Genomic DNA, 115,343 nt, shown 5'->3' on the forward strand with positions numbered 1-115,343 from the left:
CTGCAGGTGTTTCATAAGTTGGACCGGTTACACCAATATAGACACCTTCATCAAGCTTGATACCGAGTTTTTTAGCCACTTGATGAGCTACTGCACGATATTCTGGCGTATAAGCCTTAGACATATCAGGGAAGCGAGGACCAAAGTCATCCAAGTTTTCACCGATCAATGGGTTTTGACCAGTCATATTGATGTGGTCAGTAATAGCCATCAAGGTACCAGGACCGAAGTCGATACCTCCAGCAGCGTTGGTTACAAGCACTCCTTCACATCCCAAAACTTTCATGACACGAACTGGGAAAGTCACCACTTCAAGAGGATTTCCTTCGTAGAAGTGGAAACGACCTTGAAGAGCCAAGACTTTACGTCCAGCAAGATCACCATAAACCAATTTCCCAGCATGTCCGACTACTGTGGATTGACCCCAGTTTGGAATGTCAGAGTAGTCTACTACGACTGCATTTTCGATTTCTTCAGCCAATTCTCCAAGACCTGAACCAAGGATCAAACCGAACTCAGGAGCTTCGATTCCTTTGCCCTTCAAAAATGCTGCTGTTTCATTTATTTTATTTAATAATGTCATTAGGTATCTCCTTCTTTATGTTTTAAAAATTGACCAATTTTGTCAAAGGTATTAGCGTTACGAATGGTAATATTGCGATAGAAAGGCATCTTAAGCAAGTGCTTGTGATAAGCTGTTTTAGAGTAGCTAGCTTCTGACAATTTACCCCAGAAGATCCCTAATTTCCCAAAATGAAGCACTTCATCGACCAGTTCCAAACTGTTCACTTTCTTGATGACTTGATCCACATCCAAGCTCTCAGTGTAAAAGAGCACATCCTTTCGAGCCATCGCATGATTCCACCAATCAGGAAGATTTCTAAGCTCCTTTTCATAGTCTTCAAGACTCAGCAAGGAAAAACTCTGAATAAATGGATAGCGTCTTTCAAAGAAAGCCTGTAAATTCTCTATTAATTTAGTTCTAGGCACAATGCTATTAAAGAAAATATTGCCACTATTGATGTAGGTTGCTACATTTTCTAATCCCAACTCCGTCAATTCTTGACGCAATTGAGCCATGACCACCTTGTTCTTTCCACCGACATTAATTCCCCTAACAAGTAGAGCGTAGCGAATCATCTTAAACTAATTTATCTAAGAAACTTTCACCGATCATGGCTTTTTCAACACCAAAGTTCTCTGCAATCGTTGCTGAGATGTCAGCGAAGTGTCCAACTGGAATTAATCCATTGCCTTTAAAGGATGGACTGTATGCTAAAAGTGGAATATATTCACGAGTATGGTCAGTACCAGCATAGGTTGGGTCATTTCCGTGGTCAGCAGTAATCAAAAGAAGATCGTCTTCTCTCATTGCTGCCATAATTTCTGGCAAGCGCTCATCAAACTCATGCAAACAATCACGATAGCCGTGTGGATCACGACGGTGTCCATATAAAGCATCAAAGTCTACCAAGTTTGTGAAGGAGAACCCTTTTTCAAATTCAGGAAGTCCCATAGTCTTCAATAGTGTATCAATTCCATGACTATTTGACTTATTGTGACCCATATCGTGGTTGATACCTGCACCATTGAAGATATCGTTAATCTTACCAACTGCATAGGTATCGATACCAGCTTCGTTCAACTTGTCCAAAACAGTTGGGGCAAATGGAGATACAGCCAAGTCACGACGGTTAGCCGTACGTGTGAAGTTTCCAGGCTCACCAACATATGGACGAGCAATGATACGACCTAGAAGGGCAGGACGCTCAAGGGTAATAGAACGAGCGTATTCACAGATACGGTAGAGTTCATCCAAAGGGATGATGTCTTCATGGGCAGCAATTTGTAAAACAGGGTCAGCTGAAGTATAGATAATCAATTCCCCAGTTTCCATTTGGCGTGGTCCGAAGTCATCGATGACAGCTGTTCCTGAGTATGGTTTGTTGGCTTCACGAATAACCTTACGTCCTGAAAATTCTTCGATTTTAGTAAGGATTTCCTCTGGGAATCCATTCCAGAAAGTATCGAAAGGTTCAGTGATATTAAGCCCCATGATTTCCCAGTGACCTGTCATAGTGTCTTTCCCTAGTGACACTTCCTCAAGTTTAGTGTAGTAACCGCTAGGATTTTCTTCTGCGGGAACGGTTTTAAGTGCTGTCTCACGTTCAATGTTCCCAAGACCAATCTTAGCCATATTCGGTACATTCAAACCTACTGATTTTGAAATGTGTCCAAGCGTGTCTGATGCACCATCAGGAACACCAGCGTTGACAAAGTTATGAGCATCTGGTGCTGCACCGATTCCTACAGAATCGAGTACCACCAAGTGAATACGTTTAAATTTTGACATCATTTGCCTCCTTTATTTCCCTTTTGTTGAAGTTAAAACCTGAACGCCAGCTTGTCCTGCAACGATCACTTTATCAACCATTTGATTAAATAAACCGTGCTCAACAACACCAACCTGAAGATCCAATTGACGACCAAAAGCGATCGGATCTTCAATAACATCTAAATCAAGGTCAATGATGAAATTTTTCATATCCGTCACAAAGCGTTGGCCATCTTTTTCACGAAAACTTGGCTTATAACCAGCTTTTTCAAAACGACGGAAAACCTGTTCTGCTCCGTATTGGACAACTTCGACAGGTAGTTTGAAAGCGCCCAGTTTCTCAACCATCTTGCTCTCATCTACCACCCAGATATACTGTTTAGTTGGTGTCGCAACTACTTTTTCCATTAGAAGTGCACCACCGCCTCCTTTGATACCATTAAACTGACGATCCACCTCATCAGCTCCATCAACAGTCACATCAACCTCATCCACCTCATCAATAGACTTAAGCGGTATATTCAATCCTTGTGCCTGTTTTGTCGTTACGCTCGAGGTCGTTACGGCTGTAATTTGAAGTCCTTCCTCCTTGATTCTACGACCAATCTCCTCTACGAAATAATAGGCAGTCGAGCCTGTTCCAAGTCCTACAACCATTCCATCGGTTACGAACTCAGCAGCCTTGATGCCTGCTATTTTTTTCAGATTTTCCACTTAAACACCTCCAAACAAAAAGCTACTTCTATTATAACATGAATACGCTTTAAATTCATCCTTGTACTAGAAAAACCCGAACATTTTATTTCGGGTTTTGTGATGTTTACTTAACCATATCAGGGTCATAGTCGTAAAATCCAGTATCCAAGAAACGATTTTTGGGATGGAGTTTACGGACTTGCTCGTCCAACAAGAAGGCTTGGTCATGCGTAAAGCTTCCCTCTTGAATCAAGCTACGGGCTTGGATGAAGAGCTTTGCAATCTCAACAAAATCTTGACCTGGAGTATAAAGTCCTTCTAGTTTCCAATGAGTGAAACCATGCTCTACCAACTCTGGCAATTTGGTCATCAGATCGAGGTCGTTATTGGCAAAAATGTGAGTTCCATGATTGTCTTCAAAAATTGAGTAGTGACTATCTGGATCACTAGGCTCTGCTAAGAAGAGGTCGCGTTGACGTGTTTTTTCATCATCAATCTGAGTAAAATTATAGTAATTCTGCAGGAGTGGACGCTTAGAGTGGTGGATGACACTAGCACCGTAAACCAAAACCTCAGCAGGAATTTCCAAAATTTCAGGCATTTTAAAAAGTTCAGCTGATGGAATTTCACGAGCCAATACTGCCTCAGAAGCGCCAGCCTTTTGTCCCCAGAAATTGATCTGACGGCTGCTAGTTACCATCGTTGAGGCATCATAGATGGTTTTAAAAGAATAACCATCACGATTGACAACATAAAAAACACCCGCATCCCCAACAGTAATGTAGTCTGTTTTAATTTCTTCCAAGAAATCAAGGAAGGGCTTGATACGATCCATCATATCTTGGTGCATGAGGGCATTAGCCGCTACAATCAGTTCCTTACCTGCATCATGAACCAGCTCAGCGATGGTTCTCAGTTCATCATAAGAAAAAGTTTTTGGTAGGCGAAGTCCAAAATCTTTCTCACCGACATAGATGCGGTCAACTCCCGCCTCTAGTAATTCTTTTACTTGTTCAATGCTTTCAGCAGTTGCTGTAATAATAATCTTTTCCATAAGAAAAATTATACCACATTTCTGAAAAATCAGCTATTCCCTAAAATGATAAATTTACTTATTCTTTTTGTAACCTTACTGTAATAATTTTTTTCTTGAAAAATGGTAAAATGAAAGAGTACTGTTAAGGAGAGAATCATGCCCGTAAGAAAATATCAACCGTATGAGTTTGAAGAAGAGGAAACTCAAACAACGCTATACCAAGACTATGTTCCAGAAACCACTTCCGTTGCTAGTTTGAAGGAAGTTCTTTTCTTTGTAAACATTGCTTGTTTTTGCGTCTTTTTGGCCTTGTTTAGCTTTATCTTTTTAGCCCTCAAGTTCAATACAGTCTTAGCTTTTAGCCTAGCAATTGCCTTGAGTTTAGCAGCATCAAACGTTCAACGTTCAATGATTAAGAAGAAATTATATTAGATTCAAAAGGTCGGGATTTTTGTCCCGACCTATTTTTTCTACGATAGCTAAAGAGCTGCGACTAGAAAAGCGATACTTGGTCTACCGCTTTCTAAGTCACAGCCTTTTCTTATTTATTTTTACGCTTGGATGGTGTTTGGATAGCGATTTTTACTTCAAAAATCGTACCATGAGGTTTGTTATCTTTGACACTGATGGTCCCTTTAAGAGCATCGACAATCTGTTTGGCTAAGGATAAGCCTAACCCAAAACCACCTTTTTGCCGAGTACGAGCCTTATCAACCCTGTAAAAGCGATCAAAAATTTTCTTTTTATCTACTGCAGAAATACCGATTCCATCATCAGCCACTGACAAATAGAGATTACGCTCTGTCGCAGCGATGACAAAATAAATAACTCCTTCTTCTTCGGTATACTTGACAGCATTGTCAAACAAGATAGTCATCAGTTGCTTAAGAAGAAGTTTGTCTGTTATGATGGTCCGATGGATGCGATTTTCAAAATGAAAAACGCGGTTATTTTCAGATGCGATCATCTCATAGTTGGTAAAGGTTGTGTTAAAGAAGTCTGGCTGTACTTCTCCTAGTTCAGGATTGATACCATCATCGCGACGAGCTAAATTGAGGAGATTGGTTGTTAAAAAGCGCATGTTTCGAACTTCTTCTAAACTAGAAGCAATACTCTCGCTAGATTCCATAATAGTAGCTTCCGGTTTTCGAAAAAGAGTTTCCAAGCGATTTTGAAGAACAGCAAGTGGAGTACGTAGCTCATGACTGGCATTTTCGACAAAACTCTGCTGCTTCTGCATACTTTCAAGCAAGGGTTTGACACTAACGCGAGCAAGATAAAGACTAGCTATGAGTGATAAAATCCAGAAGCTGGCCATGACTACTACGATTAACTGCTCATGATTTTGACTGATTTGCTCTAGCTGACTGGTATTCATCAAAACAGCTGCATACTTAATATTGGTCGAGACAGATTCAATATTCATCTCAGTCAGAATCACTCGATAAATCTCATCCTGCCCATAGCTATTCTGAACATGAAGTTGTCGAATGTGATTCAAATCCTTTTTATTAAATGTAACCCTATCAAGACCTAAAAAGCGATTTCCAGCTACTAGTTGATTTAAACTAGAGTCCAATAAAATTACTTCCGTATTAGAACTGACTGTAGGTTTTTTATCAGAAGCTGGAGTAACATTGGCACTACCTAAATCCTTAACGTCCTCAGTTGCACGATTGACTGCCAATTGAATAACGTCCTGAGGATTTTTGCTCAGTGATAAGAGTTTTTCATCCACCGATGTGTAGAGACTGGAGTGCATAACCTGTAAGATAATCAAGGTCATAGCGGAGAAAATCAGAGTAAATACTCCAAAGTTACGAATAAAGTAACTAAAATCCTCCTCATACCAATTCTTTTTAATTTTTTTAAACATGTTTTAAAATATACCCAACACTACGCAAGGTTTGGAGGTTTTCAGCAAAGACTGAGCCCTTTAATTTCTTACGAACTTTTGATACATAGACTTCTACCACGGAGATGGTTGTGTCACTGTCAAATCCCCACAAACGGTCAAAAATTTGTGTTTTTGGTAAGATAACATTTTGATTTTGGAGGAAATAAACCAAAAGATCAAATTCTTTACCTAATAGTTCAACAACAGTATCATTAACTCTAACCTCATTGGTAGATAGATTAACTGTCAAATCACCATAAGAGAGGGTGTTTTCATTGAATTTGCCAGAACGTTTGAGAAGCGCCTGAATACGCATCTTGAGCTCTTCCAGATAGAATGGTTTGGTTAGATAATCATCAGCCCCAAGCTCAAATCCATGTCCCTTATCATCAAGACTTTCCTTGGCTGTCATGATCAGAACAGGAGTCGAAATGCCTTTTTCACGCAATTCTTTTAAAACTTGGAACCCATTTTTTTCAGGCAACATCAAGTCCAATAGAATCAAATCATAAACGCCACTTTCAGCCTCATAGAGACCTTCTTCACCATCAAAAACCTGCATGACATCCGCAAAATCATCCAGAAAGTCAAAGACTGAATTTGAAAGGCCTAGGTCATCTTCCACTAATAGAATCTTGATCATCAAAAATTCCTCCTTATTATACCTATTATAGCAAAAATATCTTAAAAAAAACTCAACTTCCCTTGTTTTTCCAAGAGAAAGTTGAGTTTTTGTAATCTAGTTAGACTAGAATCTTTTAAGCTTTGCTATATTGAGCAACAGCTGCTTCAACTGCTGCTTTTTCACGCTTGATCAATTCAACGCGTGCTGCGATTTCCTTGATTCCCATACCGATGTTACGGCTAAGAGCTAGGTCAGAAAGTTGTGGCTCAAAGAATTCCTTGTATTCCGCCAAGCGTTGCTCTGTCTTAAATACATGGGCAGGAAGGATAACAAAGCTATCAAAGCTCATATCTCCTCCAAGGGCTGCCTTAATCCAAGCCCAGTTTTCACGCGCCCAAGACCAAGCTGTTTCCTGAGTTGCTTGATGACCTAAGAACTGGAAGTACCAAGCTGACAAGTCTTGTGGTTTTACCACAAATTTGTCCTTCCAAGAAGCAATCAAGATTTGGATATTATCCGCATCTGTACTGTAGGCAAGAGCAGCTGCCAACTGGCGTTTAAAGGCTGCATCTGTCGCATGAGTATAAAGTTCGAGATAGGTTGCGACCAATTCCTTAGTCTCATGATGTTTGATTTCATTGATAAGAACTTGTGAGCGAATAGCTGCTGGAAGTCCTGAAAGATTTTCTTTATGGGATGCGAAGATTTGGCTAGCAACTTGACTGGCTTCCTCGTCATTTGAACGAATCATCATGGAAATTGTTAATTGACGAACCAATTCATCTTCATCAGATTCACCCTCTTTAGCTTCAAAGCCAAGACGGTCATAGTTGTAACGAGCCAGTTTAGCAATAAGGGCTTTAAAGGCTTTTTCTGCCTCTGTTCCTTCATCAATGAAGCGTTCAAGGGCTGTAATAACTTGAGAAACTGCTGAAACAACGAGATAAGATTCTTCTTTAGCCAATTGATCCACTACTGGAAGCAAGTCTGCGTACGAAATGTGCCCTGCTTCAGCAAGCAAACGACGTTCTTGGACGATTTGAAGCTTACTTGTGTTATCAAGTTCTACTAGGTCTGCAAGCACAGCATCAAGTAATTGACCTTGATAGTCTGTAATGTAGTGGGCTGTATTTTCAGTGTTGAGACGAAGGGCTCCTTTGTTTTCAGCAAGAAGCGCAGCATAACCAGGGATTTCGATACTTTCAGTTTCAAGTGTATCAGGCAAACCTTTCCAGTTGCTATTGAGTGGCACTACCCAAAGTCGGTTCTTATCTTCGTGTTCACCGATAAAGAATTGTTTTTGCGAAATCTTCAATACATCATTTTCAACTGTGGCAGTAAGGACTGGATAACCAGGTTGTTCCAACCAAGAATCCATGAAGGCTGCTACATCACGACCAGATGCTTGTCCGAGAGCATTCCAAAGGTCACGACCAATGGTATTTCCGTATTGGTGTTTTTCAAAGTAAGCATGCAAACCTTTGGCAAAATCAGCATCCCCTAACCAACGACGAAGCATGTGCATGAGGCGACTTCCTTTGGCATAGACGATAGCTCCATCAAAGAGCGTATTGATTTCATCTGGGTGTTTGACTTCAACGTGAACAGATTGAACGCCATCCGTCGCATCGCGTTCAAGAGCAAGAGGTACTCCACCTGTTTGGAAATCTTCAAAGATATTCCAACTTGGTTCGATGGCATCCACACAGACGTATTCCATCATGTTCGCGAAGCTTTCATTGAGCCAGAGGTCATCCCACCATTTCATAGTTACAAGGTTACCGAACCATTGGTGAGCAAGCTCGTGAGCAATGACGAGGGCTACTTGTTGACGGCTGGCAAAGGTAGAATTCTCATCAACAACCAAGTAGACTTCACGGTAGGTTACGAGACCCCAGTTTTCCATAGCACCTGCTGAGAAGTCAGGAAGGGCGATATGAAGAGATTGAGGGATTGGATACTTGACTCCGTAGTAGTCTTCGTAAAATTCGATAGAACGAACAGCGATGTCTAATGAGAAATCAAGGTTTGAAAGTGGATGGGCTTTGGTTGAGTAAACACCTACCAAGGTACCATTTTTAGTTGTAGCAGTTACCCCTTGCAAATCACCAGCTACGAAAGCTAGCAAGTAAGAAGACATACGAGGTGTCGTTTCAAACTTCCAGATGCCAGTTTCTTTGCGATTTTCAACGTCAATCTCAGGCATGTTAGACAAGGCAAGTTCGCCTTCTGCTTGGTCAAAACGAAGAGCTAGGTCAAAGGTTGCTTTAGCTTCTGGCTCATCCACACATGGGAAGGCTTCGCGGGCAAAGTGGCTCTCAAACTGAGTCGACAAGACTTCCTTCTTAACACCATCAACTGTGTAGTATGATGGGTAGATTCCTGTCATGTTGTCTGTGATTTTACCTGAAAAAGCAATAACCAATTCAACTAAACCTGCTTCTGCAAGTTCGATATGAAGAGCTTCGTTTTCGTTATCAACTGTAAATGGACGAGCTTGACCTGCTACTTCAACTGAAGCAATTTCCAAATCTTTTTGGTGAAGGGAAATACGGTCAATTTTAGCTTGACCGGTAATGGTTACTTTTCCTGAAAACGTCTTGGTCTCACGACTCAAGTCTAAAAACAAATCATAATGTTCAGGAACAAATGTTTCGATATAATGTTCTACTGCTTGCATCATTTTCTCCTATTCTATATTTCTGAGCAAATGCTCTAGTTCAAACATACCTATTTTATCATATTTTAAGTCAGAAAAAAGCTTTGGACAGTGATTTCCAAAACTTTCTTCCTTCTAGTAGTCTAGAGAGGGTAGACCTTGCGAAATTCTTCCAAAACAACCTTGCTGTCAGGTGTAAAAGTCAGACCTGCTTCTCCTAACCAGTCTTTGAAAAAGTCTTCATGAACCTGACGCCAATAGGCGAGAGATTTGTCACCTTCCCCTTCTTTGAAGGCATGATCAGCTGACACTTGATGGAAAGGCTGAACGGAAACCTTTGTAATTTTAATAATGCAAACAGCTTGATCCTTACTGTCTAAAACAACATCAAAGGTCCCTTCTTGGGGAAGGGGTTCGTCCTCTACTGCGTAGAGGTCGTAAGCTGAGGCAGTTGCTGTTTTTTCGCCTTTTAAAACCAAATCTGCCAAGAGATCGGCTTCTACTCCAAAAGCCCAGGCATCGATTTCATCTCCGATAGAGGGGTTGATTTGCTTGTAGGCATTCCACATTTCTTGAGGTGTCATAGGTTGCTCCTTTGTATTTTTTACTTTCTTCTTTTACACGTTTGAGATGGTCTGGATGGTCAATTTTTAAATTAAAAATCTCTGGAATAGAACTGTAGTGGATTATGCATTTGATATCCATTTGATTCATTTTTTGTATGAAAGAAGGATTCAGATAACCTGCTACAGCGAAATCTATCTTTTTCATCCTTGCTTTATCCTGCATCTGTCTCAGCATTTGTAACATAATGGGACTTTCCATATCATGCCATTGACTATTTCTCACAGTTGCAAAAACAAAAGAAGTCAAATCATTCATTCCCACTACAATCTTTGAAATACCCGTTTCCAGTACCCTGTCCAAGTCAAAATAAGCTGACGGTAATTCAATCATTGTTCCAACTTTTCCAGTAAAACCATGCTGGCGCAATACTCTAATAGCTTGTTTTAACTGTTCAGCATCATTGACAAAAGGAAAAATAACAGACAGATTGGGATTGGTTTGATAAACTTCTGTAACGACATGTGCCTCAGCCTGAAATTCATCCAAACACGCCAGTAAACGCCTAGTTCCTCTATATCCAAATAAGGGGTGGCGTTCGTCAAAATACTCTTTAGTCCCGTCTAGACTATTTGCTTCTGCATTTGTTAACTCTGAAAATCGATACCAGACTTCTTCATCTGAGTATAAATGGCAAATAGTTTCTAAATAATCTTTTACAAATTGCTGACAATTTGGTAATAGTATGTTTTGGTTTATTTCTCTCAACAAGTATTCCCCACGAATCATACCGATATAGTGAAATAGTTGAGGATAAACTTTTTCAACAATTTGTTCTCCACTAAGAGCCAGTTGGTTTCTCATCTTTCACCTTCCAATTCATGTAAGAGGTCTTGTCCAATTCTGGAAATCCTCGTAACTCTGCCTTCACCTTTAATACTAAGGGAGAGGCATTTTCTTCGGTAATCTGCTCGATAGGAAGCCAAATTGCATTTGCTGAATCGTTACTTCCATCAAGAACTTCATGAGGAAGTGATTTTTGAGAACGTTCTAAATCAAGTACGATATCATAAAAGGCCATGATATGATGTACGGCGAAGTCTTGCCCTTCTTCATGAACTAGCACATCATAAATCCTAGGATTGCAATAACGGATAAGCGTATACCCCGTCTCTTCCAGAACTTCTCTCTTGAGGGTTTCTGTCAATCCCTCACCGATTTCCTGACTACCACCTGGTAGGTCAAAGCGATGTTGATAGGGGCCTCTTGTTTTTACAATACAGAGCAGTTTCCCCTCTTGAAGACAGACTCCGTATACCCCAAAGTGTTTTTTGATTTCCATATTCTATTCTTTCTTAAACTCCAAGATTGCTAGCTCACCTTATCCCTTAAAAGGAAAGAGGCTATAGATTTCATGATCCTTGATATACTTCTTCAGTATCTCCATATTCCCTTCAATTTTTGCCTGGATATCTGTCTCTTCACAAGTTGACTCAGTAATAAAGAGGTGAATTTTTAATAAATCTGTCAAGTATAGCAAACGGCGTTCCATTTCCGATTCAGGACTTGAAGCTTGCTCGATTTTTGCAAGCTTTTGCTCCAAGCTATCACCATTCAAAAATCTCTGATGAACTCTCCTTCTTATGTTTTGAGTGGATTCCTCCCCTTGTTCTAATGGAGATAAAAGGAGTTTTTTATAGACGAATAACTGATTTTCTTTTTCTCTTTCCAGATAGGCCAATAAAACTAGAGAGCTATCAACAAAGGTCCAGCTGTTATAATTCCCTTCAAATGGAACTTGTATGATCCTATCTAATAATACCTTAGCCATTTCCTCTTGACCATCCAGATAAAGTAAATAGGCCAGATGATTCAGTGATTCGAGATAACTAACTTGGGTCTTCTTATTCTTTTTTAATATTTTATCTAAATAGGGATGTAGGTCTGGATGATTTTCCACTAGCTCAACTACTTCTGATAGCTTCATCTGAAATCCTTTCTATTCTTTTTTAAAATAATTTAAAGAGATTTTAGTCAACTAATCCAACTCTGCTCTACTGAACAAGTCTTTCATAGATTCGATATCATCACAAAATTCTTTAAATCCTAAAGCGAATTTAGCCAAGGCGTCCACCTTGGAAGAATAGGCACAAAACATACTTCCTTCAGGATCAAAGTCTATTGCATCGCTTAATTCAGGCATTTTTTCCTCCAAAAATACCAAAGCTAGCGATGCCCAATCGTAGCCATTTCCTTCAAATCCCTCCTCTTCTCGAGTGTCAAACACTTCCTGTCTGTATTCTCCATCTGGGTAATAAATAAACGACCCGCGAACATTTTTAGGATCCTCATCATATACAAGCAGGCTAAAAGGGGCAATATTTTCATTTATGTTTTCGTAATCTATCATTTCTTAACTCCTTTTTTTATTATCAATGGAACTGCAACATTCTAGCTTTGTAACTAGGGTTCAAAGGGCATAAAACTATCATGCTGCTGATAATATTTCAAAGCCTCGACCAAGTCTTGGGGACTTGCATCTGGCTTTTCCTCAAGTGCAACCGTGAGAACATCAATCAACTGCTCTCCATAGTAGACTAGCTGGAGATCTTGCTCCACTACATCAGCAGGGTAAATATCACGGTCTTCCACGACATCCGGATAATCTGACATCCAATAGAGCCTATCTAGTGCCAGTTCTCCATCCTCCTTGCCATAGAGGCAAAAATCATCTGAAGTTAGTTGATCCGCTCGCACCTGCTCAATAATCTGCTCTAGTGAAAGTTCTTGGTGTTTCCGCATCCCTTCTCCTTTTTAGTCTCACTCTTCAACAAAGGAATTTAAAAAATCCTCAAAAGATGGCCATTGACTATAGATCTCAGCTTTTTCTTCTAAAACATAGAAATAAACCTTACCATAATCTTCCTCCCTTAGAGAAAGAGCGTAGTTGCCAGATCCAGGATCATAGGCGAAATGGAGAAGATCGGTGGCCTTAAATCCTGCAGGCACAGCCTCATCGTAAAACCAGGTAAGAGACTTCCTTATCTCATCAAGTGAATCAAAGGAATTGAATGGAAAGAGATGATGTTCATCGTGGACACCCCTTACTTGGGGTTGACCACCGTTGTACTTAAGGTAAAAATCCTTCATGGCTTCCGGTAATTTCTTCCCAAGAATCTCCTCAAATTGTAAAAAATCTTCTTTTGAAATCTGTGAATCTGCATCTAGCACTCTAAACATGATTAATTTATTCCTTTTTTACAATTCTTCTTCCAATACCTTATCAATAAAGTCATAGACGTTTGTAGCTACTTTTTGCATTTCTAAGGATCCTAAAGCGCCCAAGTCATTTTCATAAATGCAATCATCAGCATTTTTCTTGATAAAGTAGGCCAAATATCCTTCCTGTCCAATCATAAAGTAATCTGGCTCTACTTCCTCAATCTGATAAGTCTCATTACGCTCCTCTAGATCCTCCTTGGCATACAAACAGATACCTGTATCTCCAATTTCATAGGGGTCAATCTCTTTCCAGTCCGTTAAAAACTGATAGTAGAGATTGGGTAAGACAAATCCAAACTCATCTCTTTTCATAGCTTACCTCCACATATTCACAGAATACCAACTATGCTACTTCAAAGACCATCCACCATCAATCGTCAGGATTTGTCCCTGCATGGCAGATGCCTTCCCACTGGCCAAAAAGAGACTAACTTCAGCCACTTCTTCTGGCTCAATCCAGCGTTTGATAGGTGTTTCACTAGCAACCCAGTCAGCCAATCCACCTGGCTCAAAGTCAGCTGCGGTCATACCCGTCTTGACTGCACCAGGAGCAATCCCAAAGATCTGGATCCCAGCTTCTGCATAGTCTAGAGCCAACTGCTTGGTAAATCCTGCTAAGGCATGTTTAGAAGAGGTATAGGCGTGCCCACCTCCGCCTGCCAGACTTGAAGCAATGGAGCACATATTGATGATAATCCCATGTTTATGTTCCAGCATGTTTGTCAAATAATAGCGGGTCAACTCTACTGGAGTCACATAGTTGATTTCAAAAATCTCTTGGATTTCCTGAGCAGATTGTTCCAATAAGGGTTTATAGTCATCCAAAACTCCAGCTGTATTGCAGAGAACATCCACCTGAGGACACCAATCAAAAATTGGTTCCAAGTCAAGCGTTAAATCACGTTGTAAAAAGTGAAAGTCACCCTGTAAATCAGGATTTTCACCCTGATCCACTCCAAAAACCTGATAACCTTTTTCTAAAAAGAATCGAGCTTGAGCCAGACCAATCCCTGAACTAACACCTGTAATCAGTACACGTTTAGTCATGGACTTCCACCCAATCCGTCGCTAAGACATCACAAGGAGTTGGACTCCACATAGAAAAACCTTCTCCTTCACCAGATACGTTGATGAGGAAATAGGGTGTCACTTCAAGGGCGACACCATTTTGTTCAATGGTATCAAAGAGCTGGACATAGTTTTCAGCTCCACCCCATCCAGTACGTACATATTTCTTTTTCGCCTTTAGTCCAGGCAGGATTTCTTCGAATGTCATGTTTCTCTCCTTTGTTATCTATAAATCTTAATTTCATTATAACAAAAAACCGTTTTCCAACGGCTTTTTGACTGTGATTTTTGAAATTCAAATTCCCCTTACGGCAAATCATTCCCTGCTGCGAGGTAAATCTCATACCATTCTTTTCGAGTTAGGTTGACATTACTTGCTTGGCTTGCTTCTATCAAATGTTTAGGGTTAGTTGTTCCTACTACTGCCTGCATCTTGGATGGATAGCGTAACACCCAAGCGATAGCAATAGCTGATGGGCTCACACCGTATTTTAAGGCTAATCGATTGAGGACTTGGTTTAGTTGTTTGAACTTCTCATTGCCGACAAAATTCCCTTTGAAATATCCAAACTGCAAGACTGACCAGGCTTGAATAACCATGTCGTTTAATTTGCAGTATTCAAAGACGCTACCATCACGCACAGCTGCCTTGTCACCTTCCATATTGACATGGAAACCTGATTCAAATCCTGGCGTGAAAGCTGCGCTTAGTTGTAATTGATTGATAGATAAAGGTTGTTTGACCTCTTTCTTCAGTAATTCCATCATCATAGGATTTTGATTGGACACACCGAAGTCTCTAACTTTACCTGATTTGTGTAGAATTTCAAAAGCTTGAGCCACTTGATCAGCTTCCATCAAAGCATCTGGACGATGGAGAAGCAAGCTATCTAGATAATCAACCTGCAATCTTTTTAGAATCCCGTCTACTGATTCTAAAATATAATCTTTTGAAAAATCAAAATAGGTAAATTCTTCTATGCGAATGCCACACTTGGACTGAATCCACATCTTTTCTCGCAGGTCAGGACGATTATTTAACACTTGACCCAGTAATTCTTCGCAACGACCTCCACCATAGATATCTGCCAAGTCAAAGGCATTGATTCCTACAGATAGGGCTGTTTCAACCAACTCCTCAACCTCTTTAACCGACTTGTCACTGATTCGCATCATGCCTAGAACGATTTCGGACAATTCTCTTTTCTCTTGACCAAATGGAATATATTTCATGGCAATTTCCTCCGTTTTTCTTCATTATAAAGTAGAATGACACTTTTATCAACTGATACCTTACAAAAGAAAAGAACCAGTTTAAACTGGTTCTTTTTAAATCTTAGCCGATCACACTTCCGTTTGGTACAGCTGGATCAACTGTTAGAAGGGTTAATTTGCCATCATGTTCAGCTGAGAGGATCATACCTTGGCTGACATATTTTTTCATCATTTTACGTGGTTTGAGGTTGGCAACGATTTGGACTTTCTTGCCGACCAATTCTTGTTCGTTTGGATAGTATTTTGCAATACCAGAAAGGATTTGACGATCTTCACCATCACCAGCATCCAAGCGGAATTGAAGCAACTTATCAGAACCTTCCACTTTAGACACTTCTTTGACTTCAGCAACACGAATTTCAACCTTATCGAAGTCTTCAAACTTGATTTCTTCCTTGTTAAGTTTGAGTTCAACTTCGTCTGGGTTCCACTCTTTTTCGACAGCTGGCTTGTTGCCTTCCATTTGTTCCTTGATATAGGCGATTTCTTCTTCCATGTCGAGACGTGGGAAGATTGGTGTTCCTTTGGCAACTACTGTTACACCTGCAGGGAAATCAGTCAAGCTCAAGTTTTCAAGGCTAGAAACTTCTGCTAGACCAAGTTGAGTCAAGACTGCACGACTGGTTTCCATCATAAATGGCTCAATCAAGTGAGCTACGACACGAAGGCTAGCTGCCAAGTGGCTCATCACACTTGCTAATTGGTCACGGTGCGCTTCATCCTTAGCCAAGACCCAAGGAGCTGTCTCATCAATATATTTGTTGGTACGTGAGATGAGGGTCCAAACTGCTTCAAGTGCACGTGGATAGTCAACTGCTTCCATGTAAGTATTGTAGTCAGCGATTGATTGTTCTGCCACTTGAGCAAGTTCATTGTCAAAGTCTGTTACACCTTCTACATAGGCAGGGATTTGACCATCAAAGTACTTGTTAATCATTGAAACCGTACGGTTGAGGAGGTTTCCGAGGTCATTTGCCAATTCATAGTTGATACGACCTACATAGTCCTCTGGAGTGAAGGTTCCGTCTGAACCAACTGGAAGGCTACGCATGAGGTAGTAACGAAGTGGATCAAGACCATAGCGTTCTATCAACATTTCAGGATAGACAACATTCCCTTTAGATTTAGACATCTTACCGTCTTTCATGACAAACCAACCATGACCAATCAAACGTTCTGGCAATTTGATATCCAACATCATAAGAAGGATTGGCCAGTAAATTGAGTGGAAACGAAGGATGTCTTTCCCAACCATGTGGAAGACTGTTCCATTCCAGAACTTGTCAAAGTTAGCGTGATCCTCTTGACCGTAACCAAGAGCTGTCACATAATTTAGAAGGGCATCAAACCAAACGTAGACAACGTGTTTTGGATTTGATGGGACTGGTACACCCCATGTAAAGGTTGTACGAGATACTGCTAAATCTTCCAAACCTGGCTCGATAAAGTTTTTCAACATTTCATTGAGACGTCCATCTGGAGTGATGAAGTCAGGATGTGATTTGAAAAATTCGACCAAACGGTCTTGGTATTTGCTGAGGCGAAGGAAGTAAGATTCTTCTGAAACCCATTCAACCTCGTGACCTGATGGAGCGATACCACCCGTCACATTTCCGGCTTCGTCACGGAAAACTTCCGCAAGTTGGCTTTCTGTAAAGAATTCCTCATCGGATACTGAGTACCAGCCAGAGTATTCACCTAGGTAAATGTCATCTTGAGCTAGCAAGCGTTCAAAAACTTGTGCTACTACTTTTTCATGGTAATCGTCTGTGGTACGGATAAATTTATCATATGAGATATCCAGTAGTTGCCAGAGTTCTTTAACACCAACTGCCATTCCGTCAACATAGGCTTGAGGCGTGATGCCAGCTTCTTCTGCTTTTTGTTGAATCTTTTGGCCATGCTCATCAAGACCAGTCAGATAAAAGACATCGTAGCCCATGAGGCGTTTGTAACGTGCTAAGACATCACATGCGATAGTTGTGTAGGCAGAACCGATATGAAGTTTACCAGATGGATAGTAAATCGGTGTTGTAATATAAAAATTCTTTTCAGACATAATATTTCCTTTCCAGGCTAATGAAACCTGTTTTTCTAACACTTCATTATACCACATTTTTAGTGATTTTCGATAGAGAAATCCATACAAAAAACAAGACAGACAAATGTCTATCTCGTTTTTTATCTTTTAAATTATTCATAGCGAAGAGCTTCGATTGGATCGAGCTTAGAGGCTTTATTGGCTGGTAGAACGCCGAATATCATACCGATACTAGCTGAGACCGCTAGACTAAAGAGAGCGATTGGGATGGATACACCAACTTCGATTCCTGCAATCATGTTTTGAAGTAATACGCCTGCAAGCATGGTCACCCCTGCAGCAAGTACAAGGCCGATGATACCACCTAACAAGGTCAAAATCATGGATTCAATCAAGAACTGAACTAGAATATTACCACGTGTGGCTCCTAGTGCTTTGCGTAGACCAATCTCACGGGTACGCTCTGTCACAGAAACAAGCATAATATTCATAACACCAGTACCACCAACAAAGAGGGAAATCCCTGCAATAGCACTAATAATCGTTGTTATGAAGCCAAAGAGTTGTTGAACTTCTTGGAAGGCAGCAGACGCATCTGCAACTTGATATTCCCCTTGTTGAAGACCTGCAATCTCTGTCATTCTTCTTGCCAACTCTGGCCCTAAAGTCTGTGTTAAGCTAGTATCATTGACACGAAAGACAATATTTGAAATCTCATCTGTGTTAAAATTAGCTGCTAAGGAAATATTGGTCGTGATTGGTAGTCCTCCAACACCAAATGTTTTCGCAGCCTTAGCTTCTTTACTTGCATAAACACCAATAACACGGTAACTGATTTCATTTACTTCCACAATCTGATTGAGTGCTTCCTGTGCTGAACCAAAAAGGCTATTGGCAAGCTCTTCATCTAAAATGATCACACTTGCAAAATCTTTATAATCTTGTGCTTTAAGTCCACGACCTGCAATGATTTCATTTTCGACCGCATCCATATAGGTGACATTCCCACCCGTCATGTTAGCGTGTTCGACCTTTTTATCCTTATAAGTCAAGGTCACATTGGCTGAGTTGGTTACGTAATAGCTATCTACTCCCTTGAGCTTTGCAGCTTCCTTAACCCAAGCTTCTTGAGGTTTTGGTGGTTCAACAAAAACTTCTTCTTGACCGCCAGACAAGGTCAGGGCAGATTGTCTTTGTGTAAAGGAACCGTCCTTACTCTTGGTAGGTGAGAAGAAGACATGAATGTCTTTCTGAGACTTGGTCATGTTTTTATTGACCTGGCGAGACATAGAGTCCCCTAAGGCCATGATCACGACAACTGAGGAGACACCGATGATAATACCAATCATGGTGAGGAAGGAACGCATCTTGTGGGCCATGATAGATGAAAAGGCAAATTTCAGATTCTGCATCTTAGTTTTCCTCCTTTTCTAATAGACCACTATCAGACGAAATGACACCATCTCGGATGACGATTTGACGTTTCGCATAGGCGGCAATTTCAGGCTCATGCGTTACCATAATGATGGTTTTTCCTTCTTTGTTTAATTCAACTAAGAGTTGCATGATTTGATTTCCTGTTTTGGTATCTAGGGCTCCTGTTGGTTCATCAGCTAAGATGATAGAAGGATTGTTAACGAGTGCACGTGCTATAGCAACCCTTTGTTTCTGACCACCTGATAACTCCGAAGGTAAATGATGGCTACGCTCAGTCAGTTCAACCTTTTCCAGATACTCTTCTGCTAATTTGCGACGTTTTGAAGCTGAAACTCCCGCATAAATCAAGGGAAGTTCGACATTCTGGAGAGCATTCATTTTGGACAAGAGAAAGAATTGCTGAAAGACAAAGCCAATCTCTTGATTTCGCACCTTGGCTAATTGTTTTTCACCCAAACCAGCTACTTCTTTTCCATCTAGAAAATACTGCCCACTTGAAGGGGTATCCAACATACCAATGGTATTCATGAGGGTGGACTTACCAGAACCAGATGGTCCCATGATAGCCACGAATTCTCCCTCGTGAACTTCAAGGTTAATGTTTTTAAGGACTTGAAGCTCTTGATCACCATTTCGATAACTACGGCAGATATTTTTGAGGCTAATTAGTTGCTTCATCAGTCTTCACCTCTTTTCCTTCTTGCAAGGAAGCTGTCGGATTACTGATGACTTTTGCTCCATCTGTCAGACCAGATGTGATTTCTTGATTTTCTGCATCTGCATTGCCCAATCCAACTTCAACTTTTTTGGCTTTTTGATTTTCATCAAGAATCCAAACATAGTTTTTATCTTCTTCCATGACTACGCTCGAGATTGGAACTATCAATGCTTTACTAGTGCTTTTCACTTCGACACTGACTGTAAAGCCCTGTTTCAAGTCACCGATTTCACTAGTTATATCGACTGTATATGGGTATTTAGAACCTGTGTTTGAACCAGCTAAGCTACTGCTTGCTTCACTGTTATTTTTTGGATAATTTGAAATATAGCTAATCTTACCATTCCAAGTTTTATCTGGGTAAACCTTGGAAGTGAAAGTAACTTCTTGGCCTACAGAAAGATTAGCAAGGTTGTACTCAGAAAGCTCTCCCTTGACCTGCAAGTTATCGTTACTTACGATATGAATTAAAACTTGACTATTTCCTGTTGGAGATTTTGAAACATTACGATTTACTTCTACAACTGTTCCCTCTACTGTACTCAAAACCGTAGCTGCATTCAACTGGGCTTGAGCTTTTTCGAGTTGCGCTTCTGCATCTGCACGCACATCACGAGCATCGCTGATTTGAGAATCAATAGCAGCTGTGGCAGAACCGGATGACTGAGCTTGCGCTTGTCCAGTTGCTCCTTCTAGACCTGCTTGCGGAAGGCTAGGTGTTGCTGCGGCGGTATTTCGAGACTCATTCAGTTCATTGATATGACGGTTAGCTTTAGCAACAGCACGACTGGCAGCATCATAGGCAGCCTGGGCTTCTGTGCTACTATACTTGACGAGAGCCTGTCCTTCGCTGACCTGATCACCAACAGAAACCAAGACCTCATCCAAGTCACCCTTGCTTGCATCATAATAAATGTATTGTTCATTCTGAGCTGTTACGGTACCAGATAAAAGAACCGAAGATGCCACAGACCCCTCTTTGGCAAGGACAATCTTAGCAGTTTCATCCTTTGCTGCAGCTTGATTTGGTTGTCTTAACAGAAGAACAGCAGCTGCTCCCACTACAAGTACTGATGCAACTCCAATAGCAGTAAACAAAGGCCATTTCTTAGCTTTTGACTTTCTTTTCATAGCAATACCCCTTTTATAAATATATATGTTAAGATTATAGCACACATCCTAAAAATGGACAATTGATTTCTCATTATCCAAAAACATTTGCTAAAATCTTTTATTGTTGTATTAGTTATATAATACACTTTCTTTTTTATTTTTGCAAGCATTTTCTTAAAAATTTCAAGCGTAGCAGATTTTTGCATTGACCTCTAAAAAAAGATAGAATATGACTAGAAAACAAGTAAAGGAGCTTTCTATGAGAGAATATGATATTATCGCCATCGGAGGAGGTAGCGGGGGAATTGCTACCATGAATCGTGCTGGTGAACATGGTGCTAAGGCGGCAGTTATTGAGGAAAAGAAATTAGGTGGAACTTGTGTCAACCTCGGCTGTGTCCCTAAAAAAATCATGTGGTACGGTGCTCAAATCGCAGAGAGTATCCACAAATATGGACCTGACTATGGTTTTACAAGTACTGGGAATCAATTTGATTACGCAACGCTTCGTAAGAATCGTGAAGCCTATATTGACCGTGCTCGTTCTTCTTATGGTGGAAGCTTTAAGCGTAACGGAGTTGATTTGATTGAAGGACGCGCCGAGTTCGTTGATGCTCATACAGTCAGTGTCAATGGTGAGTTGATCCGTGCTAAGCACATCGTGATTGCGACCGGAGCACATCCACATATTCCTGCCATTCCTGGTGCTGAACTAGGTGGTAGTTCTGATGATGTCTTTGCCTGGGAAGAGTTGCCAGATTCTGTAGCCATTCTTGGAGCAGGCTATATTGCTGTCGAACTAGCTGGCGTGCTCCATACCCTTGGTGTACAGACTGATTTATTCGTCCGTCGTGAGCGTCCACTTCGTGGATTTGATAGCTATATTGTTGAGAGCTTGGTTCAAGAAATGGAAAATACTGGATTAAACCTCCACACCCATAAGGTTCCAGCAAAACTTGAAGAAACTGCACAAGGTATTACCATTCATTTTGAAGATGGGAGCACCCATACCGCCAGTCAAGTTATCTGGGCAACTGGTCGCCGTCCAAATGTCCAAGGACTTCAACTCGAAAAAGCTGGTGTTACCCTCAATGAACGCGGCTTTATCCAGGTTGATGAATACCAAAATACTGTCGTTGAAGGTATCTACGCACTTGGAGATGTCACAGGTGAAAAGGAACTAACTCCTGTTGCTATCAAGGCTGGCCGTACCCTATCCGAAAGACTTTTCAACGGTAAAACCAATGCAAAAATGGACTACACGACTATTCCAACCGTAGTCTTCTCACACCCAGCAATCGGAGCAGTCGGTCTGACTGAGGAAGAGGCTATCAAAGAGTACGGCCAAGAAAACGTTAAAGTCTATACTTCAAAATTTGCATCTATGTATTCAGCAGTAACTAGCCACCGTCAAGAAGCTCGCTTCAAGCTAGTTACAGCTGGTGAGAACGAAAAGGTAGTTGGCCTTCATGGTATCGGCTACGGCGTTGATGAAATGATTCAAGGTTTTGCTGTAGCAATCAAGATGGGAGCTACAAAAGCAGACTTTGATGCTACTGTCGCTATCCATCCTACAGGTTCAGAAGAATTTGTGACCATGCGTTAATACAAAAAGAGACCATCTTGATCACTCAGATTGAAGAAAAAGCCTATTTAGAACCATTTTCTTCAATCTTTTTCTTTTATTAGAGCAAATTATAAAACACTTAAAAATAGCATCCCATCAGGATTCCTAAGAATTTTCACTATATGGTAACCCAAGCTCCATAAGGGGACTTTTTTTATTACGGATAGGATCTATCTGTGTTCTGAAAAAAAACTAGCCGACTTTTTTGTCTAAATCGGCCGTTACAGATTTGTAACCTTTATTTTTAAAATAGGTTGACAATCGTCCCCCTTCCAGTATAATAGTTACTATAAATGAAAAAAGAGGTTAACTATTTTGAAAAAAGCACATATTTACGCTATTCCTGCTATTGGGGCTGCTCTGATTGCAGTATTAACCCAAATCAGTATTCCAATTGGACCCGTACCATTTACTCTACAAAACTTTGCTATCGGACTCATTGCTACTGTTTTTAGACCAAGGGAAGCCGTTCTCTCTGTTGGTCTCTATCTCTTGCTGGGTGCTATCGGTATTCCTGTCTTTGCTAGTGGAGGAGCTGGTTTTCATGTTTTGGTAGGCCCAAGCGCTGGCTATCTTTGGTTTGACCTTGTCTATGCTGGACTTACGTCCTATCTTATCCATAAGAAAAGTGGCTATATTCGTATCTTTCTTGCAAATCTCTTGGGAGATTCCCTTGTTTTTGTTGGTGGTATTCTCAGCCTCCACTTCCTTGCTGGTATGCCTTTTGATAAAGCACTAGCTGTCGGTGTCATTCCCTTTATCATTCCTGATCTTGCAAAAATCCTTGCCATCAGTTTTATCAGCCGACCACTCCTTCAACGTTTAGAAAACATAAGTTACTTCTCCTGATAAAACTCTAAGCAGTTAAAACTTTCTAACTCATGACAGTAAAAAATATTCAACTTATAATAAAGTTAAACAATAAAAACTAGATGAATAAGAGCCGTGATATAACTCGAATACAGTTAAAATAAAAATCTTTTCGTATGGAAGTCTTTATTAAAACCTGTTATGGGATTGATGCACACCAGAAATCCATTATTTGTTATGTCTTAGGCCAAACACCTGATACCAATCAACCTAAGAAATAATGCAATGTCTTTGGTTTTAGAAACTTTGAAAACTTTAAAACTAGAATCCTCATTGCTTTGAACATCAAAAAGGAGAGAACCAAGTTGGTCCTCTCCAGGTTATAACTTTTCATCAACCCACTACAGTTGACAAAGAGCCATAAAAAAGAGATAAGACAGTAACCTCAGAATAGCTACTGTCTTATCTCTTTTTTTACTTAAAGCCCTTGATAGACTTGACAAATGGTAGAAAAGAGCCGCTTTATTTGTTTTTACGGCTTACAAAGTACAATCCACCAGTAATAACCATCAAAGCAAGTCCTGCAACTACTGTTGCGTTAGATGCTTTTTCACCAGTGTTAGGAAGTTGAGGTTTTTGTCCTGGTTTTCCTGGTTCTGGATCTTTTGGCTTGTTTGGTTCTGGATCCTGTGGTTTGTTTGGTTCTGGGTCTTTTGGCTTGTGGTGATTTACAATATTAGTGCCAATTACTTCAGAAGTATAGCCTTTAGGAACATATGCTTCTTTAATTGCATAAACAATCTCTTTACCACCGTCTTGATAACGATCAAGATCTGTAAACTCATATGTCCAACCACTTGCTGCTGAAGCTGTAGCTGTTTTACCAGTTTCTACACCATTTGCCAACAGCTTAACAACAATTGAGTCTGGACGAATGCCATCTTTGTTGTTAGCATCATCCCAAATCTTTTGACCTTTGACATTGATCTTAGCTGGTGTATGAGTGTTCGTAATAGTGTATTTACCATCTTTATCAGTCACTTCTGTAGTATAGTGTTCAACACTAACTTCTTTCAACTTATAAGTGATTTCTTTACCTTTTTCATACTTAGGAAGGTCTTTAAATTCAAACTTCCAATCAGTTTCTGCTGATACTTCCACTTCCGCAACTACTTGTTCTCCTTTAAGGACTTGAACTGTAATCTTAGTTGGACGTTTGCCGTCTTGGTCATTATTATCATTCCAAACTTTCGTTCCAGAAATATTAATTTTTTCTGGATCATGGCTATTAGTAATAGTAAAGTTGTCGATAAAAGATTTATAGCCTACAACAGATTCTTCTGTTACAGCATATTTGATTTCTTTACCGTCTTTATATTTTGCTAATTTTTCAAATTTAGCAGTCCAAGTTCCGTCTGCAGCAGCTTGGATTTCCCTAGAATCAACCTTGGTACCATCTGCTAGAAGGTTAACTGTAATTGAAGATGGACGTTTACCGTCTTGGTCATTATTATCATTCCAGTTTTTAGTAACTGTGACATCAACTGTTTCTGGAGTGTAGGTGTTTGTGATAATAAATCCTGATGTAGCGTCTCCTGTGACTTCAGAGGTATAACCTGTAACAGGTTCTTCTACTACTGTGTACTTGATAGAGGCACCACCTTTATCAGTATCAAGATTTGTGAAACTTCCAGCCCAATTGTTTGCTACATTGAGTACAAGTGTCTGATTAGTTTCTTGACCATCTGCAAGCAATTTAACTGTAATTGAAGATGGACGTTTACCATCTTGGTTGTCCTTATCATCCCATGCTTTCTTCACAGAAACTGAAGTTTTGGCTGGAGTGTAAACGTTCTTAAATACAAGATCTTTTGCTTCTTTTGAAGCAGTTGCTTTCAATTCAGTTGCACTTACTTTTTCAACTTTTACTTCAACTTCTTGAATAGTTGTGTCGTATGTGACTCCTGGTTCACTTCCAGCAACTTCTGAAATTGTATACTTGTGAGTGCCAACTTGGCTCTCATCATATGAAATTGATGAGAAGGTCACTGTTCCATCAGCTGCGTTTGTTGCTGTTTCAACAACAGTCCCATCTTCTTTCTTCAATTCAAAGCTGTATTTTCCAGCTTCAAGAGTTTTTCCTTCAAGAACTTTCTTAGCTCCAAGAGTTACGCTTGCTGCGCCTGCTGGAGTGTAAACGTTCTTAAATACAAGATCTTTTGCTTCTTTTGAAGCAGTTGCTTTCAATTCAGTTGCACTTACTTTTTCAACTTTTACTTCAACTTCTTGAACAGTTGTGTCGTATGTGACTCCTGGTTCACTTCCAGCAACTTCTGAAATTGTATACTTGTGAGTTCCCACTTGGCTCTCATCATATGAGATTGGTGCGAAGGTCACAGTTCCATCAGCAGCATTTGTTACTGTTTCGACAACACTACCGTCTGCTTTCTTCAATTCAAAGCTGTATTTCCCAGCTTCAAGAGTTTTTCCTTCAAGAACTTTCTTAGCTCCAAGAGTTACGCTTGCTGCGCCTGCTGGAGTATGTGTATTGGTTACATGAGTCTTATCTGCATCATAAGATACAACATAATTATTTTCACCAACAACAACTTCTGCGCCTTCTTTCAAAGGAAGTTCAGTGGAATCTTGAAGTTCACGAACAGAGTAAATTAGTTTGTTTCCATCAACATCATGCCCTGGAAGCTGATTTTTCCACTTGTAAGTATAAACACCATTTGCTTGAGTTACTTCCGGAGTGTAGTTCCCGGAAACACGTTTTGAATCTGCAACAGTTTGTCCTTCTTTATGGACATATAAAGCAAGTTTAACTTCTTTATAATCCGTCGCTTTCCCATTGGCCCATGTCTTTGTTGCTTCAAAGTCAACAGTTTCACGTTTGTTAGAAATATTTAGGGGAACACCCTTTCCATCTTTTATCTCTACTTCAAATTCTTGACTATTCGCTACATAACCCGCTTTAGGGGTCTTTTCTTTTACAATGTATTGACCATCTGAAAGAGCTGGAGAAAGTGCAACACCATTTTCATCAGTTGTTACAGTATAAGTTTCTGATGAATTATTTTTGTTTACAATTTCAAAGACAACACCATCTAATTTAACAGTCGCGTCTGCTTCGTCAAATTTAGTGATCTTAATCTTACCAGTTATATCAGCAGCTACAGTAGCACCAACGGACTTAACAGTTTTCACATTAAAAGTAGATTCCGTTTTAGTCCCATCAACATTTCCATATTTTTTCCAAATAAGCTGTGGCTCATTATCGATTAAGTACTGAGCTGAGTTACTAATCGTAGAAGTATCTGCTGGTGAGGTAGAATCATAGGTCAAGAAAAAGCTCTTTGTTCCCATATTGGTTGGCATGAGCAACTCAAATCCACGTTTCCCATTTGTAAAACGTAGCAAAGCCTTATTATCCGAATCCGCTTGATAAACATCTTCATCTGTTGTAATCTCATAACGTTTACCTGTACTTTTAACGGCAGAACTATTCGTATTCGTAGTTTCAAATTCAGCTTCATTCAATAAGAAGGTTCCTTCTATATAGGTAGCGAAGGCCCCCTTTGAGATGTCATCCGTGATTTTTACAACATGTCCAGTCATATCTTGCTTAGCACGGTTAATTTTCATCTGAAAATGTGCTCTCGCCTTACTTGGATCGTTGTAACCGTACTTACTGATCGTTTCCCCTATCACATCAACTTTATTATAAGTATTAACCTTATAGGTAATTACCTGTGTTTTACCATCAGGTAGGACGTAAGTAACTGTTTTCCCATCTTTTGAGAGTGACTCATTTGCTTTAGCAACAAAGTCTCCTCGAATATTCATCTTATCTTTTACCATGTCACTAAAAGTGAACACTAGTCGATGGTTAGCATTATCAGCTTGAACCGTTCCCATCTTGATGTTTGACGTTGAATCAATCAAATCCAGAGTATCTTCCACCAAATTCAAGTTATCTGGTGCCTTTACAACAAAGTAATCCCCTTCTTTGATTTCATTGACTGCTACATTCGGAAAACTAAACTTACCTGAATATTTCAGTCCCATAGAAGTATCGTTTGCACCATAAATACCCTCAGTTTCACTTCCAGTGGATGCGACACTGATTTTCAAGTTCTCTATTTTGACTTTATCTGTAACATCAGTTGCTGCATGCGCTTTTCCTGACGGAAAGATCAGCAACAAAAATAACAGTGGAAATATTAAAAAGCTGAGATATTTTTTTGTTTTATCCATAAAAATCCTTTCTATTTGATTAAATTAAGTGAGAAATATGTTACATCTATTCAGTAGGCAACACCCCTTTCAATTGCTAAATTTACCAGAAAAAGTCCCTATGGTAGTTGTGATAGTTACTTGCAATGATTAGTATTTTATGACTCAAAATAATGAGGTAATTTAATATGTAATAGAATCTTTAGTTTTATGGATAAAACTATTTAAAAAATGTTCCTTCCTATTATACTATAATTTTTAATATTAGTCCATTCATACCTTTTCAATAACTGAAGTTACACTTTGTCAATTAACGGCATATATTACATGACTAGTGACTCTCATCAAGTAGTTAACTTGAACTTGAATCTTATCTTTCTAATTGAATTTTACAATCTGTATAATTATAAAATTCACCCAATTGTCAAGTCAAGTGCAACAAAGTTGTTCCTCTGATCAAGTGAGTATCTTTCAAATGTCTGAGACAAAATAGTTCTCAGCCACAAAAAAGCTAGAGGCTCCCAATTGTGGAACTCTAGCTTTTTAATTTATGTGACTTTCCTTTCTCTCTAGTGTATCTCAAATTATGGTATTCCTTAGCCGTCCCAAAGAGCCGTTCAATTGTTTCTTTGCGTTTCTTATAGAGCTCTTTCATTTCTCTTTGGTGACGAATCTCCTCACAAAATTCAAGGGCATCTTTCCAGACATGTCTCGTTACTACTTTTTGAAAATTCTTGCTTTGGGTACAAACGGATAATAGGGGGCAGGAAACACATACTTTCGGATTACTCTTATACTCACGGTAGCCTTCTCGAGTGGTAGTGCGATAGCTTAACACTTGATTCTCTGGACAGATATAACAGTCATAACTTGCATCATAAACAAAATTACTAGGCCTTAAGTTCCCCCTTACTCCCTTTGGACGAGTATAAGGGAAAACAGGAACAATGTTTCGCTCTAATAAATAATGGGCAATAGCTGGGGTCTTGTAACCTGAATCCGCAATAATATAGTCTGGGGAGAATGTCTCTAACTTTGAAAATAGGGAAGGGAAGGCCTGACTATCATGAACATTTCCTGATTCAACCGTATAAGCCAAGGCCCAACCATGCTTATCGCAAGCAACTTGGGCAGAATAGGCAAATACTTCCTTGTGTTCGCCCTTATGGAACCAACCACACTCGGGATCCGTTGTTGAGATTTTCTTTTCCTTAGCCTCACTTTCTTTTGCGGGCTTTAAGGACTTTTTTTCGTGTTTTTTCCTATCTAAATCAATCTCAACTGCCAATTCTTCACTCATAAATTTAACTTGTTGGTCTACCATTTCCTTACGGTACTTGTGACTATTAGCTGCCGCTTTGATATGGGTACCATCCACAAATATTTCAGAAGGATCCATTAAGCCAGCATACAAAGCTTGGTTGAGAACTTGGGAAAAAATCTCAGAAATGAGTTCTTTATCTTGAAAACGACGGCTGTAATTCTTTCCATAGGTAGTAAAATGAGGAACCTTATCATCTAAAGTTAGTCCGAATTCAATTTCTCTCATAATTTAAGCATACAGGTTATAACTACTTATTTCTACTTTAGAATTTGTACCACCTCATCCACTATACACACCTTACTATCACGTTTCTGTTCGTAGAGCCACAGTTTAGCTATTCATTCCTCTCCACGCTACATAACGATAGTCAGGCTTGGAAGTCGCTATTGGGTTCATCGGTAAACGGTCGTCCCCACAGAATTTCTCCTCAGATGTATGACATGTCGCACGTCGTACCTAAAAAAGACATAGATAGCCCTTAGTATATGACTATTAGTCTTGTGCAATATAGAACCAAACCCTCTGCTTAAATTATTTATCTATCTTTTTTGGAGGGCAATACACTAATAGATGGTGATGATTATTCGTTTTTGAAGGCATCGACCATCACTTGAAACTCCTCGTTTGAGAGGGTGATTCCTTTCCCCATCTTAGTGTGGTCTGGACTCCAAGCACGAATGTCAAACTTTGCTGGTGCTCCATTAAAGCTGACACGATTGATTTCCTTGGTCCAACCTTTTTCATTCTCTGAGAGCGTAAGTAAGTGTTCTTCGATTTCAAATGTAAATTCTGCCATTGTATTCTCCTTTTAATTGTCTTCACTTGATTATTCGTAAAATCTTGTAGATTTTTTTTAAATTGTATATAATAATGGTAAAAAGAAGGGAGGCTCCGATGAAAGATTTATTTAAACACATTCAACAAAAGTTCCAAGGCTTTCTCAACGAACGAGAAGAACCAGATCATTCCAAAGCTGACTCCCTGACAAGTGCCATTAAAGAGGCGCTCCTGAAAAAAACTGCTGTCCACATTATTTTTTCCGATACGAGTTTTACAGGGGATATCATCAAATATGATACGGACCGCCAGCAAATTATCGTTAAAAATTTTGCAAAAAATGTGACCCGCATTATTCGAATCTCAGATATTCGGAAAGTGAGTTTTGTTCCCTCAACTGTCCAAACTGCCCAAAAAAATCGATTTAAGAAAGAGTGAGATGAGTTTTGTTCATCTCACTCTTTTCTATTAACGAATTTGTTCAAAATGAAGGTGAACAGCAATATGTTCTCCGTAACCACTTCTCTCTAAATCCCGTTGCAAACGGTAAGAGATATAGTGTTCAGCGATGGTAATGTAACCTGCACCAAGCAAGCGATGCTCAACCATTGATTGAATCATGCTGATCGTCGCACGCTCCACTTTTGCCTCTTCTAGATCCAAGACAACTTTCTTAGTTACCTGAGCTAGATTTTGACGTAAATCATCTGTCAAAACATAAACCGTTTGAGCAGCTTTGAGAATGGCTTGATAGATTTTATCTGGATCAAAGTCGGCAACTTGTCCATCACGTTTAATGACTTGCATAGGCTTCTCCTTTTAATTTGTATTTTCTTTAATGTCCGCTAACATTTTTGCTTCTTCTGTTGATAATTCGTAATGTTCCAACAAATCTGGTCTACGCTCATAAGTTTTTTTGAGACTTTCATAGAGACGCCATTGACGAATCTTCTCATGGTGCCCACTCATAAGCACCTCTGGAACCACCATGCCTCGATAATCATAAGGACGTGTGTACTGAGGATATTCGAGGAGTCCAGATGAAAAGCTATCATCTTGGTGACTGGTTTCCTTCCCAATTACTTCTGGTATCAAGCGAACCGTCGCATCAATCATGGTCATTGCTGCCAGTTCACCACCAGTCAAGACATAATCACCTAGGGAAATCTCATCTGTTACCAAGGTTTTGATCCGTTCATCATAGCCCTCGTAGTGACCACAGATAAAGATGAGTTCCTCTTCTTGTGCTAAATCTTCAGCATAGGCTTGATCGAACTGTTTCCCAGCAGGATCCAAAAGGATCACGCGCGGATTTTTCTTTTGAATAGCATCAAAGGCATCAAAGATTGGTTGCGCTCGCAGGAGCATGCCTTGACCACCACCGTAGGGTTCGTCATCGACATGACGAGCCTTTTCAGCATATTCACGAAAATTATGATACTGGATATCTAAAAGTCCCTTTTCACGGGCCTTTCCAACGATAGAATGTTCTAGCGGAGAGAACATCTCTGGAAAGAGGGTTAAAATATCAATCTTCATCGTCTAACCCTTCTAAGAGTTCTACATCCACGCGCTTATTAGGAATATCAACATTGAGCACGACCGGTGGGATATATGGTAAAAGCAGATCACGTTTTCCCTTACGCTTAACTACCCAAACATCATTGGCCCCTGGTTGAAGAATTTCCTTAATGGTTCCAATCAAGTTCTCTCCCTCGTAAACTTCCAAACCGATAATCTCGTGATAGTAAAATTCACCCTCATCCAGGTCATTAAGGTTTTCTTCCGCAACCTTGAGACTGTAGCCCTTGTATTTTTCGATATCATTGATGTGATACATATCCTTAAATTTGATGATATCAAAGTTTTTATGTTTACGGTGACTTGCTATGACCACTGTTCGCACAAATTGATCCTTCTCATCAAATAAGGCCAGTTCTGCACCTTTTTTAAAGCGTTCTTCCGAAAAATCCGTCACTGATAAGACTCTCATCTCACCTTGCAAACCTTGTGTATTGACGATTTTTCCAACGTTAAAGTAGTTCATTTGATCTCCTGTAATTTCCTTATCTCCATTTTCTTCTTACAATTTTTTAATAATATCTACAATTTTCTCTGATTCAGACCACTGTAAATAATGGTGATTCCCTCCTAAAATGAGTTTAGTACTGGAAGTCCAATATTCTGATTCTCTGTACTCTTTTTTTCTATAAGCCTGACAAAAAATAAATACAGGGATACGATCTGCTATTGACATATCCTCAAAATCTTCCTTGGTGATCTCAACAGATACCTGAAACTCTGGATCTTGATTTTCCAACTCTGAGCCTTTTTCTTGCATTATTTCCCAGATTTCTTTGTTAGTTTCAGGGCTAAATGTGGCTTGAATTAAGTTCTTAAAATAAAGTTCAGGGCCGAATTCTTCAATCAGTCTCATCTGCTCTTCCATTTCTGGATAAGGATTTTCTGAAAAATCAGCAAACATGACGTTTTTAGTTGTTGGTTCAATCGCTACTAAGGCCTGACACTTAATTGGTTTTTTGAGTAATTTGCAAGCTACAATTCCACTCAAACTATGTACACAAAGTATATATTCAGAAATCCCTAATTCTTCAAGTACTTCATAAACCGCATCTGTAAGATTATCTAGATTTTTTCCAGCTTGGTCATAAATCAGACTCCTACCTGTGTTTGGAAAATCAATTGTCAAATAACCAATTGTGGGAGGAAGTTTTTCAAGTATAAGTGAAAAATTTTCATAACTAGGTAGCAAACCTGCGCCACTTAAACAAACTAGCACTTTCTTTTGCTTTTGATAAGTAACAGAAAGACTACCAATTTCTGTAGATACTTCAAACCTCTTCATAAAGAAACCACTCATTCTATACAATGATTTATTATATACCCTTACCCTTTATTTTATCACGTTCCAGGGATTTTCACAAGTTGGAGAAAAGAGCAACTATGGATGGTTTCTTGCTAAAAAGCCTTCCAAATCTCGTTCATGCTGATACTTGATGGCTGCCTTCTTGTCTTTTTCAAAAATGGTCTTCGTTAGGTCGATATGGTTGATAGCTGCGATTGCCACTGTGTAGTGAATGATATCTGCCAACTCCTTTGCCAATTCCTCGTTCGAGTCTTGAACCCCCTCTTTTCGACCTGAACGTCCATTTAAAACTTCAGCTACTTCCCCAACTTCTTCTACCAACTTGATAAAAAGTCCTTCTTCTGTTCTAGATTGTTGGTAATGATCAAGTAAGTATTCCTCTAGTTGTCTAACTGTTAAATCTCTCATTCCTTCTCCTTGCAAAAAAAGCGAGACCTTGTCCCGCTTTTCTTATTTTTCGTCAATAACGATTCTTACTTTTTTGTCTTCAGTTGGGACAGAGTAGACAATCGTTCTTATCGCAGAGATAGTGCGACCCTTACGACCAATCACACGACCCACATCGCTTTGGTCAAGATCCAAATGATACTCCAAAAATTCTGGTGTATCTTCAATCTTGATAGTTAAGGCATCTGGTTGTGAAATCAAAGGTTTCACAATTGCAATAATGAGATTTTCAATCGTATCCATCTGTCAACCTACTTTAGAATTATTTAGAGAATTTAGAATCGTGGAATTTCTTCAATACGCCTTCTTTTGAAAGGATGTTGCGTACTGTATCTGAAGGTTGAGCTCCATCAGCCAACCATGCAAGAACGCGGTCTTCTTTCAAAGTTACTTGGTTTTCAGCAACAAGTGGGTTGTAAGTTCCAACTGTTTCGATGAAACGTCCATCACGTGGTGAACGTGAATCTGCTACGTTAATACGGTAGAAAGGTTTTTTCTTAGAACCCATACGAGTCAAACGGATTTTAACTGCCATTTTTAATATCTCTTTTCTTTTATTTTTTAGTTCGGTGAAATAGCTGAGCTATTTAGCACATGTTCTATTATAGCAGATTTCTAAGAGGTGTCAAGAAAAAAACTTGACAGACTTTAAAATTTTTAATGTTTTTAGAAATTTGTTAGGCTAATAGGGATAAATTAGAAAGAGAAAATTTATGAATACTAGTCTAGAGAACATTTACAAAGACCATCAGGTTAAGCCTTATATCTCTCCTGATCGTGATATAGAGGCTTGGCTACTAAATCCCAAGCCTGTTCCCAAGCGAAATATGGAATTACTGGAAGACAATCTTCTGGCAGGAGATATTATCCTCCTCTGGCGAATTCAGTTTGGTACCTTTACCACAGAAACTTGGTTTCCAAAATACTTTGAGTATACTTATGGCATTGATGCCCCAAAACATTTAGAAACGCTTGTTGAAAAAGGCTATGCTCTTGTTGAAACTGCTTTTGATTCGCTGGATCATCTAAATAGCACCATGAAAAAGAATATCCTGAAGAAGAAGGGGGTTACTGGACTTTCCAAAATGAAGGCTGCCGACTTGGATCAAGCCCTTCATGACCATTTTTCAGAAGAGGAATTAGCTAGTCACTTTTCAATTCGCGGTTATAAACTAACTCCAAAAGGTGAACAAGCTCTCAAAGACCATCAAGCAATCATTGACCGCCATCCAAATAAGAATCTTTAATCAACCAAGTCAGGTTGATTTTTTTATAAATCATTTAAAACGCTTATAAAACATTACAATTGTTGACAACCACTTACAGAAGAGGTATATTAGTATTAAAAGGGGGATTTCCTATGTACCAAGAACAACGATTAGAAGAAATCATAAAACTTTTAGAAGAGAGAGGAAGTCTATCAGCAAAAGAAATGGTTGACCATTTTCATGTTTCCAAAGATACCATCCGTAGAGATTTTGCTATTCTCGCAAAGGAAAAGCGAGCGCAACGAACTCACGGAGGTTTGTTGCCAATCCAAAAGCAAAGGATTCTTGGTTATAAAGGTCGAGCAGAACAGTCTTCCAAAGAAAAAGAGAAAATTGCTCATTTAGCTACCCAACTCATTTCTGATTCACAATTAATTTTCTATGATGTTTCAACAACTGTACTTGAGTTAGCAAAAATAACAGATAAAAAAGTTACTATTTTTAGCCATTCATTGGATAATGCACTTGTCTTAGGAGAAAATGAAAATGTCGATTTTCACATTATCGGTGGACGATTTCATAAAAAGAATCGTTTCTATTACTCATTAGAAGAATCCGAATCTTTGAATAGAATTAAATTTGACTTAGCATTTTTTGGTGCAGCTAGTCTTTCAGACGGACAAGTTAGTTTTGAAGATCAAGAAGATGTTCTAATGAAAAAAAGAGCATTTAAAACCAGTAAAATTCGCGTCTTGTTAGCTGAAACCAGCAAGATAAACAAACATTCTCATTATATTCTTTCCGAACTTACTGATTTTGATTATTGGATTACAGACAAAGAACCCGACATAGAAATTCAACAATCTTTAGATGGTAAAACAACTATTCTATTTTAAAAAGGAGAAACATATGTCAGTAATAAAATTAATCATGAGTGATATCGATGGTACCATTTTAGACCAAAATCACCAATTAGACTCTCATTTACTAGAGCTTATGCCACTTTTGAAACAAAGTGAAATTCCTTTTGTTTTAGCTTCTGCTAGATCTCCTCTCGGTATAGCGCCAATTTCGAAAGAACTGGGGATTACAAGTTTTCCAATGGCAAGTTATAATGGTGCTCTCATTAGTATAGGAGATAAAATTCTGAGTCAGCATACTATTAATAAAAAGGAATTACTCTTACTACATGATTTTTTAACAAAAGAATTTCCGACAGTTTCAATTAATGTTTATTCTGGAAAATATTGGTACGTAAATACTTTAGATAAATGGGTAGAAATTGAAGCACAGATTACTGGAGAGAGCCCCAAAGTTACTTCACTAGCAGATTTTCTTCAGGAAGAAAAGAATCTTATTCATAAACTTTTACTAATAGATAACGCAGCTACTATCCAGAAACTTAAAGAGACATTAGCAACCATGGATTTCCCTCAAACTGACTTTTACCTCTCGAAGGATAACTATCTTGAAGTCACACATAATCAAGTCTCAAAAAAACAAGCTCTGTTAGAATTAGCCAACTATTATCAACTATCACTCACTGAAATTATGAGTATTGGAGATAATTATAACGACATTCCAATGATTGAGACCGCTGGACTTGGTGTTGCAATGGGAAATGCTCCTACAGATGTTAAAGTATGTGCAAATAAAGTAACAGATTCTAATGATCAAAATGGTGTAAGCAAGGCTATAAAATTGTATGTACTATCGGAATGATCACAATTGAATATTTGAAATCCACTTTCAATTAGGGTACAATGGTAGAAATGATTTTTGAAAGGATTACCATGAAAAAAATAGCAACACTTCTATTAATCTCAACTTTTGCCCTTGCTGGATGTAGCAGTATCCAACGTAGTCTCCGAGGGGATGACTATGTAGATTCTAGCTTGGCTGCTGAAGAAAGTTCCAAAGCAGCTGCCCAATCTGCCAAGGATCTCAAAGACGCCTTGACAAATGAGAATGCTAACTTCCCACAACTCTCTAAGGAAGTTGCTGAAGACGAAGCTGAAGTCATTCTCCACACCAGTCAAGGAGATATCCGCATCAAACTCTTTCCAAAGCTAGCTCCACTTGCGGTTGAAAATTTCCTAACTCACGCAAAAGAAGGCTACTATAATGGTGTTACCTTCCACCGAGTGATCGATGGCTTCATGGTCCAGACTGGTGATCCAAAAGGGGATGGTACTGGTGGTGAATCCATCTGGCATGATAAGGACAAGACTAAAGACCAGGGAACTGGTTTCAAGAGCGAAATTTCTCCGTATCTCTATAACATTCGTGGTTCTCTCTCTATGGCCAATACTGGTCAACCAAATTCAAATGGTAGCCAGTTCTTCATCAACCAAAATACGACGGATATTTCTGCCAAACTCCCTACGAATAGCTATCCAAAGAAAATTATCGAAGCCTACAAAAAAGGTGGAAATCCTAGTCTAGACGGTAAGCACCCTGTCTTTGGTCAAGTCATCGACGGTATGGATGTTGTTGACAAGATTGCCAAGGCTGAAAAAGACGAAAAAGACAAACCAACTACTGCTATTACTATTGACAGCATTGAAATTGTTAAGGACTGCGATTTCAGTAAAAAATAGGATGACCCTAAAATAAGGAGATGTGAAAATGATTTTATTCTGGGGTTCGAAAGGTTACCAAAAGGTCTTAGGACATACTCAAACCACTATCGAGTGTGGTCACTGTAACAACACCGACACTTGGGAAATTTCAGAAACTGGACGTAAGTTTACCCTTTACTGGATTCCACTCTTTCCTTACGGAAAAACTTATTTCGTTTCTTGCCCGATTTGTCACTACGGCAAAGAAATCCAAAAATCTGAAATTGAGACCTATTTGAATTACTAGCCAAAAAGCCAAGTCACCCAGACTTGGCTTTTTTATGACAACTTATGTCAGCTGATTGAAGTCCCAGATTTGGTCCATCCAGCCTTCATAGAAGTCTGGTTCGTGACAAACCATAAGGATAGAACCCTTGTATTCTTTCAGAGCTCGTTTGAGTTCGTCCTTGGCATCTACATCCAAGTGGTTGGTAGGCTCGTCTAGTACAAGGACATTGTTCTCACGATTCATCAAGAGACAGAAGCGCACCTTGGCTTGTTCCCCACCTGACAAGACTTGAATCTGGCTTTCGATATGCTTCGTTGTCAAACCACAGCGGGCAAGAGCTGCACGAACTTCTGCTTGATTGAGCGCTGGGAAGGCATTCCATACCGCTTCTAGTGGTGTTTGGCGATTGCCTCCTTCCACTTCTTGTTCAAAGTAGCCAAGTTCTAGGTAATCACCACGTTCAACTTCCCCAGCAATTGGTGGGATAATTCCTAAAAGACTCTTCAAGAGGGTTGTTTTCCCGATACCATTGGCACCGATGATGGCAACCTTTTGATTGCGTTCAAAGGTAAGATTTAATGGTTTTGTAAGTGGGCGGTCGTAACCAATCTGCAAGTCCTTGGCTTGGAAGATAAAGCGTCCAGGTGTACGAGCTGGTTTAAAATCAAAGGACGGTTTTGGTTTCTCACTTTGAAGCTCGATAATATCCATCTTATCCAATTTCTTCTGGCGGGACATGGCCATGTTTCGAGTTGCGACACGCGCCTTGTTTCGAGCCACAAAATCCTTGAGGTCTGCAATTTCTTTTTGCTGACGTTCGTAGGCTGCTTCCAATTGCGATTTCTTCATGGCATAGACTTCTTGGAACTGGTAGTAATCTCCAGAGTAGCGTGTCAACTGTTGATTTTCAACGTGATAGACGATATTGATAACGTCGTTGAGGAATGGAATATCGTGAGAAATGAGGACAAAGGCATTCTCATAGTTTTGAAGATAACGCTTGAGCCAGTCGATATGCTCAGCATCCAAATAGTTAGTTGGCTCGTCAAGCAACAAGATATCTGGTTTTTCAAGAAGGAGTTTGGCCAAAAGTACCTTGGTTCTTTGCCCTCCTGACAAGGCTGTTACGTCTGTATCCATACCAAAGTCCATGACACCAAGAGCACGCGCTACTTCATCAATCTTAGCATCCAAGGTATAGAAGTCACGACTTTCCAAACGGTCTTGGAGTTCTCCAACTTCTTCCATCAATGCATCAATATCAGCGCCCTCTTCTGCCATTTCCATGTAGAGTTCATTGATTCGTGCTTCGGCTTTGAATAATTCGTCAAAGGCTGTTCGGAGAACATCACGCACAGTTTGGCCTTCTTTAAGCACCGCATGCTGATCTAGGTAGCCAGCTGTCACATATTTAGACCATTCCACCTTACCTTCATCAGGTAACATTTTACCAGTCACGATGCTCATAAAGGTTGATTTTCCTTCACCATTGGCACCAACTAAGCCGATATGTTCACCTTTAAGGAGGCGGAAAGATACATCTTCAAAAATCGCACGGTCACCAAAACCGTGACTCAAATTTTTAACTTCTAAGATACTCATTTTAATTCCTTATCTTGTTTTTATGTAGTAGTTTATAGAGGATCCAAGCTAGGTAGCCACCCAAGGTATTGGTCCACAAATCATCAATCTCAAAGACCCGATTAAAATCAAAGAAAAAGTCTAAAGCTAGCTGTGTGCATTCGATTCCCAAGCTCAATAAAAAGCTAAACAAAATCACTTTCTTCGTTTTTCTTAATCTAGGATTGAGATAGAGAAGCTGGAAAATCAATGGAAAAAGCAAGAGGATATTTAAGGCATTCTGCAAAAAAATCCAAAACAGCTGTAAAAGGCTGGTTACTTCTCCAAGTTTCCAAAAGGAGTTAAAAGGCGTCAAAAGAAAAACCAGGCGTCCAAGATGTTGAATACCTGGAGTTTCCACTCCTGTAGGAAGTTGAGGTTGGGGAGTAAAGCAAAAACAGACGATACTAAGACTGTATAAAATCACTCCAAAGCTTAGTAATGTTTTTCGATTCATCTTATGGATTTACTTCAGCTACTGCTTTTTGACGATCACGCTTCATGGTATTTGAACGCAACTGTCCACAAGCCGCATCGATATCTGTACCATGTTCCTGGCGAACGACACAGTTGACACCTTTTTTCTTGAGTGTATCATAGAAGGCCATGACACGCTCTTTAGGGCTTCGGCGATACTGATCATGCTCACTAACTGGGTTGTAAGGGATCAAATTGACATAAGACAATTTCTTAATGTTCTTAAGCAATTCTGCCAACTCAAGTGCCTGTTCTACTCCGTCATTGACTTCATTTAGCATGATATACTCAAAAGTTACACGGCGGTTGGTTGTTTCGATGTAATACTCGATAGCTGCAAAGAGCTTTTCAATCGGAAAGGCACGGTTAATCTTCATGATGCTTGAACGCAGTTCATTGTTTGGAGCATGAAGAGAAACAGCAAGGTTAACCTGTACTCCTTCATTAGCAAATTCACGGATTTTGTGAGCCAAGCCAGAAGTTGAAACAGTGATATGACGAGCACCGATAGCCATTCCCTTATCGTCGTTGATAGTACGGATAAAGTTCAAGACGTTATTGTAGTTATCAAATGGCTCTCCGATACCCATTACAACGATATGGCTTACACGTTCATCTTGTCCACGTTCGTCGAAATATTTTTGGACTAACATAATCTGCGCAACAATTTCTCCATTATTGAGGTCACGTTGCTTCTTGATCAAGCCTGATGCACAGAAGGTACAACCAATATTGCAGCCTACCTGAGTGGTTACACAAACTGACAAACCGTAGTGCTGGCGCATCAGTACAGTCTCAATCAACATACCATCAGGCAACTCAAAGAGGTACTTCACAGTACCATCGGCTGACTCTTGCACAATGCGTTGTTTCAAAGGATTTACCACAAATTGATCATTGAGTTTGGCAATCAAATCCTTAGACAAGTTGGTCATTTCTTCAAATGATTGAACACGTTTACGGTAAAGCCATTCCCAGATTTGATCAGCACGGAATTTCTTTTCTCCCTTCTCCAAGACCCACTCTTGCATTCCTTGACGTGTTAAACTATAAATAGATGGTTTCATCTTTTCTCCTTATTTTCTAGTCCTTCTTACGGATAACGAAATGACGTTGCCCCTTATCTTCTTTCTGAGATTTCTGTTCTTTTGAACGGCGTCTATTTCTCTTATCTGTATGATTTTTTTTCTTACTTTGAGAAGTCTTTTTCCCTTTGCGAGAGTCCTTTTCTTCCTCTTTTTTACGCATTTTTTGGTCAAATGGTGCTCGTTTAGGAGCTTCATTTTCTAGAACAAAATAGGCACAACCATAGCTACAATACTCAAGTAGGTAGTCTTGCAAGCGACTAATTTTTTCTAAAGACTCTTCAGCTCGTTCATTCTTATAAAATCCCCGTAAGCGTAACTGCTCATTACTCCAGTCTCCTACGATATAGTCGAACTTGGTCAAAACTTCTGAAAAACGTTGAGTAAAAGCTGTTGCATCAAAAGCATCCTTGCTATTTTCAACTAGAGTAAAAACAAAATCTTCAGCTTCCACTCTGTTTCCAGTCAGTTGAAATTCGGGACCAGGGAATTTATTGTAATTATATAATTCGGGTGCAATTTCTTTACGCATAATCTTCCTTTTTCAACGATTACTTAATACTCTATTCTACCATATTTTCGCCACATTTTCACCTTTAGTATTAAAATGAAAAAAATCTGACGATTTTAGCATTGATTAGCTGAAGGTTACTCCATTTTTAAAACAAGAAAAAACTGGGAATTCCCAGTTTTTTAATGATTACATATAAAGGAACTTGAAGAGCATTACTGCTGTAATACCAGCTGCAATCGGTGCAACTACTGGTACCCAAGCATACCACCATTTTGAATCACCCTTGTGTTGACCAAGGATTGATTTTGGAAGGAAGGCATGAAGGAGACGTGGTCCAAAGTCACGAGCTGGGTTCAAACCAGGTCCTGTAGGTCCACCAAGAGAGGCAACCAATGCCATAACCAAGAAACCTAGTCCTAAGTGAGCTACAGAAAGGCCTGCAGCTGTATGTGGTGCCACTTGTGCTTTAACAGCGATTTGTGATAAGTCAAGTGTTTGGCCAGATTGGCTAGCCATCTGTTTCATGTATTGGAGCACTTCAGCACCAAAAAAGTTCTTTGTCATACCAAGTGCTGCAAAGAAGAGAACGAATGAACCAACAAACTCGTTGATAAAACCGTTAACTGTTGCTGCAAAGCGTGATTCTTTTGTACCTTGGTCAATACTTGAAATTGTTGAGAATGTTCCCAAGATATTGTTTGCTTTTTCAGTTTGCAAGTAGTATGGACGGTGAGTTGCAACAACCAAGGCTTGTCCGAAGATTGCTCCCAAGACTTGTGCAACGATGTATGGTACTACTTGTGCCCAAGGGAAAAGTCCGCTAACTGCTAGACCAAGAGTGAAGGCTGGGTTGATGTGGTTACCAGAAACATTACCAAACATCAAGGCAGGGATCATAACCCCCATACCGTAACCAACAGCGATAACGAGCCAGCCACTTTGGTGACCTTTCGTACCTTTAAGTTCAACGTTGGCAACTGCACCATTTCCCAAGATGATCAAGATGGCTGTTCCCAAAAATTCAGTGGCATATTTGACTGCCCATGTGAAATCCATTGATAGATTCTCCTTAATATTTTTTAGACAATCCCTATTCTATCAATTTTTAAGCCTTTTAGCAACAGATTTTCTAAAAGAATACTGCGGGAAAACGCTTTTATTTTGGTTCTTAAAAAAAGACCTAACAAACCTAGTTTGTTAAGTCAAAATTTTGATTATTCTTGACGCTGACCAAAGTCCTTAATCATCTGATCCATTTCCTCACGACTTTGTGTCGTTAGCATATAGAGAAAGTCTCCTTGCAATTCAGCAAAGGCTGCAGGCATGATTTTCTTAACCTTAAATTGCTGACCGTATTTGGCGAGCAAGTCTTCTTCTGAATAAACATAGTTGGCATTGGCGCGACGAGATGTTGCCAAGCAGTACAGGGGCTCGAATTGTGAAGCAGGGAATGGCTCACCCGCAACGATCGCTGCATAGCCCTTGTACAAATCAAAAGAATGGGCATAGTTATAAACATCAATGGTGAAGCCACCCGCTGGACGGTTGTTATACTCAATGGCAATATAATCATCACCCTCACGGAAGAACTCGATATGGAAGAATCGTTCTTTCATACCAAATTCCTTGACAATAGCCTCACCATATTTACGAAGTTTTGGATCCATCTCTTTGAGAACGTAATAAGAATTGTCCATCTTATAAATCATGAGATCAAGCGGTGTGTGGGCATAGTCAAAGGTCGTAGAAAAGACGATATTTCCATTTCTATCTACCAAACCATCGAAGGTACAGATTTCACTAGAGGTGACAAATTTTTCAAAGAAATAAACGGTTGAATGGTCCCATTCTGCCTTGAAATGATTGATATCCTCTTCTGTTTCAAGCTTGAAGGTTGCTGCCGCTCCCACTCCATTGTCAGGTTTGGCAATCATAGGAAGGCCGATTTCTTTCACGGCTTTGTCAACATCTGCTTCTGTTTCAATGACAGCACCTGGAACCACTGGAACTCCAGCTTTCTTGAAGAATTTCTTCATTTCAGACTTGAACTTAGTCTTCTTAAGGTCTTCTGGCTTGGCACCAAAAACATTGAACTGTTCACGAAGAGCAGCATCCAACTCTAGCCAGTGTTCATTGTGAGATTCGATACGGTCAATTGGACCATGCTTATAAAAGAGAAAGGCAACTGCACGTTTAACTTCATCAATATTTTCAAGATTATCAACACGGAAATACTCAGTCAAGCTATTGCGCAGTGGCTCATCTAGTTGTTCATAGGGTTCTTGCCCAATCCCTAGAACGGTGATTCCTTTATTGGCTAGCTCAATACTAAACTGTTGGAAATTTTGTGGGTAATAGGGTGAAATTACAAGATAATTCATAAGCGACTCCTTTTATAGACTCATGTGACCGAGGAAGTATGGCATTTGTTTGCGCCACCATCCCCAGTCATGGGCAACATCGTGCCCCCATTCTGCAAACCAGGCAGGAATTTGTTTTTGGTCAAAGGCTTCTTTTAACTTGTAGTAAGAAGGCAGGCCATCATGCTCCCAAGCACCTAAGCCAGTACAAATCACAATCTCAGCCTGACGGTAACGGTCAATAAACCAACCATCATTTTGATTCCAGATATAGTCTACTGGTGAATTCTGATAGATAGCATCATCGTTGTAGTAGTCACCTACAAAGAAACGCGCATCATAGACACCACTGAGGGCGATTACCTTGGTAAAGACATCTGGATGCTGAAGGAAAAAGTTAAGTGCATGATAGGCTCCCATAGAGCAGCCTGTCGTCATCATGCCGTCGAACCAGCCTGTCTTGTGCTTGATAAAAGGAATGGCTTCTTCAATAACGTATCGCTCATAAGCACGGTGCATTTCAGCTTGGTCATGACCATTTTTCCATGTTGCTAGCCAACTTTCACTATCGACACTTGAAAGGGTAAAGAATTGCACTCGACCTTCCTCGATAAAGGATGCACATGCATCAATCATGCCAAAATCATAGTATTCATTGTGGCTACCACCTGAGGAAGCAAAGACAACCACTGGGATACCTGCGTGTCCGTAACGATTAACATACATTTCACGGTTAAGATGACCACTCCAGTGGCTAAGATGTTCAATATTCATATCCTGTCTCCTTTATACTAATTACCAATTTTCTGCAAAAAAGCGTAGGCAAGCTGGAAGATTTTCTGACCATGGCACTTCATGGTGAATGGCTCCAGCCTGAACCTTGAGTGAAAGATTCTCCAACTGCACTCCTCCCGCTATCAAATCATGATAATAGCGAAGGGAAGAATCGATATAGGCCTGCTTAATATTGCCAGCCATGAGAGTCTTATCTGTGTCATCTGCTTCTTCCGTACCAACATAGATAAAGACACGCTGGTCAGGCAATAGTTTTTTTCGCTCGATATAGCGATCAAAGGCTTCTTGGTGAAGCCAGTTAGCTGATGAAAAAACTCCCAAACATCCAATCTGATCCTGATACTCCAAGCCAATAAACTGGGTAATATTGCCACCTAGAGAAGATCCAACCATAGCAGTGTGCTTGCGATCAGACTTTGTCCGATAGTTTTCGTCGATAAAGGGTTTGACCACTTCCATGACAAACTCAGCGTACTCGACTCCCTTACCACCAAATTGTTGGCCAGGAATATTGGACTCTTGGAATTTCCATGCCGCATACTCATTCATCCGTCCAAGTCCATCATTATCAATAGCCACAACAATCATACGACTGATATCTGGATTTCGCTTGATGGCAGGAATAATCTTCCAAGAATGTCCAACGTAAGATTCCTTACTATAAAAGATGTTTTGTCCATCGTGAAAATACACAACTGGGTAGCTTCTATCCGTGTCTTTATCATAGTTTTTGGGGAGGAGAACACGTACCCGGCGCTCCTTACCTGTGTAAGGAACCACTAATTTATGCTCTCGCATTTTTAGATAAAAATAAGATTGATTCATTGTCAGAAAACTCTCTATATTCAAAATTTTATCTTATTATAGCACAAAAATAGAAAAAAAGTCAGTTTCCGTCTAAATTTAGAACAAAAAACTAACTTTTTCTACTTATTTTCTCTATTCTTCTGGTTTTTCTAATTAGAGGAGATCGTCAATTAGCTCATCAACTGCATCCTTCTCAGCTTGAGGCGTAATTTCAGTAATCATGATTCCTGCTACTGCACGTTCAACCAGACCTTCGACATCCATACGTGTTTCATACTGCTCTGCATTCTTAATCTTTGGATTTGTCTTCGGACGATCGGGTGCAAAAATCGTACAACAATCTTCAAAGGGCTGGATAGAAATTTCAAAGGTATCAATTTCTTGCGCAATGTCAATGATTTCTAGCTTATCCATAGTCACAACTGGACGGATAATTGGTGTATTAGTCACCGCATTGATAGCCTGCATACTCTCCAGGGTTTGGCTTGCCACCTGACCAAGACTTTCACCATTGATGATGACCAAACCATTTCTCACTTCACGGATACGGTCCGTAATGCGCATCATAAAGCGGCGAGTCAGAGTCATGAGATAAGCTTCTGGAGCCTTAGCCTTAATCTCTTCTTGAATCTCCGTGAAAGGTACTTCGATAAACTGGATATTGCCACCAAATTTAGTCAATTTACGGGTCAAATCTTGGGCTTTTTTGAGGGCACCTGGACTGGTATATGGTGGACTAGCAAAGTGAACAGCTTCGATATCCACTCCACGTTTTAGAGCTAGATAACCAGCTACTGGTGAGTCAATCCCACCTGACAACATGAGCATGCCTTTCCCTGAAGTTCCAACCGGTAAACCACCAGCTCCTCGAATGGTTTCATAAGAAAGATAGGCCGCCTCTTCACGAATCTCCACCTGAAGATTGATGTCAGGATTTTTCATTTGTGCTTGTACATTGGGAATGGCTTCAAATACTGCACCACCAAGAGTTTGGTTCAACTCACGACTGTCTAACTCAAAGTTGTGGTCGCTTCGCTTGCTTGAGATTTTAAAGGTCATACCTTCCTTGTAGATGTCCTTCATAATCTCTTGGACAGCAGATTTCAGAACTTCTACAGATTTTTCAACCTTGTATACTGGCGAAAAGTTTTGAATCCCGAAAACTTGCTTGAGTGACTCGGCAACTGCTGTGTAGTCGGCACCATTTAGATAAGCATGGGCACGATCGCGGTCTGCTGTCACTTTGACTTGAGGATAAATGGACAAAACGTCTGAGATATTATTACGTAGTTTATTGATGAAACGCATCCGGTTTTTACCCTTGGTTGAAAGCTCTCCGTAGCGAATCATAATTTCTGAATACTGCATGAATGCTCCTATCTTACTTTTCTAGTTTGATTGTAAATTAATTTTAGTTTAGTCAAAAATTGCTCAACTTGACTCATGTCATTTTCTAGGTCTAGGCTGAGGCGTACTGCTGACTGGGCTTTATCCTTTTCAATCCCCATGGCAATCAGGGTCCCAGCAGGTTTCCCAGCCTTGGACGAGCAAGCTGATGTTGTAGAAATGAAAATATCATAGTCTTCAAAAGCATGAACGATGACTTCCCCACGAACTCCCTTAATTCCGAAGGTCAGAATATGAGGAGCAAAGTCTTCCTCACCTGAGAAAACAAAAATATCTGGATAATCAAGAAGAGCCTGACGGATGACTTCCTTCATCTGACTCGTTTTGTTAGAAAACAATTCCAATCTTTCCATAGCTAGACGCAGTGCCTTGGCTGTTGCTGCAATTCCTGCTACATTCTCAGTTGTTGAACGATAGTCACGCTCTTGGCCACCACCAGTTAAAAGCGGTGTAATTTTCTTGCCAGACTTGATATAGACAAATCCAACACCACGAACTCCGTGGAATTTATGACTAGAGAAGGTCGCAAAATCCACTCGGTCAGTCAAATACTTTTCTGTCGGAATCTTAGCTAAAGCTTGAACCGCATCAACATGGAAGGAAATCGTTGGTTTATCAGCTAATAGTTCTGAGATAGCTTCAATAGGCTGGATTGAGCCGATTTCATTGTTGACTGCCATAACAGAGACTAGCGTTGTATCAGGACGAAGTAGGTTTTCTAAAGCAGTTACATCTACAAATCCTTTTTCATTTACAGGTGCAAAATCCACTTCAAACCCTTGAGTCTTGAGCCAGAGAACCGACTCCTTGACTGCTGGGTGCTCAATAGCTGACACAATAATGTGTTTACCAAATTGCGCTTTTTCAAAAGCCACACCTTTGATAACCCAATTATCCCCTTCAGTCCCACCAGAGGTAAAGAAGATTTCTTCGCTTTTCTTGCCAATCAAATCTGCAATCTGCTGTCGAGAAGCTTCTAAAATTCTGCTAGATTGGTCTCCCAAACGATGGAGACTTGAAGGATTTCCTATAATCTTTGAAGCAACCTGCATATAAGTCTCTAACGCTTCAGGGTATGGCTTGGTCGTTGCCGAATTATCAAAGTAAATCATGGTTTCTCACGCTTTCTAAAATCACTCCTTCTATTGTATCACGAAACAGTTCAGGCGACAAGAAAGGCAATTCAGGTTCATTTAAGTTTTTTTTAAAGATTTTCGGTATAATGAATTTTAGTAAAGGAGAGATATTATGTCTAATTATCGTAGAACATCAAAACCTAAAACGGAACACATCAAAAAAGGATTTACTGTCTTTCAAAAAACGATTGCTACTATCGGTAGTATTCTGGGGCTAATTACTGCAAGCATCACCATCATGAATGCTATGAATAATAACAACAATAACAACAATAATAACTCTAAAAAAGAAACTACGACAACCCAGACAACTGTCATAAAAGAGATTCAAAAGGAATCCCCTCAAGAGAACACTACTCCCAACAAGGATAATACTTCTACAAAAGAAAACACACAAGAAGAAACAACAACTCAATCTAGTAGCAGTGAAGAAAGCAAGAAAGAAGATACTAGCAGTAAACAAGAACAACCGACTGCTCCTTCTTCTAGCACTCAAACAACAGATACAAAAACGTCTACTACTAATGGAGCTTCCTAAAAGAACTATCTAATACTCTTCAAAAATCTCTTCAAACCACGTCAGCTTCGTCTTGCCGTATATTTGTTACTGACTTCGTCAGTTCTATCCACAACCTCAAAACAGTGTTTTGAGCAACCTACGGCTCGCTTCCTAGTTTGCTCTTTGATTTTTATTGAGTATAACAGCCAGTGATTGAATCGCTGGTTTTTTTCATGGTTCATTATCAATCCCATAAAAAAGCGAACAAGACCAGATTCTGTTTATCAGAAAACTAGTTTTGTCCGCTTTTTATAATCGAGATTAGTCTCTTGATCCAATCTCTATGACTTGGATGCTATAACATCATTTTATTCGTCTTCTTTTTTCTTTCCCATTGCAAAGAGACCAAGTAATGCTCCTACAAGACCTACGGCTGCAAGGCCAGCATTTTCTTTAGTACCTGTCTCTGGGAGCTTGTATGGATGACTTGCAGGTGCTTGGTAGGTCTTATCTTGTGACATAGCAAGAGCTACAAGAGACTGCTCATCTGTGTATTCTGGAATTTCATGGATTGCTCCTTCTGCCCCATTAACACCAGCTGTGAATTCTGGACTTACTTCTTGAACAGTTGCTGCTTCACCATTCACTCCACCAGTAAACTCTGGGACTTCATGAACAGCTGCTTCGGCACCATTCACCCCACCAGTATATTCTGGAACTTCATGAACAGCTGCTTCTGCTCCATTGACACCACCTGTGAATTCTGGGACTTCTACTACTGGTGCTGGAATCTTGTCTGCTTCTGTTGTAGCTTCAGTATACTCTGGTACTTCATGGATAGCCGCTTCGACACCATTTACGCCACCTGTGAATTCTGGGACTTCTACTACTGGTGCTGCTTCATCACCTGCTGTGCCAATAGCTTCAGTGTACTCTGGAACTTCATGAACAGCTGCTTCGACACCATTTACGCCACCAGTAAATTCTGGGATTTCTACTACTGGTGCTGGTTCGTCACCCTTACTTGTAGTTGGAGCTGGTTTCTCTGGTTCTTCTGGAAGCTCTTGGTGGAAGGTCGTCATTTCGTAAAACTCAGGTTTGCCACCTTCCCAAACGAGTTTGACATCCAACAATGGCGCTTTTTCTCTCACTGCAAATGTTTGGAAGCTTGAGGTAATTGCTCCTAGATCTGTCCAAGCTCCGTCTCTATCTGCTTTCAAAGTGCGAGCAAGCACACGAGCTTTCACTCCTTGAGGAATACTTGAAACAAGTCGGATATGGTTAGCAGCTGTCGGTTCTGACAAGTGGTAAACAAGTTCTCCTTGTTCTTTCTCAGCCTTGTAGCTTGTTAAGACTTTACCATCAACAATATTAGTGTAAAGGTTGCCTTGGCTTTCACCGCTGTTTCCTTCTACAGTAGGGTCATTGATTGGTTTTACGAATTCGCCATCATTGATCACCAACTCAGTGAAGCCTACAAAACGAGCATCATAGTCTGCTGTAAATAGAACACGGAGATAGTTGGCTTTAACTGGGCTTGAAAGTTCACCCTCGATATAGCGATTTCCTGGCATCTTAGAATCATGTGTCCAGCCATCTGTCAAGGAATCATCACGTGTTTCATTAGCAAGGCCGTCACCAACTGTCACAACATCTGTCCAAGTCTTACCATCTTGACTGACTTGAATCTTACCATCACGGAGATAGTTTTGAGTGCCGTCTTGGATGTAAGCTCTAATCTTCTTGATGTCACGTTCGCTACCAAGTTTCAAGGTGATATGACCGTCTTTACGAGCATAGTCTGAAAACTCTACAAAGTTATTGTAAACACCATCGAATAATTGATCCAAGTTCTTGATCTTACGAACGTCATTTCGACCGTATGTTGGGTGGATTCCCATTGATGTAGAATCAAGTGTTGTTGGTTGAACTTCTTTTGTCTGAACGAGTAGTGATGTCGCTGTCACTGCTTGTTCTTGGTCAGTTTTATTAATCAAACGAACATAACGTACCAAGGACTTATCTGTCACTTGATCAGCTGGATACCATTCTTGAGCATTTGGAGAGTATTCCAAGTTGAGGGATGGATTTTCTGTACCAAGTGCTTGAATGCTTTCAGCTTGGTGCAGACGATCAAGTTTCATACCCAAGTAGCTATTAGCTGGAAGCTTAGTTCCGCTTGGAATTTGTAGGTCATAACGGCCTAGGCTGTCATAAACTGGAGTTGACTTCAAGCTTTCAACGTTTGTATCAGTCAATTCGCTATTGCCTGCACGTGTTTCAACTGAGAAGTCAGCGATACGCCACCATAGATTGATATTCTTGGTGTTGCGAACACGAACGTAGCGAGCTGAAATTGGAGTTTCGATTTCTTTTGTTTGTTCACCAGTCAAGCGATCCAATTCTTGCCATGAGCTACCATCTGCAGAATATTCAAGAACACCTTCTGCTAATTTATCTCCTGATCCTTGAACCAGACGAACCTTGGTCACAGGTTTAACTTCACCCAAGTCAAGTTGTACCCAACCATTGACTGGAGTTGTGTCTGTTCTATCAGCATTTGCAAGCATGGCTTCAGTATTATCACGTCCATCTGTAATCTGTCCAACTGTTGTGTTGTACTTGTACATAAGATTTGGACTGATAGTCACAGTAGCTGACTGTTTAGCACGAGTAACTTCTACAGGGCGGTTAACAGCAATTTCTCTTACCGCAAACCAAGTGTTTCCACGATCTGAAGTCGCAATCATGCGAACAGCTTTAGCGTTGATGTTGAGGTTTTCAAATTTAAGCAGAGGCTCATTACCAGTGTAGCTTGGTTCTGAAAGGGTTACCCACTCATCATTTTCATTGAGATACTCAACCTTAGCGTTGTTGAAGGTATCACGAGGATTTGCTTGAGTTCCCATTGCAAAGGTCAAGTTTTGAACTGAAACAGCCTTATTAAATTTCAAACCAATATAGTCACCAGTTTGGATGCTGTTTGGTGATTTGATAAGGGCATGTGTTCCTAAATCTCCGTCAGTTACTTCAGCAAGTCCACCTTCGACACCGGTACGGTTTGTGATAAAGGTACTAATGACTTGGTCAGGATGCAAGGCTTTTTGAACTTCTGTTGCAAGGATTTCACGAAGTCCAAGCAAGAATGGACGGATATGTTGAACACCCAACTCAGCTCTCTCATCATGGTCTACATAATGGAAGGTATGAGTTTGTGATTGTTCGTAGAGTTTCAAGCCCTTGTAATAGCTATCCCAAAGTTTTGCAGAATCATTCGTAGCAATAGCTTCTGTACCATCAAGAAGAGCACTCAAGGCGTCCATTTGGTCAATAGTATTATCCAACCAGTAGTGGATTTGAGCACGCATCTTTTCATCACCAGATGCTTTATAAAGTTGTGCTGCAGCTTTTAGTTTAGCAAATTCTGCACGCAAGCCTTCACGCTCTGCACCGACATCTTGACCTGCTTTTAGCTTAGCCATGAAGGCATCCAATTTCGGTGCAAGTTCAACAGACTCTTCCAACTTCACAACACGACCATCCATGTTTTGGTTGATCATATGTTTACCAAGCTCACGGAAGGCAACTGATGCTTCGCTATCTGTAAACTTACCAGTTTCAACAAAGTTGAAGGCGATGTCATTTACTTTCTTAGCTTCTTCTTCAGACTTCCATTGTTTCCATGCATACTGAGCTGCAGAGAAGAGGGCAATCTTAGAAGGCTCAGATTGTTGCATTGGGTTCAACATGATACCTGAGAGGAGACTTGGGTCTACATTTGGATGAAGGAATTTCTCACCGCCACCCAAGATCAAGTGCTGTTTAGAGTTATCTGTAACAGGCCAGTTTACCCATAGAGAAACTGGTCGGTAGGTCTTACCTCCTGCAGTCAGGTTATTCTTAAGGTTAGAGAGGAAGCTTTCAGACACTTCACCCCAAATCTTACCACCAGTAAGGGTCATTGATGCTGAACTTGGAAGATTTTCGTTGAGTGATTTCAACTCATCTTCACGTCCATTACCCCAATATTGACCTGGGACGAAAATCATTTCCTTACGAAGACCAACATAAGTTGCTTGTTTTTCAGTCAACCAATCTGTCATGTCCTTCATCAAGCGGTTGTAGCTATTGTAGCCACCAACTGGACTTGGAGCATCATCGGCTAGAATACCGAACTCACGGACACCGACATCCATCAATTGAGTGAATTTAGCCTTAATGGTTTCCAAATCTTGTTGGTAATCAGCATCGTTGCCAAAACGGATACGGTTGTTCATGAATGGGTGGATGGTCCAAACATAACGAGTCTTGTTTTGGTTTCCGACACGTGCCAATTCACGGATTTCAGCTAATTTTTCTTCTGGATAAAGTTCACGCCATTTCTTGTTGTGGTATGGATCGTCTTTTGGTGCAAAGAAGTATTGAGTCAACTTCAAGTCACCACCATAGCGCATCAATTCAGCACGATCAGCATTGCTCCAAGGGTTACCATAGTATCCTTCGATAAAGCCACGGTTCTTAATTTCAGCGAAGTCTTCAACTGTTACATTACGCAAGACTGGAGCTTCACTTTCATTAAGCATGTGTTTGAGAGTTGTCAAACCGTAGAAGACAGCATCTGTATCCTTACCGACGATAGAGATTGTATTGTTCTTGATAGACAAGGCATAGGCATCAATCTTATCAAAGAGTCCTTGAGAAATGCCAGACACTTCTTTTTCAGCCTGTGAATTTTGACCATGAACACCAAGGTAGATGTTGGTAGCACCTGCCACTGCTGTTTGACTGCTTGTGTAAGAGATTTGATGATCTTGTAGGACACTCTTCAAGCGGTTACGAGTATAGATATCTAATTGATCGCCCATGACAAGATTAACTTGTTTATGGAGTTTCGTAACACCTTCATCGTAAGTTACTTTTTGTGGTGTTGGGAAGACCTTGTACTCTTTCTTGAGATAATCTTGACTTTGGGCTGCTGCAGCAACTGCCTCGTCGCTTGTAGGTTTCGTAGCTACAAAGCTATCAGCAAGTTCAGTTGTCCCATCACCCATTTCCTCAACTTTAGGTTTTTCTGGAGTTTCAGGTTTTTCTGGTGTCACAGGTTTTTCTGGACTAACTGGTTCTTCTGCTTTGTTAGTAGAAACTGGTTTCAGAAGTTGAATTTCTGCAGCACTACCAAATCCTGCAGCACCTGCTAGAACTTTAAATTCTACCTTATCGGTTTCAATGGCATCAAAGTTAACTGTTTTCTCTTTAGCATTGTTTTCCCAAGTTCCTGAAGCAACTTTAACCATTTGACCATCTTTTTGAGCATAGATTTCGTAAGATGTCACGACTCCGTTACCACCACCTGGACGTGGAAGATAGGTCAAACCATTGACTGTTTCACTTGCTTTCAAGTTCATTGCAACTGTGAATGGGGCTTGATGTCCAGACCATTTTGAATGCCAGAAGGTATTTGGATCATTGTCAAAGGCTTTTTCTACTGGACCTTCTGCATTGGTACCTGGTAATTCCTGACTAGTTGCAGAAACTGTAAAATGATCATTTGGAATCAAACGTGGATTGACGAATGCTTCATTTGACAACTCAGCACTATGCAAGATTCCTTTGAAGCCACCGATTGTTTCAAGTGGAAGTACCAAGCTATTGTGAGCCAAACGTGGATTGGCTGGATTTGCAATCCGTTCAACCTTTTCACCGTCCACATAAACTTCTGTTACTTGTGGTTTGGTTACAACAGAAATTTGATAGCGTTTATTCTTTTCAAGTTTCTTGTTGAATTGGATATGGAATTGTTCAAAAGTATAGGCAAGATAACCATCCTTATCCGCAAGATAGAGTTGGTTGTTTCCACTTGTTGAGAAGGTTTGTTGGCCATCACCAGTCACAGTCACATCCAATTTCAAGACATGACTTGGTCCAGCATCACCAACTAGGCCTTCGATAGTGCTATCTTTTTCGAAGTTCAAACCTGCTTCAGTCTTCTGTACTTTCTTAGCAAGATAATCTTTGACAGTCTCAGGATTAATCTTGAACAAGTCTTCTTCAGCTACGGTCTTATCTGGATTAGATTGAGGTGCATAAACACTTGCTGGTTGAATACGGTCTGCATAGGTCTTTGCTGCACGGTCTGAACCCCAGGTGCGTTCTGCAGTAGACTGCATACTCTTGAAGAAACGTTTAAAGATATCGTAAGAAGTGAGTCCAGTTTCATGGAGATCAATATTATCATTCCAAACCGCATGACCACCACCAAGGATATTTGGATTAGAGGCTTCTAGGCGTGGGCCTCCCCCTGTTGAGAAGTCATTTGGTGTCCAGCGATTATATTGAGTTTCATAGTTTGCATAATCCCCATAACCACCTTGACTATTGCTTCCACTTGGAACACTATAGGTTGGAATATCTGTGATATTGATAATTTTAGCACCTTGAGCAATGGCAGCTGCTGGTCGTTGCCAACCAATACTCCAGATATCAACTTCTACATCTTTCCAATCAACAGGCGTAGTTCCTTGTTTGGCACTGAGTGAACCCCAAATACGAGGTGTTAGGCCTTTGCCTTTGATGTACTGGATCATATCATTGACATAGCGACGATAGCTTTCTGGACTTCCATAGTACTCATCTGTACCGATATGAACTGTAGATACGCCATGAAGCGGTGCGTCTTCACCATCGAGCAATTTATCATAGACTGATTTGACAAAAGCGAGCGTTTCTTCGTACTTGTTATCTAAGTCCAACATAGCTACACGTTCTACATTGTGTTTTCTCGCACTAAGTTGACCCTTGTACATCAAGTCTGGACGGACCTTAACAAATGAAAGGGCGTGACCTGGTGTGTCAATTTCAGGAACAAGGTTGATATGCAAAGCTTTTGCCAACTTGATGATTTCTTGCATTTCTTCCTTAGTGTAATACTCGTCAGATGTTAATTTTTCACCATTTTCACCGACAACATCAGTCTCTACACGGAAGCCTGTCTTAGCATTTTTAAGAACATAATCCAGTTCCTCTTGAGGAGTAAGATTTTTCCCTGCTAAATGATCTTTTAAGAAGATATAGTTATCATTCAAGTGCAACTGCAAGTCGTTCATCTTGTAGTAGGCCATGTTTAGCATGATATCTACAAGCGTATCATAAGGGATAAACTTACGACCTGTATCTAGCATAAAACCACGATGGCTAAAGCTTGGGAAGTCACGGATTTCTCCATTTTGCAAATCATTTTCGCCCATTTGAAGAAGGGTACGTGTAGCATAAAATGCTCCTGCATTGGTCGCAGCTTCTACGGTGATAACTCCATCTTTAACAGTGATACCATAGCCTTCCTTGCCATAGCCCTTGTCTTCAACCTTTTTAAATTCGATCCGTTTCTCAGCTTCTTGACCACCAAGAGCAAGTTCTAGACCACGACTAGTAAGGTCTAACTGATACATATATGCTGCTTGATCAAAACCTGAATCACCCAGAGAAATTACTGAATTTGCTGTAATTGAAGTTTTACCTTCAGTTCCATACCATTGTTGAACTGCTGGAGCAACTGCTGGTTTATTGCCAACGCCTTCGTCTGTATGCAAGCCTTTAATGACTACTTCAAATTCTTTTGTGAAAGTATGCGTATCCTTGACTTGTTGGACCATGACCTTAACAGTTTGATCTGTTAAGGGTTTATAGATTTTGTTATTAAGATCAACAACTCCCTGTTTGTTGCTACCAATCAAGCTAACTTGACCAGGTAACTTAGGCAAGACAAGTGATTTCCCATCTTCAGCAACAGCTAATTCTGTCACTTGGCGAATATCTGTTGGTTTGCTAGCGTCTGGAACGTTTGAGTAAGCTCGAATTTCTTGAATCCCAACATTTTTCCAGTTCATTGTACCTGCTTGATAATCTGTAATTTCAAGTTTAAGGTATTTGGCTTGGATAGCTTCTTTCAAGTCAATTTTTTCATCAAGAAGAGGATTTCCTGTTCTTTGATAGGCCAACTTCCATTCTTTAACTCCTGATCCATTCACATCATCCTGGCCAGCGTAATAGAGGTTCCATGATTTGATATTTGGATCATTTTGTTCACCACGAACGCGGCGGTCCCAATCAATCTCCACATGCTTAATCACTGTTGTCTTTTCAAGTGTAAATTCGATGGTTGGTTTCTCAACGTTCTGATCAGTAGCCCAGCGAGTTTCAGGTTTTCCGTCAATTGCCTTTTCTGCTGTGTATTGTGTGTTGGCTTCATGGTTTGATGCTGTAGCAGAAGCTTTTTCTAAATGATTGACATCTGGTGTTTCGACCAAATCTTTGGTTACTGGCTTTTCAGCTGGTTTAGCTGCTGGAGCTACTTCTTCTTTTGGAGTTGCTGCTGGTTTTGGAGCTGCTTCTTCCTTAGGAGCAGGAGTTTCAGTTGGTTTTGGAGTAGTTGTTTCAGCTGCAGTTGCTTCAGTTTCTGACGCTGCAGGTTGACCATCTACAGTTCCAGCACTTGCTTCTGCTTTTTCAATAGCTGCTGCTATATCTGCTGGCAGTTTATCCAGAGGCTGAGCTTGTGTTATTGTTCCTTCTGTCTCAGCAGTTCCTTCTGTTTCAGCAGCTTGAACCATACCAGCTCCAAAGATACTGGCACCAATCATAACAGAAGCTGCGCCGATTGTAAATTTACGTATACTGTAATGACACCGTTTCTCAAAAAAATGTTTTCCCATTTTTTCCTATTTCCTTTCACACGCTCACAAGAGTAAGCGTTCTCATTCCCCTTTAGAAAAAGAGAGGACCTAGAGGGTCCTCTCTGGGTTTCCTTTTTCTCCACTACAATAAATGTGGAATCTAAGCTCTCTTTTAATGAAAACTTTTTTGTATTTTAATCTTCTTTTCTTTTTGCAAGAAATAGAGCAGACATTGCTAGACTGAGACTGGCAAGGAAGAAGAGATGCTCTGACTTGCTTGTACCAGTTTCTGGAAGTTTATCCTTCGCTTCTTGTTTAGCTGCTACTTCCTTCATTTCTGGTTTAGCAGTATCAACTGATTTCTGATCAAGTTTTTGTACTGCAGCATCCTGTGGTTTATGATCCAGTTTCTCTGTTGATGGAGTCTGTACTTGACTTCCAGGTTCCTCAGTTAATGGAGTTTGTGGTTTATGCCCTGGCTCTCCTACTGATGGCGTTTGTGGTTTAGAAATTTGTTTATAAACTACTGCAAAGTGTCCTAGCTGACTAGTTGTAAACTCAACTACACCTTGACCATTTGTAAAGCTTACTGCTTCACCCGATGCAGTGTAATATACTCCAGCTACTTCACCAGAAACTGGAAGTCGAACGAGCACTACACCCTTCGCTTGAACTTCATGCTTATCTTTATCAACTAAATGAAGAGCATAAGCATCAAATTTCACACCTTGTAGACTTTGGTCTGTTACTTTTTGAACTTTAAGATTAAGATCTGTAGCCAAATCTCTTGCAAGTCCTGCAACTACAACTCCTGTAGTCTTATCTGACAAGACTCGAACACCTTCAGTTGGTTTGTCTACTGTAGGTGCAGCTTGGTCACCTGCTGTTCCGATTGCACCTGTATACTCTGGAACTTCGTGTACAGCGGCTTCAGCTGCATTCACACCTCCAGTAAATTCTGGAACTTCATGGATAGCCACTTCATTTCCTGCGGTTCCTTCAACTTCACTATACTCTGGAACTTCATGAACAGCGGCTTCAGCTGCGTTCACTCCTCCAGTAAACTCTGGAAGGTCATTGATAGCTGCTTCAGCGCCATTTACACCACCTGTGAATTCTGGAAGGTCAACAACTGGCGCAGCTTCGTCTCCCTTGCTTGATGTTGGAGTTTCAGGTTTAGGTTCTGGAGTTGGTTCTGGATCTGGAGTTGGGGTAGGTGTTTGGTCTTTCAACTGGTCGAGATAATCTGCAAAGAATTCAAGCATTCTATTTGTCAAGAGATGATTATCTGTTGCAAATTTCATGCTGGCAACAACACTTGCTACTTCCTCTTGATTGCTCTTATCAGTCAATTTTTGAGCTTTAGCCAAGGCCGCTTCATAGGCTGCTGTATCAAGACCTGTTTCAGCAACTTGCGGACGAGCAAAGATCAATTCTGCAGCTGATTGATATTGGTTTTCTGTATCACCGTAGGTTCTTGTTCCAGTTAGAACAATCTTCTTAGCCTTGATAGTCTTACCAAAGTCAATATCTTTTGGTTTATTATTGTTAGCCCAATTGGTTGCATTGAAGGTATGTTCCTTACCTGTTTCATCCGTTACTACAAGAGTAACATCTTTCAAGTTACCATTTGAACCTGAACCACGTGGAACATAACGGAAGCCTGTGATTTCAGTTGGTTCCTTCAATACCATAGTTGCTGGTTTGCCAACATCTCCTCCGCTCCATGATGTATGCCATAGACTTGACACGTTGCCATCAAAGGCATTTTCAAGACCTTCACCAGCCTGAGCAGGAGCTGTAAGACTTGCAAAGTCATCTGCTACAAGAGCTGTTTTCTTCATCACTAAAGCGTCTTTAAGAGCATTGACCTTAGCAATTTCAGACTTAGCTTCTTCGACACTAATATCATCGTCTGCTTGGCTGAGGTTGAAGACTGCTTCTTTCAAAGCATCCATTGTTTCTTTGGTGTAGTTAGTCATGGCTACAGTTGGAAGATAGTTCTTGACAGCATTTTCTGTCATCATCTTACCAGTCAAGACAATCTCTTCGATTTGAAGTCTATCCATGATGAAGTCATTGTAACCACGGAAGTTAGCATTACCACCAGAATCTCCACGTGTGTTGCTTGCATTGCCTGTAGAGTAGATACCTACCCATGTATCGCCAGTTTCAGCACCTGTCACGAGGAAGGTTGCACGTTTCGCTTTTTGAGAATCTGTCCATGTATTTGGCAATTCATGCACTTCCATATTGCTCGTTTGACCAGATTGGAATTCTCCCTTGCCGACTACAAAGGCATAAGTGTTGTCAGAACCAGCTTCATAGTCAAATGTGATACGGTAGGTCTTGCCTGCTTCAAAGCGGAAGTTTTGTGGAATTGTTTGATAAACCAAGTTTCGACGACTTACGAGACCATTTGTCTTGAGTGACCAATTTCCTTCGATAACGTCATCAACTTTCTTGCCATTCCAATCACGTTGTGTGTATGGACCATGTTTTTCAGATAAGTGAGTACGGTTGTCTTCAACACCTTCGATACCACCGATGACAAATGGGAAGATACCTTGGCCGACATTTTCAAAGTCTTGTTTGAAAACGCCTGTTGCAGTATCATGACCGTCACCGTACATATTTGATTCATTTTCAAAAGTACGGATTTCATCAAAGTAAGTTGCTTCATCGCCTGCTTCACGACTCAAGGTCAAGGTTACATTTGATACATCTGAACCTGTTGTAAAGAAAGCATACATGTTTTGGAAATAACTTGTGTTATCAACCGTTGCATTGCTTCGACGAGTATTGTGAGCATAGGCTTTTACATAGTTGAGAGCGAGTGACTTGTTGGTGTAGTTGGTTACTTCTTTTTCACCAGTATTAACAGTAATACTTGCTTTAGCATTACTACGGTTGTCTACACCGACATAGACTGCGTATTTAGTATTTGGCTTCAAGCCAGTCAATTTTTGAGTGAGACTAACTTTTTCTGTATTGCCTTGGATGCGGAGCATTTGGTTTGCACCTTGAGACTTCACGATTTCAGCCTTAGAAGCATCTCCCGAAATCTTCCAATGATCCAAAGATTCACTGTTAAATCCTTGGTCATAGATATGCATTCCTTCACTCCATGACATTTCAGGATTTGTTTGTTTAGAACGATAGAGAACATATGGCTGATTTGCAGTGAGGTCAAGGGTAATCTTACCATCTTTCACGGCAACTTCTTTTTCCTCAGTTTTACCTTGGTCAGTTAGTTTATAAAGGTAAACCTTACCATTTGCCCAGTCGCTAGGAAGTGTCCAAGTTGTTGCACCTGCTTCAGTATTGAAGTAGTACATTTTTTCCTTGTCACTTTCAAGCTTATTACCATTTGCATCCCAGTTCCAAGGTGTCAAGTAGGCTGAACCATCTTGAATCACACGATCGTTAAGCGTAACAATTCGTTCACGATATTGTGGACTGTTGACATCATTGGATTTACGAGTTACAACAACCTTGTTATTTGCAGCATCGACCAACTCGACTTTCATTTCTGGAGTCCATTTATAGGTACTACCATTGTCAGTCATGGTTACTGGTTTGCCATCTTCCCATTTGCTGACTGTGAAGTGTTGGAAGTACTTAGTCATAACGTCATGAGCAAACAAGTTTGTTACATAACCGTTATAGTCACTTCGTCCTTGCCATCCTTCAAAGTCCTTCATACTATAACCGCCTAGAAGTGGGTAGTCAGCTGCACCACCATAACTTCTGTAGTCACCAACCCAAGAATCTTTTTGGTGGTTACGGATAAAGCGAGTAATAGCACTGTTAATACCTTTATTTGTATAGCCACCGTAGGTCAAATCAGCTGCCCAGTGTTGGAAGGTAGAATCATATTCACCACCATGGCCCCACTCAATAGCAAAGCGCCAACCTTGTTTGTTAATTTCTTTCGCAATAACGTGAGTTGCCCAGGCACCGTTGTCACCTGATTGACCGTTACCCCATACATCGACGTAGATGAAGTCTAGACCTTCGCCCAACTCTTTCTTCAACTCTTCCCAACGAGCTAGACGCCCATGAGCGAGGTCATAACCAGCATCAATGTTGATACCTTGGTCAAGCCAGTTCCAACCGTAGCTATAGCTACCATCTGCATTTTTACGAAGAATATCTTCATTAAAGTATTTAGACTCAGGATAGGTTTCTGAAGCATTAACGTGGATACCAAGGTGGGCACCATATTTCTTAGCTTTCTCAATAAGAGTCTTAAAGTCTTCAACACCACCGATACGTTTACCGATGTCCGCGTAGTTCAAGTGACCAGAGTCATGTCCTTCACTTCCGTATCCCTTAAGAAGTACACCTTGACCAAGACCATCGGTGTGGAGGTTAATCTTCTTGATACCATCCAAGGTCATGAGGAATGGGTTTTGCGCTTGTGAACCAAAGTTCATAGCGATACGGTAAGCTGTAATGTCTTTAACTTTTTCCCAACCTTGAGGGTTGTTCATGATGCTACGGTAAGCAATCGCACCATCTTGCCAGTCAACCTTATGGTCAGCATTGGCATCTTCAGTGATGACAACTTTTGCACTTGGAAGTTCTTGAGTGTAGGCTGGGAATACAACTCCATTGTGGGCTTTTTCCCATTGCCATTCAGAGCTATGAATTTCCACATAGTTGGCATTGCCAATCGTATTCTTGTAAGCTGTCAAACGTGTCCAATCGTAAGAACCACCACCATAGCTATTTTGCGAGTTACTCCATACACCAGCAGCGAGTTTATCTGTTGAAACAAATCCGTACATATAGCCTTTGGCTAATTCTTTCATTGGATTTGTTACTTCGATATGGTCATCACCACTGACGTGAGTGTTGTTTGACATGGTTGCCCCATCAAACTTAGCTCCTGCTTGGTCGCTAGAAACAGATACCAAGGCATTTCCTAGGAAGCTGATGGAAGAAAGTAATTTACGTTCGTCATCAATCTTTTGTCCTGGTGTCACTTGGTTATGGTTGACAATCTTAGTCACATCAAAATGAAGTTGGTTATCTACCACTTGCAAACGAACGGTCATATCTGCATTGATGAGATTTTCCTCATCACGGAGTTTCATTTCATACTCAGCAGTCGTTGCATTGACCTTCTTATAGGTAACTTCAGGAGTTACGGCGTGCTTGTTAATCACAACTTGATTAATCGGTTGCACTTGACCTGGAAGTTTGTTGCCATTAAGGACATATTCTTTAATACGTGGGAAGGCTTGGTCAATGACTGCTTTCAATACTGTAGATTCGATAGTGTCGTACTTGACATTGCTATCATCTACTGTGTCGCCCTTTTCTTTTTCAGCGGCTTCTTGATTGTTTTTCACACCTTCTTGGTCATCAGTTTTGACATTGACAATTGTTCGTTCGCTACTGTTATAAGTTCCAGCTTTAAGAACAATTTTCTTCTCATCTTTGAGTTTGTCATTTACTGCAGATGGCAAGGTCACTGTGTCAAAGAGTTTGACATCATTGTTAGTTGCATTGAGTTGTCCATCTGATTTAAGGCTGACCGTCAAGTGGTTAACAGAACCATTTACCGGTGCTGCAACACGTCCACCTTGGTACCAAAGTCCACTTCCGTTTGTCTTGTATTCCCAGAACCATCCGCCTTGGTCATACCCTACAAAAACATTGTTATCAGTATCTTTAAATTTCATGAAGACACCAAAACGAGACTTGCCTGTTTCAGATTCTTCTTTAAAGGTCAAATCAACTGTGGCATTCCCATTAGCATCGACTGTCAAACCATCTTTTTCAAACAAGGCTGGTTTCTTACCATTGTCATTTTGAGCAGTTGAAGCTAGTTGGTTATAACGAACTCCATTTTCTTCACGGATTGTTACTGTTCCCTGTTGGTCTTTATTCTCAACCGTTTTCCATTCTGGAGTCACTTCTTTTGATTCAGCAGGTTTATTTTCTGCTGGTTTGTTTTCTGCTGGCTTATTGTCAGCTGGTTTTTCTTCTTGAGGTTTATCCTCTTTTGGTTTTTCTTCCTTGTCCTCAACTTGTTTATCGAGAGCATCTAGACCAGCTGGTTTCGTTGTTTCAATACCCTTGATGTAGTTTTGAATCCATTCTAGCTGAGCAGGTGAGAAGAGTATACCACCACTACGTTTACCAGATACACCATTTTGGTGAATACCAATCAATTTCCCATTTTCATCGAAAATGCCACCACCACTGGCACCTGGTTCACTTCCTTGATAGCTAATTCCACGAACACCTTCTCCGTGATTATTAATATCCTCAACAGTTGTATTCAGAATCGGATCAAGCTCTCCTTTTGGATATCCAAATACATGGACCTTATCTCCTACCTTAGTTGTCGCAGGCTTATCAGTCACTTCAACAGGCGCATTTGCGAGAGGTGTACGAAGCTTAACGATTGCCAGGTCATTTTTATACCCTTTGAGGAATCCTTCACGATCCCAGTGTTTCACATCATTTTTACTGAATTTAACGTCTGGTGCCCCTTGATAAGAAATTGTGTAAACATCTTCATCACTTTCAACATTATCAGCTACCTTACGATTATTGCCATCCGGAACATCTTTGATAAAGTTATGAGAAACAGACAAAACGAGATTTTCCCCGATAACGATACCACTACCGAGCCCAGCAGGGCTTTTAATTTCGACAGTCGCACCGTAGTTTAATTCTCCATTTTTTGTTTTAGCAACATCTTCTGGGACTAAGCTTTTATCTTCTTTTTCTAGTTCTTCTTTTGAGGCAGTGCGGCCATTTTCTTCAGCCTTATCAAGTTTTCCACGTAGTTCTTCAGGAAGAGTATCTGAAGCTGCTGAGCTTGTTGCAGTTTCTTTTTCTTTTGCCAGCAATTCTTCTTCAGTCTTTGGTCCTTCAGTTACTTCAGGAGAGCCTTGGTCTTCACCAGGTTTTGGTGCTTCAAAGTCATGCCCATCATCCTCTTTAGCATTGGCAAGAGCTGCCGCCAAATCAGCTGGCATAGTCGCTGTTGAACCTGTTTGTGCAGAATCTGCGAGAACAGTGCTAGTTCCAAAGAAAGCTGCACCAATCATAACAGAAGCAACCCCTAATGAAAATTTCCGAATACTATATTTGCAACGTTTTTCAAATAATCCTTTATCCATCGGTTTTTTTGTTCCTTTCAGTTTACCAAGTAAGCGTTTGCATTTTATTTTAAAAAAATATCCTCCTCAATTTTTAAACACTTCTGGATAAACATATAATTTTTTCTATACCAAATTAATATATCAAAAACAGTTTAAAAAATCAATAGTTTAATAGGTAAAACTAGTAAAAGTAAAATCCGATTATTAGGCAAGTCTGAAACGATTTTCAGATAGCCTTATTTCTAAAGAAATAGCTATAAAAAAGGAAACTTCATCGTAAAAGTTAGACCATTTTGACTAACTTTTCAATAAAGTTTCCATGCATTTTTATACTATTTTTACGTTTTTTATTGTTGTAAAACCTTTCGTGGCTTCGTTCCTTCTGCTGGACCAATAACCCCAGCCATCTCTAATTCTTCCATCAAGCGAGTTGCTCGGTTAAAACCAACTGATAGTCTACGTTGAATCATGGATGCGCTCGCTTTTTGAGTTTCAATGACCAAAGCCTTTGCTTCTTCAAATAGCGGATCTCCACCTTCATCTCCTGTGCCAGACTCACCTTCTGTCTCAGAAACCTCTCCGGGATCAAAGCTTTCATCATAATCAGCATCTGCTTGAGCCTTGATAAAGCTAACAATACGTTCCACATCATCATCCGAGATAAAGGAACCTTGCAAGCGTACAGGGTGATTTTCATCGATTGGTTTGAAGAGCATGTCCCCTCGACCAAGCAATTTCTCAGCACCATTTTCATCTAAGATAGTTCGCGAATCCGTTCCTGAAGAAACAGCGAATGCTACACGTGACGGTACATTGGCCTTAATCAAACCAGAGATAACATCTACTGAAGGACGCTGAGTCGCAAGAATCATGTGAATACCAGCTGCACGCGCCTTTTGTCCGAGTCGGATAATGGCATCTTCTACTTCCTTGCTGGCCACCATCATGAGGTCAGCTAACTCATCGACAATCACAACAATCAAAGGAAGAGGTACTTGTTTGTACTCAGACTGAGCATTGAATTCATCCACTTTAGCATTGAAACCAGCAATATTACGAACCCCAATTTTGGCAAAGAGTTCATAACGGTTTTCCATCTCATCTACGACTTTTTGAAGGGCCTTGCTGGCCTTACGAGGGTTAGTCACGACCGGAATCAAGAGGTGAGGAATATCATTATAGACTGACAACTCAACCATCTTCGGATCCACCATCATAAACTTGACTTGGTCTGGACGTGCCTTCATGAGAATACTTGCAATGATACCATTGACTGCAACAGATTTACCAGAACCTGTCGAACCAGCCACAAGTAAGTGAGGCATTTTAGCCAGGTCGAAACTGCGAGCTGTACCATTGACGGCTTTGCCAAGGGGAATTTCTAGCAGATTTTCAGGTTTAGTTTGCGATTGTTCCCAGAGTTCTCGGAAAGATACGGTCGCAATTTCAGAGTTAGGCACTTCAATCCCGACCAAGGATTTCCCTGGAATTGGAGCTTCGATACGGACATCTTTCGCAGCCAAGGCCAGAGCCAAGTCATCTGCTAGATTGGAAATGCGATTGACACGAACACCAACTGCTGGCTTTACTTCGTACTTGGTAACTGATGGTCCGATTTCAGCACGTTCAACTGTTACCTTGATACCGAAACTCGCAAAGGTTTCTTCCAAAATTTTGATATTTTCTCGTACGATTTTCTTTTCTTTTGACTGGTCTTTTGGCTTATCAGGTGCGAAGAGTTGCAAGCTTGGAAGTTTGTATTCCAAGGCTTTTTTAGCAGAAAAATCTACTTCAACATCCTCATCATCTAAGAACTCAGCTTCCTCTGGAATATCAACTTCGCTAGGAAGATCATAGTCTGCTTGCGGGAGAATAATTTCAGGTTCTATCCATTCTTCCTCTGGAAGGGATGGTAAATCATCAAAGTGAACAGGGGAAGCTTCTAAAATCTCGCCAGTTTCCATATCAACAGGAGGTATATCCAATAAGGCTTGCTCTGCTTGTTCTTTTTCTAGTCTCTCCTGCTCCTCTATCTCCTTACGCGCTTTTTCTTCTTCCCGTTTGATGAAGCGTTCTTGTTTCTTCTGCTCACGTCGCTCCATCCAAAGTGCAAAACGTGCTCCAAGAAAATCAGCGACATCATAGACAGACCAAGGACTGACTAGAAGAGCACCGATTAAGATTAAGATGGCTCCGATAAAGTAAGTACCAATATTTGAAAAAAGAAAGGCGACTGGAATATAAAGGGCAACACCTAGCAGCCCTCCTCCAGCAAAGCTAGTCACACGAAAGCCTGTCAAATCTGTCAAAACTTGGGCTAAAGTTCCCTTAAAGACAGCCTGCTCTAAGCCATATTTCCATACAAGATAAGCTTCAAAAATCAGCAATAAGCCTGAAAAAATGCAAAGAAAACCTGAGATCAGACCTTCTTGCTTTCGAATCCATTTGAAGAAAAAAAGATAGACTAGAACGACAAAAATGACCAGATAGGCCAGACTTCCTACTAATAGACGAATGAGATTATAGAGGGTGAGACCCACTGCTCCTAATTTCAGGGCAGCGAACATTAAGCAAAAAGCTATGACTAAGGAAATTAACATCCTTTGGATAGCTTGCTTTCTTTCTAATTCAGCTTTTGACGGTCTCCGTCTTGTTTTACTTGTATTTTTGTTTGCCATACTTCTATTATACCATATTTCAGAAACATCTAGAGAAATCAAAAAAATGACTGCATCTACTAGACACAATCATCTTGCGTTGATATTTCTGAATTTTCTATTCTATATGATTTTTCAACAATCTTGTCTCACTACCTCTTTAAAAATCTAATTGCTGATTTTCTTGCCTTCTCAATCTTTTCGATTTCCAACTTCTCTACAGCAGATGTAGGAATCCATTTTTTCCCAAATAAAACTTGAGCTGCTTCTATCATCAGAGCACAAGCCCGAAAGTCCTTTTCTTCTGCAATTGCTTCACAAAACAAATCCTTCGTTTTCTCCATCAAGACTTCTTTTTCAACTTGATGAAAAGATAATTGCATCAAACTACTGGCAGACCAGGCACGACAAAGTGCATCTTTGTCAGTCAAGAGATGTCGCCCTAAGATTTCTATCTCACTTATTGAACCAATCCAACCTAGGGCAATGATTAGCTTTCTACGATTCGAAGCTTCTGAACTAGCTAAAAGAGAGATTAGAACAGGAAGTACTTGCTTGCAAGAAGATGCATAAAAATCTCTATGTCGAACTTTGGAAAGGATTTTCGCTAGAAGATATACAATCAAAACGCGTTGTCTCTCTGCTTTCTCTTGATTGAGAGTTTCTAAAAGATAGTCTATTCCCTCCTGTCCATGCTGGTCAAAACTCGCTTCAAAATTCAGGTCAGTTTCTTCCTCCCAATCGTTGCAAATGAGCTCAAAATGAAAGGCAATTTCTGGACTCCTGCCTAAATCAGCGATAAAATGAATTCGTTTAGAATCAGGAAAATTCTCCTCCACCAAGCTGGCATATACCTTCTGTAACTCTTCTTTTGCAAGATTTTGGTGAGGGATATTTTCTTTCACTAATTTGTCGATTGTTTCTTTTCCAGAATAACTCATGACACTTTTCTCCTCTAAGGTATTTGTAGAACTTTAGCATTCTATCATTTGGATGAAGAAAAATTCTCTAATATTTACTGCTATTATATCACTTTAAAGATAGGTCTCCCTAACTTCATTATCAAAAAAATGACTGCCCACTTTCGTGTTCAGTCATTTGAATCTATTTGTGATTATTTTTCTAATGGTTTACGAAGGTAACCATAAACTACACCACTAACAAGTGCTCCTACCAAGACAAAGACAAGGTAAAGAAGGGCATTTGTTGTAAGAGCGATAACGAAGATTCCTCCGTGAGGTGCCATCAGTTTGATTCCTGCAAGACCAACAAGTCCACCTGCTACCGCTGAACCAAGGATAAAGCTTGGGATAGCACGAGCTGGGTCAGCCGCACCAAACGGAATCGCACCTTCAGTGATGAATGACAAGCCCATAACGATGTTAGTCAAACCTGAGTTACGTTCTTCTTTGGTGAATTTATCTTTGAAAAGAAGAGTTGCGACAAAGATTGCAAGTGGTGGAACCATTCCTCCAGCCATTACTGCTGCCATAGCTACTGAACCACCTGTTGACACTGTTGCTGCAAGCGTACCAGTACCAAAGACATAAGCTGCTTTATTGACAGGTCCACCCATATCGACAGCCATCATTCCTCCAAGAACGACTCCTAGAAGGACAGCCGAACCACCTTCAAGACCACCAAGGAAGTTGTTCATACCGGTGTTGATAGCAGCCATAGGGATGTTCACAGCCAGCATAACAAATCCTGTCAAGATTGTTCCAAAAAGTGGCAAGAGAAGGATTGATTTAGCACCTTCAAGTGAGCGGGGAACCTTCACGTATTTCTTAACCAAGAGTACCAAGGCACCAGCGATAAATCCACCAACAAGGGCTCCTAGGAAACCTGATGATACACCTGCAAGAGCTGAAGTTGCTTCACCACCTTGAGCGTAAGGGATTTTACCAAAGGCAAAACCTTCTTTGGCAATAGCTCCAGCTACGAAACCTGCTACCAAACCTGGTTTTTCAGCGATTGAGTAAGCAACATATCCTGCAAATACTGGAAGCATCAAACCAAAGGCCGCTCCACCGATTTTCATAAACATAGAAGCGAGTTCATGGTAAGATCCAAGATTTCCGAGGCTATCGTTTGGTACACCCATAGCACCATCAATCAAGAAGGCAAGGGCAATCATGATACCACCACCGATAACGAATGGCAACATTTGTGATACACCACTCATCAAGTGTTTGTAGAAAGCACCACCGAGACTTTGTTTTTCGTTAGATGCCGTTGAAGCTTGTGCTCCGTTAGCAGCATGATAAACTTCAGCATTTCCAGAAAGAGCCAAGTTGATCAACTCTTCTGTCTTACGGATACCGTCTGCTACTGGACGATTCACCAATGGTTTGCCATCGAAACGATCCATTTCAACTGCCTTATCCGCAGCGATAATAACAGCTTTAGCCTTACGAATATCTTCTGATGTCAATTTGTTGCCAACACCGCTAGCACCATTGGTTTCAACCTTGATACCGACACCCATTTCCGCGGCCACTTTTTGAAGAGCTTCTTGTGCCATGTATGTGTGGGCAATTCCTGTTGTACAAGCAGTTACAGCAACAATAAAGTCACCAGATTCATTCGCAGAAACTTGTACTGGTTCTTGAGCTTTTTCTGAAGCTTGGTTAAAGAGTTCAATAACTTGATCAGCTGATGTTACTTGACGAAGTTTGTCAGCAAAGCCGTCTTTCATCAAGTATTGAGACAATTCTGCTAAGGCAGCCAAGTGAGTATCATTGCACCTTCTGGAGCAGCAATCATAAAGAAGAGGTCAGTTGGTTGTCCATCTAAACTTTCGTAGTCAACACCCTTGTTTGACTTAGCAAATAGAACAGTTGCTTCCTTTACAGCAGCATTTTTACTGTGTGGCATTGCAATACCATCACCCAAACCTGTAGAAGTCAAAGCTTCACGCGCTAAGATTCCTTCTTTAAAAGTTTCAAAATCTGACACATATCCGTGCTCTACCAAGCTATGAATCATTTCTTCGATAGCTGCTGTTTTTTCAGTTGCTTGCAAATCAAGCAACATGACATCTTTTCTCAATAAATCCTGAATTTTCATCTTTTTTCTACCTCAACTTTTTCATAAGTCTCTTTAATAAATGCTGCAGTCGCCAAGTCATCTGAGAAGGTTGTTGCTGTTCCACAAGCCACTCCCCATTTGAAGGCTTCTACTGCGTCTTTTGATTTGACAAACTCACCCGTAAATCCAGCAACCATCGAGTCACCAGCACCCACTGAGTTTTTCACGGTTCCCTTAATCGATTTAGCAAAGTAAGCTCCCTCTGATGTTACCAGAAGGGCACCATCACCAGCCATAGAGATAATAACGTTTTGAGCACCTTTAGCCAGCAACTCACGAGCATATTTTTCAATCTCATCTAAGCTTTCAAGTTTGACTCCAAAGATAGCTCCAAGTTCATGATTATTTGGTTTGACCAAAAGAGGTTGATAATCCAAACTATCGATTAAGGTCTGACCTTCAAAGTCACAAACCACTTGAGCGCCCGTCTGACGAGTCAAGGCAATCAAATCTTTGTAAATAACATTGCCTAAGTTCTTTGCACTCGAACCCGCAAAGACAACTGTATCTTCTGCTGTTAAACTTGAAAGAATAGCTTTTAACTCTTCAAGTTGTTCAGCTTCAACAGTAGGACCAGTCCCATTGATTTCTGTTTCTTGGTCTGCTTTGATCTTGACATTGATACGCGTATCTTCTGCCACTTGGACAAATTGCGTTTCAATTTGTTCTTCAGCTAAAGTATCTGTGATAAATTTTCCAGTAAAGCCACCGATGAAGCCTGTCGCTGTATTTGGAATATCCAAGCGTTTCAAGACACGGCTAACATTGATTCCCTTACCACCAGCAAACTTATCATCACTGTCCATACGATTGACACTACCAACTTCCACTTTATCCAGACGGACAATGTAGTCAATAGATGGATTTAGTGTGACTGTATAAATCATACTTCGATAACCTCCGTTTTTTCTTTGATAGCTGGCAAGAGTTCGTGACCCTTGCTTGTAATCACAATAGCTCGTTTTATAGGGGCGACCTTAGCGAAACAAGACTGACCAACCTTAGACGAATCCGCCAAAACATAGGTTTGTTTGGCATTTTCTAGAATAGCACGCTTAACAGCTCCCTCCTCCATATCTGGAGTTGTATAATAACCTTCATCCACACCGTTCATTCCGATAAAGGCACGGTCAAAGTGAAGCTGGTTAATCTGATTAAGCGCGACACCACCGATACTGGCATCAGTCGTCATCTTGACTCCACCACCGATAATGACTGTTGGGATTTGCTTATCCACTAATTGAACCGCATGGTGAATGGAGTTAGTCACAACAGTAATGTCTTTTCGCTCCAATTCCTTAATGAGAAAGGCTGTTGTACTTCCTGCATCCACAAAGATAACATCTTTTTCTTTGATGAGGGAAGCTGCCTTTTGCGCAATTAATTTTTTTTCTTGAAGGTTTTTGACAGATTTCTCTTGAATGGTTTCTTCTTCTTGCAAAGAGTGAGGCAACTCTGCTCCTCCATGCACTCGGCGAAGTTTATTTTCAGACTCCAATTCATCTAAATCGCGTCTAACTGTTGATTCTGAAGTATCTAGCAAGCCTACTAATTTCTCTAAAGTAACGACTTTATGTTTGCCTAGCTCCTCTAAAATCAACTTTTTTCTCTCAGTTTTTAGCACTTACTCACCTCCTGTTAACGATTACAATAATCATTCTACCACAAAAAATAGCAAAGTCAAGCACTTTTTATCATTTTCTTTCATTTTCTATCATTTTGCCAATTGTTTGAATTTTATTTGCAAGATAGTTCCCTTTATGTTAAACTATTTTAGTAAGTATTGGAAGATTACTCAAGAGGCTTAAGAGGCCGTGTTGGAAACGCGGTAGGCGTGTGAAAGCGTGCGTGGGTTCGAATCCCATGTCTTCCGTTGCTATAGTGTAGAGAGTGGGACAGAAATCGGTAATTCGTTAGAATTCGATTTCGTCGTCCCACCTCCGCACAGTTGAGTAGGGCTGTAAAAGCTGATGAAATCAGCGTAGTAGAGCCCACTCAACCACTGCGTCTTGCTCGACAATCCAAAGACAATTGGGAGGCTAGGACTTTTGTCCCAGCCTCTTTTTATAATGGATTTTCGTCTAAGATTAGGATTGAAAAAAATCACCCAGACTTTAACTCTAGGGTGATTTTTTCTACTTCATGTTAAAAGGTCTTAAAAAATATCAAATAGCAATTTCACATTGAGAACAGTTAAGATAATGGAAACAATATAACCAAGGATAGTATTCCACTTGGCATTGGTAAATTCTCCCATCAGTGATTTCTTAGAAGTTAGATAAATCAAAGGAAAGATTGAAAATGGAAGAGCGATTGAAAGAAAGACCTGTGAATAAACCAATAACTGATCCAAGGTTTTTTCCTGATGACCAAACAGAACCGCTACTATCATAACAGGCAGTAAGGCAAAGAGACGAGTCGCCAAACGAATGAACCACTGAGGCAATCGCATATGCAAGAAACCTTCCATAACGATTTGTCCTGTCAAGGTACCTGTGATAGTCGAATTCTGACCACTGGCTAATAGGGCCAAGGCAAACAAGGTTGATAAGGTTGAGCTAGCTATAGCTCCCGCGATGGTTGAATCCTGCAGGGCGTTATACATTTGAGAAAAGGCAGAAATCTCAGATGCATGTCCGAAAAAGAGGGCCGCCCCTAAGATTAAAAGAAGGGAGTTAACCACAAAGGCCAAGGATAATTGGAGATTAGAATCCCAGGTCATAAAGCGCACGGCTTTTCGAACATCATTCTTGTCTTTGTGATTGATTTTCCGAGTCTGAGACAAGGAAGAATGCAAATAGAGGTTGTGGGGCATCACTGTCGCACCCACGATACCTAACGCCAAGGTTAATTGACTTTCATGCCCAGGCAAAGGACTCTCAAATAAGGTTGCATTTGGCAGATAACCTTCAACGATTCCTTGGAAGCTTGGATGTGACAAAGCTACCAGATAGGTAAAGATTGCTAGAATGGTTAAAATTAGCGTGGTAACGATAGCTTCTATCTTTTTAAAGCCAAACTTCATCAGGAGCAATAAGAGAAAGACATCTAAAACTGTCAAGAGGATAGCTATCATAATCGGAATTTTAAAGAGAAGATTTAGGGCAATGGCTGAACCTAAAACTTCTGCCAAATCTGTCGCCATCAAGGCCAACTCCAAAATCACCCATAGACTATAACGAAGCCATTTAGGTGAATGATGAGCTGTTGCTTGAGCCAGGTCCATCTGAGTTACAATCCCTAACTTTCCTGCCATCTGCTGAAGTTGCATGGCAATGAGAGATGAAATCAAGATGACAAACAAGAGACTATACTTATAGGAAGCACCACCGACTACACTGGTAATCCAGTTTCCTGGATCCATATAACCAACTGCCACGAGGGCACCTGGACCCAAGAAGGCCTTTAAATTTTGCCAGAAATGATTGTTATTTGGAGTATCGATAGATTGATTGATCTCAGAGAGTGACACTTTTTTATGAGAAGACATAGATACTTACCTCTTTCTAATCTTGTCTTTTCCTACTATTCAAATATTGAGAATCCGAGTTCACTAACTTATATCCAAAAGTTAAGAGACTTTTTGAAAAGATTTATGAAAATACTTGCTCATTTTCTCAATTTACCCCTATTATATCATAAAATTCAACAAAATTTTAGGGAAAGTCAGAATAAGTCTACTCACTTAACGTTAATGATAAATCTATTGATAAACTTTGGCATTTAATGACGAACTGTAACTATTTTTTCTAACTCGATTTCTCTATGAAAGAGGAAAAACCAGCGTCTTTTGACGCTGGATAAAAGATACTTAGATCATTTACCAAGAAACTAAATTGCTTCTGTAACGAAGCTACGGCTTTCAAGTACCTTAAGCATAGCATCTGCTGTATCCAAAGCTGTAAAGAGAGGAACTCCATGTTCAATAGCTGAACGGCGGATTTGTTCACCATCTTCATCAGCAGTTCGCTTAGTACCAACTGTATTAATGATGGCTTGGATTTTCCCTTTGCGAACGTAGCTTGGGATATCATGCTCATCATCACCAATCTTACCAACAACTTGAGCTTTTAATCCATGACTTGCAAAAAACTCCGCTGTTCCTTGAGTAGCAAGGATTCCGTAGCCAATATTTTGGAAACGACGAGCCAATTCCAAAGCTTCTTCTTTTGCATCGTCTGCTATGGTAAAGACAACATTCCCAAATGTTGGCAAGTGAAGGTAAGAAGCTTCAAAGGCCTTGTACAACGCTTTTTCAAGAGTGGTATCAGAACCCATGACTTCCCCTGTTGACTTCATTTCAGGTCCAAGCAGGCTGTCTACCTTAGCTAGTTTGGTAAAGGAGAATACTGGTGCCTTGATATGAACGCGACTACTTTCTGGGTAAAGTCCATCTTGGTAACCAAGTTCTTCAAGACTTTGACCAAGAATCAACTTAGTCGCTACCTGTGCCATAGGGATATTGGTTACTTTAGAAAGGAAAGGTACGGTACGGCTGGCACGAGGGTTAACTTCAATGACGTATACTTTCTCATCCTTGATGACAAACTGAATGTTCATCATACCAAGACAGTTAAGGCCGATTGCAAGACGTTTAGTATAGTCTGCAATGGTTTCTTGAACCTTTTGCGACAAGGTTTGAGGAGGATAAACCGCCATGGAGTCACCTGAGTGGACACCAGCGCGTTCGATATGCTCCATGATACCTGGGATGAGGACATTTTGTCCGTCTGAAATGGCATCGACTTCACACTCTTGTCCGACGATATAAGAGTCAACAAGAACAGGGTGGTCTGGACTTGCCTTAACCGCAGTACGCATGTAAGAACGGAGATCATCTTCATTCTCAACGATTTCCATAGCACGTCCACCCAAAACATATGAAGGGCGAACGAGAACTGGGAAACCAATTTTACGTGCAGCAAGTACTGCTTCTTCTTCATTGGTTGCTGTTTGTCCAGGAGGTTGTGGAATATCCAAGTCTTTGAGGGCTTGTTCGAAGAGGTCACGGTCTTCGGCACGGTCTAGGTCAGCAACCTGCGTACCAAGGATAGTCACACCTGCTTTTGCTAATGGCTCAGCAAGGTTGATAGCTGTTTGACCACCAAACTGAACGATAACACCTTTTGGTTTCTCCAAATCGATGACATTCATGACATCTTCGAATGTTAATGGTTCAAAGTAAAGTTTATCCGATACAGAGAAGTCGGTTGAAACTGTCTCTGGGTTCGAGTTCATGATAATAGCTTCGTAGCCAGCAGCTTGAATTGCCTTAACAGAGTGAACAGTCGCATAGTCAAACTCAACTCCTTGACCGATACGGATTGGACCAGAACCTAGGACTAGTACAGATTCCTTATCAGACTTGATGGATTCATTCTCCCAACCATAAGTTGAATAGAAATATGGGGTTTCTGATTCAAACTCTGCCGCACAGGTATCAACCATCTTGTAAACTGGGACAATCTTGTTTTCCAAACGAAGTTGGCGAACTTGATCAGCTGTAGTATTCCAGAGTTCAGCGATTTTACGATCTGAGAAACCATTCAATTTTGCTGTTTTTAGGACTGCTACATCTTGTGGATGTGCGCCCAATTCTTGCTCAATTTCAAAGATATGCAAGAGTTTATCCAGATAAAAGATATCGATTTTTGTAAGCTCAGCGATTTCCTCTGGTGTATAACCACGGCGAATGGCTTCTGATACATAGAAGAGACGGTCATCTTGGGCCTTGACAACCTTTTCAATCAAGGCATCATCCGAAACTGCTGCAAGTTCAGACATTTCATTATGATGGACACCAATTTCAAGAGAGCGACAGGCTTTTAGAAGAGATTCCTCGATGTTACGACCAATAGCCATGACTTCTCCAGTCGCCTTCATCTGAGTACCAAGACGGCGTTCACCCTTTTCAAACTTGTCAAATGGGAAGCGCGGAATTTTGGCAACCACGTAGTCAAGGGCTGGCTCAAACATGGCATAAGTTGAACCTGTAACTGGGTTGATGACCTCATCTAAGGTCAAACCGACTGCAATCTTAGCAGCTAATTTAGCGATTGGATAACCTGTTGCCTTAGAGGCAAGAGCTGACGAACGAGATACACGAGGATTTACTTCGATGACATAGTACTTGAAGCTGTGTGGATCAAGAGCTAGCTGAACATTACATCCACCTTCAATCTTGAGGGCACGAATAATACTCAAGCTGGCATCACGAAGCATTTGGTTTTCATAGTCTGACATGGTTTGCGCTGGGGCAAATACGATGGAATCCCCTGTATGGATCCCGACTGGGTCAAAGTTTTCCATGTTACATACAACAAGGGCATTGTCAGCCGAGTCACGCATGACTTCATATTCGATTTCCTTAAAACCAGCAATCGAACGCTCAATCAAACATTGGGTAACAGGTGACAACTTCAAACCATTTTCAGCGATTTCACGCAATTCTTCTTCGTTAGCACACATACCACCACCAGTACCACCTAGGGTAAAGGCTGGACGGACGATCACTGGATAGCCAATTGTCGCTGCAAAGGCAACGGCTTCTTCCACAGTGTTAACAATTTCAGATTCTGGAATCGGTTGATTCAATTCTTCCATCAATTGTTTAAAGAGATCGCGGTCCTCTGCTTGGTCGATAGCAGACAATTTAGTCCCGAGAAGTTCTACTCCCAATTCATCAAGAATGCCATTTTTAGACAATTCCATGGCCATGTTAAGCCCTGTTTGCCCACCAAGAGTTGGTAGCAAGGCATCTGGACGTTCTTTACGGAGAATACGAGTTACAAACTCAAGTGTGATTGGCTCAATGTAAACCTTGTCTGCAATTTCCTTATCAGTCATGATAGTTGCAGGGTTTGAGTTTACTAAGACAACCTCATAACCTTCCTCTTTCAAAGACAAGCAAGCCTGAGTCCCAGCATAGTCAAACTCAGCAGCCTGACCAATAATAATCGGACCAGAACCAATCACCATAATTTTTTGAATATCAGTACGTTTAGGCATTTATAAGATATTAAGGGCGTCAAGCGGACAAAGCTAAAATAGGAGTTATGACGAAGAACTGTCAGTTCTAGGAATAACTATCTTTTTAGCACCGTCCGTAGCCCGTATTCAGTTCAGCAAATACGGCTCACCCTTCTCCTTTCTATTCGTCGCCTCACAGAGCGACATTAAATAAATTCTCCGACGATTTTTTAGCGAAACGATACTTTTCGGTAAAAAATCTAGTGCAGGGAGTTTTTAGTTCGCCTGATAGCGACTAAAAGAAACGACCTGCCTTTCTATTCGTCGCCTCACAGAGCGACATTAAATAAGATACAAAGGACGAATAGAAAGCGATTGAATTTTAGGAAACCAAGGAAGGATTGACAATCCAAGTTGGTTTCTCTAAATTCCGAGCTTTCCGTCCGTGTTCAGTTACATAAATTCTCCGACGAGATTTTACTCGTTCTTAGTTTGCTTGTTTGAAGGCTTCCATCATCTCGATGAACTCGTCAAATAGATAACTTGCATCGTGCGGACCTGGTGCAGCATCTGGGTGGAATTGCACAGAGAAACCTGGTTGGTATCTGTGACGTACACCTTCAACTGACTTGTCATTGATTTCTTCATGAGTAATCATCAAATGGTCTGGAAAATCTTCACGACTCACTGCATATCCATGGTTTTGACTCGTGAAGTCCACGCGCCCTGTTGCAATCTCGCGAACAGCATGGTTAAAACCACGGTGACCAAACTTCATCTTATAGGTCTTAGCACCATTAGCCATGGCAAAGAGTTGGTGGCCCATACAAATTCCAAAAATCGGAATTTTACCTTGAATTCCACGTATCATGTCAAGTGCCTGTGGAACATCTTCAGGATTACCTGGACCATTTGACAACATCACACCATCTGGATTCAAATGTAGAATTTCATCTGCTGTTGTAGTATAAGGAACGACCGTTACATTACAATCTCTCTTAGACAACTCTCTTAAGATAGAATGCTTGAGACCAAAGTCTACAAGTACCACGCTCAAACCTACTCCTGGAGCTGGGTAAGCAGTTTTTGTAGAAACCTGTTTGATATTGTCAATTGGTAGAACAGTTGCTTGAAGCTGATCTGTGATGTGATCGATACTATCTCCCACATGTGTCAGAGTCGCTCTCATAGTCCCATGTTTGCGAATGATTTTTGTCAAAGCACGTGTATCAATACCTGAAATACCAGGGATTTTCTTAGACTTCAAAAACTCATCCAGCGTCATCTGGTTGCGCCAGTTACTGGCTCTACGAGCTTCTTCAAATACTACAACACCTTTACAAGTAGGGCTGATAGATTCGTAGTCATCACGGTTAATCCCATAATTCCCTACCAGTGGATAAGTGAAGGTCAAGATTTGTCCATTATAAGACTGGTCTGTAATGGATTCTTGATAACCTGTCATCCCTGTGTTAAAGACGATTTCCCCTGTTACATCAATATCTGCTCCGAAGGCCTTACCTTCGAAAATGGTGCCATCTTCTAAAACTAGAAGTCTTTTTGTCATATTCTCACCTCTCGTGGACGCTCACTGGCGTCTTTTAACGTTTTGTGTCTTTTTTGGCTTTTCTACTTGCCAATACGGATTCTAAGATTGCCATTCGAACAAAGACTCCATTGGTCATTTGTTGAACAATGCGTGATTTTGGAGCTTCAACAAGATGATCGGCAATTTCCACATCCCGATTCACTGGAGCTGGATGCATAATGATTGCTTCTTCTTTTAAGCGATTATAGCGCTCTTGGTTCAAGCCATGTTGAGCATGATAGCTTTCTTTTGAGAAGATTGCTCCACTTTCGTGGCGTTCATGTTGAACTCGAAGCAACATCAAAACATCCACCTGGTCAACAATCTCGTCAATAGTTACAAACTGGCCATAGTCAGCAAATTCTTGACTTCTCCATTCCTCAGGTCCTGCAAAGTAAAGTTCTGCACCTAAGCGTTTCAAAATCTGCATATTGGATTTGGCAACACGTGAATGATCCAAATCTCCAGCAATTGCAACCTTGAGCCCTTCAAAACGGCCAAATTCTTCATAAATGGTCATCAAATCAAGCAGGCTCTGACTAGGGTGTTGTCCTGAGCCATCCCCACCATTGATAATCGAAGTCGTAATCGTCGGACTATCGATCAACTCTCTGTAGTAATCCACCTCTGGGTGTCGGATGACACAGACATCTACACCAAGTGCTGACAAAGTCAGGATGGTGTCATACAGTGTCTCACCTTTGTTGACTGAACTTGTCTTTACATCAAAGTCAAGTCGTTCCAATCCCAATTTAATCTCTGCCACTTCAAAGGACTTATGCGTTCGTGTAGAATCCTCAAAGAAAAGATTTGAAACAATCGGATGGTCTTCGTAGGGTAACTGAGCACCGTTTTTAAACTCGATCCCTCGTTTAATCAATTTCATAACCTGATCCACAGTGAGATCTTCCATGGACACCACATGTTTGAGTGCTTGTTGATTTTCTGACATGGCTACTCCTTTAGCTATTAAGCTTCTTCAGTAATCAAAACTCTATCTTGGCCATCAAGTTCTGTCATCTCAACGATGATTTCTTCAGAACGGCTAGTTGGAATATTTTTCCCAACATAGTCTGGACGAATTGGCAATTCTCTATGTCCACGATCAACCAGTACCGCAAGACTCACGCGCGCTGGGCGACCATGTCCGACAATGTTATCGATAGCAGCTCGGATTGTACGACCTGTATAAAGTACGTCATCCACCAAAATGACTTCGCGATCTGTCACATCAACAGAAATTAAGGAAGTATCTTCACCACTTTTGACATCGTCACGGTAAGGTTTGGTATCTAATTCTACAATGGGAACAGAGATATTTTCCAGTTGTTCCAAACGCTCCTGGATACGGTGAGCAATGAAGACACCACGTGTTTTTATCCCAGCCAATACAATCTTGTTTAAATCTTTATTTCGCTCGATAATCTCGTAGGTAATCCGAGTAATCGCTCGCTTGACGGTTAATTCGTCTACAACTTCTTTTGTCTTCATGACAAACCTCCAAAAAGAAAAGTCTCCTTTTTCAAGGAGACTTGAGAATGTATAACTAAGCGAGCCTTACTGTAAACAGTATAGACTTACCCTTCTACTTAATCGAGCTCCTTGCCTGCCTCACGGGACAGGTTTAAAGGAATATTTTATTGTCATTACTATATCACAAAGCCTAGTCCAAAGCAAGTAAAAACATTCAATACTCGTCCTTATAATGAACTAAAATCATACAATTGTGGATAGTGTTCGCATTCTGGATTTTTCGGATGACAAATAGCACGACCAAAGTAAATCATAGCCTGATGGGCTGCCAACCATTCTTCTGGTGGTAAGACATCCATGACACGTTTTTCAACTTCTAATGGTGTAGCTGATTTTTTAACAATATCATGGTGTTTGCAAATGCGCTCCACATGGGTATCCACCGCAAAGGCTGGAATCCCAAATCCTACACTCATTACTACATTAGCTGTTTTACGCCCAACTCCTGCCAAACTCTCTAATTCTTCTCTAGTCCGAGGGACTTGACCATCAAAATCATCCAGTAGTTGCTGGGCACACTTCTTAAGGAACTTAGCTTTATTTCGATAAAGCCCAAGACGAGAAATATACGAGGCAATCTCACTCTCACTTGCATCTGCCATAGCATGCGGGGTTGGAAAGGCCGCAAAAAGTCCAGGTGTAGCCTTGTTGACTGCCGCATCTGTCGTCTGAGCAGACAGCATAACAGCAACCAGAAGTTCAAAATGATTTCGAAAATCTAGACTTGGTTTTGCATCTGGAAAAAGAGCGATGATTTCCTCAATGACATGACGGGCACGTTTCTTGGATAAAACCATCTATTCGTCTCCGTCAAACAGTCCTTGTAAACCTGCAAAAGGACTATTTTCTTCTTTCTTGACTGCCTGTTGAGCTAGATACTCTTCCTCAGACATAATTTGCCAGTCATTTCCAGAAACAAATCCCTGACCAGCTTCTTCCTCAGCTGTTAAGACCTTGATTGGAATATTGAGCAAGATATTATCTGAAACACTTTCAGCCAGGTCGATTTCCCCATTTTCAATCGGTAAAACCAAGTCATCATCTAGAACTTCTTGGTCCAGTTGATTGGTAGCACCTTCCATAAAGATTTCCGTTACTGGATAAGACTCTTTCAATTCTACCGGTTCCATGCTACGACTAGAAGCTAAAACGATTGTATAAGACAATTGATAGTCTAGGAAAAACATACGGTCTTCGTACTGAACCTTTCCTACCGTAACAATATCTTTTACATCTAAAATTTCTTGATTACGGGAACGCAAGTCAGCTGCTAAGTCTAAAGTCTGCTCAAAGTGCAAGCCTTCAGGCTGCTTACGAATTTCTTGAATATTTAATTTCATACTTCCTCCATAAAGATTTACTATCTTGATTATACCATGAAATCACTTAATTTAATCGCTGCAGACCTTGTTTTAAATATTATTAGTTTTTTATATATTTATTATGACAAATTTATTTTTTGTGCTATACTATAGACATCAATACATGAGCAAAGGAGGACGCTCATATGGAAGACAAAGAACTAATCTTAGAAGCTTATCAACTCATTTCCGAGTTAAATAAAGCTTACCAAACCTGCAAACAAGGATTGCCTGATGATCTACGCTTGCAACAAATTATTGACCAGCTTCTCAATCAACTCAAAAAGGCTGAGAAACTAGATAACTCTATCTTAATTGATCTTGAGATATTTTACGAACGTACCAGTCTCTTGATTGGTCTTGGCACACTTAAACTGAATGAGCAAACTCGCACTGCTTGGCGAAACTATGACAAGTTCCACTACGATCAAGTTAAGCACGTTTTGACACTCTATGGACCTGTTTTTGGTTTTTAAAAATAGAGGATTTTCTGGCTTAATCTTGACAAAATTTCTCAAAAAGAGTATGATGATTGCAACAATACTCGGAGGTAAGGGAGACATGAACAACTAAGTCTATCAAATAAAGAACCTTTATTTAGTAGATCTTGTTTCTGTCTCTTTTTGTGTGCTCTTTTATGCTCTTTCTTCTGGCATTTTATACTCAATGAAAATCAAAGAGCAAACTAGGAAGCTAGCCGCAAGCTGTACTTGAGTACGGTAAGGCGACGCTGACGTGGTTTGAATTTGATTTTCGAAGAGTATTAAAAGAGTTTTTTTGACATAGACTTTGGGCTCTACTAGGTAAAGTAGAGCTTTTTGTTATGCAATGTGGACATTCTAGAAAGGGCAATAATATGATAAAAATTAATCATCTAACCATCACACAAAACAAAGATCTCCGAGATCTTGTATCTGACCTAACCATGACTATCCAAGACGGGGAGAAGGTTGCTATTATTGGGGAAGAAGGAAATGGCAAATCAACCTTGCTTCGAGCTTTAATGGGAGAAAGATTAGCTGATTTCACTATCAGGGGAGAAATCCAGTCTGACCTTCAGGCCATGGCCTACATTCCCCAACATCTCCCTGAAGAACTGAAGAAAAAATCTCTACACGACTACTTCTTTTGGGATTCTACTGAATTAGACTACAGTATTCTCTATCGCTTGGCTGAGGAGTCGCATTTTGATAGCGACCGTTTTGCTAGCAACCAAGAAATTGGGAGTCTCTCGGGGGGCGAAGCTTTGAAAATTCAGCTCATCCATGAGTTAGCAAAACCTTTTGAGATTCTATTTTTAGATGAACCTTCAAATGACCTAGACCTTGAGACGGTTGATTGGCTAAAAGGTCAGATTCAAAAGACCAGGCAAACTGTTATTTTCATTTCCCATGATGAAGACTTCCTCTCTCAAACGGCAGATACTATTGTCCACTTGCGACTGGTCAAGCATCGGAAAGAAGCAGAAACGCTAGTCGAGCATTTAGACTATGATCGCTATAGTGAGCAGAGAAAGGCTAATTTTGCAAGACAAAGTCAGCAAGCTGCTAACGACCAGAGAGCCTATGACAAAACCATGGAAAAACATCGCCGAGTTAAGCAAAATGTAGAAAATGCCTTGCGAAACACTAAAAATGATGTTGCTGGGCGCCTACTAGCTAAAAAGATGAAAAATGTTCTCTCTCAAGAAAAACGCTACGAAAAAGCAGCTCAGTCCATGACCCAAAAGCCACTTGAAGAGGAACAAATCCAACTTTTCTTCTCAGATATACAACCATTAGCGGCTTCTAAAGTCTTACTTCGACTAGAAAATGAGACTTTATCCATTGGTGAGCGTGTTTTAGCTCAAGGGCTACAATTAACTATCCGTGGTCAAGAAAAAATCGGCATCATCGGGCCAAATGGTGTTGGAAAATCAACTCTGTTAGCCAAGTTGCAGCAACTAATAAGCGACAAAAGAGATATTTCGCTTGGTTTTATGCCACAAGATTACCAAGAAACATTGAATTTGGATCTTTCTCCAGTAGAATTTCTTAACCAAACTGGACACAAAGAGGAATTACAGAAAATTCAATCTCACTTAGCCAGTCTCAATTTCAGTTATCCAGAGATGCACCACCATATCCACTCCTTATCTGGTGGTCAACAAGGTAAACTCCTTCTTTTGAATTTAGTTCTGCGAAAACCAAACTTTCTCCTTCTAGATGAACCGACACGAAATTTTTCTCCAACTTCTCAACCAGAAATCAGAAAACTCTTTGCCAATTATCCCGGTGGTCTGGTTACTGTTTCGCATGATCGACGTTTCTTAAAAAAGGTCTGTAATAGCATCTATCGATTGACAAAAAATGGTTTAGAAATAGTTGATTTACAAGATTTATAAATGTAGAAAATCATGACCACCCGTCAAACGGGTGGTTTGTACAAGGGTTATAAGCCCAGATAACTAGCCAGCGCCTAAAGACGCTGGCTTTTACTTTGTTCAAGCCTTATTGCATTTGACTCGTCACAACCCTCTCAAAGAGGCGTACGTACTACTTGCCACCATCCCTAAAGGGATCTTCATATTCTTTTACACTCAACTTATCTAAAGCAATATCTTTTCGCTCTTGTTCCTGAATGTATTTTTTTATTGTGGCTTCATTGAGGCCAACTGTACTAACATAATAGCCCTCTGCCCAAAAATGTCGATTCCCAAACTTATATTTCAGATTGGCGTGTTTATCGAACATCATTAGAGCACTTTTCCCTTTTAAATATCCCATAAAACTTGCAACACTAATTCTAGGTGGAATGCTTACCAACATATGAACATGATCTGGCATTAAATGGCCCTCGATAATCTCAACACCTTTATAACTACATAATCTATGGAATATTTCTCCCAAACTACTTCGATATTGATTATAGATCACTTTTCGTCTATACTTAGGGGTGAACACAATGTGATATAACACATCCATTTTGTGTGTGATAAACTATGTGCTTTTTGAGCCATATTTTTCTCCTTTCGCTTTACAATTGGCTTGAACACCTTAATTGTATCGCGTTTGGAGTTTTTTGGTATAACCTTCGATGCGCACCCGCATAGCGGGTGGTTCTTTTGTCTCGCACCTAACGGAGCGAGACGGACTAAAAGTCACATAATAGTAAACATCCAGAGAAAATCTCTGGATGTTTTTACATATGTTGCAAACGCTCAATCCGTTCTAAGATTGGCGGATGGGTATAAAAGAGTTTTTGTAACCCACCTCGTTTTTGAGGATCGTTGATATAGAGAGCACTACTAGCATCATCCACATGACGACTCATAGGCTGACTATGGTCCAGCTTTCGAAGAGCATTGATCATGCCTTGAGGATTACGAGTCAACTCCACACTTGAAGCATCTGCTAAAAATTCTCGTTGACGAGAGATGGCTAGTTGTACCAAGGTTGCTGCTAGGGGAGCCAAAACAATTGCAAGAAGAGAAACAACTAGCATAATAATTTCAAGTCCACCACTATCACGGTCATCACTTCTACGACCACGGCCTGCACCTCCCCACCACATCATGCGTCCAGCCATACTTGATAAAAGTGTAATAGCACTGGCGAGGGCAACCGCGATCGTAGAAATCCGAATATCATAGTTACGAATGTGACTGACTTCATGACCAATAACCGCCTCTAACTCTTCACGATTCATAATCGCAAGGAGTCCTGACGTTGCTGCTACCGCTGCATTTTGGGGATTTGAACCCGTAGCAAAGGCATTTAAGCTGGCATCATCGATGATGAAGACACGTGGCATAGGGATTTGCGCCACCATAGCCATATCTTCCACGACATGATAGAGAGTTGGTGCTGTCTGCTCATTTACCTCACGCGCACCATTCATGGACATGACAATCTCTGTCGATTGAAAAATCATGGACAAGGCATAGATAAAGCCGATAATCAGAGCTATAACTAAGCCACCAAGACCTGACCGCATAAAGAGGTAACCAACTGCATATCCAACCAAAGCCAAAAGTAAAAAGAATACTAGTAGTAAAATCCAAGTTCTTCGCTTATTACTCGCGATTTGATCATACAACATCCTAGTCACCTAAACCACTAAAATCAACCTTTGGTACTGCCTTTTCTTCTTCAGGTGTTTGAAGGAAGTCTGCAGCTTTAAAGCCAAATAGTCCCGCGATGATATTACTTGGGAAAGTCTCCAATTTAACATTATAGTTGCTAACAACACTATTGTAGAGTTGGCGAGAGTAGGAAATTTTATTTTCTGTATTGGTCAACTCTTCTTGCAATTTGATAAAGTTAGCACTAGCCTTCAAGTCTGGGTAATTCTCTGCTACTGCAAAGATACCAGAAATCTGGCGAGTAAGGGCATCACTAGCCTTCATAGCTTCAGCTGGTGACGTTGCTACGGCTACTTGTCTACGAAGTTCTGTCACTTTTTCCAAGGTAGAACCTTCATATTTCGCATAGCCTTTGACTGTTTCAATCAAGTTTGGAAGGAGATCATTGCGACGCTTCAGCTGAACATCGATCTGGCTCCAAGCCTCCTTGGTTTGCATGCGATTTTTAACCAAACCGTTATAACTAACAATTACGAAAATAACAATAAGAGCAAGAACTCCAAGAATAATCCAAGTCATCATATAATTCCTTTCTGCTTTTAGATTAGTACCAGTATATCAAATTTCCATCTTTTTGTGGTAAAATAAGATGATACTAAAGAAGGAAACTACTATGAAACCAGAAACATTTTATCAACTGCTAGCTGAACAAGATATCCATCTTTCTGACCAGCAAAAAGTTCAATTTGAGCGTTATTTTGAACTCTTGGTCGAATGGAATGAAAAAATCAACCTAACTGCTATTACAGAAAAAGAAGAAGTCTATCTCAAACACTTCTATGATTCCATCGCTCCTATTTTACAGGGATTGATTGAAAACCAGCCCATTAAACTCTTAGATATTGGTGCTGGAGCAGGTTTTCCTAGCCTTCCGATGAAGATCCTCTATCCTCAACTAGATGTGACCATTATTGATTCCCTCAATAAACGAATCAACTTTCTGAATCTATTAGCCCAAGAACTAGGGTTAGAAAATGTTCACTTCTATCATGGACGTGCAGAATATTTCGGTCAAGACAAGAATTTTCGTGCTCAGTTTGATATCGTCACAGCTCGAGCAGTTGCTCGTCTGCAGGTCTTATCTGAATTAACCATTCCTTTTCTAAAAGTCGGTGGAAAATTACTAGCACTCAAGGCAAGCAATGTACCCGAGGAATTGACAGAGGCAAAAAATGCTCTTAACCTTCTCTTTAGCAAAGTTGAGGACAACATCAGCTATACTCTTCCCAATGGAGACCCTCGCTATATTACTATAGTAGAAAAGAAAAAAGAAACTCCAAATAAATACCCAAGAAAAGCAGGTATGCCAAATAAACGCCCGCTTTAAACAATGGTGCACCCTTGTTTAAAGTTCAGAAAACAATTTACAAAATCAACCTCGCTTTCTTATTTCAAGGCTCAGGAAAAATTCGTTTACAAAACCAACCTTGCTTTCTTATTTCTAGGCTCGGGAAAAAATGATTTACAAAATCTGCCTCGCTTTTTTGTTTCTCGACTCGGGAAAAATTCGTTTACAAAACGAATTTTTTCTGCTATACTATCCTAAGCAAAGGTTTTTAATGTCATCCTGTGAGGTGACGAAGGCGCAGATTTATATAAATTTTTAAAAGATAGCCATTTTTTAAAAAGTCTTACTCTGAGGGCCTATTGCTGCAAAATAATGGGCTCTTTTTTTGATGCCCAAAAGTGAGGTATTTATGAAACAAGAATCAACTGTTGATTTGTTATTAGACGTCGACCAACGTCCTTCTGCTGGTAAGGGAATTCTTCTCAGCTTCCAGCACGTTTTTGCTATGTTTGGTGCAACCATCTTGGTACCTTTGATCTTGGGAATGCCTGTATCCGTTGCCCTCTTTGCTTCAGGTGTAGGAACACTCATTTACATGATCTCTACTGGCTTTAAAGTTCCAGTTTATCTGGGTTCTTCTTTTGCCTTTATCACAGCTATGTCACTTGCCATGAAAGAAATGGGTGGCGATGTATCTGCTGCTCAGACAGGGGTTATTCTGACTGGTTTTGTTTATGTCCTTGTTGCTGCAAGTGTTCGCTTTGCAGGTACAAAGTGGATCGACAAACTCTTACCTCCAATCATTATCGGTCCTATGATCATCGTTATCGGTCTTGGACTTGCTAGTTCAGCTGTTACCAACGCTGGTCTTGTAGCGGACGGAAATTGGAAAAACGCTCTTGTAGCCGTTGTTACTTTCTTGATTGCTGCCTTTATTAATACAAAAGGAAAAGGCTTCTTACGAATCATCCCATTCCTATTTGCCATTATCGGTGGTTACCTCTTTTCCCTAGCACTTGGATTGGTTGACTTCACTCCTGTTCTTGAAGCAAACTGGTTTGAAATCCCTGGTTTCTACCTACCATTCAATACAGGTGGTGCCTTCAAACAATACAACCTTTACTTCGGTCCTGAAACAATTGCCATCTTACCAATCGCAATCGTAACGATTTCTGAACATATCGGAGACCATACCGTTTTAAGTCAAATCTGTGGACGCCAATTCTTGAAAGAACCTGGTCTACACCGTACTCTTCTTGGTGATGGTATCGCAACTTCAGTTTCTGCCTTCCTTGGTGGACCAGCCAATACAACTTACGGTGAAAATACAGGGGTTATCGGTATGACTCGTATCGCTTCTGTCTCAGTTATCCGTAACGCTGCCTTTATCGCAATTGCCCTTAGCTTCCTTGGTAAATTTACTGCCTTGATTTCAACAATTCCAAACGCTGTACTTGGTGGTATGTCTATCCTTCTTTACGGGGTTATCGCAAGTAACGGTTTGAAAGTCTTGATCAAAGAACGTGTTGACTTTAGCCAAATGCGTAACCTTATCATCGCAAGTGCTATGTTGGTGCTTGGACTTGGTGGTGCTATCCTTAAACTTGGACCAGTTACCCTTTCAGGTACTGCCCTATCAGCTATGACAGGTATCATCCTAAACTTGATCTTGCCATACGAAAACAAAGACTAATCCATATAGAATCAACAAGAGGTCGGGACCAAAAATCCCGACCTCGTTTTTATGAACAAGAAACCTTTGATACAGTGACTCATTGGACTGTTGTCAAAAAGTTTGATTTCTTAATTTCCCCAAGCAATCAAGAGATACAAGAGACTTGAACCAAACATATCTGCGAGAGCATGCATGAGAAAGAATGGCAGTAAATTCTTGACTACATACTTGTACAAGAAATAATAAAAGAGACCATAAACAAGCCCAATAACCAAGGCCCAAAGCAATCCTTGATAGGTATGGAAAGAAATCCGTATAATTACCGAGTAGACTAGAGCTAACCACTTGTGCTTTTCTTTTACTGAAGTCAGTAAGCCTAAGAAGAAAAATTCTTCATAAAAACCATTTAGTAAAGCATAGCAAATCGCCATTGGCGTTAAAGCCATGAATTTTCGAATGATTTCCATAGGGTCTATAAAAGGAATCAACTGAGGATTAAAATAATTATACTCACCACTAAGTGTTGTAATGATATCACCGAATATCCCAACTACAGCAAAGATAAGGGGAACCCAAATTAAAACAGACCAGTTCCAACGTATAGGAAGTTGTTTAAAATCATAATTTCGAATCACAAGATAAAGGAAGGTAATCCCTAACATCATCAATTGAAAATTGAAATTACTAGAATAAGCTGCTCCATCACTTGCTACATTTGTCGTAGTTTCTGCGACACTAGTAAGAGTTGAAGGCGATAAACTCTCCATAAATTGCTGGGTAGAACGAATGATAAACTCTCCAAACATTAAAACAGTGATGATGAGGATATCGAACCATTTTAAGTATCTTAGAGGTTTAGCAGGATTAATACTTTGTAGCAAATTCATATTTCCTCCTTATCTTTAAATGTATGGATTAATTATAACCATTCATTCTTAAAGTTATATGAACCATCTTGCTAGAAGATTAAAAAACAGCCTTATCAAAGACTGTTCATGTAAATTAAACTAAGTAATGTTTCTTCTCCAACATTAAATCCTTCAATGAAATGATAGTCACGGCTAATAAAATCATTGCCATACCAAGAAAATCTACAGGATAAAAGATATCCCCCATAATCATGAAGGCAAAAAATACTGCCGAGATAGGCTCAATAGAAGCCAAAAGACTAGACTTGACTGGTCCTATCATACTAGCTCCCTTGAGGAAGGCTGTATAGGCAAAGACCGTTCCAATCAGAATGATGCCGGCAAAAGCTAGAAAGATATCAAAAGATATAGGAATACTAGCCCCGATAAGCCCCGTAAAAGGTACTGCTAGTATACCTGAGATGGTCATTCCAACACCAATAACCAAAATGCTCCCCCATTTTTGAATCAATTTTATGGGTAAAATGATATAAAGAGCATAGGTTAGGGCCGAGAACAAACCCCAAAATAAACCAGCTGGAGTCATCGAGAGTTGATCCAATTGCCCATGGGTTGCAATAAGAAAGGTCCCACCTATAGCTAAAAACATAGAGATGATTTCTGAAAGCGTCGGAGCCACCTTATCCTTGATACAAGTGTAAGCAAGGATTCCAACTGGACAGACATACTGGAGAACTGTCGCTGTCCCAGCATTTGTCTCCTGAATAGCTGAAAGATAAGCTAATTGATTTAGAAAAAGACCAAATAAAGAAAATAGCAAGAGAGAAAACAGACTTGATTTATCCTTCAGAAAGGCCATAAATTTATCCCTTGATTTAGTATAAGCCAGAAGAACCAAGAGTAATCCAGCGATTATCAAACGGATATTGGTCAGAACGAGAGCTGAAATCCCGTGAACCATCAAGTACTGACCACTGGTTCCCGATAAGCCCCAGGAAATACCTGCAATTACAGTATAAAGAGTTCCTTTTAAAACTTTTGACATACTTCCTCCCTAGTCTGCCTCTCGAATCAAGTCCATGACCTGATTACGGTCCAATATCCATTGGGCACGCTCATCTTTTTCATAAGTTCGATTGGATAAAAAGATAGCAGCTTCTTGTTTCTTACGATTCCACATGATAAAGGTCCCAGTATAACCTGTATGGTCCAGCCAATCACCTTCAAGATTCCAGGCCAATGAGCGTTCTTTATCATTCAGATCCGAAAAATTCTGACTTAAGTCTGTAGAAAAATCATCCTGCAAATAATGCTCTAGAAAGATTTTTAAATCATGAACTGTTGAAAACAAGCCTGCACTACCAGCATGCTTTCCAAGCAAACGAGCCTTGGGATCATGGACCACTCCTGCTTTCTGTCCACGGACCGTTGGAACAGCACAGCTAACTGGACCAAACTGAGTTTCTTTCATTCCCCAAGGATTCAAAACTTGCTCTTGTAGAATCTGATCCAAGTCCTTTTTAAAATAGTTTTCCAAGAGAAAACCTAGCAAGAGAAAATGCACATCCGAGTAGAGAAAGGCTCTCTTCTCTCGGCGATTCAAATGATACATGGCATTCCTCAACTGGTCTTCTGAAAGCTGATCCCTATTGGGGATATAGGGGTCCAAATCTGTCGCATGCGTTAGTAATTGTCGAACAGTGATGTCTGGATAATCCACTTCTGGAAGATAATCTCTTATGGAGTTATCTAGCTCAATCTTACCTTCCTTCCACAAGAAAGATAAGACTGTTCCAACTCCAACAACCTTGCTGACACTTGCCAAATCATAGACCAAACCCTCACGAGTCTGCTCACCAATTTCTGGATTTGCTTCTCCTAGATACCAGTCAGACCAAACGCCATCCTGATAATATGCAAAAGAGGCACCAGGATAAATCCCTGCCTCAATTTGTTGCTTTATTTTTTGAATGATTTTTTGTTTCATACTGCTTCAAACCACAATTCAATATTGTTGGTATCCTTAGTTAGGAAAAACTTCTCAGATTTTGGAATAAAGTAACCAGCTTCTTCAAAACGCTGACGCAATACAGGCAAATCTAAATTCTCTACTTGAAATTTCAACATGGACAAGTCCCAAGTTACATTATTTTCAACCAGCAAATCACTACCTTGAGCTTGATTAAAAGCTAGTCGATTTTCGATTTCTTCTTTTTCGAGTAGACTAGCTGTCTTTTCTGGCAAGTTAATTTCCACCGAGATTTCAAAGGCTGTCAAATATCTCATCTTGTCATCTTTTGAAAAAGTGACTTCTTCCTCAACTTTATTCAAATCTTTGATATCATCTTCCGCATGGATAAGGACACAATCTCCTTCCGGAGAAAGAACCTCAAAAGCATAGCCCTTGTTTCCTTTATAGAGGCGAGGACGTTTTTCCATTCTAGCTAGTAAGGCTTCAATTTCAGATGCATTTTCTACCTTTACAAGTAGTCTAGCTAATTTTTTAATCCCTTCAACCTTACGGCTTCTCATACTTGGTGATTCTTCTAAAACTAACTTTTCAATACCTGATTGGTCTCCTAAAGATAAGAAGGCTGACTCTTCAAGCAAGGGTTTCATCCCCAAAGTCTCAATATAAAATGATTCATTTAAATTTCTATTATTTACCTTTAGCGTCGGGATCATACGCTTTATTTGATTTACAATCATAAATTCCTCCAACACTTTTTATTTTAAAGGATTTTATCTTTTTTTACAAGTTATTCAATAAAAAACTTTAACTATATTAACTCTTTAAATTAAATTCCCCCTTCTGTTTGTAGAAGGGGGGGCTTGAGTGTTTTTACTAAAATACCTTATTTAGTCTTTCCAAGCTAGTGTTGCTTGGAGACCATAATGATCGCTCACCTGTGGACTGTTTTTACCATCAAAGACGACGTGAAGGTTTTTTACCTGCATATCCTTTGTCGTAAAGACATAATCAATTCGAAGTGGTTCGCTGTTCCCCTTCCAACCATCAATTTCAGGCGGAACAGTAAAGCTTCCACTTCTTTCTTTTGCAACTTCATATGCATCTTGTAAGACTAGTGGACTAGCTAGAATAGCTTGGTAACCCTCTTGGCCTGCAGGATTATTGAAATCACCTGCTAGTAAGAGTGACTTGTTCAATTCTTTCAGAACCGCTTCAAAGCGTACCCATTCCTCTTGGAAGCCTTTATCCCACCAAGAGAGATGGACACTGGCAACTGCAAGCTCTTTGCCTTCAACTACTGTTTCTGCTAAAGCAACTCGACGAGTATGATAGTCTGTTGGATCATCTACATCTGAAACCAAAATTTCACGCGCTTCAATTGGTGTTTTAGATAGGATTGCAACACCTTCATGGTAACGATCATAACCGATATGGTTGTAGGCCCAAGTCCAATAATAATTTTGACCATGCTCAGCCAACTTCTCTACCAAAAGTCGCACATAATGGTCTTGATGAATCGGCTCAGCTGATGGTAATGGCTGATAAAGTGGGCCAGCTTCTACTTGCGCTGAAGTGATTTCTTGGTTGATTTCCTGAAAACAAATCAAATCATAACTGTTTTCAAGGATATCTTGAAGTAAAAGTTGAAACTTTTGTTCAGGTTTTTTTTCCATCCAACTATGGGTATTGAGTGTTAAAAACTTCATGCTTTTCTCCTATTAAACAAGAGGTTGGAAACAGTTTCCAACCTCCTAAATATTACAATTCTACTTTTGCAACTGCTGTTTTAGCTGCAAGAGAACCTGTTTGTTCTAATTTAAATGATTTGATTGCATCACCATTTGTGAAGACAACTACAGTTGTAGTTTCACGACCAGCTTCACGGATAGCACCCAAGTCAGCTGTGACAAGAAGATCACCAGCAGCAACCTGTTGTCCTTCAGTAACACGAACTGTAAATGGTTTTCCTTCAAGACTTACTGTGTCCAAACCAATGTGAACAAGTACTTCAAGGCCTGCTTCAGTCACAAGACCAAGAGCGTGTTTAGTTGGGAAGATACTTGATACAGTACCTGATACTGGAGATACAATGTTTCCGTTTGATGGTTCTACTGCAAATCCATCACCCATCATTTTTTGTGCGAATACAGGATCCTTCACTTGATCCAATTCAATCACTTGACCGTCAGCAACTGAGTATACTTCTTCAGTCACACCTTTGTATACAACAGCATCTTGTTGAGCTGCTGCTATTTGACTTGGAAGAGTTTCAGGAATCACTTCACCTGAGTCAAGAAGGTCTTGGATATCTGATTTCAAAACGTCAGCTTTAGGTCCGTAGATAGCTTGGACACCTTGTCCTTTCATGACAAGTCCCATAGCTCCTTCAGCTTTCCATTGTTCTTCTGTTCCAACTTTATCACCGTCTTTAACTGTTACACGAAGACGAGTCATACAAGCATCTACATCGACGATGTTAGCACGTCCACCAAGAAGGTTAATGATGTTAACAGCTTGAGAAGCTTCTGCAACTTTTGACTCACCAGAAGCAGCAGATTCTGATGAACCTTCAGCAGTTTCGTAGTTTCCGTTACGTCCTGGAGTAGCATAGTTGAATTTTTGAATCATGAAGTTGGCGATAAAGTACATGATAACTGCAAATAGTGCTGTTACCCAGATAAAGTTAATGATATCCATACCAAGACCAGCATTGATAGCTAGTGGAGTACGAGTCAAGAATTCAATCGAACCGAATGAGTGCACACGCAGGTGAACAATATCAGCCATAGCAAAGGCAGCACCTTGAACAACAGCGTAGACAAGGTAAAGAGGTGTTGCAACGAACATGAACATATATTCAATTGGCTCAGTAACACCAGTCAAGAAAGTTGCAAGAGCTGTCGCAATCATCATACCTTTGTATTGGTGTTTCTTGTCTGCTTCAACATTACGGTAAATCGCAGCAGCCACACCCATCAAAATACCGAATGAACCAATCATTTGTCCAACTTTGAAACGAGCTGGATGAACTGTATCTAGCAATGTTTGGTATTGGCTAGCATCAGTACCTTTAAGGTTTACAAGGTCTGTTACCCATGCAAGCCAAAGTGGATCTTGTCCAAATACTTGAGTGCCTTTTGCTGCACCAGTTAAAATATCGTAAGTACCACCAAGAGCTGTATAGTTCATTGGGATAGTCAACATATGGTGAAGACCAAATGGCAAGAGCAAGCGTTCCAAAGTACCATACAAGAATGGTGCAAGAACTGGTGCTGTTTCTTGTGAATTAGCAATCCAGATACCGAAGTTGTTGATACCTGTTTGAACAACTGGCCAGAAAGCTGAAAGAAGAATTGCAGCGATTGCTGAGCGAAGAATAACTACAAATGGTACAAAACGTTTCCCGTTAAAGAATGAAAGGGCATCAGGAAGTTTACGGAAATTATAGTATTTGTTAAATGCAGTCGCTCCAACAAAACCTGAGATAATCCCTACAAATACCCCCATGTTAAGGGCTGGTGACTCAAGTACACTAATGAAGTAATCAGCAACCTTGATAGAGTTACCAAAGAGTGTTGAAACCATAGCGTTAGGATCTTTCAACATATCCCCTGATACACCGAAGATTGTACCAGTGATACGGTTAATAAGGATAAATGCAAGACCTGCCGCAAAAGCACCACCAGCACGTTCTTTAGCCCAACTTCCTCCAATAGCGAGGGCAAACAAAATATGAAGGTTACCGATAACTCCCCAACCAATTTGCTCTAGTACGCCACCAGTAATAACTAGGGGAGCAAGGTTTGGGTCAATCATTGCAAGTGACTTACCGATTGAAATCATCAATCCAGCCGCTGGCATAACAGCGATAACCACCATTAGAGCCTTACCGAATTTCTGCCAAAATTCGAAAGACAAGACATTTTTGAATGTATCTTTCATCATTCAAATCTCCTTTTATATTTATTAGGCAAACGTTTTACGAAAACGTTTGCACTTGTTTGTGACTTAATTATACCACTTTTTATTTTTTTGTAAAGGGGTTTTTAAAAATTTTTTTCTGTCCAATCATTTCAATATCTCTCACTTATTTGCTGACTTTGAGTTTGCGAGTCTTTTCTGATATAATATTAGCTATGAAATCCTATAATACCTTGAATGATTACTATCGAAATTTATTTGGAGAAAAGACTTTTAAAGTCCCTATTGATGCTGGCTTTGATTGTCCAAACCGAGATGGAACTGTAGCACATGGGGGCTGTACTTTTTGCACGGTTTCTGGTTCTGGAGATGCAATCGTTGCTCCTGATGCACCTATCCGCGAGCAATTCTATAAGGAAATTGACTTTATGCATCGTAAGTGGCCAGATGTTAAAAAGTATTTGGTTTACTTCCAAAATTTTACCAATACACATGAAAAACTTGAAGTGATTCGCGAGCGCTATGAACAAGCTATCAACGAACCAGGGGTTGTCGGCATCAATATCGGAACTCGACCAGATTGCCTTCCTGATGAAACAATTGAATACTTGGCAGAATTATCAGAGCGAATGCATGTTACTGTAGAGTTAGGCTTACAAACAACATATGAATCTACCTCTGAATTGATTAACCGTGCCCACTCCTATGAACTCTATGTGGAGACAGTTAAACGCTTGAGAAAATATCCCAAGATTGAAATTGTTGCCCATTTGATTAATGGCTTGCCAGGGGAAACTCATGACATGATGGTGGAAAATGTTCGTCGCTGTGTGACGGATAATGATATTCAAGGGATTAAACTTCACCTACTTCACCTCATGACCAATACTCGGATGCAACGTGATTATCATGAAGGTCGTTTACAGCTTATGAGTCAGGATGAATATGTCAAGGTCATCTGTGATCAGCTAGAAATCATTCCCAAACATATCGTTATCCATCGGATTACGGGTGATGCGCCTAGAGATATGCTGATTGGTCCTATGTGGAGTCTCAATAAATGGGAAGTTCTAAATAGCATTGAGGCTGAAATGAGACGTCGAGGGAGTGTTCAAGGATGCAAGGCTATAAAACAGGAGTTTATGAATGAAAAGACCACTTGAAATGGCGCATGATTTTCTTGCCCAAGTCATCACCCAAGAGGATATTGTCGTTGATGCGACCATGGGAAATGGTCATGATACCCTTTTTCTAGCTAAGTTAGCTAAACAAGTCTACGCTTTTGATATACAGGAACAAGCTCTAGAAAAGACTAGCCAACGTCTCCAAGAAGCTGATTTGACCAATGTAGAATTAATCCTACAAGGTCATGAAACCGTAGATCAATTTGTAAGGGAAGTTAAGGCAGCCATCTTTAATCTTGGTTATCTTCCTTCAGCTGATAAAAGCATTATCACCCAACCTCAAACAACTATTGAAGCACTGGATAAACTTTGCCATATGCTGGTTAAGGGTGGACGAATAGCCATCATGATTTATTACGGGCATGAAGGCGGAGATATAGAACGAGATGCAGTCATGGATTTTGTCAGTCACTTACCACAAGAAGAATATACTGCTGCGATCTATCGCACTCTCAACCAGATCAACAATCCACCGTTTTTAGTCATGATTGAAAAATTAGAAAGGTATCGACATGGATAAACAATACCTACGAGATAAAATCGAAGCTCTTCGTCACAACTTTGTCGAGTCAACCCAACATGAACGGGCAGTTGGTATGTTAGATGAAGCTCATATGAGCAAGAAGATGCTGAAAATCAAGAAAAAAATGATTTCACTTGAAATGGAACGTTGTCAGAAGAAAATCGAGCATAAGGACTGCTCGAAGATTGATCAAAAAATCCAAGAACAAAAGGAACTTTTTGAAGCTTGTCGCAAACAAAAATAAGGAGGTAGAAGATGAATTTACTTTTTTATCTCTTAGTATTTTTACTAGTTCTTATTGTTTCTAGCACGACCAATAAACTTCTTCCCTTTTTACCCATGCCCCTGATTCAAATTTTATTAGGGATTGGAATTGGGCTTTGCTTACCTAACAACCAATATCACTTAGATACTGAGTTATTTCTAGCTTTAGTAATTGGCCCGCTTCTCTTTCGCGAAGCTCAAGAAGCAGATATAACTTCTATCCTAAAGCACTGGAGAATCGTTCTCTACTTGATTTTCCCTGTCATCTTTGTATCAACTCTAAGTATGGGAGGACTTGCCCATGTCCTTTGGGTTAGCTTACCTCTAGCCGCCTGCCTAGCAGTTGGTGCTGCCTTAGGTCCTACTGACCTGGTTGCCTTCGCTTCCCTCTCGGAACGCTTCACCTTTCCAAAGCGAGTTTCTAATATCCTAAAAGGGGAGGGACTTCTGAATGATGCTTCTGGTCTAGTAGCCTTTCGTGTAGCTCTCATTGCTTGGACAACTGGGACCTTTTCAATCGCTCAAGCAGGAATTTCCCTAGCTATTTCCATCGTTGGAGGTTTTGCAGTTGGCCTTATAACCGCCTTCATCAATCGCTCCCTCCACTCTTTTCTCCTCAGCGTACGGGCTACTGATATCGCCAGTGAACTCTTGCTGGATCTCAGTTTACCACTTTTAACATTCTTCATAGCTGAAGAGATTCATGTTTCTGGAATTATTGCGGTTGTTGTCGCTGGTATTTTAAAAGCTAGTCGTTTCAAGAAAATAAATCTGCTTGAAGCCCAAGTTGATACTGTTACAGAGACTGTATGGCACACAGTAACCTTTATGCTTAATGGTTCTGTCTTTGTTATTTTGGGAATGGAACTGGAGATGATTGCGGAGCCAATTCTGAAGAGTGCTTTTTATAACAATGTGCTCCTTCTCATCACTATCTTCCTCTTAACCTTCCTACTCTTTGCCATCCGCTTTCTCATGATTTACGGCTTTTACGCGTTTCGAATAAAGAAACTTCAAAAAAGCCTCCACAAGTATGTCAAAGATATGCTCCTCTTGACATTCTCTGGCGTTAAAGGAACTGTTTCTATTGCCACCATCCTCTTGATACCTTCTAATCTGGAGCAGGAATATCCGCTCCTTCTCTTCCTCGTAGCCGGTGTAACCCTGGTCAGTTTCCTTACTGGATTATTGGTCTTACCACACCTTTCTGAAGAGCAAGAACCATCTAAGGATCATCTCATGCACATCGCTATCCTAAACGATGTTGCCATGGAGTTAGAGAAAGATTTGGAACATACTAAAAACAAGGTTCCCCTCTATGCGGCTATCGATAATTATCACGGACGGATTGAAAATCTCATCCTCAGTCAAGAAAACAAAGAAATCCAAGAAGACTGGGAAGCTCTTAAACTCTTGATTCTCAGTATCGAGAACGATGGTTTGGAACAGGCCTATGAAGAAGGAAAGATTGGAGATCGTGCTTATCGTGTCTACCAACGCTACTTGAAAAGCATGGAGAATAATATTAAGCGAAACTTTGCTTCTCGCCTAACCTACTACTTCCTTGTTTCTATCCGGATTGTGCGTTTTCTCCTTCATGAATTGCTCACATTTGGAAAAACCTTCCGTTCTTGGAGAGACAAAGGAAATCAAAGACTACTAGCCATCGATTATGATCAGATTGCAGAGCTCTACCTAACCAACACTGAAATCATCATCGAAAGTTTGGAAAACCTGAAAGGGATTTATAAGAGTTCCTTGATTAGCTTTATGCAGGAATCACGTCTCCGTGAAACCAGTCATATTACCAGTGGTGCCTTTGTGGAACGGGTTATCAATCGTATCAAACCCAATAACATCGATGAAATGTTGAGAGGCTACTATCTAGAACGTAAGTCTATCTTTGAATACGAAAAACAAAAACTCATCTCAGCCCAGTATGCCAAAAAATTACGACAAAATGTAAACAACCTAGAAACCTATTCTCTAAAAGAAGCAGCCAACACACTACCTTATGATATGATGGAATTAGTTCGCAGAAATTAAGATTTAGGTTATTATTGTGGAGGATTATACAATGAAAAAGTTGTGGAAACAACTAACCAATAGGCCTTTATTGAAAGCTTTTTTGCACTACTATCGTGTTTCAGATATTGAATTAACCAGTGTAGCTGTGGCCTATTATTGGTTGATTTCAATCTTCCCCTTAATTATGATAGCCGTCAATATCTTGCCTTATTTTCAAATTCCAATCTCCGATTTCTTGATCACACTAAAGGAATTTTTACCAGATACGATCTATGATGTAGTAGCAAAGATTGCTCGTGAAGTGCTGACACAACCATCTGCTGGACTCTTGAGTTTTGCGGTAATATCAGCTCTTTGGACATTTTCAAAATCCATGAATTTCCTCCAAAAATCTTTTAATAAAGCTTATGGAATCGCTAAAAACAGAGGGCTTATTTCCCATCAACTGATGAGTCTCCTGGTTAGTTTGGGATTACAGATTCTCTTTGCACTTGCTCTATTCCTAAGTATGTTTGGTCATATGTTATTGGATCTGTTAAAAAACTACTGGAAATCCGAAAGCACTCTATTTTCTTATCTACAGGATTTTACAGGTCCGCTGATTTATGCCTTTCTTTTTGCAATCGTAATCATGCTCTATTATTTCCTTCCGAATGTGAAAGTCGGTCGTATTCGTTACGTCCTTCCTGGAAGTCTATTCGTACTTCTTACTCTCATATCTCTATTAACAATCTTTTCAGCTTATTTCAACAATTATGTTAACTATCTAGTCGACGTTCGATTTTTTAGTTCCATCATCGTTGTTGTCATGATGTTCTGGTTTATAATTATTGCCAAGATATTAATTATCGGTGCAGTGATCAATGCCAGTGTTCAAAGCCTAAAAGACCCGGACTTTAAAGCAAATCAATAATTTTTTATTGATTAATACTCAATGAAAATCAAAGAGCAAACTAGGAAGCGAGCCGCAGGTTGCTCAAAATACTATTTTGAGGTTGCAGATGGAAGCTGACGTGGTTTGAAGAGATTTTTGAAGAGTATAAACAAATCAATCCCCCAGTCATTTAATACTGGGGGATTTTCTTTAGTACTTTATTGTCCACTCGTTAGGGCTTGCAATTCTGTTTTTAGATAGTGAGCCAAATGTTGGTGGGCAAAAATATTGGCATTTTTTTCTGCGGTAGGATTGTAGTTTGTGTTGGTATTTACATCATAAACATAAATATCACCGCTCTCTGACTGAACCCATTCAATTGCTGCAACTTCAATCTGAGCATTTTTAAGGAAGTTTTCATAAGCTTCTCTTCGATCATCTGGTAGAGGTTCTGTAATCTGGAATTTCTCAGACGTTTCCAGTTGCTCTGGCCTCTTGCCAATTTGGCAACCATCTGCTGGGCAAAGTTGGAAACCATCTGAAGAATCGATAGAAACAGTGTATAGAAACTTTTGATTTATAAACTCTGAACGACGAATACGTCCATCACTTGGTTTGATGTAAGCTTGTAACAAGGTAATCCCGTCCACTGATGGTTCAAAAAGGGGACTTTTGACATAAGCTGCCAGTTCCTCTTCATTTTGGAAGAGTTGAACCCCTAAGCCCTTACCTGCTCGATTATGCTTGGTAATCAAAGGATAAATGTTCAATTTTCTTGCTGCTTCAATGATATTTTCTTGACCCAAAACTGCAACTGTCGCGGGAGTTTCAATGCCCGACTCGTTTAACTTCAAATATTGTTTGACTTTACTGATTTCTAGGTTGATAGCACCTGTTCCATTCACAACCTTGCGTCCGTGTGCTTCTAACCAAGTAATCACCTGCTCTGTAAATTCTGGAGCATAGCGATGTCCTCTTGTGTGAGAAGAGGCAGACATGCGATTGTAAAAGATACCCTGTGGCGGTGGGCTTTGAAGGTCCAATATCCCACTAGATAAATCCCACAGTACATAAGGGACTTCTAGTTCTTCCAACCATTTGACCAAATGCTGGGTCCATTCAAGATTCTCATGAATTACATAAACTTTTGCTTCACTCATTACTTATAAACTCCTTAAGAAAAGCTGACTGATAATTGGCTTTCCTTTTCTTCTTCTAAAATATATCCTTCTGTTTTTTCGATAACGCTGACTGTTAAGATTTGACCCAAAACATTAATCATAGTACGGCCAGCATTGACAAAGAAATCAACTGCAAAAATCAAGGCTACTCCTTCTACTGGCAAGCCTAACTGAGGTGCTGCAGCTAGTAGAACCACGATAGCTCCTGATGGTACGGTTGCTGCAGTTTTTCCAATCAAGGTCAAAAGCAAAACAGTAAACAAGAGACTTGATAATGAAAATTGAATGCCATAGGCGTGGGCGATAAAGATTGTCGCTACTGAGAAATAAACTGCTGCTCCCTCTAAGTTAAAAGTATATCCTAAAGGAACAACTAAATCAATTGTATGCTCGTCATACCCCTGTTTTTTCAAATCTTTAAGAAGGGATGGCAAGACAACACTAGAACTACCCGTAACAAAGGCCAGGGCCAAGAGGCTCCAATTTTCACGAAAGGCTGACAAATACGGAACTTTAAAGAAGACTGCAATCAAAGGGAAAATAAGGAGAACCGAAACAGCATAAGCCAAATAAGTTCCAATTACAAATTGACCAAGTCCAATCAATTTATCAAGGCCAGTAGTGGCAACATCTTTGGCGATAAATCCAAAAATTCCAATCGGTGATAATTTGATAATTACTGCAACAATCTTGTAGATGGCTTCAATCCAGATTTGGAAACCTTGGATAATTTTCTGAGATTTATCAGACTTAAGATTCCCAATTCCGTAACCAAGAAAGATGGCAAACACGATAATTGGCAATAGAGCGCCATCTGAAAGAGATTTAACGATATTTGATGGAATGAAACCAAGCAAAAATTCGCTGAATTTTACATTATTGGCAATTCCATCAAGGTTACCACCAGTTTGACCGATATTCACTCCTTGACCAAATCCTAAATAGTAACTAGCAAATACAAACAAAAGAGTAATAGCAGTTGTTACTGCGAAAAAGTAAACCAAACTCTTGGTCAAGATTTTCCCAAAAGATTTTTTCCCGATAACACCAGCTACCGCAACAACGATAGTTGGGAAGATTAAAGGAATGATAACCATATTGATCAATTTAATAAAGGCTTGACCTAAAAATTGATAAAAACCTGCAAATTGTGGCCAGATGACCGCAGCAATCACACCCAAGACCAAAGCCACCAATAATTGGATACCAAGTGAGAGTTTTGACCATAACGTAACTAATTTCATAAGAAACTCCTTTGTTTTATTTGCTACTCATTCTACTATTCTTCACTTCTGACTAATATATATTTTCTATGGTGAACATAAAAAAGATTTATATTGAGGACTCAAACTATCATTGTATCGAACACATGATTTATTCTGATCAAGCAGGAATTATAAAATCTGTTTCTTACCAATGATTTTTTGCTAAAACAGTGATAAATCAAGGAATTTACTTTTCTATTCTCTAAATTTTATGATACAATAATGGTATGATTTTAATGAAACTTGCTTCCATCTTGCTTTTGGTACTAACCTTAGCTCTGGCGATTATTTTAAGCAGACTCTTTAAGTTAAAAAAAAGGGGCATCAATGCTGCTGATTTAGCTTTTCCTTTTCTAATTTTTGAATACTATTTGATTACGGCTAAGATGTTCACACACAATCAACTTCCAGTATTGGTAACGGCCTTATCAATACTAGCAATTGTGTTAGTCTTTTTCTTCTTAAATAAAAAACGTAGTTTTTATTATCCAAAATTTATTAAATTCTTTTGGCGAGCTGGATTTTTACTAACACTGCTCATCTATATCATCATGATTGTTCAAATTTTCGTGATGAAATAGTCAACTATAGCATTACAGTCCACCAGCACCTCGATCTTGGTCACTAAATGTTCCATATGCGGCACTTTTCTGATAAAATTATAAAAAAATAAAAATAGGAGATTAATCAAGTGAAAAAAACGCTCTTGGCAAGCGCCATTACGCTTTCAGTATTTGGTCTAACAACCAACCTTAGCTATGCTGAGGAGAACAAAGTACAGTCAACCCCAGTAGAAACAACACACAGTGAAACCTCTACTGACAAAGTGGAGAAAAACAGTCTCCCAGCCAAGGAAGCTGAACCTTCAACTGAAGCAAATGCCAATCAAACGACAAATCCAGCTAAGAAAGAAGAAGACAAGGCTCCTGAAGTCCAAAAAGAAGGTTGGGTATTAGAGGAAAACCACTGGCGCTTCTATGAAAATAATGCCCCTGTTCTTAACTGGAAAAAAATTCAAGGAAAATGGTACTACTTCAACAAAAATGGAATCATGCTGAGTGATACTATTTTTGATGGATATATCCTTACTAGTAGTGGGGCAATGGTCGATTCTGGTTGGAGTAAACTCCAAGAAAAATGGTATTACGCTAACGCTTATGGAAAAATTTCTCAACAAAAATGGGAAAAGATCGGTGGTGTCTGGTACTATTTTGATCAAGACGGTGTCATGCTCAGCAACACGATTTTTGACGACTATCTGTTTACTAATAGTGGTGCCATGGCTGAGAGTTCTTGGGTCAAGCAAGATGGGCAATGGTATTATGCCTCTGCTTCTGGTAAATTAATCAAAAACAAGTGGGACAAAATTAGTGGTACCTGGTACTACTTTAACAAAGATGCTACTATGGCAAGCAACCAATGGCAAGGTAGCTACTACCTAAAAGCTAGCGGTGCTATGGCTGAAAAAGAATGGATTTTCGATAAAAATTATGATAGCTGGTTCTACTTGAAATCTGGTGGTGCTTACGCAGCACGTGAATGGATTGGCTCCTACTACCTCAAGGCAGGTGGCTACATGGCTAAGAGCGAATGGATTGACGACAGCTACTATAAAGCTCGCTACTATGTAGATGAAAATGGAGTCTATGTTACAGGTACCTATAAAATCGATGGAAAAGACCAGCAATTTCAAAGTGATGGAAAATGGCTTGGCGAAGCTTCTACAAGCCACGGGTTTGAAAAAGGGAAATACAACAATATCATCTTCCTAGATCCAGGTCATGGTGGTAAAGACCCTGGTGCCGTTTACTATAACACTAATGAAAAAGACCTCACTATGCTAGTTTACAAGAAACTTCGCAAGGAACTCGAGGGACTTGGTTATACAGTTCTTTCTTCAAGAGACAGTGATGTCTTTGTAGACTATGTCACCGAACGTTCAAGAATGGTTAATAATACTGACTCAGATATCTTTATCAGTATTCACTTCAATGCTACTGGAAATCCAGCTTCAAATACGGCTGGGATTCAGACTTATTCTTATGAAGCAGACTCTAGTTATCCTTCTAAGATTAATCCATACTGGCATAACCATCCTGACCGTATCAGTGAAAGTAATCGACTTGCGGCAGACATCCACTCTTCACTATTAGCTGAAACTGGTGCTAAGGATGCAGGTCGTCTACGAAGGAGCTTTGCTGTCCTTCGAGAAACTAATAAACCAGCCGTTCTATTGGAATTGGGATATATTGACAATTTCAATGAGAATCAACAAGTCCGCAGTGATGCCTACCAAAACAGATTGGTTGCAGGTATTGTAAAAGGGATTCAAAAATATTACGCAGGTCAATAAAGAAAAAGTCTCGAGAATATCTCGAGATTTTTTTGTATTATTTTTCTTACTTGTTGGCTTCAGGAAAAAGAAATCCAATTCCAACGCAAGCCAAGAATCCAGCACCGATAACCAAACCGCTTGAAAGTGGCAAGATATCAAAAATGGCATTAGCGATGATAAAGGTAATCATCAAGCTCATGAGACTGGCCTTGTAATCTTTTTTCACCAAATTCTCAAGGGTAAAAAATAGGAATAAACCTACTGGAAAGAGGGCCCAGATATTAACATCCAAACTTGGCCATCCAACTAAACCAAAATACAAAACTGCTGCTGCAACGACTAAAAATCCGATACCTGCTACTTTTTTCATGATACGACCTCATTTTCTATTTTGTAAGAAAGTTTTATCTCCTTTAACAATTACAACTATAACAGAAATAAAAATCGCAAACAATAGTTTTTGTCTATGTGGCAGACATGATAGACTATGTGGTCAGAATTTTTCTAAAAAAGAAGCCATTGCTGGCTTCTTTTCATTCATTTTTTATTTTTTTTAGACTCTAAAGCTGATTTGATGGCATCACGATCAGCTTTCAATTTCGCTAAATTCTTCTCTGCAGATTCTAATTGACTCGTATCTGGTTTAACATGATAGTAAACATTTTCTGGATGCATCAACATTCCTTCATATTGTTGTCCTGCAAAGAGTCTATCCTCAGTGTGATTGGAATTGTCTGTTATTTTACCATCATCACCAGGTTCCATGACTACACCACTCGGTACAGCGACTACCACAAACCCTCCCGCCTGAGAACCTTTTGCCCAAGCACCAAGGGCTACTGTTTCTGGGTTGCGATCATTCTGACTTTTTGATACTTTCAATTCAACAATAGACTCATGCTTTTGATCATTGTATATCCAAGAAGATTGGACTTCCCCTGAATCATTAATGATATATTCATTACCAGACTGTGTCCGCCAAGTACCCTCTAAACTTGATAAATCATTATTTCTGAGGGCTTCAATATCTAATTTGGGAACAGAAGCTTCTTTTTTTAATTGACTAACATGCTGCTCCGCTTCTGAGATCTTGGTATCCAAATCAGCCAATTGCTCCTTTAGCTTTTGAATTTCCTCTTCCTTTACCTTATCCTTATCATCCTCTTTCCCCTGACTTTTTGTCGTCTCTTCAGTCTTAGATGAGGAAGAAGTTTGATTTGCTTCTTGCTTGAGATTAGGTGAATTTAAAAAGATGCTAGCAACAATGATTATAACTAGAGCTGTTATGGCAAGACCGATATACATTTTTATATTTTTAATTGTAGAAAGGGTTTCTGCCAATCTAGATGAAGTTCCTTTTCGACCGTGAGTCTTATCTACTTGTTTTATCCGTTCTTTCTTGTTCATGATACTCCTCCTATTTTTAATATATGTTGATAATTCTAATCAGCTATTGTAGTTTTACTCTTTCTGATGCCAATCTATAATATTTGTATAAAGGTAATCTATCACATAGATTATACCACTCTTCAAATACAGATAAAAAATTTTATAGAAACTTTTTTGAATATTACTAAAGAGTAAATCAATCTAATCTACTTTATTCAATCTTCCCTTTTTGGTCAAAAAGACAAAAAATACTAAATTATTTTTAAAAATAAACTTGTAATAATTGCCTTTAAATAAACATTTTGAATTTTCTTTATCTTTCTTTACATTACTAAAAATGCCGATTGCAGGGATCGAACCTGTGACCTTCGCGTTACGAATGCGGTGCTCTACCAACTGAGCTAAATCGGCGATTCCACTTATAGTATAGCACTATAAGAAAGGATGTCAAGGGATTCTTAACCCATCTTTTTAATCAAAATCTGACAAGGATTTTGAGGCCCCCAAAGTTGTGGAAAAATCTCTAATTTTTTAAAGCCAAGACTGCTATAAAAGACATTTGTTCGATCATAATCTTTATTAGAGCCTTCTGCTACTGTTTTCACTTGTAAATAATCAACGTTTTTGCGTGCTTCACTCTCTAAAGCAGCAAGCAATTGACTCCCAATCCCTCTACCTTGATGAGCTTTTTTTACACCGAGACAATCAATCTCTGCAAAATCTTTACTAGAATAGGAGAGACATACAAAGCCAAGCAAATCACTCTCCTGATAGGCGGCCCACACTTGCAGGTCCTTGGCTCCTTCGATGTAGGCTTGCGTGCTTTCTGGTATTCCAAACCATTCTGGCAAATCCTTTAAAATCTCAGCGACAACTACCATTTTTTGATCTTCATACTTGACTTCTTTAATTACAAACATCATAAGTTCCTTTCTTGATTTTAGTCCTACTTTACCTCTTACGAACCAGCACTTTCGTAGGCGTCTAACCCCCTGTCCCAAAGTTTTAGAGAGATGCAAAAGAAGATAAGAGAAATCAGAATCAAACCACCAATATTAAAGAAGACATCCTTGTCCTGCAAGAAATAGCTGGCAGGATAGTAGGCCGTAAAGGCGAAAGGTACAATAAAGCTAATCAACCAACGAAGGAGCGAATTGTAAATGGAAATCGGGTACTTGGCAAAGTCATTAAACATATAAAAAATGTAAATCATGGCTCCTGACTGCTTGGTCCAAAAAGCGATGCTGGCTGTCGCAATTTTCAAGGAAGTATAAATTAAGGTCGCAAAAGGAATACAAACTAGAAAAATCAGGAATTTTGGAAGAGTCCAAGCAATGCTAGTCGCCGTTGTCGCTAGTAAGATTCCACCGACCAAAAGTTCACCCAAGGCATCAATCTGAAAGGTCTCAACGAGGATGTGAAAGAGAGGATTGATAGGACGAGTCAGATACTTGTCAAACTCCCCTTTTCGAACTAGTCGTTGACCTAAAGCCCAGAGATTGTCAAAAAAGAGATGATCTAATCCCTTTGGAATTAAGGAAAATCCATAGATAAAGGCAATCTCTTTAAAGGTCCAACCTTCTAGCGAGGGGATGTGTTGAAAGATGACATTGAGAAACAAGAGGTTTAGTCCTTGAGTCAGAAAGACTCCCAACACGCCAACCACAAAATCCACCTTGTATTCCATGATTTGCTTGATGTATTGTCTGATAAAAATCAGATGCATGCGTTGATATTTTTTCATACTAACCTCCCTGAATGGTGATAAATGACTGGACTCGTTTCCAAATCAACTGAGACAAGCCCACCATCACTATAAGCCAGAAAAACTGAATCAAAAGTGCTTGAAGAATCTGACTGGTATCGTATTTCCCAAGAATAATCATGACCGGAGTGTAAATTAAGGATGAAAAAGGCAAGAAGGAGAGAATATCTGAAATCACCTTTGGAAAAAAAGCCAAAGGAATCAAACTGCCAGACATAAAGGATACTAGTGAAGCCTTAAATACTTGGGAACCCCATAAATTTTTAAATACAAAGGCTGAAAATCCAAAACAGATATTAAAGAAAAAGTTAATCAGATAAGCCAGAGTTAAGCTAAAGAGATAAAGGACAGTTAATCCTAGCACTTCTACAATACCTTGCCCAGATAAGATTTTCATTAAAACAATGACACTTAAAAATGGCAGTCCAACAGAGATAAAAATCAACCACTTGGAACCAAGCTCTGTGAAAAGATAAGAGGCTGCAAAATGTACTGGTCTCAGCAAACGCATGATAATCGAGCCATCTTTTACCTCATCACCTATCATAAAGGAGCTACCTGACTCAGTTAATAAATTAGTCACAAAACTCATGATGATGTAGAGGGTGATATCTGCCATACTGAAGCCCTGAATCAAAGGCTCCTGGGAGGAGTCAAAGACTGCCTTCCAGAGATAAAAGGCCACAAAAGCCCCCATGACATCACCAATCCGATAGAGAATAAAGTTGACTCGATAGGTAATCAACTCCTGAATCCCTGCATTGATAAAGGGTTTATAACGTCTCCACAATTTGACCATCTTAGAGCTCCTTTCGATAGAAGCGACGGATAATATCTTCAATATCCGTATCTACCATCTTCAAATCACGGACTTCAAAATCAGATAAGGTTTGCTTGATAATATCTGCCGACTGATAGCGGGAACTGTCGAATTCAATAGTTAGGTTATTTCCTTGTCTATCAATAGTCATATCCGAAAAACCTTCATAGTGAGAAAGAAGATGACTTTGACCTGGTAGCAGTTCAAAGGAAAGAGTCTTCATCTTGCCAAAGGTCTCCTTGAGCTGGCTAACCGTTCCATCAAAAATCTCTTGCCCCTTATCAATCATAAAAATCCGATCACAGAGTTGCTCAATATCACTCAAATCATGAGTAGTCAAGAGAATAGTTGTCTTTTCCTCTTGATTGATCTGAGTAATGGCCCGACGAATATTATCCTTGACCGACACATCCAAACCAATAGTCGGCTCATCTAAAAAGAGAACTTTGGGATTGTGAAGTAAGGAAGCCGCAATATCCGCCCGCATCCGTTGACCTAGTGAAAGAGTCCGCACAGGATCCTTGATAAAGTTCTTCAAATCCAAGACTTCATTCAAAAAGTCCATGCGCTTATGGAAAAGCGAGTCTGGCACATCGTAAATCTCCTTCAAGACCGTGTAGGTCTCTTGCAGTGCCAAATCCCACCATAGCTGGGTGCGTTGTCCGAAAACGACTCCAATATCCTTGACATAATCTTGGCGATTATCCTGAGGAATCTTGCCGTTAATCCGACAATAGCCAGATGTCGGCTTTAAAATCCCTGTAAGCATTTTGATGGTGGTTGACTTCCCAGCACCATTTGCCCCGATAAATCCTAAAATCTGCCCTTTTGGAACTTCAAAAGTCAAATCTTTGACCGCTTCAAAGGTCTGCTTTTCAGGATGAATAAAGGAGCGCAAAGCTCCCTTTACCCCCGGCTCCTTAACTGTCTTCACAAAATTTTTCCGAAGATGTTGCACTTCTATCATTGCCATATCTATCTCCCTATCGTAAGAAACAACATTGTATTTTTGACTACAAATATTCTAAATCCTTACTTTCTACACTTTCTCATTATTATTACAGAAGGCTTTATACCAACCTATTATAGTCTAATAAAAATAGGAATGCAAGCGTTTGCCTAAAATTTGTGAAATTGAAAATTTTTATCTCTAAGAAAAGATAAAAAGGTGATACTGCATCACCTCCCTCTACCAAGTTAAGTCTTCAATCATGCTTCTTACTTGTGAATCAAGGGTCTTATCCTTCTTCAGTTCTCCAACCAAAATCTGAATCTTCCGGACTAGATTTGGATCATTGTCATTATAGCATCGATGAAGCATCCAGATGTTATGCACAGTTGGACTTTTTAGAACTGACTCCATCAATAATTCCTCATAGCCTTGATGATAAAATCGTTCCACAAAGTGAACCAACTCACCTGGAGCCCCAAAATCTACTTCTGGATGCTTGGAAATAAAGTCTAAGACGGGGTCAACCAAATCAAAGGGTTGAGGGTAAGCCTCCATGGCATCTACAATCTCGTCTGCCAACTCAAATTCTTGGTCTTCAGTAATTGCATCATGCAAAGCAACTAACATATCATCTTTAGTAAGCATCTGATTCTCCTTGTTTTCTTTTCTAGCTCACACCAGATTCGTTTTCGAACTTCTTCTTCACTCATCAAAGCTTGTTCGTAAGTAGTTTTCCAACTCCTTTTGGGATAAATCACTAGGAAGTTCAAACACATACTCATAACCTTCATCACAAAAGGAAACTTTCTCTTCAGGTGGAAACCATTTCCGAAGCCAGATGATATAGGAGGCATAATCTTGTAACCTGTTCGTTGAATCAAAGTAATCAATCACAAAAACATTTTTCTTGCTACTCAGTGAACTTTCCAAGGTAAGCTGAGGACTTTGATAATCCCAAGAAAGCAAGTAAGCTTTTTCAGGATTAGTCCTTTCTCTGATCAAAATACCTGGGAATTTTTCTCTCAAAGCAGTACAAAAGGCTTGTAAATCTAGGAATATGGGGTCTTTACTCTCAATAAAGACAAAATCAGCAGTACTCATCAATCTCTCTCCTTCTTTTTAAAACTGAAAACAGACCTTAACCATCAATGGCAAAATTCTCCAGACTCTCAAATGCCTGACCCTGATAGTCAAAAGAAAAGATATGAATATCATCAAAAGTTTGATCGCAGAAAGTAACGGTTTGTCTTTCTGGCTCGATGATAGGTTTACCCAATTTTTCAGTAGCTTCTTCATCTGTGAAATACCCATAAAATTCTTGTAAATGAGGCAGTATAAATGCAAGAATACGGTAAAGATTTTTATGGTAATTGGCTGCAAGCAACTGAGCTTCCATCTCAAAGTTTCCACTTGGTTTTTCTTCCCAAGCTACAAGAACATCATCTACTTCATGTATGTAAGCTTGCAAGGACTGATCGAATATCATGGCTATTTTTCCTTTCACAAGTACTGTAATCTTCTCACACCTAAACATCGAAAAACCAATAATCGCTAGCACTCCAATGTCAACAAGCTTTCCAAATGAACCTAGTGTAGCTAAAACTGCAATTAAAGAGTCATCAATATATGCTCCGGAGGTTTCATGAATTCCAAACAACTTTGCAAATCAGTTAGAATTTCTGCCGTAAGAAAAGATTTTTCATCCTTATTTATAACCTCCCTTACTTAAATCATTATTCTCCTCCACCATTTCAATCCAAGAATCAAAATACTGCTCCATAAAATAGGTCTGCTCTACAATCAAACCTTTATTAACCTTCTCATCCAAGGGTGCTAAAACCCACTTGTCTTCTATATCATCACGACGTCGAATGATAGCAACCAACTTTCCAGTAAAGACTTCCAGAAGCTGTTGCTGATCATGGGAAACAATATAAACATCTTGCTCTTCGCCATCTCCCCCCATCAGTTCAGGTATGTAGCCATAGTTAATCGGATAGACATTCCCAAAAGAATCTTCAAACCCCACCGGCCGATCAATGACAACACTAAATATTCTCTCTTTGAAGTTCATCTTTTCATTGCCTCCGTATGACATTTCCTAGATTCATTATACAAGAAAAATCCCGCCGTAGCGAGATTTTCTATCTATAGCCTAATTAAGCTTTACCTTCTGAACCGAATACGTCGATACGTTCTTCAACAGCTGCTGTAATTGCTTCGAAACCTGGTTTCAAGAATTTACGTGGGTCGAAGAGTTTCTTCTTGTCGTATTCTGCTTCGTTTGCATCGTATTCACGTACGAATTGACGAGTAGCATTTGCAAATGCGATTTGGCATTCAGTGTTAACGTTAACTTTCGCAACACCAAGTTTGATCGCTGCTTGGATTTGATCATCAGGGATACCTGATCCACCGTGCAATACGATTGGGAATCCTGGAACAGCTTCAGTCAATTTTTGCAAGTGGTCAAGGTGAAGACCTTTCCAGTTTGCTGGGTAAGGACCGTGGATGTTACCGATACCTGCAGCCAAGAAGTCGATTCCTGTAGCAACCATTGCTTTAGCGTCTTCGATTGGTGCCAATTCACCGTCACCGATGATACCGTCTTCTTCACCACCGATAGTACCAACTTCAGCTTCTACTGAGATACCTTTAGCATGAGCTTTTTCAACGACATCTTTCGCCAATTTAAGGTTTTCTTCAACTGGAAGGTGTGAACCGTCAAACATGATTGAAGTGTAACCAGCTTCGATACATTCAAGAGCATCGTCGTAGTGACCATGGTCAAGGTGAATAGCAACTGGTACAGTGATACCCATTGATTCTACAAGGTTTTCAATAAGGGCTTTACATACTTTGTAACCACCCATGTATTTAGCAGCACCCATAGAAGTTTGGATAAGTACTGGAGCTTTCTTAGCTTCTGCTGCACGCAAGATAGCTTGAGTCCACTCAAGGTTGTTTGTGTTAAATCCACCAACTGCATAACCGTTGTCACGAGCTGCTTGGACAAATTTTTCTGCTGAAACGATTGCCATTTTATCAGGCCTCCTGTATATTTTTATGGGACATCCCATTTACATTGTTCATTTTATCACTTTTTCACAAAAAAAGCTAGTTTTTCCCGTGGTTTCGATTGAATTTCTTCTATTTTCAGATATGTAAACCTTTTCCCACTTGCTCTATTCCTTGTTCTGAGGCAAGTTCATATAAAATACCAAGTGATCATCATGTCTTTCAAATCGATAGTCAATTTCTTCATTTTCTAATAAACTTTTGACAACGAAGAGTCCCAAACCAGCTCCCTTACTTTGTCGACTAGAGGATGTGAAGGATTGTTCAAATTTATCTTGCTCCTCAGGTGTACAGGCGTTCTCAATGAAAACCCAGCCATCTTTTGCTCCAATTTTCAGATAACCACCTTGAACAGAGTGTTTCACAGCATTACTGACAAGATTGGAAAGAATCAGCTTTAGGACTGAAGGATTTAGATAAGTTTGTTGGTCAGTCAGTTGATTTTCTACAGTGATTTTTCTCTCTTTGGCTAACAAGTCATAGTCCTTCAATAGGAGATTGGTCATATCAAAAAGGTTGATTACTTCCTTCTTATCTCGCAACTCCTGCACTGAAGAAAGGGATAAAATTTGCTGGACATGGTAACTTAAATCATCCACAATTCTTAGAGAAACTCCAAGGTAATGGTCTCTATCTTTGTAGCGTCCGATATTGGCTTTCATGTTCTCCAGAAGAATCTTTAGGCTAGCTAGAGGTGTTTTCAGTTCGTGGGAAGCTCCTCGTAAAAACTCAACCTTCATCTTTTCCAGCTGGAGAATAGCCTCGTTTTTCTCATGCAAATCTGCAATCACCGTCAAGAGATGCTGATAAAGGCTATTGATTTGTTCTTTGAGATCGCCAATTTCATCCTTAGAATCCACGCGCAACCTCACTTCTGCATCCAAATCCATCATTCGTCGAGTCACTCGTTTGATTTCCAAAATAGGAGCAACAATGGTTCTAGCATAGATAAAGGCGATGAGAAGCGAAATGATGAAAGAAGCTAATAAAGTATAAGGCAAAAATTGAAGACTGATGTCTTCTGCTTCTTTCTGCAAATCCATAGATGCCAAGAATTGCAAGGTCATAGTCTGACCATCCTTGATTTGAACTTCTCTTTCTTCAATGACCAAGGAAGCCGTCTGTCGTTGTTTATCAATGGGAAGATTATCATTGACTTCCAACTTATCCTGAGTCATCTCTCCCTTAACAGCTCCCTTAATATCACTGCTTTTAGAATAAAGTTCAAGGACTTCCTGAATAGCTTGACTATCTTTGCCTTGGAGAGACTGGGCAATTTCTGTAGCCTTTTGCCCAATGCTTTCCTGTCGATGACTGAGATAGGTCGGAGGAAAGAGAAAATAGATGGCCAAATGCAAACAAATGACCAAGGTAGAAAATACCGAGAAGGTATAGATAAAAATTTTTTTAAATAAACCTGAACGTCTCATTTTCTCTCCAATTTATAACCAACATTGCGAACGGTAAGAATACAGTCTAAATCCAATTTTTTCCGTAGTTCCTTGATATAGACATCAATCACTCTGTCAAAAGGAACCTCATCTGTCATCTTCCATACAGCATCGATAATCTGCGACCGTGTTAAGGCTCGACCTTCATTTTTAACCAGATAGTATAAAATTTCCAGTTCTTTTGCATTCACTGCAACTTCTTGACCAACTACTTTAGCACTATAGCTGTCAAAGTCTACCTCGGTGTTCCTATAGGTAAAAATACGACCAGTATCATAATAGCGTTTAAAAATGGCATCCACTCGTACTTTTAACAAAGATAGAGAAAAAGGCTTTTCCAAATAACCATCTGCTAATGCAGCAAAGGCACTCATCTTATATTCTTCGTCCTGAAAGGCTGTCAACATCAAGACCGGAACTTGGCTACTTTTTCGGATTTCTGACAAGACCTCTAAACCATTGAGTTTTGGCATTTGAATATCTAAGAGAACCAGGGCAAATTGGTGATTGGAAAATTGTTCCAATGCCTCAAGGCCATCTGCTGCCTGAATGGTTTCATAGCCGCAATCCGTCAAATAGTCACTAATTCCCTCACGGATCATGTCTTCATCTTCTACAATTAGAATTTTCATATAAATCCTTTTCTATCAAAAATGCTACCTATATTATATCTCATTTGAATGAGAATAGGTAGCAGGTTTTTTATTCACTATCCAACAAGAGTTCTTTTGGTTGTTTAAAGAGGAGATTGCTTGAAGCAAGTGCCATAACTAATACTACAAGAACTAAGCCAAGTACAAAAATGATAGCAAAGTCTGTGGGTTGAATGGAAATATCCAGACTTGAAAGTGTCTTACTAAATCCATCAACTTCTGCACCACCACCAAGATTAGAGGCTTGTGCTGCCTTACTAGCCTGCTTAGCCACATCTGATGTGACATTTGCAAGAACAGTATTTCCAATGGCACGAGCAGTATAGTTAGCTAAGAAGTAAGCTGAAATTAGTGCTGGAATTGCAATCATAACTGCTTCTGTGATAAATTGTCCTAGAATACTTGCTTGTTTTAGACCAATTGAAAGGAGAATTCCAACCTCTTTACGACGGGCATTAATCCATAGTGTAAGTAAGAGAGCAAGTAGAAGAACAGAGAAGCTCAAGCTACCCCAGAAGAGAAGATTAGCCATCTTGTACATGCCTGAGATAGATTGTTCAAGGGCAGGATAGTTAGATGAACTCTTAATCAAGCTATACATTTTCCAGTTGATGCCGTTGATAGAGCCTAATTCTTGCATGACAGTATCTAGATTCTTATCTCCAGCTACAAAGAAGGTAGCATCTCCATAAATAGCTGTATCTTCTGTATAACCATAGAGTTGGGCAGCTGTGTGAATATCTGTGATAGCTGTATTCTCATAGAGTTCTTGTGAGTAGGTTACAGCAGATTTGTTATGTCCATCAAAAAGTCCTTTGATCGTTACTTCTACTGTTTCCTTGGCTCCTTTTTCATTATCTGCATCGTAGATATTGGAGTTCAGTTTGACCTTATCTCCTACCTTCCAGCCATGTTTAGCAGCCAAGTCTTTGTGCATGAGAATCTGGTATTTGTCATCGTTTGTTAAATGCTCACCTTCGACTAGTTTGTAAGAGCCTGACACAAACTTGTCTTCTTTAGAAGAGTCATTGACTCCTGTTATCATCAAGCTACTTCCAAAACGTTGAGCCCGATCAGCCGTTAGATTTTTCTTGGTTTCAGGCGTTTCAATCAGTTCATAGCCT

At 40.0% G+C, this 115,343-nt stretch carries 100 protein-coding genes, 2 tRNA genes and 4 pseudogenes (2 of these 106 running past the window's edge); 22 read left to right on the forward strand and 84 right to left on the reverse strand.

The annotated features are described in order from the left end of the window. From O3633_RS02045 to O3633_RS02065, 5 genes are all read right to left on the reverse strand, one after another. Positions 1-583 carry the 5' portion of a purine-nucleoside phosphorylase gene (locus O3633_RS02045; RefSeq protein WP_371620199.1) on the reverse strand. It extends 227 nt beyond the left edge of the window, so the window shows 583 of its 810 coding nt (coding positions 1-583); the start codon lies at positions 581-583; the stop codon falls past the left edge of the window. Continuing rightward, positions 583-1,140, reverse strand: a complete 558-nt coding sequence (locus tag O3633_RS02050) for a DUF1697 domain-containing protein (protein WP_371620200.1) — start codon at positions 1,138-1,140, stop codon at positions 583-585. The genes O3633_RS02045 and O3633_RS02050 overlap by 1 nt, the downstream gene beginning before the upstream one ends. Before the next feature lies 1 nt (position 1,141). Continuing rightward, on the reverse strand, positions 1,142-2,353 hold the full coding sequence (locus O3633_RS02055) for a phosphopentomutase (RefSeq protein ID WP_371620201.1): 1,212 nt from the start codon (positions 2,351-2,353) through the stop codon (positions 1,142-1,144). Between the two features lie 12 nt (positions 2,354-2,365). Continuing rightward, positions 2,366-3,049 carry a ribose-5-phosphate isomerase RpiA gene (rpiA, locus tag O3633_RS02060; RefSeq protein ID WP_371620202.1) on the reverse strand — a complete coding sequence of 228 codons (684 nt, stop codon included), beginning with the start codon at positions 3,047-3,049 and terminating at the stop codon, positions 2,366-2,368. Between the two features lie 106 nt (positions 3,050-3,155). Continuing rightward, positions 3,156-4,085 carry a peptidase U32 family protein gene (locus O3633_RS02065; RefSeq protein ID WP_371620203.1) on the reverse strand — a complete coding sequence of 310 codons (930 nt, stop codon included), beginning with the start codon at positions 4,083-4,085 and terminating at the stop codon, positions 3,156-3,158. 138 nt (positions 4,086-4,223) lie between these two features. Between O3633_RS02065 and O3633_RS02070 the strand changes: the two genes are divergently transcribed. Further along, on the forward strand, positions 4,224-4,499 hold the full coding sequence (locus O3633_RS02070; protein WP_001145234.1) for a DUF3270 family protein: 276 nt from the start codon (positions 4,224-4,226) through the stop codon (positions 4,497-4,499). Positions 4,500-4,608: 109 nt separating this feature from the next. Here O3633_RS02070 and O3633_RS02075 read toward each other — a convergent pair whose 3' ends face one another. From O3633_RS02075 to O3633_RS02160, 18 genes are all read right to left on the reverse strand, one after another. Next, positions 4,609-5,943 carry a sensor histidine kinase gene (locus tag O3633_RS02075; protein WP_371620204.1) on the reverse strand — a complete coding sequence of 445 codons (1,335 nt, stop codon included), beginning with the start codon at positions 5,941-5,943 and terminating at the stop codon, positions 4,609-4,611. Next, on the reverse strand, positions 5,936-6,607 hold the full coding sequence (locus tag O3633_RS02080; protein WP_000590624.1) for a response regulator transcription factor: 672 nt from the start codon (positions 6,605-6,607) through the stop codon (positions 5,936-5,938). The genes O3633_RS02075 and O3633_RS02080 overlap by 8 nt, the downstream gene beginning before the upstream one ends. Positions 6,608-6,722: 115 nt before the next feature. Then, positions 6,723-9,269, reverse strand: coding sequence for a M1 family metallopeptidase (locus O3633_RS02085; RefSeq protein ID WP_371620205.1), 2,547 nt, complete (start codon positions 9,267-9,269; stop codon positions 6,723-6,725). Positions 9,270-9,391: 122 nt separating this feature from the next. Continuing rightward, on the reverse strand, positions 9,392-9,832 hold the full coding sequence (locus tag O3633_RS02090; RefSeq protein ID WP_371620206.1) for an ASCH domain-containing protein: 441 nt from the start codon (positions 9,830-9,832) through the stop codon (positions 9,392-9,394). Further along, positions 9,774-10,676, reverse strand: a complete 903-nt coding sequence (locus O3633_RS02095; RefSeq protein ID WP_371620207.1) for a putative PEP-binding protein — start codon at positions 10,674-10,676, stop codon at positions 9,774-9,776. The genes O3633_RS02090 and O3633_RS02095 overlap by 59 nt, the downstream gene beginning before the upstream one ends. Next, positions 10,654-11,154 (reverse strand): NUDIX hydrolase, encoded by a 501-nt coding sequence (locus O3633_RS02100; RefSeq protein ID WP_049530830.1) that lies wholly within the window; start codon positions 11,152-11,154, stop codon positions 10,654-10,656. The genes O3633_RS02095 and O3633_RS02100 overlap by 23 nt, the downstream gene beginning before the upstream one ends. Positions 11,155-11,193: 39 nt before the next feature. Next, positions 11,194-11,799: a DUF6707 family protein gene (locus O3633_RS02105; RefSeq protein ID WP_049530831.1), complete on the reverse strand. Its 606-nt coding sequence runs from the start codon at positions 11,797-11,799 to the stop codon at positions 11,194-11,196. Positions 11,800-11,850: 51 nt separating this feature from the next. Beyond that, a complete protein-coding gene (locus tag O3633_RS02110) occupies positions 11,851-12,222 on the reverse strand; it encodes an Imm51 family immunity protein (RefSeq protein WP_053092376.1) in 372 nt (123 codons plus the stop codon). 53 nt (positions 12,223-12,275) lie between these two features. Beyond that, positions 12,276-12,614 carry a DUF7716 domain-containing protein gene (locus O3633_RS02115; RefSeq protein ID WP_049530832.1) on the reverse strand — a complete coding sequence of 113 codons (339 nt, stop codon included), beginning with the start codon at positions 12,612-12,614 and terminating at the stop codon, positions 12,276-12,278. A gap of 18 nt (positions 12,615-12,632) precedes the next feature. Further along, entirely contained in the window at positions 12,633-13,052 is a 420-nt protein-coding gene (locus tag O3633_RS02120; protein ID WP_371620208.1) for an SMI1/KNR4 family protein, read from the reverse strand. A gap of 18 nt (positions 13,053-13,070) precedes the next feature. Continuing rightward, positions 13,071-13,406, reverse strand: coding sequence for a hypothetical protein (locus tag O3633_RS02125; protein ID WP_371620209.1), 336 nt, complete (start codon positions 13,404-13,406; stop codon positions 13,071-13,073). Positions 13,407-13,442: 36 nt separating this feature from the next. Beyond that, on the reverse strand, positions 13,443-14,141 hold the full coding sequence (locus tag O3633_RS02130; RefSeq protein ID WP_371620210.1) for a 3-oxoacyl-ACP reductase: 699 nt from the start codon (positions 14,139-14,141) through the stop codon (positions 13,443-13,445). Further along, positions 14,134-14,370, reverse strand: coding sequence for a DUF2829 domain-containing protein (locus tag O3633_RS02135; protein ID WP_000141913.1), 237 nt, complete (start codon positions 14,368-14,370; stop codon positions 14,134-14,136). Before O3633_RS02135 ends, O3633_RS02130 begins: the two co-directional genes overlap by 8 nt. A gap of 98 nt (positions 14,371-14,468) precedes the next feature. Further along, positions 14,469-15,395, reverse strand: coding sequence for an aldo/keto reductase (locus O3633_RS02140; RefSeq protein ID WP_371620211.1), 927 nt, complete (start codon positions 15,393-15,395; stop codon positions 14,469-14,471). Between the two features lie 103 nt (positions 15,396-15,498). Next, entirely contained in the window at positions 15,499-17,496 is a 1,998-nt protein-coding gene (gene metG, locus O3633_RS02145) for a methionine--tRNA ligase (protein ID WP_371620212.1), read from the reverse strand. 134 nt (positions 17,497-17,630) lie between these two features. Next, complete coding sequence (locus tag O3633_RS02150; RefSeq protein WP_371620213.1) at positions 17,631-18,890, reverse strand: ABC transporter permease; 1,260 nt, start codon at positions 18,888-18,890, stop codon at positions 17,631-17,633. 1 nt (position 18,891) lies between these two features. Next, complete coding sequence (locus O3633_RS02155; RefSeq protein WP_371620214.1) at positions 18,892-19,593, reverse strand: ABC transporter ATP-binding protein; 702 nt, start codon at positions 19,591-19,593, stop codon at positions 18,892-18,894. Next, a complete protein-coding gene (locus O3633_RS02160; protein ID WP_371620215.1) occupies positions 19,577-20,764 on the reverse strand; it encodes an efflux RND transporter periplasmic adaptor subunit in 1,188 nt (395 codons plus the stop codon). The genes O3633_RS02155 and O3633_RS02160 overlap by 17 nt, the downstream gene beginning before the upstream one ends. Positions 20,765-21,005: 241 nt before the next feature. Between O3633_RS02160 and gor the strand changes: the two genes are divergently transcribed. Next, positions 21,006-22,352 (forward strand): glutathione-disulfide reductase, encoded by a 1,347-nt coding sequence (gene gor, locus O3633_RS02165; RefSeq protein WP_371620216.1) that lies wholly within the window; start codon positions 21,006-21,008, stop codon positions 22,350-22,352. 336 nt (positions 22,353-22,688) lie between these two features. After that, positions 22,689-23,222, forward strand: coding sequence for a biotin transporter BioY (locus O3633_RS02170; protein WP_371620217.1), 534 nt, complete (start codon positions 22,689-22,691; stop codon positions 23,220-23,222). Between the two features lie 483 nt (positions 23,223-23,705). Here O3633_RS02170 and O3633_RS02175 read toward each other — a convergent pair whose 3' ends face one another. The 3 genes and pseudogenes from O3633_RS02175 to O3633_RS02185 all read right to left on the reverse strand — a co-directional run bounded on the left by O3633_RS02175 (position 23,706) and on the right by O3633_RS02185 (position 29,542). Beyond that, positions 23,706-27,443, reverse strand: coding sequence for a Cna B-type domain-containing protein (locus O3633_RS02175; protein ID WP_371620218.1), 3,738 nt, complete (start codon positions 27,441-27,443; stop codon positions 23,706-23,708). A 532-nt stretch (positions 27,444-27,975) separates the two neighbouring features. Beyond that, positions 27,976-28,953: pseudogene (locus O3633_RS02180) on the reverse strand (IS1182 family transposase); the annotation flags it as partial. Positions 28,954-29,326: 373 nt separating this feature from the next. After that, positions 29,327-29,542, reverse strand: a complete 216-nt coding sequence (locus tag O3633_RS02185; RefSeq protein ID WP_000807424.1) for a YdbC family protein — start codon at positions 29,540-29,542, stop codon at positions 29,327-29,329. A gap of 98 nt (positions 29,543-29,640) precedes the next feature. Here O3633_RS02185 and O3633_RS02190 point away from each other — a divergent pair, with 98 nt between their 5' ends. Next, positions 29,641-29,961 carry a hypothetical protein gene (locus O3633_RS02190; protein WP_371620219.1) on the forward strand — a complete coding sequence of 107 codons (321 nt, stop codon included), beginning with the start codon at positions 29,641-29,643 and terminating at the stop codon, positions 29,959-29,961. A 30-nt stretch (positions 29,962-29,991) separates the two neighbouring features. On the opposite strand, the gene O3633_RS02195 is transcribed toward O3633_RS02190, so the two are convergent. The 7 genes from O3633_RS02195 to rpsP form a co-directional block, all read right to left on the reverse strand. Then, positions 29,992-30,330, reverse strand: a complete 339-nt coding sequence (locus O3633_RS02195; RefSeq protein WP_001196044.1) for an ATP cone domain-containing protein — start codon at positions 30,328-30,330, stop codon at positions 29,992-29,994. A gap of 12 nt (positions 30,331-30,342) precedes the next feature. Then, positions 30,343-31,062 carry a tRNA (guanosine(37)-N1)-methyltransferase TrmD gene (trmD, locus tag O3633_RS02200; RefSeq protein ID WP_371620220.1) on the reverse strand — a complete coding sequence of 240 codons (720 nt, stop codon included), beginning with the start codon at positions 31,060-31,062 and terminating at the stop codon, positions 30,343-30,345. Beyond that, positions 31,052-31,570, reverse strand: coding sequence for a ribosome maturation factor RimM (gene rimM / locus O3633_RS02205; protein ID WP_371620221.1), 519 nt, complete (start codon positions 31,568-31,570; stop codon positions 31,052-31,054). The genes trmD and rimM overlap by 11 nt, the downstream gene beginning before the upstream one ends. Positions 31,571-31,606: 36 nt before the next feature. Further along, positions 31,607-32,389 carry an alpha/beta fold hydrolase gene (locus O3633_RS02210; protein ID WP_371620222.1) on the reverse strand — a complete coding sequence of 261 codons (783 nt, stop codon included), beginning with the start codon at positions 32,387-32,389 and terminating at the stop codon, positions 31,607-31,609. Positions 32,390-32,485: 96 nt separating this feature from the next. Continuing rightward, positions 32,486-32,818, reverse strand: a complete 333-nt coding sequence (locus tag O3633_RS02215; protein ID WP_371620223.1) for a MazG nucleotide pyrophosphohydrolase domain-containing protein — start codon at positions 32,816-32,818, stop codon at positions 32,486-32,488. 42 nt (positions 32,819-32,860) lie between these two features. Beyond that, positions 32,861-33,100 carry an RNA-binding protein KphA gene (gene kphA / locus O3633_RS02220; protein WP_000379617.1) on the reverse strand — a complete coding sequence of 80 codons (240 nt, stop codon included), beginning with the start codon at positions 33,098-33,100 and terminating at the stop codon, positions 32,861-32,863. A 19-nt stretch (positions 33,101-33,119) separates the two neighbouring features. Next, positions 33,120-33,392: a 30S ribosomal protein S16 gene (gene rpsP, locus O3633_RS02225; RefSeq protein WP_000268760.1), complete on the reverse strand. Its 273-nt coding sequence runs from the start codon at positions 33,390-33,392 to the stop codon at positions 33,120-33,122. A gap of 178 nt (positions 33,393-33,570) precedes the next feature. Here rpsP and O3633_RS02230 point away from each other — a divergent pair, with 178 nt between their 5' ends. The 5 genes from O3633_RS02230 (at position 33,571) to O3633_RS02250 (ending at position 36,933) form a co-directional block, all read left to right on the forward strand. Further along, positions 33,571-34,104 (forward strand): hypothetical protein, encoded by a 534-nt coding sequence (locus O3633_RS02230; RefSeq protein WP_371620224.1) that lies wholly within the window; start codon positions 33,571-33,573, stop codon positions 34,102-34,104. A gap of 113 nt (positions 34,105-34,217) precedes the next feature. Further along, on the forward strand, positions 34,218-34,961 hold the full coding sequence (locus tag O3633_RS02235) for a DeoR/GlpR family DNA-binding transcription regulator (protein WP_371620225.1): 744 nt from the start codon (positions 34,218-34,220) through the stop codon (positions 34,959-34,961). Positions 34,962-34,974: 13 nt separating this feature from the next. Next, positions 34,975-35,787, forward strand: coding sequence for an HAD family hydrolase (locus O3633_RS02240; RefSeq protein ID WP_371620226.1), 813 nt, complete (start codon positions 34,975-34,977; stop codon positions 35,785-35,787). A gap of 71 nt (positions 35,788-35,858) precedes the next feature. Beyond that, positions 35,859-36,665, forward strand: a complete 807-nt coding sequence (locus O3633_RS02245; RefSeq protein WP_371620403.1) for a peptidylprolyl isomerase — start codon at positions 35,859-35,861, stop codon at positions 36,663-36,665. Between the two features lie 28 nt (positions 36,666-36,693). Further along, a complete protein-coding gene (locus tag O3633_RS02250; protein ID WP_371620227.1) occupies positions 36,694-36,933 on the forward strand; it encodes a zinc-ribbon domain-containing protein in 240 nt (79 codons plus the stop codon). Between the two features lie 42 nt (positions 36,934-36,975). Here the strand turns inward: O3633_RS02250 and abc-f are convergent, their stop codons facing one another. The 10 genes from abc-f to O3633_RS02300 all read right to left on the reverse strand — a co-directional run bounded on the left by abc-f (position 36,976) and on the right by O3633_RS02300 (position 47,092). Then, positions 36,976-38,517: a ribosomal protection-like ABC-F family protein gene (gene abc-f / locus O3633_RS02255; protein WP_371620228.1), complete on the reverse strand. Its 1,542-nt coding sequence runs from the start codon at positions 38,515-38,517 to the stop codon at positions 36,976-36,978. A 1-nt stretch (position 38,518) separates the two neighbouring features. Beyond that, entirely contained in the window at positions 38,519-38,992 is a 474-nt protein-coding gene (locus O3633_RS02260; RefSeq protein ID WP_371620229.1) for a VanZ family protein, read from the reverse strand. Between the two features lies 1 nt (position 38,993). Then, entirely contained in the window at positions 38,994-40,079 is a 1,086-nt protein-coding gene (gene rlmN, locus O3633_RS02265; RefSeq protein WP_371620230.1) for a dual-specificity RNA methyltransferase RlmN, read from the reverse strand. Between the two features lie 16 nt (positions 40,080-40,095). Continuing rightward, complete coding sequence (locus O3633_RS02270; RefSeq protein ID WP_371620231.1) at positions 40,096-40,629, reverse strand: YutD-like domain-containing protein; 534 nt, start codon at positions 40,627-40,629, stop codon at positions 40,096-40,098. A gap of 168 nt (positions 40,630-40,797) precedes the next feature. Then, complete coding sequence (gene gla, locus O3633_RS02275) at positions 40,798-41,667, reverse strand: aquaglyceroporin Gla (RefSeq protein WP_371620232.1); 870 nt, start codon at positions 41,665-41,667, stop codon at positions 40,798-40,800. A 158-nt stretch (positions 41,668-41,825) separates the two neighbouring features. Beyond that, positions 41,826-42,992: an ATP-grasp domain-containing protein gene (locus O3633_RS02280; protein WP_371620233.1), complete on the reverse strand. Its 1,167-nt coding sequence runs from the start codon at positions 42,990-42,992 to the stop codon at positions 41,826-41,828. Positions 42,993-43,004: 12 nt separating this feature from the next. Continuing rightward, positions 43,005-43,745: an esterase family protein gene (locus tag O3633_RS02285; RefSeq protein ID WP_371620234.1), complete on the reverse strand. Its 741-nt coding sequence runs from the start codon at positions 43,743-43,745 to the stop codon at positions 43,005-43,007. 21 nt (positions 43,746-43,766) lie between these two features. Beyond that, positions 43,767-44,591, reverse strand: a complete 825-nt coding sequence (locus O3633_RS02290) for an alpha/beta hydrolase (RefSeq protein ID WP_371620235.1) — start codon at positions 44,589-44,591, stop codon at positions 43,767-43,769. Between the two features lie 135 nt (positions 44,592-44,726). Further along, entirely contained in the window at positions 44,727-45,941 is a 1,215-nt protein-coding gene (gene thiI / locus O3633_RS02295; RefSeq protein ID WP_049503008.1) for a tRNA uracil 4-sulfurtransferase ThiI, read from the reverse strand. 8 nt (positions 45,942-45,949) lie between these two features. Continuing rightward, the gene (locus tag O3633_RS02300) at positions 45,950-47,092 is read right to left on the reverse strand and encodes a cysteine desulfurase family protein (protein WP_371620236.1); all 1,143 of its coding nucleotides are present in this window, start codon (positions 47,090-47,092) and stop codon (positions 45,950-45,952) included. 136 nt (positions 47,093-47,228) lie between these two features. Here O3633_RS02300 and O3633_RS02305 point away from each other — a divergent pair, with 136 nt between their 5' ends. Continuing rightward, positions 47,229-47,654, forward strand: coding sequence for a DUF6556 family protein (locus O3633_RS02305; protein ID WP_049530857.1), 426 nt, complete (start codon positions 47,229-47,231; stop codon positions 47,652-47,654). A gap of 329 nt (positions 47,655-47,983) precedes the next feature. Here the strand turns inward: O3633_RS02305 and O3633_RS10315 are convergent, their stop codons facing one another. The 8 genes and pseudogenes from O3633_RS10315 to O3633_RS02340 form a co-directional block, all read right to left on the reverse strand. Further along, a complete protein-coding gene (locus O3633_RS10315) occupies positions 47,984-48,313 on the reverse strand; it encodes an SIALI-17 repeat-containing surface protein (protein WP_524539360.1) in 330 nt (109 codons plus the stop codon). Between the two features lie 3 nt (positions 48,314-48,316). Beyond that, positions 48,317-56,323, reverse strand: a pseudogene (locus O3633_RS02310) (SIALI-17 repeat-containing surface protein); the annotation flags it as partial. 155 nt (positions 56,324-56,478) lie between these two features. Next, positions 56,479-63,429, reverse strand: coding sequence for a SpGH101 family endo-alpha-N-acetylgalactosaminidase (locus tag O3633_RS02315; protein WP_371620238.1), 6,951 nt, complete (start codon positions 63,427-63,429; stop codon positions 56,479-56,481). A 329-nt stretch (positions 63,430-63,758) separates the two neighbouring features. After that, complete coding sequence (locus O3633_RS02320; protein WP_371620239.1) at positions 63,759-66,089, reverse strand: DNA translocase FtsK; 2,331 nt, start codon at positions 66,087-66,089, stop codon at positions 63,759-63,761. A gap of 131 nt (positions 66,090-66,220) precedes the next feature. Continuing rightward, positions 66,221-67,009, reverse strand: a complete 789-nt coding sequence (locus O3633_RS02325; RefSeq protein WP_371620240.1) for a HEAT repeat domain-containing protein — start codon at positions 67,007-67,009, stop codon at positions 66,221-66,223. Positions 67,010-67,182: 173 nt separating this feature from the next. Next, positions 67,183-69,137, reverse strand: a pseudogene (locus O3633_RS02330) (PTS fructose transporter subunit IIABC). Then, positions 69,134-70,045: a 1-phosphofructokinase gene (gene pfkB, locus O3633_RS02335; protein ID WP_371620241.1), complete on the reverse strand. Its 912-nt coding sequence runs from the start codon at positions 70,043-70,045 to the stop codon at positions 69,134-69,136. The pseudogene O3633_RS02330 and the gene pfkB overlap by 4 nt, the downstream one beginning before the upstream one ends. Beyond that, the gene (locus O3633_RS02340) at positions 70,042-70,782 is read right to left on the reverse strand and encodes a DeoR/GlpR family DNA-binding transcription regulator (protein ID WP_000920622.1); all 741 of its coding nucleotides are present in this window, start codon (positions 70,780-70,782) and stop codon (positions 70,042-70,044) included. Before O3633_RS02340 ends, pfkB begins: the two co-directional genes overlap by 4 nt. Positions 70,783-70,943: 161 nt before the next feature. On the opposite strand from O3633_RS02340, the gene O3633_RS02345 reads away from it, so the two are divergent. Next, positions 70,944-71,031 (forward strand) — tRNA-Ser (locus O3633_RS02345). Between the two features lie 282 nt (positions 71,032-71,313). Here the strand turns inward: O3633_RS02345 and O3633_RS02350 are convergent. The 7 genes from O3633_RS02350 to O3633_RS02380 all read right to left on the reverse strand — a co-directional run bounded on the left by O3633_RS02350 (position 71,314) and on the right by O3633_RS02380 (position 80,588). Beyond that, positions 71,314-72,648, reverse strand: coding sequence for an Nramp family divalent metal transporter (locus O3633_RS02350; RefSeq protein WP_000094598.1), 1,335 nt, complete (start codon positions 72,646-72,648; stop codon positions 71,314-71,316). Positions 72,649-72,989: 341 nt separating this feature from the next. Then, positions 72,990-76,166: a carbamoyl-phosphate synthase large subunit gene (carB, locus tag O3633_RS02355; protein WP_371620242.1), complete on the reverse strand. Its 3,177-nt coding sequence runs from the start codon at positions 76,164-76,166 to the stop codon at positions 72,990-72,992. Between the two features lie 448 nt (positions 76,167-76,614). After that, entirely contained in the window at positions 76,615-77,694 is a 1,080-nt protein-coding gene (locus O3633_RS02360; protein WP_371620243.1) for a carbamoyl phosphate synthase small subunit, read from the reverse strand. Positions 77,695-77,728: 34 nt separating this feature from the next. Then, positions 77,729-78,667 (reverse strand): aspartate carbamoyltransferase catalytic subunit, encoded by a 939-nt coding sequence (locus O3633_RS02365; protein ID WP_371620244.1) that lies wholly within the window; start codon positions 78,665-78,667, stop codon positions 77,729-77,731. Positions 78,668-78,684: 17 nt separating this feature from the next. After that, positions 78,685-79,206, reverse strand: coding sequence for a bifunctional pyr operon transcriptional regulator/uracil phosphoribosyltransferase PyrR (gene pyrR, locus O3633_RS02370; RefSeq protein ID WP_371620245.1), 522 nt, complete (start codon positions 79,204-79,206; stop codon positions 78,685-78,687). Between the two features lie 209 nt (positions 79,207-79,415). Then, positions 79,416-80,045, reverse strand: coding sequence for an endonuclease III (gene nth, locus O3633_RS02375; protein ID WP_371620246.1), 630 nt, complete (start codon positions 80,043-80,045; stop codon positions 79,416-79,418). Continuing rightward, positions 80,046-80,588, reverse strand: coding sequence for a YceD family protein (locus O3633_RS02380; protein ID WP_371620247.1), 543 nt, complete (start codon positions 80,586-80,588; stop codon positions 80,046-80,048). A 167-nt stretch (positions 80,589-80,755) separates the two neighbouring features. Between O3633_RS02380 and O3633_RS02385 the strand changes: the two genes are divergently transcribed. Further along, complete coding sequence (locus O3633_RS02385; protein WP_371620248.1) at positions 80,756-81,085, forward strand: helicase BlpT; 330 nt, start codon at positions 80,756-80,758, stop codon at positions 81,083-81,085. 347 nt (positions 81,086-81,432) lie between these two features. After that, positions 81,433-82,992 (forward strand): ATP-binding cassette domain-containing protein, encoded by a 1,560-nt coding sequence (locus O3633_RS02390; RefSeq protein ID WP_371620249.1) that lies wholly within the window; start codon positions 81,433-81,435, stop codon positions 82,990-82,992. Positions 82,993-83,143: 151 nt separating this feature from the next. Here O3633_RS02390 and tnpA read toward each other — a convergent pair. The 3 genes and pseudogenes from tnpA to O3633_RS02405 all read right to left on the reverse strand — a co-directional run bounded on the left by tnpA (position 83,144) and on the right by O3633_RS02405 (position 85,251). Continuing rightward, positions 83,144-83,607 (reverse strand): annotated as a pseudogene (tnpA, locus tag O3633_RS02395) (IS200/IS605 family transposase). A gap of 182 nt (positions 83,608-83,789) precedes the next feature. Continuing rightward, positions 83,790-84,689, reverse strand: a complete 900-nt coding sequence (htpX, locus tag O3633_RS02400) for a zinc metalloprotease HtpX (protein ID WP_371620250.1) — start codon at positions 84,687-84,689, stop codon at positions 83,790-83,792. Between the two features lies 1 nt (position 84,690). Beyond that, positions 84,691-85,251: a LemA family protein gene (locus O3633_RS02405; RefSeq protein ID WP_371620251.1), complete on the reverse strand. Its 561-nt coding sequence runs from the start codon at positions 85,249-85,251 to the stop codon at positions 84,691-84,693. Between the two features lie 94 nt (positions 85,252-85,345). On the opposite strand from O3633_RS02405, the gene rsmG reads away from it, so the two are divergent. Both rsmG and O3633_RS02415 read left to right on the forward strand, forming a co-directional pair. Further along, entirely contained in the window at positions 85,346-86,059 is a 714-nt protein-coding gene (gene rsmG, locus O3633_RS02410; RefSeq protein ID WP_371620252.1) for a 16S rRNA (guanine(527)-N(7))-methyltransferase RsmG, read from the forward strand. A gap of 370 nt (positions 86,060-86,429) precedes the next feature. Beyond that, positions 86,430-87,713: a uracil-xanthine permease family protein gene (locus O3633_RS02415; RefSeq protein WP_371620253.1), complete on the forward strand. Its 1,284-nt coding sequence runs from the start codon at positions 86,430-86,432 to the stop codon at positions 87,711-87,713. Positions 87,714-87,823: 110 nt separating this feature from the next. Here the strand turns inward: O3633_RS02415 and O3633_RS02420 are convergent, their stop codons facing one another. The 6 genes from O3633_RS02420 to O3633_RS02445 form a co-directional block, all read right to left on the reverse strand. Continuing rightward, entirely contained in the window at positions 87,824-88,582 is a 759-nt protein-coding gene (locus O3633_RS02420; RefSeq protein WP_371620254.1) for a CPBP family intramembrane glutamic endopeptidase, read from the reverse strand. Between the two features lie 115 nt (positions 88,583-88,697). Continuing rightward, complete coding sequence (locus O3633_RS02425) at positions 88,698-89,609, reverse strand: DMT family transporter (RefSeq protein WP_371620255.1); 912 nt, start codon at positions 89,607-89,609, stop codon at positions 88,698-88,700. 9 nt (positions 89,610-89,618) lie between these two features. Then, positions 89,619-90,551 carry a serine hydrolase domain-containing protein gene (locus O3633_RS02430; protein ID WP_371620256.1) on the reverse strand — a complete coding sequence of 311 codons (933 nt, stop codon included), beginning with the start codon at positions 90,549-90,551 and terminating at the stop codon, positions 89,619-89,621. After that, complete coding sequence (locus O3633_RS02435; RefSeq protein ID WP_371620257.1) at positions 90,548-91,273, reverse strand: CppA N-terminal domain-containing protein; 726 nt, start codon at positions 91,271-91,273, stop codon at positions 90,548-90,550. The genes O3633_RS02430 and O3633_RS02435 overlap by 4 nt, the downstream gene beginning before the upstream one ends. Before the next feature lie 150 nt (positions 91,274-91,423). Further along, a complete protein-coding gene (locus tag O3633_RS02440) occupies positions 91,424-92,242 on the reverse strand; it encodes an endonuclease/exonuclease/phosphatase family protein (protein ID WP_371620258.1) in 819 nt (272 codons plus the stop codon). A 52-nt stretch (positions 92,243-92,294) separates the two neighbouring features. After that, complete coding sequence (locus O3633_RS02445) at positions 92,295-94,481, reverse strand: PTS transporter subunit IIBC (protein WP_371620259.1); 2,187 nt, start codon at positions 94,479-94,481, stop codon at positions 92,295-92,297. Between the two features lie 191 nt (positions 94,482-94,672). On the opposite strand from O3633_RS02445, the gene mnmL reads away from it, so the two are divergent. Genes mnmL through O3633_RS02470 form a run of 5 tightly spaced genes read left to right on the forward strand, consistent with a single transcriptional unit; the run spans position 94,673 to position 99,369 of the window. Further along, positions 94,673-95,620 carry a tRNA modification radical SAM protein MnmL/YtqA gene (gene mnmL / locus O3633_RS02450; RefSeq protein ID WP_371620260.1) on the forward strand — a complete coding sequence of 316 codons (948 nt, stop codon included), beginning with the start codon at positions 94,673-94,675 and terminating at the stop codon, positions 95,618-95,620. Further along, on the forward strand, positions 95,604-96,161 hold the full coding sequence (gene mnmM, locus O3633_RS02455) for a tRNA 5-(aminomethyl)-2-thiouridylate-methyltransferase MnmM (RefSeq protein WP_000828448.1): 558 nt from the start codon (positions 95,604-95,606) through the stop codon (positions 96,159-96,161). Before mnmL ends, mnmM begins: the two co-directional genes overlap by 17 nt. Continuing rightward, complete coding sequence (locus tag O3633_RS02460; RefSeq protein WP_248035915.1) at positions 96,154-96,408, forward strand: hypothetical protein; 255 nt, start codon at positions 96,154-96,156, stop codon at positions 96,406-96,408. The genes mnmM and O3633_RS02460 overlap by 8 nt, the downstream gene beginning before the upstream one ends. Before the next feature lie 11 nt (positions 96,409-96,419). After that, positions 96,420-98,474, forward strand: a complete 2,055-nt coding sequence (locus O3633_RS02465; RefSeq protein ID WP_371620261.1) for a cation:proton antiporter — start codon at positions 96,420-96,422, stop codon at positions 98,472-98,474. 31 nt (positions 98,475-98,505) lie between these two features. Then, entirely contained in the window at positions 98,506-99,369 is an 864-nt protein-coding gene (locus tag O3633_RS02470) for a YihY/virulence factor BrkB family protein (protein WP_371620262.1), read from the forward strand. A gap of 179 nt (positions 99,370-99,548) precedes the next feature. On the opposite strand, the gene O3633_RS02475 is transcribed toward O3633_RS02470, so the two are convergent. Both O3633_RS02475 and O3633_RS02480 read right to left on the reverse strand, forming a co-directional pair. Beyond that, on the reverse strand, positions 99,549-100,490 hold the full coding sequence (locus O3633_RS02475) for an ATP-grasp domain-containing protein (protein WP_371620263.1): 942 nt from the start codon (positions 100,488-100,490) through the stop codon (positions 99,549-99,551). Positions 100,491-100,504: 14 nt separating this feature from the next. After that, positions 100,505-101,755: a dicarboxylate/amino acid:cation symporter gene (locus O3633_RS02480; protein ID WP_371620264.1), complete on the reverse strand. Its 1,251-nt coding sequence runs from the start codon at positions 101,753-101,755 to the stop codon at positions 100,505-100,507. A 248-nt stretch (positions 101,756-102,003) separates the two neighbouring features. Between O3633_RS02480 and O3633_RS02485 the strand changes: the two genes are divergently transcribed. Then, positions 102,004-102,357 carry a DUF3397 domain-containing protein gene (locus O3633_RS02485; protein ID WP_371620265.1) on the forward strand — a complete coding sequence of 118 codons (354 nt, stop codon included), beginning with the start codon at positions 102,004-102,006 and terminating at the stop codon, positions 102,355-102,357. A 110-nt stretch (positions 102,358-102,467) separates the two neighbouring features. Continuing rightward, positions 102,468-104,129 (forward strand): N-acetylmuramoyl-L-alanine amidase, encoded by a 1,662-nt coding sequence (locus O3633_RS02490; protein ID WP_371620266.1) that lies wholly within the window; start codon positions 102,468-102,470, stop codon positions 104,127-104,129. Positions 104,130-104,175: 46 nt separating this feature from the next. Here O3633_RS02490 and O3633_RS02495 read toward each other — a convergent pair whose 3' ends face one another. From O3633_RS02495 to vex3, 15 genes are all read right to left on the reverse strand, one after another. Then, positions 104,176-104,481, reverse strand: coding sequence for a hypothetical protein (locus O3633_RS02495; protein ID WP_371620267.1), 306 nt, complete (start codon positions 104,479-104,481; stop codon positions 104,176-104,178). Positions 104,482-104,648: 167 nt separating this feature from the next. Then, positions 104,649-105,518 (reverse strand): DUF6287 domain-containing protein, encoded by an 870-nt coding sequence (locus O3633_RS02500; protein ID WP_371620268.1) that lies wholly within the window; start codon positions 105,516-105,518, stop codon positions 104,649-104,651. A gap of 320 nt (positions 105,519-105,838) precedes the next feature. After that, positions 105,839-105,911 (reverse strand) — tRNA-Thr (locus O3633_RS02505). Between the two features lie 47 nt (positions 105,912-105,958). Continuing rightward, positions 105,959-106,420 (reverse strand): GNAT family N-acetyltransferase, encoded by a 462-nt coding sequence (locus tag O3633_RS02510; protein WP_371620404.1) that lies wholly within the window; start codon positions 106,418-106,420, stop codon positions 105,959-105,961. A gap of 38 nt (positions 106,421-106,458) precedes the next feature. After that, entirely contained in the window at positions 106,459-107,244 is a 786-nt protein-coding gene (locus O3633_RS02515) for an ABC transporter permease (RefSeq protein WP_371620269.1), read from the reverse strand. A 1-nt stretch (position 107,245) separates the two neighbouring features. Then, positions 107,246-108,064: an ABC transporter permease gene (locus O3633_RS02520; protein ID WP_371620270.1), complete on the reverse strand. Its 819-nt coding sequence runs from the start codon at positions 108,062-108,064 to the stop codon at positions 107,246-107,248. A 1-nt stretch (position 108,065) separates the two neighbouring features. Continuing rightward, entirely contained in the window at positions 108,066-109,058 is a 993-nt protein-coding gene (locus O3633_RS02525) for an ABC transporter ATP-binding protein (protein WP_371620271.1), read from the reverse strand. Between the two features lie 216 nt (positions 109,059-109,274). Next, positions 109,275-109,682, reverse strand: coding sequence for a hypothetical protein (locus O3633_RS02530; protein ID WP_371620272.1), 408 nt, complete (start codon positions 109,680-109,682; stop codon positions 109,275-109,277). Positions 109,683-109,739: 57 nt separating this feature from the next. After that, on the reverse strand, positions 109,740-110,138 hold the full coding sequence (locus O3633_RS02535) for a hypothetical protein (protein ID WP_371620273.1): 399 nt from the start codon (positions 110,136-110,138) through the stop codon (positions 109,740-109,742). A 37-nt stretch (positions 110,139-110,175) separates the two neighbouring features. Beyond that, positions 110,176-110,523: a hypothetical protein gene (locus O3633_RS02540; RefSeq protein ID WP_371620274.1), complete on the reverse strand. Its 348-nt coding sequence runs from the start codon at positions 110,521-110,523 to the stop codon at positions 110,176-110,178. A 219-nt stretch (positions 110,524-110,742) separates the two neighbouring features. Further along, a complete protein-coding gene (locus O3633_RS02545; protein ID WP_371620275.1) occupies positions 110,743-111,135 on the reverse strand; it encodes an inorganic diphosphatase in 393 nt (130 codons plus the stop codon). Positions 111,136-111,196: 61 nt separating this feature from the next. Further along, on the reverse strand, positions 111,197-112,078 hold the full coding sequence (locus O3633_RS02550; RefSeq protein WP_003004573.1) for a class II fructose-bisphosphate aldolase: 882 nt from the start codon (positions 112,076-112,078) through the stop codon (positions 111,197-111,199). Between the two features lie 144 nt (positions 112,079-112,222). Next, the gene (gene vncS / locus O3633_RS02555; RefSeq protein ID WP_371620276.1) at positions 112,223-113,545 is read right to left on the reverse strand and encodes a sensor histidine kinase VncS; all 1,323 of its coding nucleotides are present in this window, start codon (positions 113,543-113,545) and stop codon (positions 112,223-112,225) included. Further along, positions 113,542-114,198, reverse strand: a complete 657-nt coding sequence (locus O3633_RS02560) for a response regulator transcription factor (protein WP_371620277.1) — start codon at positions 114,196-114,198, stop codon at positions 113,542-113,544. Before O3633_RS02560 ends, vncS begins: the two co-directional genes overlap by 4 nt. Positions 114,199-114,268: 70 nt before the next feature. Further along, positions 114,269-115,343, reverse strand: partial view of an ABC transporter permease subunit Vex3 gene (gene vex3, locus O3633_RS02565; RefSeq protein WP_371620278.1) — the 3' portion only. It continues 305 nt past the right edge of the window; the window shows 1,075 of its 1,380 coding nt (coding positions 306-1,380); its start codon lies off the right edge, out of view — the gene reads right to left on this strand; it ends in the stop codon at positions 114,269-114,271.

Origin of the sequence: Streptococcus sp. 27098_8_22, from assembly GCF_041432415.1 — a bacterium.
Taxonomy (GTDB): Bacteria; Bacillota; Bacilli; order Lactobacillales; family Streptococcaceae; genus Streptococcus; species Streptococcus pseudopneumoniae_M.

What these genes read in the sequence shown, in the direction of transcription:
- O3633_RS02530 (WP_371620272.1), bottom strand. Translation starts at nt 109,682, where the DNA reads ATGCTTACTAAAGATGATATGTTAGTTGCTTTGCATGATGCAATTACT.
- O3633_RS02440 (WP_371620258.1), bottom strand. Translation starts at nt 92,242, where the DNA reads ATGAAGTTTTTAACACTCAATACCCATAGTTGGATGGAAAAAAAACCT.
- rpsP (WP_000268760.1), bottom strand. Translation starts at nt 33,392, where the DNA reads ATGGCAGTTAAAATCCGTTTGACTCGTATGGGTTCTAAGAAAAAACCT.
- O3633_RS02135 (WP_000141913.1), bottom strand. Translation starts at nt 14,370, where the DNA reads ATGACATTCGAAGAAATCCTGCCTGGACTAAAGGCGAAAAAGAAATAT.
- O3633_RS02210 (WP_371620222.1), bottom strand. Translation starts at nt 32,389, where the DNA reads ATGAAGAGGTTTGAAGTATCTACAGAAATTGGTAGTCTTTCTGTTACT.
- O3633_RS02245 (WP_371620403.1), top strand. Translation starts at nt 35,859, where the DNA reads ATGAAAAAAATAGCAACACTTCTATTAATCTCAACTTTTGCCCTTGCT.
- O3633_RS02100 (WP_049530830.1), bottom strand. Translation starts at nt 11,154, where the DNA reads ATGGAAATCAAAAAACACTTTGGGGTATACGGAGTCTGTCTTCAAGAG.
- O3633_RS02515 (WP_371620269.1), bottom strand. Translation starts at nt 107,244, where the DNA reads ATGAAAAAATATCAACGCATGCATCTGATTTTTATCAGACAATACATC.
- O3633_RS02435 (WP_371620257.1), bottom strand. Translation starts at nt 91,273, where the DNA reads ATGATTGTAAATCAAATAAAGCGTATGATCCCGACGCTAAAGGTAAAT.
- O3633_RS02380 (WP_371620247.1), bottom strand. Translation starts at nt 80,588, where the DNA reads ATGAAATTAAATATTCAAGAAATTCGTAAGCAGCCTGAAGGCTTGCAC.
- O3633_RS02290 (WP_371620235.1), bottom strand. Translation starts at nt 44,591, where the DNA reads ATGAATCAATCTTATTTTTATCTAAAAATGCGAGAGCATAAATTAGTG.
- O3633_RS02280 (WP_371620233.1), bottom strand. Translation starts at nt 42,992, where the DNA reads ATGAATTATCTTGTAATTTCACCCTATTACCCACAAAATTTCCAACAG.
- O3633_RS02235 (WP_371620225.1), top strand. Translation starts at nt 34,218, where the DNA reads ATGTACCAAGAACAACGATTAGAAGAAATCATAAAACTTTTAGAAGAG.
- O3633_RS02115 (WP_049530832.1), bottom strand. Translation starts at nt 12,614, where the DNA reads ATGCGGAAACACCAAGAACTTTCACTAGAGCAGATTATTGAGCAGGTG.
- O3633_RS02080 (WP_000590624.1), bottom strand. Translation starts at nt 6,607, where the DNA reads ATGATCAAGATTCTATTAGTGGAAGATGACCTAGGCCTTTCAAATTCA.
- O3633_RS02250 (WP_371620227.1), top strand. Translation starts at nt 36,694, where the DNA reads ATGATTTTATTCTGGGGTTCGAAAGGTTACCAAAAGGTCTTAGGACAT.
- O3633_RS02415 (WP_371620253.1), top strand. Translation starts at nt 86,430, where the DNA reads ATGAAACAAGAATCAACTGTTGATTTGTTATTAGACGTCGACCAACGT.
- O3633_RS02425 (WP_371620255.1), bottom strand. Translation starts at nt 89,609, where the DNA reads ATGTCAAAAGTTTTAAAAGGAACTCTTTATACTGTAATTGCAGGTATT.
- abc-f (WP_371620228.1), bottom strand. Translation starts at nt 38,517, where the DNA reads ATGAGTATCTTAGAAGTTAAAAATTTGAGTCACGGTTTTGGTGACCGT.
- O3633_RS02070 (WP_001145234.1), top strand. Translation starts at nt 4,224, where the DNA reads ATGCCCGTAAGAAAATATCAACCGTATGAGTTTGAAGAAGAGGAAACT.
- O3633_RS02405 (WP_371620251.1), bottom strand. Translation starts at nt 85,251, where the DNA reads ATGACTTGGATTATTCTTGGAGTTCTTGCTCTTATTGTTATTTTCGTA.
- O3633_RS02320 (WP_371620239.1), bottom strand. Translation starts at nt 66,089, where the DNA reads ATGGCAAACAAAAATACAAGTAAAACAAGACGGAGACCGTCAAAAGCT.
- O3633_RS02485 (WP_371620265.1), top strand. Translation starts at nt 102,004, where the DNA reads ATGATTTTAATGAAACTTGCTTCCATCTTGCTTTTGGTACTAACCTTA.
- metG (WP_371620212.1), bottom strand. Translation starts at nt 17,496, where the DNA reads ATGTCTGAAAAGAATTTTTATATTACAACACCGATTTACTATCCATCT.
- O3633_RS02050 (WP_371620200.1), bottom strand. Translation starts at nt 1,140, where the DNA reads ATGATTCGCTACGCTCTACTTGTTAGGGGAATTAATGTCGGTGGAAAG.
- O3633_RS02175 (WP_371620218.1), bottom strand. Translation starts at nt 27,443, where the DNA reads ATGGATAAAACAAAAAAATATCTCAGCTTTTTAATATTTCCACTGTTA.
- O3633_RS02365 (WP_371620244.1), bottom strand. Translation starts at nt 78,667, where the DNA reads ATGTCAGAAAATCAACAAGCACTCAAACATGTGGTGTCCATGGAAGAT.
- O3633_RS02065 (WP_371620203.1), bottom strand. Translation starts at nt 4,085, where the DNA reads ATGGAAAAGATTATTATTACAGCAACTGCTGAAAGCATTGAACAAGTA.
- O3633_RS02325 (WP_371620240.1), bottom strand. Translation starts at nt 67,009, where the DNA reads ATGAGTTATTCTGGAAAAGAAACAATCGACAAATTAGTGAAAGAAAAT.
- O3633_RS02550 (WP_003004573.1), bottom strand. Translation starts at nt 112,078, where the DNA reads ATGGCAATCGTTTCAGCAGAAAAATTTGTCCAAGCAGCTCGTGACAAC.
- htpX (WP_371620250.1), bottom strand. Translation starts at nt 84,689, where the DNA reads ATGTTGTATGATCAAATCGCGAGTAATAAGCGAAGAACTTGGATTTTA.
- O3633_RS02155 (WP_371620214.1), bottom strand. Translation starts at nt 19,593, where the DNA reads ATGAAGCAACTAATTAGCCTCAAAAATATCTGCCGTAGTTATCGAAAT.
- O3633_RS02430 (WP_371620256.1), bottom strand. Translation starts at nt 90,551, where the DNA reads ATGAAACAAAAAATCATTCAAAAAATAAAGCAACAAATTGAGGCAGGG.
- O3633_RS02510 (WP_371620404.1), bottom strand. Translation starts at nt 106,420, where the DNA reads ATGTTTGTAATTAAAGAAGTCAAGTATGAAGATCAAAAAATGGTAGTT.
- O3633_RS02110 (WP_053092376.1), bottom strand. Translation starts at nt 12,222, where the DNA reads ATGATAGATTACGAAAACATAAATGAAAATATTGCCCCTTTTAGCCTG.
- pyrR (WP_371620245.1), bottom strand. Translation starts at nt 79,206, where the DNA reads ATGAAGACAAAAGAAGTTGTAGACGAATTAACCGTCAAGCGAGCGATT.
- O3633_RS02260 (WP_371620229.1), bottom strand. Translation starts at nt 38,992, where the DNA reads ATGAATCGAAAAACATTACTAAGCTTTGGAGTGATTTTATACAGTCTT.
- mnmL (WP_371620260.1), top strand. Translation starts at nt 94,673, where the DNA reads ATGAAATCCTATAATACCTTGAATGATTACTATCGAAATTTATTTGGA.
- O3633_RS02055 (WP_371620201.1), bottom strand. Translation starts at nt 2,353, where the DNA reads ATGTCAAAATTTAAACGTATTCACTTGGTGGTACTCGATTCTGTAGGA.
- O3633_RS02230 (WP_371620224.1), top strand. Translation starts at nt 33,571, where the DNA reads ATGAATACTAGTCTAGAGAACATTTACAAAGACCATCAGGTTAAGCCT.
- O3633_RS02150 (WP_371620213.1), bottom strand. Translation starts at nt 18,890, where the DNA reads ATGCAGAATCTGAAATTTGCCTTTTCATCTATCATGGCCCACAAGATG.
- gla (WP_371620232.1), bottom strand. Translation starts at nt 41,667, where the DNA reads ATGGATTTCACATGGGCAGTCAAATATGCCACTGAATTTTTGGGAACA.
- O3633_RS02350 (WP_000094598.1), bottom strand. Translation starts at nt 72,648, where the DNA reads ATGTCTTCTCATAAAAAAGTGTCACTCTCTGAGATCAATCAATCTATC.
- O3633_RS02095 (WP_371620207.1), bottom strand. Translation starts at nt 10,676, where the DNA reads ATGAGAAACCAACTGGCTCTTAGTGGAGAACAAATTGTTGAAAAAGTT.
- O3633_RS02195 (WP_001196044.1), bottom strand. Translation starts at nt 30,330, where the DNA reads ATGCAAGTCATTAAACGTGATGGACAAGTTGCCGACTTTGATCCAGAT.
- O3633_RS02495 (WP_371620267.1), bottom strand. Translation starts at nt 104,481, where the DNA reads ATGAAAAAAGTAGCAGGTATCGGATTTTTAGTCGTTGCAGCAGCAGTT.
- O3633_RS02385 (WP_371620248.1), top strand. Translation starts at nt 80,756, where the DNA reads ATGGAAGACAAAGAACTAATCTTAGAAGCTTATCAACTCATTTCCGAG.
- O3633_RS02535 (WP_371620273.1), bottom strand. Translation starts at nt 110,138, where the DNA reads ATGAGTACTGCTGATTTTGTCTTTATTGAGAGTAAAGACCCCATATTC.
- O3633_RS02475 (WP_371620263.1), bottom strand. Translation starts at nt 100,490, where the DNA reads ATGAGTGAAGCAAAAGTTTATGTAATTCATGAGAATCTTGAATGGACC.
- O3633_RS02470 (WP_371620262.1), top strand. Translation starts at nt 98,506, where the DNA reads ATGAAAAAGTTGTGGAAACAACTAACCAATAGGCCTTTATTGAAAGCT.
- O3633_RS02360 (WP_371620243.1), bottom strand. Translation starts at nt 77,694, where the DNA reads ATGACAAAAAGACTTCTAGTTTTAGAAGATGGCACCATTTTCGAAGGT.
- rsmG (WP_371620252.1), top strand. Translation starts at nt 85,346, where the DNA reads ATGAAACCAGAAACATTTTATCAACTGCTAGCTGAACAAGATATCCAT.
- O3633_RS02315 (WP_371620238.1), bottom strand. Translation starts at nt 63,429, where the DNA reads ATGGATAAAGGATTATTTGAAAAACGTTGCAAATATAGTATTCGGAAA.
- O3633_RS02305 (WP_049530857.1), top strand. Translation starts at nt 47,229, where the DNA reads ATGTCTAATTATCGTAGAACATCAAAACCTAAAACGGAACACATCAAA.
- O3633_RS02560 (WP_371620277.1), bottom strand. Translation starts at nt 114,198, where the DNA reads ATGAAAATTCTAATTGTAGAAGATGAAGACATGATCCGTGAGGGAATT.
- O3633_RS02090 (WP_371620206.1), bottom strand. Translation starts at nt 9,832, where the DNA reads ATGACACCTCAAGAAATGTGGAATGCCTACAAGCAAATCAACCCCTCT.
- rimM (WP_371620221.1), bottom strand. Translation starts at nt 31,570, where the DNA reads ATGAACTACTTTAACGTTGGAAAAATCGTCAATACACAAGGTTTGCAA.
- pfkB (WP_371620241.1), bottom strand. Translation starts at nt 70,045, where the DNA reads ATGATTTATACAGTCACACTAAATCCATCTATTGACTACATTGTCCGT.
- O3633_RS02130 (WP_371620210.1), bottom strand. Translation starts at nt 14,141, where the DNA reads ATGACTAAACGTGTACTGATTACAGGTGTTAGTTCAGGGATTGGTCTG.
- trmD (WP_371620220.1), bottom strand. Translation starts at nt 31,062, where the DNA reads ATGAAGATTGATATTTTAACCCTCTTTCCAGAGATGTTCTCTCCGCTA.
- O3633_RS02105 (WP_049530831.1), bottom strand. Translation starts at nt 11,799, where the DNA reads ATGAAGCTATCAGAAGTAGTTGAGCTAGTGGAAAATCATCCAGACCTA.
- O3633_RS02525 (WP_371620271.1), bottom strand. Translation starts at nt 109,058, where the DNA reads ATGGCAATGATAGAAGTGCAACATCTTCGGAAAAATTTTGTGAAGACA.
- O3633_RS02465 (WP_371620261.1), top strand. Translation starts at nt 96,420, where the DNA reads ATGAATTTACTTTTTTATCTCTTAGTATTTTTACTAGTTCTTATTGTT.
- mnmM (WP_000828448.1), top strand. Translation starts at nt 95,604, where the DNA reads ATGAAAAGACCACTTGAAATGGCGCATGATTTTCTTGCCCAAGTCATC.
- O3633_RS02480 (WP_371620264.1), bottom strand. Translation starts at nt 101,755, where the DNA reads ATGAAATTAGTTACGTTATGGTCAAAACTCTCACTTGGTATCCAATTA.
- O3633_RS02140 (WP_371620211.1), bottom strand. Translation starts at nt 15,395, where the DNA reads ATGAAATATATTCCATTTGGTCAAGAGAAAAGAGAATTGTCCGAAATC.
- O3633_RS02190 (WP_371620219.1), top strand. Translation starts at nt 29,641, where the DNA reads ATGAAAGATTTATTTAAACACATTCAACAAAAGTTCCAAGGCTTTCTC.
- O3633_RS02125 (WP_371620209.1), bottom strand. Translation starts at nt 13,406, where the DNA reads ATGAAAAGAGATGAGTTTGGATTTGTCTTACCCAATCTCTACTATCAG.
- carB (WP_371620242.1), bottom strand. Translation starts at nt 76,166, where the DNA reads ATGCCTAAACGTACTGATATTCAAAAAATTATGGTGATTGGTTCTGGT.
- O3633_RS02500 (WP_371620268.1), bottom strand. Translation starts at nt 105,518, where the DNA reads ATGAACAAGAAAGAACGGATAAAACAAGTAGATAAGACTCACGGTCGA.
- rlmN (WP_371620230.1), bottom strand. Translation starts at nt 40,079, where the DNA reads ATGAAACCATCTATTTATAGTTTAACACGTCAAGGAATGCAAGAGTGG.
- O3633_RS02240 (WP_371620226.1), top strand. Translation starts at nt 34,975, where the DNA reads ATGTCAGTAATAAAATTAATCATGAGTGATATCGATGGTACCATTTTA.
- gor (WP_371620216.1), top strand. Translation starts at nt 21,006, where the DNA reads ATGAGAGAATATGATATTATCGCCATCGGAGGAGGTAGCGGGGGAATT.
- O3633_RS02120 (WP_371620208.1), bottom strand. Translation starts at nt 13,052, where the DNA reads ATGTTTAGAGTGCTAGATGCAGATTCACAGATTTCAAAAGAAGATTTT.
- O3633_RS02085 (WP_371620205.1), bottom strand. Translation starts at nt 9,269, where the DNA reads ATGCAAGCAGTAGAACATTATATCGAAACATTTGTTCCTGAACATTAT.
- kphA (WP_000379617.1), bottom strand. Translation starts at nt 33,100, where the DNA reads ATGGATACGATTGAAAATCTCATTATTGCAATTGTGAAACCTTTGATT.
- O3633_RS02445 (WP_371620259.1), bottom strand. Translation starts at nt 94,481, where the DNA reads ATGATGAAAGATACATTCAAAAATGTCTTGTCTTTCGAATTTTGGCAG.
- O3633_RS02160 (WP_371620215.1), bottom strand. Translation starts at nt 20,764, where the DNA reads ATGAAAAGAAAGTCAAAAGCTAAGAAATGGCCTTTGTTTACTGCTATT.
- O3633_RS02300 (WP_371620236.1), bottom strand. Translation starts at nt 47,092, where the DNA reads ATGATTTACTTTGATAATTCGGCAACGACCAAGCCATACCCTGAAGCG.
- O3633_RS02540 (WP_371620274.1), bottom strand. Translation starts at nt 110,523, where the DNA reads ATGATATTCGATCAGTCCTTGCAAGCTTACATACATGAAGTAGATGAT.
- nth (WP_371620246.1), bottom strand. Translation starts at nt 80,045, where the DNA reads ATGGTTTTATCCAAGAAACGTGCCCGTCATGTCATTGAGGAAATCATC.
- O3633_RS02285 (WP_371620234.1), bottom strand. Translation starts at nt 43,745, where the DNA reads ATGAATATTGAACATCTTAGCCACTGGAGTGGTCATCTTAACCGTGAA.
- O3633_RS02545 (WP_371620275.1), bottom strand. Translation starts at nt 111,135, where the DNA reads ATGTCATACGGAGGCAATGAAAAGATGAACTTCAAAGAGAGAATATTT.
- O3633_RS02520 (WP_371620270.1), bottom strand. Translation starts at nt 108,064, where the DNA reads ATGGTCAAATTGTGGAGACGTTATAAACCCTTTATCAATGCAGGGATT.
- O3633_RS02460 (WP_248035915.1), top strand. Translation starts at nt 96,154, where the DNA reads ATGGATAAACAATACCTACGAGATAAAATCGAAGCTCTTCGTCACAAC.
- O3633_RS02215 (WP_371620223.1), bottom strand. Translation starts at nt 32,818, where the DNA reads ATGAGAGATTTAACAGTTAGACAACTAGAGGAATACTTACTTGATCAT.
- O3633_RS02075 (WP_371620204.1), bottom strand. Translation starts at nt 5,943, where the DNA reads ATGTTTAAAAAAATTAAAAAGAATTGGTATGAGGAGGATTTTAGTTAC.
- O3633_RS02270 (WP_371620231.1), bottom strand. Translation starts at nt 40,629, where the DNA reads ATGCGTAAAGAAATTGCACCCGAATTATATAATTACAATAAATTCCCT.
- vncS (WP_371620276.1), bottom strand. Translation starts at nt 113,545, where the DNA reads ATGAGACGTTCAGGTTTATTTAAAAAAATTTTTATCTATACCTTCTCG.
- O3633_RS02390 (WP_371620249.1), top strand. Translation starts at nt 81,433, where the DNA reads ATGCAATGTGGACATTCTAGAAAGGGCAATAATATGATAAAAATTAAT.
- O3633_RS02185 (WP_000807424.1), bottom strand. Translation starts at nt 29,542, where the DNA reads ATGGCAGAATTTACATTTGAAATCGAAGAACACTTACTTACGCTCTCA.
- thiI (WP_049503008.1), bottom strand. Translation starts at nt 45,941, where the DNA reads ATGCAGTATTCAGAAATTATGATTCGCTACGGAGAGCTTTCAACCAAG.
- O3633_RS02420 (WP_371620254.1), bottom strand. Translation starts at nt 88,582, where the DNA reads ATGAATTTGCTACAAAGTATTAATCCTGCTAAACCTCTAAGATACTTA.